Source organism: Lysinimonas soli (assembly GCF_042655435.1).
GTDB classification, from domain to species: domain Bacteria; phylum Actinomycetota; class Actinomycetes; order Actinomycetales; family Microbacteriaceae; genus Lysinimonas; species Lysinimonas soli.
Genome location: NZ_JBHSMG010000002.1, coordinates 278,941 through 388,952, shown reverse-complemented (window position 1 = coordinate 388,952; position 110,012 = coordinate 278,941). Strand labels below are relative to the sequence as shown.

The 110,012-nt window shown below is 68.7% G+C and carries 113 protein-coding genes and 2 tRNA genes (2 of these 115 only partly in view); 49 read left to right on the top strand and 66 right to left on the bottom strand.

The window, feature by feature from the left end:
- The 4 genes in view from ACFPJ4_RS09500 to ACFPJ4_RS09485 are tightly spaced (at most 24 nt apart) and all read left to right on the top strand, a layout consistent with a single transcriptional unit that may run on beyond the window.
- Nucleotides 1-365 carry the end of an SDR family NAD(P)-dependent oxidoreductase gene (locus ACFPJ4_RS09500; RefSeq protein WP_386740623.1) on the top strand. It extends 568 nt beyond the left edge of the window, so the window shows 365 of its 933 coding nt (coding positions 569-933); its start codon lies off the left edge, out of view; its stop codon occupies nucleotides 363-365.
- Nucleotides 366-367: 2 nt separating this feature from the next.
- Nucleotides 368-1,273, top strand: coding sequence for an amidohydrolase family protein (locus ACFPJ4_RS09495; RefSeq protein WP_386740164.1), 906 nt, complete (start codon nucleotides 368-370; stop codon nucleotides 1,271-1,273).
- Complete coding sequence (locus ACFPJ4_RS09490) at nucleotides 1,270-1,728, top strand: MaoC family dehydratase (RefSeq protein ID WP_386740163.1); 459 nt, start codon at nucleotides 1,270-1,272, stop codon at nucleotides 1,726-1,728. Before ACFPJ4_RS09495 ends, ACFPJ4_RS09490 begins: the two co-directional genes overlap by 4 nt.
- A 24-nt stretch (nucleotides 1,729-1,752) precedes the next feature.
- On the top strand, nucleotides 1,753-3,303 hold the full coding sequence (locus ACFPJ4_RS09485) for an acyl-CoA synthetase (protein ID WP_386740162.1): 1,551 nt from the start codon (nucleotides 1,753-1,755) through the stop codon (nucleotides 3,301-3,303).
- 14 nt (nucleotides 3,304-3,317) lie between these two features.
- Here ACFPJ4_RS09485 and ACFPJ4_RS09480 read toward each other — a convergent pair whose 3' ends face one another.
- From ACFPJ4_RS09480 to ACFPJ4_RS09450, 7 genes are all read right to left on the bottom strand, one after another.
- On the bottom strand, nucleotides 3,318-3,761 hold the full coding sequence (locus ACFPJ4_RS09480; RefSeq protein WP_386740161.1) for a MarR family winged helix-turn-helix transcriptional regulator: 444 nt from the start codon (nucleotides 3,759-3,761) through the stop codon (nucleotides 3,318-3,320).
- A 137-nt stretch (nucleotides 3,762-3,898) separates the two neighbouring features.
- Nucleotides 3,899-4,660, bottom strand: a complete 762-nt coding sequence (locus ACFPJ4_RS09475; RefSeq protein WP_386740160.1) for an SDR family NAD(P)-dependent oxidoreductase — start codon at nucleotides 4,658-4,660, stop codon at nucleotides 3,899-3,901.
- A gap of 3 nt (nucleotides 4,661-4,663) precedes the next feature.
- Entirely contained in the window at nucleotides 4,664-5,374 is a 711-nt protein-coding gene (locus tag ACFPJ4_RS09470; RefSeq protein ID WP_386740622.1) for an ABC transporter ATP-binding protein, read from the bottom strand.
- Nucleotides 5,374-6,123 carry an ABC transporter ATP-binding protein gene (locus tag ACFPJ4_RS09465; protein ID WP_386740159.1) on the bottom strand — a complete coding sequence of 250 codons (750 nt, stop codon included), beginning with the start codon at nucleotides 6,121-6,123 and terminating at the stop codon, nucleotides 5,374-5,376. Before ACFPJ4_RS09465 ends, ACFPJ4_RS09470 begins: the two co-directional genes overlap by 1 nt.
- Nucleotides 6,120-7,130 (bottom strand): branched-chain amino acid ABC transporter permease, encoded by a 1,011-nt coding sequence (locus ACFPJ4_RS09460; RefSeq protein WP_386740158.1) that lies wholly within the window; start codon nucleotides 7,128-7,130, stop codon nucleotides 6,120-6,122. Before ACFPJ4_RS09460 ends, ACFPJ4_RS09465 begins: the two co-directional genes overlap by 4 nt.
- A complete protein-coding gene (locus tag ACFPJ4_RS09455; RefSeq protein ID WP_386740157.1) occupies nucleotides 7,127-8,011 on the bottom strand; it encodes a branched-chain amino acid ABC transporter permease in 885 nt (294 codons plus the stop codon). The genes ACFPJ4_RS09460 and ACFPJ4_RS09455 overlap by 4 nt, the downstream gene beginning before the upstream one ends.
- Nucleotides 8,012-8,091: 80 nt before the next feature.
- Nucleotides 8,092-9,390: an ABC transporter substrate-binding protein gene (locus tag ACFPJ4_RS09450; protein ID WP_386740156.1), complete on the bottom strand. Its 1,299-nt coding sequence runs from the start codon at nucleotides 9,388-9,390 to the stop codon at nucleotides 8,092-8,094.
- Between the two features lie 211 nt (nucleotides 9,391-9,601).
- On the opposite strand from ACFPJ4_RS09450, the gene pcaC reads away from it, so the two are divergent.
- Both pcaC and ACFPJ4_RS09440 read left to right on the top strand, forming a co-directional pair.
- Complete coding sequence (gene pcaC / locus ACFPJ4_RS09445) at nucleotides 9,602-10,006, top strand: 4-carboxymuconolactone decarboxylase (protein WP_386740155.1); 405 nt, start codon at nucleotides 9,602-9,604, stop codon at nucleotides 10,004-10,006.
- Complete coding sequence (locus tag ACFPJ4_RS09440) at nucleotides 9,987-10,922, top strand: NAD(P)-dependent oxidoreductase (RefSeq protein WP_386740154.1); 936 nt, start codon at nucleotides 9,987-9,989, stop codon at nucleotides 10,920-10,922. Before pcaC ends, ACFPJ4_RS09440 begins: the two co-directional genes overlap by 20 nt.
- Here ACFPJ4_RS09440 and ACFPJ4_RS09435 read toward each other — a convergent pair.
- The 4 genes from ACFPJ4_RS09435 to ACFPJ4_RS09420 form a co-directional block, all read right to left on the bottom strand.
- The gene (locus ACFPJ4_RS09435) at nucleotides 10,919-11,683 is read right to left on the bottom strand and encodes an SDR family NAD(P)-dependent oxidoreductase (RefSeq protein ID WP_386740153.1); all 765 of its coding nucleotides are present in this window, start codon (nucleotides 11,681-11,683) and stop codon (nucleotides 10,919-10,921) included. The genes ACFPJ4_RS09440 and ACFPJ4_RS09435 overlap by 4 nt on opposite strands.
- Nucleotides 11,684-11,737: 54 nt before the next feature.
- Nucleotides 11,738-12,925: a serine hydrolase domain-containing protein gene (locus ACFPJ4_RS09430; RefSeq protein WP_386740152.1), complete on the bottom strand. Its 1,188-nt coding sequence runs from the start codon at nucleotides 12,923-12,925 to the stop codon at nucleotides 11,738-11,740.
- An 89-nt stretch (nucleotides 12,926-13,014) separates the two neighbouring features.
- Nucleotides 13,015-13,761 (bottom strand): GntR family transcriptional regulator, encoded by a 747-nt coding sequence (locus tag ACFPJ4_RS09425; protein ID WP_386740151.1) that lies wholly within the window; start codon nucleotides 13,759-13,761, stop codon nucleotides 13,015-13,017.
- Between the two features lie 27 nt (nucleotides 13,762-13,788).
- Nucleotides 13,789-14,583, bottom strand: coding sequence for an SDR family NAD(P)-dependent oxidoreductase (locus tag ACFPJ4_RS09420; protein ID WP_386740150.1), 795 nt, complete (start codon nucleotides 14,581-14,583; stop codon nucleotides 13,789-13,791).
- A 122-nt stretch (nucleotides 14,584-14,705) separates the two neighbouring features.
- On the opposite strand from ACFPJ4_RS09420, the gene ACFPJ4_RS09415 reads away from it, so the two are divergent.
- The gene (locus ACFPJ4_RS09415) at nucleotides 14,706-15,380 is read left to right on the top strand and encodes a GntR family transcriptional regulator (RefSeq protein ID WP_386740149.1); all 675 of its coding nucleotides are present in this window, start codon (nucleotides 14,706-14,708) and stop codon (nucleotides 15,378-15,380) included.
- Nucleotides 15,381-15,388: 8 nt separating this feature from the next.
- Here ACFPJ4_RS09415 and ACFPJ4_RS09410 read toward each other — a convergent pair whose 3' ends face one another.
- A complete protein-coding gene (locus ACFPJ4_RS09410) occupies nucleotides 15,389-16,198 on the bottom strand; it encodes an N-acyl homoserine lactonase family protein (RefSeq protein WP_386740148.1) in 810 nt (269 codons plus the stop codon).
- Nucleotides 16,199-16,356: 158 nt separating this feature from the next.
- Between ACFPJ4_RS09410 and ACFPJ4_RS09405 the strand changes: the two genes are divergently transcribed.
- A complete protein-coding gene (locus ACFPJ4_RS09405) occupies nucleotides 16,357-17,508 on the top strand; it encodes a serine hydrolase domain-containing protein (protein WP_386740147.1) in 1,152 nt (383 codons plus the stop codon).
- Between the two features lie 50 nt (nucleotides 17,509-17,558).
- Nucleotides 17,559-18,455, top strand: a complete 897-nt coding sequence (locus tag ACFPJ4_RS09400; protein WP_386740146.1) for an ornithine cyclodeaminase family protein — start codon at nucleotides 17,559-17,561, stop codon at nucleotides 18,453-18,455.
- A 26-nt stretch (nucleotides 18,456-18,481) separates the two neighbouring features.
- On the opposite strand, the gene ACFPJ4_RS09395 is transcribed toward ACFPJ4_RS09400, so the two are convergent.
- The 10 genes from ACFPJ4_RS09395 to serS all read right to left on the bottom strand — a co-directional run bounded on the left by ACFPJ4_RS09395 (nucleotide 18,482) and on the right by serS (nucleotide 28,419).
- Complete coding sequence (locus ACFPJ4_RS09395) at nucleotides 18,482-20,203, bottom strand: amylo-alpha-1,6-glucosidase (protein ID WP_386740145.1); 1,722 nt, start codon at nucleotides 20,201-20,203, stop codon at nucleotides 18,482-18,484.
- A 52-nt stretch (nucleotides 20,204-20,255) separates the two neighbouring features.
- A complete protein-coding gene (locus ACFPJ4_RS09390) occupies nucleotides 20,256-21,074 on the bottom strand; it encodes a carbohydrate ABC transporter permease (RefSeq protein WP_386740144.1) in 819 nt (272 codons plus the stop codon).
- Nucleotides 21,071-22,057 carry a carbohydrate ABC transporter permease gene (locus ACFPJ4_RS09385; RefSeq protein WP_386740143.1) on the bottom strand — a complete coding sequence of 329 codons (987 nt, stop codon included), beginning with the start codon at nucleotides 22,055-22,057 and terminating at the stop codon, nucleotides 21,071-21,073. The genes ACFPJ4_RS09390 and ACFPJ4_RS09385 overlap by 4 nt, the downstream gene beginning before the upstream one ends.
- A gap of 28 nt (nucleotides 22,058-22,085) precedes the next feature.
- A complete protein-coding gene (locus ACFPJ4_RS09380) occupies nucleotides 22,086-23,315 on the bottom strand; it encodes a sugar ABC transporter substrate-binding protein (RefSeq protein ID WP_386740142.1) in 1,230 nt (409 codons plus the stop codon).
- Between the two features lie 99 nt (nucleotides 23,316-23,414).
- Nucleotides 23,415-24,416, bottom strand: a complete 1,002-nt coding sequence (locus ACFPJ4_RS09375; protein WP_386740141.1) for a LacI family DNA-binding transcriptional regulator — start codon at nucleotides 24,414-24,416, stop codon at nucleotides 23,415-23,417.
- A 304-nt stretch (nucleotides 24,417-24,720) separates the two neighbouring features.
- Nucleotides 24,721-24,809 (bottom strand) — tRNA-Ser (locus ACFPJ4_RS09370).
- A gap of 49 nt (nucleotides 24,810-24,858) precedes the next feature.
- Nucleotides 24,859-26,124 (bottom strand): LCP family protein, encoded by a 1,266-nt coding sequence (locus ACFPJ4_RS09365; RefSeq protein ID WP_386740140.1) that lies wholly within the window; start codon nucleotides 26,122-26,124, stop codon nucleotides 24,859-24,861.
- Between the two features lie 35 nt (nucleotides 26,125-26,159).
- Nucleotides 26,160-26,244: transfer RNA gene (locus tag ACFPJ4_RS09360), tRNA-Ser, on the bottom strand.
- 38 nt (nucleotides 26,245-26,282) lie between these two features.
- On the bottom strand, nucleotides 26,283-27,131 hold the full coding sequence (locus ACFPJ4_RS09355) for an HAD family hydrolase (protein WP_386740139.1): 849 nt from the start codon (nucleotides 27,129-27,131) through the stop codon (nucleotides 26,283-26,285).
- Nucleotides 27,118-28,419 (bottom strand): serine--tRNA ligase, encoded by a 1,302-nt coding sequence (serS, locus tag ACFPJ4_RS09350; protein ID WP_386740138.1) that lies wholly within the window; start codon nucleotides 28,417-28,419, stop codon nucleotides 27,118-27,120. The genes ACFPJ4_RS09355 and serS overlap by 14 nt, the downstream gene beginning before the upstream one ends.
- An 85-nt stretch (nucleotides 28,420-28,504) precedes the next feature.
- On the opposite strand from serS, the gene ACFPJ4_RS09345 reads away from it, so the two are divergent.
- Nucleotides 28,505-29,485 (top strand): diacylglycerol/lipid kinase family protein, encoded by a 981-nt coding sequence (locus ACFPJ4_RS09345; RefSeq protein ID WP_386740137.1) that lies wholly within the window; start codon nucleotides 28,505-28,507, stop codon nucleotides 29,483-29,485.
- Between the two features lie 263 nt (nucleotides 29,486-29,748).
- On the opposite strand, the gene ACFPJ4_RS09340 is transcribed toward ACFPJ4_RS09345, so the two are convergent.
- Together ACFPJ4_RS09340 and pheA are read right to left on the bottom strand one after the other, a co-directional pair.
- Nucleotides 29,749-30,261, bottom strand: coding sequence for a hypothetical protein (locus tag ACFPJ4_RS09340; RefSeq protein WP_386740136.1), 513 nt, complete (start codon nucleotides 30,259-30,261; stop codon nucleotides 29,749-29,751).
- Nucleotides 30,258-31,223, bottom strand: coding sequence for a prephenate dehydratase (pheA, locus tag ACFPJ4_RS09335; protein WP_386740135.1), 966 nt, complete (start codon nucleotides 31,221-31,223; stop codon nucleotides 30,258-30,260). The genes ACFPJ4_RS09340 and pheA overlap by 4 nt, the downstream gene beginning before the upstream one ends.
- A gap of 236 nt (nucleotides 31,224-31,459) precedes the next feature.
- On the opposite strand from pheA, the gene pgm reads away from it, so the two are divergent.
- Nucleotides 31,460-33,085 (top strand): phosphoglucomutase (alpha-D-glucose-1,6-bisphosphate-dependent), encoded by a 1,626-nt coding sequence (gene pgm, locus ACFPJ4_RS09330; protein ID WP_386740134.1) that lies wholly within the window; start codon nucleotides 31,460-31,462, stop codon nucleotides 33,083-33,085.
- Nucleotides 33,086-33,132: 47 nt separating this feature from the next.
- Here pgm and ACFPJ4_RS09325 read toward each other — a convergent pair whose 3' ends face one another.
- Both ACFPJ4_RS09325 and ACFPJ4_RS09320 read right to left on the bottom strand, forming a co-directional pair.
- The gene (locus ACFPJ4_RS09325; protein ID WP_386740133.1) at nucleotides 33,133-33,747 is read right to left on the bottom strand and encodes a L,D-transpeptidase; all 615 of its coding nucleotides are present in this window, start codon (nucleotides 33,745-33,747) and stop codon (nucleotides 33,133-33,135) included.
- An 86-nt stretch (nucleotides 33,748-33,833) separates the two neighbouring features.
- Nucleotides 33,834-34,619: a M15 family metallopeptidase gene (locus tag ACFPJ4_RS09320; protein WP_386740132.1), complete on the bottom strand. Its 786-nt coding sequence runs from the start codon at nucleotides 34,617-34,619 to the stop codon at nucleotides 33,834-33,836.
- Nucleotides 34,620-34,776: 157 nt separating this feature from the next.
- Between ACFPJ4_RS09320 and ACFPJ4_RS09315 the strand changes: the two genes are divergently transcribed.
- From ACFPJ4_RS09315 to ACFPJ4_RS09285, 7 genes are all read left to right on the top strand, one after another.
- Nucleotides 34,777-36,684, top strand: coding sequence for an MDR family MFS transporter (locus ACFPJ4_RS09315; protein ID WP_386740131.1), 1,908 nt, complete (start codon nucleotides 34,777-34,779; stop codon nucleotides 36,682-36,684).
- A gap of 184 nt (nucleotides 36,685-36,868) precedes the next feature.
- Entirely contained in the window at nucleotides 36,869-38,146 is a 1,278-nt protein-coding gene (locus tag ACFPJ4_RS09310) for an ABC transporter substrate-binding protein (RefSeq protein WP_386740130.1), read from the top strand.
- 90 nt (nucleotides 38,147-38,236) lie between these two features.
- Nucleotides 38,237-39,217, top strand: coding sequence for a carbohydrate ABC transporter permease (locus ACFPJ4_RS09305; RefSeq protein WP_386740129.1), 981 nt, complete (start codon nucleotides 38,237-38,239; stop codon nucleotides 39,215-39,217).
- Nucleotides 39,214-40,113 carry a carbohydrate ABC transporter permease gene (locus ACFPJ4_RS09300; protein WP_386740128.1) on the top strand — a complete coding sequence of 300 codons (900 nt, stop codon included), beginning with the start codon at nucleotides 39,214-39,216 and terminating at the stop codon, nucleotides 40,111-40,113. Before ACFPJ4_RS09305 ends, ACFPJ4_RS09300 begins: the two co-directional genes overlap by 4 nt.
- The gene (locus ACFPJ4_RS09295) at nucleotides 40,110-41,558 is read left to right on the top strand and encodes a GH1 family beta-glucosidase (RefSeq protein ID WP_386740127.1); all 1,449 of its coding nucleotides are present in this window, start codon (nucleotides 40,110-40,112) and stop codon (nucleotides 41,556-41,558) included. The genes ACFPJ4_RS09300 and ACFPJ4_RS09295 overlap by 4 nt, the downstream gene beginning before the upstream one ends.
- Before the next feature lie 36 nt (nucleotides 41,559-41,594).
- Nucleotides 41,595-42,632: a LacI family DNA-binding transcriptional regulator gene (locus ACFPJ4_RS09290; RefSeq protein WP_386740126.1), complete on the top strand. Its 1,038-nt coding sequence runs from the start codon at nucleotides 41,595-41,597 to the stop codon at nucleotides 42,630-42,632.
- A gap of 46 nt (nucleotides 42,633-42,678) precedes the next feature.
- Complete coding sequence (locus ACFPJ4_RS09285; RefSeq protein WP_386740125.1) at nucleotides 42,679-42,999, top strand: GNAT family N-acetyltransferase; 321 nt, start codon at nucleotides 42,679-42,681, stop codon at nucleotides 42,997-42,999.
- A gap of 28 nt (nucleotides 43,000-43,027) precedes the next feature.
- On the opposite strand, the gene ACFPJ4_RS09280 is transcribed toward ACFPJ4_RS09285, so the two are convergent.
- The 3 genes from ACFPJ4_RS09280 to ACFPJ4_RS09270 form a co-directional block, all read right to left on the bottom strand.
- Nucleotides 43,028-43,315, bottom strand: a complete 288-nt coding sequence (locus ACFPJ4_RS09280) for a hypothetical protein (protein WP_386740124.1) — start codon at nucleotides 43,313-43,315, stop codon at nucleotides 43,028-43,030.
- 167 nt (nucleotides 43,316-43,482) lie between these two features.
- Entirely contained in the window at nucleotides 43,483-44,532 is a 1,050-nt protein-coding gene (locus ACFPJ4_RS09275; protein WP_386740123.1) for a lipoate--protein ligase family protein, read from the bottom strand.
- 9 nt (nucleotides 44,533-44,541) lie between these two features.
- Nucleotides 44,542-45,417, bottom strand: coding sequence for an alpha/beta hydrolase (locus ACFPJ4_RS09270; RefSeq protein ID WP_386740122.1), 876 nt, complete (start codon nucleotides 45,415-45,417; stop codon nucleotides 44,542-44,544).
- A gap of 97 nt (nucleotides 45,418-45,514) precedes the next feature.
- On the opposite strand from ACFPJ4_RS09270, the gene ACFPJ4_RS09265 reads away from it, so the two are divergent.
- On the top strand, nucleotides 45,515-45,928 hold the full coding sequence (locus tag ACFPJ4_RS09265) for a MarR family winged helix-turn-helix transcriptional regulator (protein ID WP_386740121.1): 414 nt from the start codon (nucleotides 45,515-45,517) through the stop codon (nucleotides 45,926-45,928).
- Between the two features lie 13 nt (nucleotides 45,929-45,941).
- The gene (locus ACFPJ4_RS09260; protein ID WP_386740120.1) at nucleotides 45,942-47,258 is read left to right on the top strand and encodes an MFS transporter; all 1,317 of its coding nucleotides are present in this window, start codon (nucleotides 45,942-45,944) and stop codon (nucleotides 47,256-47,258) included.
- Between the two features lie 3 nt (nucleotides 47,259-47,261).
- Here the strand turns inward: ACFPJ4_RS09260 and ACFPJ4_RS09255 are convergent, their stop codons facing one another.
- Genes ACFPJ4_RS09255 through ACFPJ4_RS09240 form a run of 4 tightly spaced genes read right to left on the bottom strand, consistent with a single transcriptional unit; the run spans nucleotide 47,262 to nucleotide 51,717 of the window.
- Nucleotides 47,262-48,107: a transglutaminase family protein gene (locus ACFPJ4_RS09255; protein ID WP_386740119.1), complete on the bottom strand. Its 846-nt coding sequence runs from the start codon at nucleotides 48,105-48,107 to the stop codon at nucleotides 47,262-47,264.
- Nucleotides 48,104-49,033, bottom strand: a complete 930-nt coding sequence (locus tag ACFPJ4_RS09250) for an alpha-E domain-containing protein (RefSeq protein ID WP_386740621.1) — start codon at nucleotides 49,031-49,033, stop codon at nucleotides 48,104-48,106. The genes ACFPJ4_RS09255 and ACFPJ4_RS09250 overlap by 4 nt, the downstream gene beginning before the upstream one ends.
- Nucleotides 49,033-50,664, bottom strand: a complete 1,632-nt coding sequence (locus ACFPJ4_RS09245) for a circularly permuted type 2 ATP-grasp protein (protein WP_386740118.1) — start codon at nucleotides 50,662-50,664, stop codon at nucleotides 49,033-49,035. The genes ACFPJ4_RS09250 and ACFPJ4_RS09245 overlap by 1 nt, the downstream gene beginning before the upstream one ends.
- Before the next feature lie 9 nt (nucleotides 50,665-50,673).
- On the bottom strand, nucleotides 50,674-51,717 hold the full coding sequence (locus ACFPJ4_RS09240; protein WP_386740117.1) for a LacI family DNA-binding transcriptional regulator: 1,044 nt from the start codon (nucleotides 51,715-51,717) through the stop codon (nucleotides 50,674-50,676).
- 67 nt (nucleotides 51,718-51,784) lie between these two features.
- On the opposite strand from ACFPJ4_RS09240, the gene ACFPJ4_RS09235 reads away from it, so the two are divergent.
- Together ACFPJ4_RS09235 and ACFPJ4_RS09230 are read left to right on the top strand one after the other, a co-directional pair.
- Nucleotides 51,785-52,678: an aldo/keto reductase gene (locus tag ACFPJ4_RS09235; RefSeq protein WP_386740116.1), complete on the top strand. Its 894-nt coding sequence runs from the start codon at nucleotides 51,785-51,787 to the stop codon at nucleotides 52,676-52,678.
- Between the two features lie 34 nt (nucleotides 52,679-52,712).
- Complete coding sequence (locus ACFPJ4_RS09230; RefSeq protein WP_386740115.1) at nucleotides 52,713-53,096, top strand: VOC family protein; 384 nt, start codon at nucleotides 52,713-52,715, stop codon at nucleotides 53,094-53,096.
- Nucleotides 53,097-53,106: 10 nt separating this feature from the next.
- On the opposite strand, the gene ACFPJ4_RS09225 is transcribed toward ACFPJ4_RS09230, so the two are convergent.
- Nucleotides 53,107-54,024, bottom strand: coding sequence for an SDR family oxidoreductase (locus ACFPJ4_RS09225; protein WP_386740114.1), 918 nt, complete (start codon nucleotides 54,022-54,024; stop codon nucleotides 53,107-53,109).
- Between the two features lie 74 nt (nucleotides 54,025-54,098).
- On the bottom strand, nucleotides 54,099-54,506 hold the full coding sequence (locus ACFPJ4_RS09220; RefSeq protein ID WP_386740113.1) for a DUF5684 domain-containing protein: 408 nt from the start codon (nucleotides 54,504-54,506) through the stop codon (nucleotides 54,099-54,101).
- A 75-nt stretch (nucleotides 54,507-54,581) separates the two neighbouring features.
- Here ACFPJ4_RS09220 and ACFPJ4_RS09215 point away from each other — a divergent pair, with 75 nt between their 5' ends.
- Nucleotides 54,582-55,877: an FAD-binding protein gene (locus ACFPJ4_RS09215; RefSeq protein WP_386740112.1), complete on the top strand. Its 1,296-nt coding sequence runs from the start codon at nucleotides 54,582-54,584 to the stop codon at nucleotides 55,875-55,877.
- 25 nt (nucleotides 55,878-55,902) lie between these two features.
- Here the strand turns inward: ACFPJ4_RS09215 and ACFPJ4_RS09210 are convergent, their stop codons facing one another.
- Nucleotides 55,903-56,916: a LacI family DNA-binding transcriptional regulator gene (locus ACFPJ4_RS09210; protein ID WP_386740111.1), complete on the bottom strand. Its 1,014-nt coding sequence runs from the start codon at nucleotides 56,914-56,916 to the stop codon at nucleotides 55,903-55,905.
- Between the two features lie 178 nt (nucleotides 56,917-57,094).
- Here ACFPJ4_RS09210 and ACFPJ4_RS09205 point away from each other — a divergent pair, with 178 nt between their 5' ends.
- The 8 genes from ACFPJ4_RS09205 (at nucleotide 57,095) to ACFPJ4_RS09170 (ending at nucleotide 67,030) form a co-directional block, all read left to right on the top strand.
- Nucleotides 57,095-58,615: a sugar ABC transporter ATP-binding protein gene (locus tag ACFPJ4_RS09205; protein WP_386740110.1), complete on the top strand. Its 1,521-nt coding sequence runs from the start codon at nucleotides 57,095-57,097 to the stop codon at nucleotides 58,613-58,615.
- On the top strand, nucleotides 58,612-59,601 hold the full coding sequence (locus ACFPJ4_RS09200; RefSeq protein ID WP_386740109.1) for an ABC transporter permease: 990 nt from the start codon (nucleotides 58,612-58,614) through the stop codon (nucleotides 59,599-59,601). Before ACFPJ4_RS09205 ends, ACFPJ4_RS09200 begins: the two co-directional genes overlap by 4 nt.
- On the top strand, nucleotides 59,598-60,668 hold the full coding sequence (locus tag ACFPJ4_RS09195; RefSeq protein WP_386740108.1) for an ABC transporter permease: 1,071 nt from the start codon (nucleotides 59,598-59,600) through the stop codon (nucleotides 60,666-60,668). Before ACFPJ4_RS09200 ends, ACFPJ4_RS09195 begins: the two co-directional genes overlap by 4 nt.
- 62 nt (nucleotides 60,669-60,730) lie before the next feature.
- Complete coding sequence (rhaS, locus tag ACFPJ4_RS09190; protein WP_386740107.1) at nucleotides 60,731-61,762, top strand: rhamnose ABC transporter substrate-binding protein; 1,032 nt, start codon at nucleotides 60,731-60,733, stop codon at nucleotides 61,760-61,762.
- Nucleotides 61,763-61,954: 192 nt separating this feature from the next.
- Nucleotides 61,955-63,121 (top strand): L-rhamnose isomerase, encoded by a 1,167-nt coding sequence (gene rhaI, locus ACFPJ4_RS09185; protein ID WP_386740106.1) that lies wholly within the window; start codon nucleotides 61,955-61,957, stop codon nucleotides 63,119-63,121.
- Nucleotides 63,121-63,483: an L-rhamnose mutarotase gene (locus ACFPJ4_RS09180; RefSeq protein WP_386740105.1), complete on the top strand. Its 363-nt coding sequence runs from the start codon at nucleotides 63,121-63,123 to the stop codon at nucleotides 63,481-63,483. Before rhaI ends, ACFPJ4_RS09180 begins: the two co-directional genes overlap by 1 nt.
- Nucleotides 63,484-63,544: 61 nt before the next feature.
- A complete protein-coding gene (locus tag ACFPJ4_RS09175; protein WP_386740104.1) occupies nucleotides 63,545-65,575 on the top strand; it encodes a bifunctional aldolase/short-chain dehydrogenase in 2,031 nt (676 codons plus the stop codon).
- 9 nt (nucleotides 65,576-65,584) lie between these two features.
- On the top strand, nucleotides 65,585-67,030 hold the full coding sequence (locus ACFPJ4_RS09170; RefSeq protein ID WP_386740103.1) for a rhamnulokinase: 1,446 nt from the start codon (nucleotides 65,585-65,587) through the stop codon (nucleotides 67,028-67,030).
- Between the two features lie 9 nt (nucleotides 67,031-67,039).
- Here the strand turns inward: ACFPJ4_RS09170 and ACFPJ4_RS09165 are convergent, their stop codons facing one another.
- The 17 genes from ACFPJ4_RS09165 to ACFPJ4_RS09085 all read right to left on the bottom strand — a co-directional run bounded on the left by ACFPJ4_RS09165 (nucleotide 67,040) and on the right by ACFPJ4_RS09085 (nucleotide 83,024).
- Complete coding sequence (locus ACFPJ4_RS09165; RefSeq protein ID WP_386740102.1) at nucleotides 67,040-68,044, bottom strand: LacI family DNA-binding transcriptional regulator; 1,005 nt, start codon at nucleotides 68,042-68,044, stop codon at nucleotides 67,040-67,042.
- 39 nt (nucleotides 68,045-68,083) lie between these two features.
- Entirely contained in the window at nucleotides 68,084-69,166 is a 1,083-nt protein-coding gene (locus ACFPJ4_RS09160) for a Gfo/Idh/MocA family protein (RefSeq protein ID WP_386740101.1), read from the bottom strand.
- A complete protein-coding gene (locus tag ACFPJ4_RS09155) occupies nucleotides 69,163-69,678 on the bottom strand; it encodes a MaoC family dehydratase (protein ID WP_386740100.1) in 516 nt (171 codons plus the stop codon). Before ACFPJ4_RS09155 ends, ACFPJ4_RS09160 begins: the two co-directional genes overlap by 4 nt.
- Nucleotides 69,675-70,868: a CaiB/BaiF CoA transferase family protein gene (locus tag ACFPJ4_RS09150; protein ID WP_386740099.1), complete on the bottom strand. Its 1,194-nt coding sequence runs from the start codon at nucleotides 70,866-70,868 to the stop codon at nucleotides 69,675-69,677. Before ACFPJ4_RS09150 ends, ACFPJ4_RS09155 begins: the two co-directional genes overlap by 4 nt.
- Nucleotides 70,865-71,728, bottom strand: a complete 864-nt coding sequence (locus tag ACFPJ4_RS09145; protein WP_386740098.1) for an amidohydrolase family protein — start codon at nucleotides 71,726-71,728, stop codon at nucleotides 70,865-70,867. Before ACFPJ4_RS09145 ends, ACFPJ4_RS09150 begins: the two co-directional genes overlap by 4 nt.
- Nucleotides 71,725-72,174: a MaoC family dehydratase gene (locus tag ACFPJ4_RS09140; protein WP_386740097.1), complete on the bottom strand. Its 450-nt coding sequence runs from the start codon at nucleotides 72,172-72,174 to the stop codon at nucleotides 71,725-71,727. Before ACFPJ4_RS09140 ends, ACFPJ4_RS09145 begins: the two co-directional genes overlap by 4 nt.
- A complete protein-coding gene (locus tag ACFPJ4_RS09135) occupies nucleotides 72,171-73,340 on the bottom strand; it encodes an extracellular solute-binding protein (protein WP_386740096.1) in 1,170 nt (389 codons plus the stop codon). Before ACFPJ4_RS09135 ends, ACFPJ4_RS09140 begins: the two co-directional genes overlap by 4 nt.
- Before the next feature lie 42 nt (nucleotides 73,341-73,382).
- On the bottom strand, nucleotides 73,383-74,039 hold the full coding sequence (locus ACFPJ4_RS09130; RefSeq protein ID WP_386740095.1) for an RraA family protein: 657 nt from the start codon (nucleotides 74,037-74,039) through the stop codon (nucleotides 73,383-73,385).
- Entirely contained in the window at nucleotides 74,039-74,362 is a 324-nt protein-coding gene (locus ACFPJ4_RS09125; RefSeq protein ID WP_386740094.1) for an L-rhamnose mutarotase, read from the bottom strand. The genes ACFPJ4_RS09130 and ACFPJ4_RS09125 overlap by 1 nt, the downstream gene beginning before the upstream one ends.
- A 31-nt stretch (nucleotides 74,363-74,393) precedes the next feature.
- A complete protein-coding gene (locus ACFPJ4_RS09120; protein WP_386740093.1) occupies nucleotides 74,394-75,509 on the bottom strand; it encodes an enolase C-terminal domain-like protein in 1,116 nt (371 codons plus the stop codon).
- 2 nt (nucleotides 75,510-75,511) lie between these two features.
- Nucleotides 75,512-76,597 (bottom strand): enolase C-terminal domain-like protein, encoded by a 1,086-nt coding sequence (locus ACFPJ4_RS09115; RefSeq protein WP_386740092.1) that lies wholly within the window; start codon nucleotides 76,595-76,597, stop codon nucleotides 75,512-75,514.
- The gene (locus ACFPJ4_RS09110) at nucleotides 76,594-77,607 is read right to left on the bottom strand and encodes an aldo/keto reductase (RefSeq protein ID WP_386740091.1); all 1,014 of its coding nucleotides are present in this window, start codon (nucleotides 77,605-77,607) and stop codon (nucleotides 76,594-76,596) included. The genes ACFPJ4_RS09115 and ACFPJ4_RS09110 overlap by 4 nt, the downstream gene beginning before the upstream one ends.
- Nucleotides 77,604-78,476, bottom strand: coding sequence for a fumarylacetoacetate hydrolase family protein (locus ACFPJ4_RS09105; protein WP_386740090.1), 873 nt, complete (start codon nucleotides 78,474-78,476; stop codon nucleotides 77,604-77,606). The genes ACFPJ4_RS09110 and ACFPJ4_RS09105 overlap by 4 nt, the downstream gene beginning before the upstream one ends.
- A gap of 10 nt (nucleotides 78,477-78,486) precedes the next feature.
- A complete protein-coding gene (locus ACFPJ4_RS09100) occupies nucleotides 78,487-79,794 on the bottom strand; it encodes an enolase C-terminal domain-like protein (RefSeq protein ID WP_386740089.1) in 1,308 nt (435 codons plus the stop codon).
- Between the two features lie 40 nt (nucleotides 79,795-79,834).
- Nucleotides 79,835-80,770, bottom strand: a complete 936-nt coding sequence (locus ACFPJ4_RS09095) for a carbohydrate ABC transporter permease (RefSeq protein WP_386740088.1) — start codon at nucleotides 80,768-80,770, stop codon at nucleotides 79,835-79,837.
- Nucleotides 80,767-81,615: a carbohydrate ABC transporter permease gene (locus ACFPJ4_RS09090; protein WP_386740087.1), complete on the bottom strand. Its 849-nt coding sequence runs from the start codon at nucleotides 81,613-81,615 to the stop codon at nucleotides 80,767-80,769. The genes ACFPJ4_RS09095 and ACFPJ4_RS09090 overlap by 4 nt, the downstream gene beginning before the upstream one ends.
- 119 nt (nucleotides 81,616-81,734) lie before the next feature.
- The gene (locus tag ACFPJ4_RS09085; protein ID WP_386740086.1) at nucleotides 81,735-83,024 is read right to left on the bottom strand and encodes a sugar ABC transporter substrate-binding protein; all 1,290 of its coding nucleotides are present in this window, start codon (nucleotides 83,022-83,024) and stop codon (nucleotides 81,735-81,737) included.
- A gap of 167 nt (nucleotides 83,025-83,191) precedes the next feature.
- Here ACFPJ4_RS09085 and ACFPJ4_RS09080 point away from each other — a divergent pair, with 167 nt between their 5' ends.
- Nucleotides 83,192-83,941 (top strand): SDR family NAD(P)-dependent oxidoreductase, encoded by a 750-nt coding sequence (locus ACFPJ4_RS09080; protein ID WP_386740085.1) that lies wholly within the window; start codon nucleotides 83,192-83,194, stop codon nucleotides 83,939-83,941.
- A gap of 90 nt (nucleotides 83,942-84,031) precedes the next feature.
- Nucleotides 84,032-84,793 carry a GntR family transcriptional regulator gene (locus tag ACFPJ4_RS09075; protein ID WP_386740084.1) on the top strand — a complete coding sequence of 254 codons (762 nt, stop codon included), beginning with the start codon at nucleotides 84,032-84,034 and terminating at the stop codon, nucleotides 84,791-84,793.
- 28 nt (nucleotides 84,794-84,821) lie between these two features.
- Here the strand turns inward: ACFPJ4_RS09075 and ACFPJ4_RS09070 are convergent, their stop codons facing one another.
- Nucleotides 84,822-86,738, bottom strand: a complete 1,917-nt coding sequence (locus ACFPJ4_RS09070; protein WP_386740083.1) for a DUF8034 domain-containing protein — start codon at nucleotides 86,736-86,738, stop codon at nucleotides 84,822-84,824.
- Between the two features lie 119 nt (nucleotides 86,739-86,857).
- Here ACFPJ4_RS09070 and ACFPJ4_RS09065 point away from each other — a divergent pair, with 119 nt between their 5' ends.
- A complete protein-coding gene (locus ACFPJ4_RS09065; protein WP_386740082.1) occupies nucleotides 86,858-87,508 on the top strand; it encodes a GntR family transcriptional regulator in 651 nt (216 codons plus the stop codon).
- Nucleotides 87,508-88,740, top strand: a complete 1,233-nt coding sequence (locus tag ACFPJ4_RS09060; RefSeq protein WP_386740081.1) for an alpha-hydroxy acid oxidase — start codon at nucleotides 87,508-87,510, stop codon at nucleotides 88,738-88,740. The genes ACFPJ4_RS09065 and ACFPJ4_RS09060 overlap by 1 nt, the downstream gene beginning before the upstream one ends.
- On the opposite strand, the gene ACFPJ4_RS09055 is transcribed toward ACFPJ4_RS09060, so the two are convergent.
- The gene (locus ACFPJ4_RS09055) at nucleotides 88,737-89,351 is read right to left on the bottom strand and encodes an SGNH/GDSL hydrolase family protein (protein WP_386740080.1); all 615 of its coding nucleotides are present in this window, start codon (nucleotides 89,349-89,351) and stop codon (nucleotides 88,737-88,739) included. The genes ACFPJ4_RS09060 and ACFPJ4_RS09055 overlap by 4 nt on opposite strands.
- Nucleotides 89,352-89,456: 105 nt before the next feature.
- Here ACFPJ4_RS09055 and ACFPJ4_RS09050 point away from each other — a divergent pair, with 105 nt between their 5' ends.
- Nucleotides 89,457-89,873 carry a nitroreductase/quinone reductase family protein gene (locus tag ACFPJ4_RS09050; RefSeq protein ID WP_386740079.1) on the top strand — a complete coding sequence of 139 codons (417 nt, stop codon included), beginning with the start codon at nucleotides 89,457-89,459 and terminating at the stop codon, nucleotides 89,871-89,873.
- Here the strand turns inward: ACFPJ4_RS09050 and ACFPJ4_RS09045 are convergent.
- On the bottom strand, nucleotides 89,854-90,636 hold the full coding sequence (locus ACFPJ4_RS09045) for an IclR family transcriptional regulator (protein ID WP_386740078.1): 783 nt from the start codon (nucleotides 90,634-90,636) through the stop codon (nucleotides 89,854-89,856). The genes ACFPJ4_RS09050 and ACFPJ4_RS09045 overlap by 20 nt on opposite strands.
- A gap of 150 nt (nucleotides 90,637-90,786) precedes the next feature.
- Between ACFPJ4_RS09045 and ACFPJ4_RS09040 the strand changes: the two genes are divergently transcribed.
- Nucleotides 90,787-91,350 (top strand): DJ-1/PfpI family protein, encoded by a 564-nt coding sequence (locus tag ACFPJ4_RS09040; protein ID WP_386740077.1) that lies wholly within the window; start codon nucleotides 90,787-90,789, stop codon nucleotides 91,348-91,350.
- A gap of 31 nt (nucleotides 91,351-91,381) precedes the next feature.
- On the opposite strand, the gene ACFPJ4_RS09035 is transcribed toward ACFPJ4_RS09040, so the two are convergent.
- The 4 genes from ACFPJ4_RS09035 to ACFPJ4_RS09020 are packed head-to-tail and all read right to left on the bottom strand — an operon-like array spanning nucleotide 91,382 to nucleotide 95,575.
- Nucleotides 91,382-92,515, bottom strand: a complete 1,134-nt coding sequence (locus tag ACFPJ4_RS09035) for an acyl-CoA dehydrogenase family protein (RefSeq protein WP_386740076.1) — start codon at nucleotides 92,513-92,515, stop codon at nucleotides 91,382-91,384.
- A 4-nt stretch (nucleotides 92,516-92,519) separates the two neighbouring features.
- On the bottom strand, nucleotides 92,520-93,719 hold the full coding sequence (locus ACFPJ4_RS09030; RefSeq protein WP_386740075.1) for a low temperature requirement protein A: 1,200 nt from the start codon (nucleotides 93,717-93,719) through the stop codon (nucleotides 92,520-92,522).
- A 23-nt stretch (nucleotides 93,720-93,742) separates the two neighbouring features.
- Nucleotides 93,743-94,972, bottom strand: coding sequence for a kynureninase (locus ACFPJ4_RS09025; protein WP_386740074.1), 1,230 nt, complete (start codon nucleotides 94,970-94,972; stop codon nucleotides 93,743-93,745).
- Nucleotides 94,973-94,981: 9 nt separating this feature from the next.
- A complete protein-coding gene (locus tag ACFPJ4_RS09020; protein WP_386740073.1) occupies nucleotides 94,982-95,575 on the bottom strand; it encodes a GNAT family N-acetyltransferase in 594 nt (197 codons plus the stop codon).
- A 63-nt stretch (nucleotides 95,576-95,638) separates the two neighbouring features.
- Here ACFPJ4_RS09020 and ACFPJ4_RS09015 point away from each other — a divergent pair, with 63 nt between their 5' ends.
- The gene (locus ACFPJ4_RS09015) at nucleotides 95,639-96,424 is read left to right on the top strand and encodes an alpha/beta fold hydrolase (protein WP_386740072.1); all 786 of its coding nucleotides are present in this window, start codon (nucleotides 95,639-95,641) and stop codon (nucleotides 96,422-96,424) included.
- On the opposite strand, the gene rocD is transcribed toward ACFPJ4_RS09015, so the two are convergent.
- A complete protein-coding gene (gene rocD, locus ACFPJ4_RS09010) occupies nucleotides 96,421-97,650 on the bottom strand; it encodes an ornithine--oxo-acid transaminase (protein WP_386740071.1) in 1,230 nt (409 codons plus the stop codon). The genes ACFPJ4_RS09015 and rocD overlap by 4 nt on opposite strands.
- Nucleotides 97,647-98,495: a dimethylargininase gene (gene ddaH, locus ACFPJ4_RS09005; protein WP_386740070.1), complete on the bottom strand. Its 849-nt coding sequence runs from the start codon at nucleotides 98,493-98,495 to the stop codon at nucleotides 97,647-97,649. Before ddaH ends, rocD begins: the two co-directional genes overlap by 4 nt.
- A 103-nt stretch (nucleotides 98,496-98,598) precedes the next feature.
- Here ddaH and ACFPJ4_RS09000 point away from each other — a divergent pair, with 103 nt between their 5' ends.
- Nucleotides 98,599-99,036, top strand: coding sequence for an Lrp/AsnC family transcriptional regulator (locus ACFPJ4_RS09000; RefSeq protein ID WP_386740069.1), 438 nt, complete (start codon nucleotides 98,599-98,601; stop codon nucleotides 99,034-99,036).
- A 30-nt stretch (nucleotides 99,037-99,066) separates the two neighbouring features.
- Here ACFPJ4_RS09000 and ACFPJ4_RS08995 read toward each other — a convergent pair whose 3' ends face one another.
- Genes ACFPJ4_RS08995 through ACFPJ4_RS08980 form a run of 4 tightly spaced genes read right to left on the bottom strand, consistent with a single transcriptional unit; the run spans nucleotide 99,067 to nucleotide 102,241 of the window.
- The gene (locus tag ACFPJ4_RS08995) at nucleotides 99,067-99,447 is read right to left on the bottom strand and encodes a flagellar assembly protein FliW (protein ID WP_386740068.1); all 381 of its coding nucleotides are present in this window, start codon (nucleotides 99,445-99,447) and stop codon (nucleotides 99,067-99,069) included.
- Nucleotides 99,444-100,316 carry a flagellin N-terminal helical domain-containing protein gene (locus ACFPJ4_RS08990; RefSeq protein ID WP_386740067.1) on the bottom strand — a complete coding sequence of 291 codons (873 nt, stop codon included), beginning with the start codon at nucleotides 100,314-100,316 and terminating at the stop codon, nucleotides 99,444-99,446. Before ACFPJ4_RS08990 ends, ACFPJ4_RS08995 begins: the two co-directional genes overlap by 4 nt.
- A 23-nt stretch (nucleotides 100,317-100,339) precedes the next feature.
- A complete protein-coding gene (gene flgK, locus ACFPJ4_RS08985) occupies nucleotides 100,340-101,752 on the bottom strand; it encodes a flagellar hook-associated protein FlgK (RefSeq protein WP_386740066.1) in 1,413 nt (470 codons plus the stop codon).
- Nucleotides 101,753-101,755: 3 nt separating this feature from the next.
- Nucleotides 101,756-102,241: a flagellar protein FlgN gene (locus ACFPJ4_RS08980; RefSeq protein WP_386740065.1), complete on the bottom strand. Its 486-nt coding sequence runs from the start codon at nucleotides 102,239-102,241 to the stop codon at nucleotides 101,756-101,758.
- Between the two features lie 421 nt (nucleotides 102,242-102,662).
- Here ACFPJ4_RS08980 and ACFPJ4_RS08975 point away from each other — a divergent pair, with 421 nt between their 5' ends.
- The 10 genes from ACFPJ4_RS08975 to fliG all read left to right on the top strand — a co-directional run.
- Nucleotides 102,663-103,481: a sigma-70 family RNA polymerase sigma factor gene (locus tag ACFPJ4_RS08975; RefSeq protein WP_386740064.1), complete on the top strand. Its 819-nt coding sequence runs from the start codon at nucleotides 102,663-102,665 to the stop codon at nucleotides 103,479-103,481.
- 114 nt (nucleotides 103,482-103,595) lie between these two features.
- On the top strand, nucleotides 103,596-104,438 hold the full coding sequence (locus ACFPJ4_RS08970) for a flagellin N-terminal helical domain-containing protein (RefSeq protein ID WP_386740063.1): 843 nt from the start codon (nucleotides 103,596-103,598) through the stop codon (nucleotides 104,436-104,438).
- A 94-nt stretch (nucleotides 104,439-104,532) separates the two neighbouring features.
- Nucleotides 104,533-105,963, top strand: a complete 1,431-nt coding sequence (gene fliD, locus ACFPJ4_RS08965) for a flagellar filament capping protein FliD (RefSeq protein WP_386740062.1) — start codon at nucleotides 104,533-104,535, stop codon at nucleotides 105,961-105,963.
- Complete coding sequence (locus ACFPJ4_RS08960) at nucleotides 105,963-106,382, top strand: flagellar export chaperone FliS (protein WP_386740061.1); 420 nt, start codon at nucleotides 105,963-105,965, stop codon at nucleotides 106,380-106,382. The genes fliD and ACFPJ4_RS08960 overlap by 1 nt, the downstream gene beginning before the upstream one ends.
- Nucleotides 106,375-106,692 (top strand): hypothetical protein, encoded by a 318-nt coding sequence (locus ACFPJ4_RS08955; RefSeq protein ID WP_386740060.1) that lies wholly within the window; start codon nucleotides 106,375-106,377, stop codon nucleotides 106,690-106,692. Before ACFPJ4_RS08960 ends, ACFPJ4_RS08955 begins: the two co-directional genes overlap by 8 nt.
- Nucleotides 106,693-106,842: 150 nt before the next feature.
- Complete coding sequence (locus tag ACFPJ4_RS08950; RefSeq protein ID WP_386740059.1) at nucleotides 106,843-107,184, top strand: flagellar basal body rod protein FlgB; 342 nt, start codon at nucleotides 106,843-106,845, stop codon at nucleotides 107,182-107,184.
- Nucleotides 107,184-107,579, top strand: a complete 396-nt coding sequence (locus ACFPJ4_RS08945) for a flagellar basal body rod protein FlgC (RefSeq protein ID WP_386740058.1) — start codon at nucleotides 107,184-107,186, stop codon at nucleotides 107,577-107,579. The genes ACFPJ4_RS08950 and ACFPJ4_RS08945 overlap by 1 nt, the downstream gene beginning before the upstream one ends.
- On the top strand, nucleotides 107,579-107,887 hold the full coding sequence (locus ACFPJ4_RS08940) for a flagellar hook-basal body complex protein FliE (RefSeq protein WP_386740057.1): 309 nt from the start codon (nucleotides 107,579-107,581) through the stop codon (nucleotides 107,885-107,887). The genes ACFPJ4_RS08945 and ACFPJ4_RS08940 overlap by 1 nt, the downstream gene beginning before the upstream one ends.
- Nucleotides 107,887-109,494 carry a flagellar basal-body MS-ring/collar protein FliF gene (gene fliF / locus ACFPJ4_RS08935; RefSeq protein WP_386740620.1) on the top strand — a complete coding sequence of 536 codons (1,608 nt, stop codon included), beginning with the start codon at nucleotides 107,887-107,889 and terminating at the stop codon, nucleotides 109,492-109,494. The genes ACFPJ4_RS08940 and fliF overlap by 1 nt, the downstream gene beginning before the upstream one ends.
- A protein-coding gene (fliG, locus tag ACFPJ4_RS08930) for a flagellar motor switch protein FliG (RefSeq protein WP_386740056.1) crosses the window boundary here: on the top strand, nucleotides 109,491-110,012 show its 5' portion. It continues 507 nt past the right edge of the window; 522 of the gene's 1,029 nt are visible here — the first part of the coding sequence; it begins with the start codon at nucleotides 109,491-109,493; its stop codon lies off the right edge, out of view. The genes fliF and fliG overlap by 4 nt, the downstream gene beginning before the upstream one ends.

Genomic DNA, 110,012 nt, shown 5'->3' with positions numbered 1-110,012 from the left:
CGATGACCCGCACGGTGCCGTACTTCGCCGCGGCCATCGAGGCCGACGACCTCGGCGCAGCGATGCCCGACTTCTACCGCAAGGATCTCGGCTTCGGCACCGCCGCCGACGTAAGCGGGCTCATCGTCTTCCTCGCCTCGGACGAGGCCGCCGGCATCAACGGCCAGGTCATCGGGGCCGGGGGCGACCGCCTGCAGCTCTGGTCGCATCCGGAGCCGGTGCTCACCGCGCTGCACACGGGAGGGTGGTCGGCCGAGGCGATCGCCGACGACTTCGCTCCCGCGGTGCGCGCCGAGCTCCAGAGCGTCGGCGAGGACTTCCCGCCGCTGCCCGCCGAGCACGTGCGCACACCCGTTCAGGCCTGAGCATGTACCGCCTCGCGATCGACGTGGATCGCCTCGACGCGATCGACGTGCACGTGCACATCGAGGTCGGTGCGGACGGGCATCCCTCACTGCCGGCGCCGCTCACCGAGGCGTTGAGCCGCTACTTCAAGGCCGACGAGGTGCGACCCGACCTCGGCAGCATCGCCGCGCACTACCGCGAGCGACGGATGGCCGCCGTGGTCTTCACGGTCGACGCGCGCACCCAGCTCGACCACCCCCCGATCTCGAGCGAGTCGATCATCGAGCAGGCGGCCGACCACGCCGACGTGCTCATCCCGTTCGGCTCGGTCGACCCCCGGCGGGGCGCCGAGGCCGTCGAGCTGGCGCAGCGCCTCGTGCTCGATCACGGCGCGCGGGGCTTCAAGTTCCACCCAACGGTGCAGGGCTTCGACCCGAGCGCCCCCGAGTTCCGGCCGCTCTGGGCGGCGATCAGCGAGCTCGGCGTGCCCGCGATCGTGCACACCGGGCAGACCGGGATCGGGGCCGGCCTGCCCGGTGGGGCCGGGCTCCGGCTGCGGTACTCCGACCCGATGCTGCTGGATGACGTGGCCGCCGAGTTTCCCGAGCTCTCCCTGATCTTCGCGCACCCCTCGGTGCCCTGGCAGGACGCGGCGATCTCGATCGCGACCCACAAGCCGAACGTGTCGATCGACCTCTCGGGCTGGCGCCCGCGCTATCTGCCGAGCCAGCTCGTGCGCGCCGCTGGCTCGTACCTGCAGGACAAGGTGCTCTTCGGCTCCGACTTCCCCCTGCTCACCCCCGACCGCTGGCTCCGCGACTTCGCAGAGCTCGACCTCTCCGAGCCCGTTCGCACCAAGATCCTCAAAGACAACGCGGTGCGCGTGCTCGGCCTGGCATCCACCGCCGACAAGGAGAAGACCGCATGACCGAGAAGAAGATCGCCACGATCGCCGAGCTGCCCGCCCTGGTCGGCACCGAGATCGGGCCGTCCGACTGGCTGACCATCACGCAGGAGCGCATCAACACCTTCGCCGACGCGACCGACGACCACCAGTGGATCCACGTCGACCCGGTTCGCGCCAAGGACGGGCCGTTCGGTGCGCCCATCGCGCACGGCTTCCTCACCCTGTCGCTGCTCATCCCGCTCTGGGGAAGCATCTTCGACGTCGAGGGCGTCACGACGAAGGTGAACTACGGGCTCGACCGGGTGCGGTTCACCTCACCGGTCACCGTCGGCTCGCGCGTGCGCCTCACGGCGACGCTCGCCAAGGTCGAGGAGGTCACCGGTGGCGTTCAGCTGACCACCTCGGGCATCATCGGGATCGAGGGCCAGGAGCGACCGGCGGTGGTCGTCGACTTCCTGGCCCGCTTCTACGTCTGACCGCAGCCGGGAAGGGAGTCAACGGTGACCTCCGACAGCCTCGGCACCTGGCCGCGCAGGCGCGCGGTCAAGTCCGCCGACCACCCTGCGATCCTGTTCCGCGACCATGCGACGAGCTACGCGGAGCTGGCGGCGCGGGTCGATCGGCTCGCGGCGGCCCTGCAGGCTCGCGGGGTCGGTTTCGGAGACCGGGTCGCCTACCTGGGCAACAACCACCCCTCCTTCGTCGAGACGCTCTTCGCCTCCACCCTGCTCGGTGCCGTCTTCGTGCCGCTCAACACGCGCCTGTCGATCCCCGAACTCGAGTACATGCTCCAGGACTCGGAAGCGATGCTGCTCGTGAGCGGATCGGAGCTCGAGCCGACGGCGTCGGCCGCGGCGGGCTCCGGCATCCGGCGCATCGTGATCGATGACCCGGACCCCGAGGACCCGGTCAGCATCGCCGACGACACCGAGGACTACGAGCAGCTCATCCGGGATGCACCGGCCGCTCCCCGACCCGCGACCGTGACCCTTGAGGATCGCGCGCTCATCATCTACACCTCCGGCACGACCGGACGGCCGAAGGGCGCCGTGCTCACCCACGGCAACCTGACCTGGAACGCGATCAACGTGCTGGTGGACTACGACCTCACGAGCGCGGATCGCTCGCTGATGATCTCCCCTCTCTTCCATGTCGCCGCCCTCGGGATGGGCTGCCTCCCCGTGATCCTGAAAGGCGCGACGCTCCTTCTGGAGGAGCGGTTCGTCTCCGGTGACGCGCTGCGGTCGATCGAGCGCCTGCGCGCGACGACGGTCAGCGGGGTTCCGACGACCTTTCAGCTGATCATGGACGATCCGGCATGGACGTCGACGGATATCTCGTCGCTGCGCCTGCTCACCTGCGGAGGTTCGCCCGTCCCCGACCGCGTGCGCGCCGCGTACGAGGCGCGCGGGCTGTCCTTCTCGGGGGGATACGGCATGACCGAGGCGTCGCCGGGCGTCACGATGCTGCCCCCGAAGTACTCCCAGCAGCGTGGCGCATCGGCCGGGCTCGCCCACTTCTTCACCGAGTTCCGCATCCGCGGGGCCGACGGCCGGGTCCTCGGGCCGCACGAACGCGGCGAGATCGAAACCGCGGGCGCCAATGTGTTCCTCGAATACTGGGAGAACGCTCCCGCCACCGCAGAGGCCTTCACCGACGATCGGTGGTTGCGCACCGGCGACGTCGGCTACGTCGACGACGACGGCTTCCTCTACATCGTGGATCGCAGCAAGGACATGATCATCTCGGGCGGTGAGAACGTCTACTCCGCAGAGGTCGAGCAGGCGATCGCCGCCATCCCGGGGGTGACCGGGGTCGCGGTCATCGGCGTGCCGCACGAGCGCTGGGGGGAAGTACCCCACGCCGTCATCACCCTTGCTCCGGGCCAGAGTCTCGATCCGGGCGAGATGGTCGCGCATCTCTCGTCCCGGTTGGCCCGTTACAAAGTCCCGAAGACCATCGAGATCGTGGACGAACTGCCGCGCACGGCGAGCGGGAAGGTTCGGAAGGCCGTTCTTCGAGAGCGCTACGACTCCGAATCCGAGGCCTAGCTGCGCGGAATCCGCTAGTGCGGCTCCCCGCCGCCCAGCGCCCGACGGCAGGAGCGGAGCGCATGGCGCAGCGCCGCGATCTCGTGCTCGGCGAGGCCCGAGACCATGCGGGTCTCGACGGCGGCGACTTCGACGCGCAAGGAGTCGAGCAGCTCTTCGCCGTGCGCACTCAACGACAGCAGGTACTGCCGGCGGCTGACCGGATCCTGGGTGCGTTCGATGAGACCGCGCCCCTCGAGCACCGTGATCATCTGAGCCATCGTCTGGGCACGCACGAAGGAATTCCGGGCGAGTGCCGCGGAGGTGAGGCCCGGGTGGCGTTCCAACACGGTGAGAGCCGTGTACTGCAGCGAGGTCAGCCCTCGGGCCGCTGTGACCTCCTCGAGGCTCGACCGCACGGCCAGCTCCACCTGTTTGATCAAGTACAGCAGGGTGACACCTGTCGTCGTCTCCGCCAAGGAAAGCCCTCCTCGTCCGCCGGCCCCGCTCAGTCCATTATCGGGGAGGCCTGTTCGGCCGGGATCCGATCGCGGGTCAGCTGCACCTCATCGATGAACTCGACGGGCCGGAGATCGAGCGGGCCGAGGAGCCCGCGTCAGCCGACCCGACGACCGCCCTCGACGAACAAGGTGCTCCCGGTCGTGAATGACGAGTCGTCGCCCGCGAGAAACACGGCAGCCCTGCCCAGGTCATCGGGACTCCCGATGCGGCCGAGAGGCAGAACCTCGAGCATGCTCTTCCGGAACTCGGGGTCGAGGTAGCGGGGAGCAGACAGCGGAGTGTCGGTGGGACCGGGGCACAGGTTGTTGACGCGGATGCCGAACCGGCCCAGCTCCGCTGCACCGTACTCGGTGACGGTCCGCACCGCCGCCTTGCTGGCCGCGTAGGCGGTGTTGGGCATCCACACCCGTTCCGCCACGACCGAAGTCACATTGATGATGGACCCGCCCGCGCCGTGCGCCACCATCCGCCGTGCGGCATTCTGGGCGAAGAAGAAGGTGCCTCGTGCATTGAGCGCGTGAACTCGATCCCAGTCCTCAGGGGTTACCTCGAGAAAGGCCGCGTGCACTCCCACGCCGGCGTTGTTGACCAGGATCCGCACAGGGCCGAGTTCGCACTCGACCTCGTCGAGAGCTGCATCGTGATCGCCGACCGCAGAGACATCGAGCTCGACGGCGACCGCGCGATATCCATCGGCCGCGAGTTCGGCCGCGCGCGCCTGCGCCAGTTGACCATCTCGATCCACGACCGCCACCGACGCACCCGCGGCGGCGAGGTGCGCGCAGATCGCAGCGCCGATACCGCGGCCGCCCCCCGTGACGACGGCGACGCGGCCGGCGAGCTGGTGCCCGTTCATCACTCAGACGGTCCCGAAGTAGGCGCGACCCACGAGCGGCGACGTCTCGAGTTCGTGACGCGTCCCCGTGAAGACGGCCCTGCCGCGCTCGATCAGGGTGCCTCGCGTGAGCAGGGGGAAGGCCTCCGCGGCGTTCTGCTCCACGAGCACGACGGTCAGGTCGCCCGCACGGTGCAGTTCGGCGATGAGGTCGAAGATGCGCTGCACGACCACGGGCGCCAGTCCGAGCGATGGCTCGTCGAGCAGCAACAGGCGTGGTTCGCACATCAAGGCCCGCCCGAAAGCGACCATCTGCTGCTGTCCCCCGCTCAGGCTCCCCGCGAGCTGGGCCGTGCGCTCCGCCAGCTCGGGGAAGACCTCAAGCACCCGGGCCAGGTTGCGGCTCTGCCACTCCTTGCCCCGACCGTAGGCCCCCATGAGAAGGTTGTCGCGAACGCTCAGGCTCGCGAACATCCTCCGACCCTCCGGCACCAAGCCGATGCCCATTCCCGCGCGCTTGTGAGCCGGGAGGCCGAGGATGTCCTGACCCCCGAAGAGGATCCGGCCGGTCACGGCGGGCGGATGCAGGCCGGCGATGGCGCGGAGGATCGTCGTCTTGCCCGCCCCGTTCGAGCCGAGGATTCCGAACAGATCGCCCTCCTCGATTTCGAAGCTCACGTCGTGCACGACGACGCTGTCGCCGTACCGGGCGCTCAGCTCCTGGATCGACAGCATCACTCGTGCCCCTCCTGCCCTGTCGCGCGACCCAACCACGCCTCGGCGACATCCGGCCGTGACAGAACATGCGCCGGGTCGCCCTCGACCAGCAACTGCCCGTGGTGCAGGACCGCAAGCCGATCGCAGAGGCTGCGAACCACCTGCAGCACGTGCTCGACCAGCATGATGGTCAGCCCCTCGGAGGGGAGTGACCTGATCGCCTCGATGAGCGCATCAGTCTCCTCGACCGTCAGCCCGTTCATCATCTCGTCGAGGAGCAGGAGCGTCGGCTTGGCTGCCAGTCCCCTGGCGATCTCGATGCGCTTGCGGTCCGCCAGCGACAAACCCGACACCGGAACACGCCGGTTGGCGAGGAAGCCGATCCGGTCGAGGGCCTCTGCGGCACGTTCGTTGGCACCGGCCGACGAGCGCTCGTGCGCCCGGGCGGCGACCAGCACGTTCTCTTCCGCCGTCATCGAGGCGAACAGCCGGACCTTCTGAAAGGTGCGGGCGACCCCCCGATGCGACATGTACGAGGCCCTGCGACCGCTGACGTCCTCGCCGTTCAACTCGATGGTCCCGCTCTTCAGCGGAACGCCGCCCGCGATCGCGCCGAAGAGAGTGCTCTTGCCTGCTCCGTTGGGACCGACGATCCCCAGGATCTCGCCGCGCATCACGTCGAGCGACACGTCGTTGACCGCGAGCACACCGCCGAACGCGACGGTGGCTCCACGCACCTGCAACAGCGGGCTGGACACGGCGCTCATGACAGGTCCCCCGTCGGTCGGTGGCGGAGGCTCCGCCGGACAGATCCGATGAGCCGGGAGATCAGGTGGTGAAGACCGCGCCAGTCGACGATCATGATCGCGACGACGATGGCAGCGTATGCCATGCCAGACAGGCCCGCGGGCGCCGCGGCGAAGGTCGACGAGAGGATCTGCTGGGCGGGGATCAGCACGGCTGCGCCGATGACCGGGCCGAGCACGGTCCCCCGGCCGCCGACCAGGGCGACGAGGCCGATGATGAACGCAGTGTTCGCCCCCAGACCGGTCGCAGGGTCGATGAAGCGCAGGTACTCCAGCATCAGGCTCCCGGCGATGCTGGTGATGGCGGCACTGATCATAAGGCCGAACAGCCGCGTCCTGGTGACGTTGACGCCCGAGGCCAGTGCGGCATCCGGGTCGTCCCGCGTCGCCCTGAGGAACAGGCCTAGTCGGCTGCGGGCGACGAAGGCCACGACGAGGGTCGCCCCGGCAAGGAACGCGACCAGCACGAAGTAGAGCGTCAGCGAGGAGTCGAACTGGAACATCAGCGGGTTGTTGCGGGTGAAGGGGAGGGACAGCCCCTGATCGCCGCCGGTGAACTCTCGGAAGTGCACCGCCAGATCGGTCACGAGCAACGAGAGCACGAAGGTCGCCAGCGTGAAATAGACGCCGCGCAGGCGAAGAGCCGGAAAGGTGAGGATCGCGCCGACGACAGCAGCCACTGCCGCCCCGATGAACATGCCGATCCAGGGGGTGATTCCCAGACGCACCGTCAACAACGCGGTTGTGTACGCCCCGATGCCGAAGAAGACGGAGTGGCCGAACGACAGCAGCCCGCCGTAGCCGCCGATGATGTTCCACCCTTGCGCAGCGATCGCGTAGATCATCGCGACCATGACGACCGACAGGACGTATTGCTGCGTGATGAGCCAGTACGGCAGCGACGCCGCGACCACCCCGACGCCGAGGCCGGGGAGCACCGTGCGTCCGACTCCGACGAGCCGATTCACAGCGCGACCCGCTTGCCGAAGAGGCCGTTGGGCCGCACCAGGAGCACCACGAGGAACAGCACCCAGATCGCTACGTTCTGCAGATCCAGGGCGACGTAGGTTCCCGTGGCCTGTTGCACGACACCGACGACGATCCCGGCGATGAATGCCCCGCGGATGCTTCCGAGCCCGCCCAGGATGATCACGACGAACGCCATGGCGAGGTAGTTGAATCCGCTGGTCGGGTTGACGGTCTGGTACGTGGCGAGAAGGCCGCCCGCGAGGCCGGCCAGACCGATCCCGATGCCGATGCTGATCGCGACCATCTTCGCGCGATTCACCCCGACCGCTGCGGCGGCCTCGCCGTCGTCGACGATCGAGCGGAGAGCACGGCCGAACTCCGTTCGGTTGACGACAATCGCGATGACGGCGAAGGCAGCGAGCGAGACGACGAAGGCGACGGCCTGAGCCTTCGACACGCTCACGCCCGCAAGGTTCCAGCTGCCGTCGAGGATCGTGCTGATACTGCGGTCGTTCGAGGAGAACAACGACAGCAGCAGTGACTGGATGAAGATCCCCACTCCCGCGGTGACGACGATCTGAGGCAGATGAGCCTCATCCTCGTTCATCGCCGTCACGTGGGAGCGCCGCAGCAGCAGCAGGTACATCAGCACCCCCAGCCCACCCACGGCGAGCACCACGAGGGGGAGGAACAGCAGGCCCAAGGAACCGAAGGCGCCCACGAGCACCACCACGGAGTACATGCCGATCGTCACGAAGTCGGCGTGCGCGAAGTTGGCGATCTTCGAGATGCCGAAGCTCAGCGAGAGCCCGCTGCTGATGATGCCGTAGAGGCCCCCGACGAGGACGCCGGAGACGAGGACTTGGACCAGGGTTGTCATGACTCTCGGGTCTCTTCGTTGAGCGAGGTGCTCGCCGCCGCGAGGGGCGCGGCGGCGAGCACCGATGGACAGATCCGCTTCTACTTGCCGAAGTCGATCTTCGTCGTCGCGTACTTCTGCGGCCAGACGGTTGCCGGCTGGTTGTTCTTCCACTGCGTCAGAACCGGGACCGCGTGCGGGTTGGTTCCGTCCGCATTGAAGGACACCTCACCACCCGGCATCGCCGACCCCGGTCCCGAGGTCACATCGATCGAGTGCAGTGCGGCCGCGATTTCGGTGGGCTTGCAGGACTTGGCCTTCTCCATCGCATCCGCGATGAGGTGCACGTCCACCCAGGATTCGCCCGCCTCCATGGGCATGAACTCGCCGTACTTCTTCTTGTAGGCGGCAGCGGCCGCCTTCACGCCGGGCAGGGGGAGGTCCCAGTTCCAGGCGCCCACCGCGATCAGGCCGTTGACCTGGTCACCCATGACCTTGGCGAAGCTCGGTACCACGAAGGCTCCACCGAAGCCGAGGATCGGCGTGGTGATGTTGCGCGCGCGGAGGCCCTTGACGATGAGCGACACGTCCGCCGGTGTTCCGCTCACCAGGAGAAGGTCGGCGTTCTGCGCTGCCAGCCGCGTGATGATGGGCGTGGCGTCAGTGATCCCCGCCTGGAAGAAGGTCGGGGCGTCGGCTGAAGCGCCCGCCGCCTTGAAGGCGTTGACCGCTGCGGTGATCTGCGCGGTGTTCGCGACATCATTCGGTCCCACACCCGCGACCTTCGTGAAGGTCACACCGACCGACTTGGCCGCCGCCACGACGTATGACGTCGCCGCCCCACCGATCTGCGAGGACTTCGGCGGGGGCTGGAAGTAGAACTGGTAGGAACGCTGCGAGAGGGTGTCGGCCCACGACTGGCTCAGAATCGGCACGGAGGCCTGCTCGGCCACAGTCGAGACCGTCGTCGTCAGTCCGCTCAGCCAGGCGCCGACGAGCGCGACGGAGCCATCCTCGATGAGCTTCGTCGTGGCGCTGGTGGCCTGACTCGGATCGGACGACCCGGTGTCACCGGTCTCGATCTTGATCTTGGCGCCGCCCAGGGCCTTGATGCCGCCCGCAGCGTTGATCTCGGCAGCGGCAATCTGAGTGCCTTGGATGGCGTTCGTTCCGAAGTCAGTCAGGGGACCGGACAGTGGATTCGGGGCGCCGATCGTGATCGTCGTCCCGCACGTGGCGTTGCCCGTGCCGGCGCTGGACGGCGTGGTCTGATTCGCGATCCCACCGGAGCAAGCGCTCAGAAGAAGTGCGAATGCACTGGTGAAGGTGATCGCGGTCGCGATCCGGGCGGCGGATCGCCGGCCGTTCGGTCGCGCGTCGAGGGGGGAAGGCATCGACATCTTTGGGATTCCTTTCACAGAAGCAGGGTCGCTGTAGGCATCTCCCATGAAGACACCGGCCGCTGCCGCCAGCGTCAGTGCTGGCTGCTTCTGGCAGCGTAAGGGGAGGGTGTGCGTTGGCACAATAGCTGATTGCAGCTACCTGACAATCTGATACTTTAGGCTCGGCTGGTCTAGCCAAAGTCGCCTAGCATCCGAGGAACCGATCGTCATGTCACAGTCGTCGCACACCAATTCCGACCCGTCCACCCTGGACCAGGGCGACGCCATGAGGCGTCGAGTGCTCGGTGACGCGCACGTCGACCGCTCGCGCAGCAATGCCACGGACTTCACCCGACCGCTTCAGGAGCTGGTGACCGAGTACTGCTGGGGGGCGGTGTGGACCCGCCCGGGTCTCGAACTGAAGACGCGCAGCCTCATCAATCTCGCCATGCTGACTGCGCTCGGCAAGCATGAGGAGCTCCAGCTCCACGTGCGCGGGGCGATCCGTAACGGCGTCACCAAGAGCGAGATCCAGGAAGTCCTCCTGCAGACCGCCATCTACTGCGGCGTTCCGGCCGCCCTCGAAGCGACCCGCTACGCGCAAGCGACCCTGGATGAGTTGGGCGTTGAATAACGTGCCCAACGACGCCGTCGGAATCATCGGGCTCGGGCACATGGGCGCGCCGATGGCGGCGCGCCTGCTCGCATCCGGTCGACAGGTGTACGGCGTTGACACCAACGCCAGCGTCCGCGAGTCTGCTGCCGCGTCCGGCGTGACCGTGGTCGCCTCCGCGACCGATCTCGCGAAGACGGTCGAGACCATCATCCTCATGCTGCCCAACAGCGACATCGTGGACTCGATCGCCGGCTACCTCACGGCAGGAGATCGAGCATCGCGGCGTTGCCGATTCGTCATCGACATGAGTTCATCGGAGCCCCGCCGCACTCAACAGCTCTCGGAGCGATTGAGCAAGGACGGTGTCGAGCTCATCGACGCTCCGGTGTCGGGCGGGGTGCCGGGCGCAATTGCCGGCAATCTCACGATCATGGTCGGCGGCACCGAGGAACAGTACGAGCGGATCGTGCCGCTGCTCTCGGTTCTCGGCAGCAGAATCGTGCACGTCGGCGCGGTCGGCGCCGGCCACGCGACCAAGGCCCTCAACAACCTCCTCTCCGCCACGCACCTGCTGGCGACCAACGAGGCCGCCATCGTCGCCAGCCGGTTCGGAATCGACCCGCACGTGCTCCTTTCCGTCGTCAACACCTCAAGCGGACGTAGCGGATCAAGCGAGGTCAAACTTCCGCGCTATGTTCTCACGGGCGACTTCAACTCGGGATTCTCGGCGACCCTTCTCGAGAAGGACGTGAAGATCGCCGCCGCACTGGCCGCCGACCTGGGCATCGAGACCGTGATCGGGGACGCCGTCGCCCGGCGCTGGAGCGAACTCAATGCCGAACTGCCCGCGTCAGCTGACCACACCGAGATCATCAAGCCGCTTGAACGCCGGGCCGGACTCGAGGTCCGGAGCCGCTCGTCGCGTCCCTCCTAGGAGGCGAGCAGGCCCCCCTCAACGGCAAGAAGATGACCGTTGATGTAGCTCGCCTGGTCTGAGACGAGGAACGCAACCGCGTTGGCGATGTCCTCGGGGGTTCCGAGTCGGCCGAGAGGGGTCAATCGCGCGCGCAGCTCATAGCCCTCGTCGTCGACAAGCGCACGGGCGCCCTCAGTCGGTACGGCCCCCGGGACGACCGCGTTGACTCGGATCCCCTGCCGGCCGAACTCGTTCGACGCTTGCCAAGTAAGACTCGACACAGCGCCCTTGACCGCCGAATAGATCGCGCTGCCGGCAACCCCGCGGACTGCCGCAGGAGACGAGACATTCACGATCACACCTCCGCCCTGGGCGATCATGGTGGGGTACGCGGCCTGCATCGTCCAGATGACGGCCTTCAGCCCGACCGCGACCATCGCATCGATCGTCGCCTCCTCGACGTCGACGAGCGGCTGGTAACGGATCCACATCGCGTTGTTGACGACGACGTCGATCCGCTCCAACCGCGCGGAGATCTGCTCGAACGCGGCGTGGACGGCAGCCCGATCTGTCACGTCGAGGGCAAGCGCCTCCACGGAGCCCGCATCCGCCGCGATCGCCGCGACGGTTTCATCCAGGTTCGACGCCAGCAGATCCACCGCGACGACCCGATATCCGTCGCGAGCGAGTCTTTCGGCGATCGCTCTGCCGATTCCGCGGCCGGCTCCGGTGACGATGGCCACCTTGGCGGCCGGGGCCTCTGTCGATATCGGGGGCATGAGCGACTCCTTCGTCGTGATACGGCGATCCGGCTGATCGCATGGCTGGGCTGGTCAGAGAGCGGCGTACACCGCGTCGATCAGTCGACGCGCGCGCGGTCCGTTCGTGCCGACCGCGTGCATCCGATTCATCGAGTACGAGAACGCAAGCTGCGCATCGGGATCCGCGAAGCCGATGGAACCGCCGATGCCGTGATGACCGAAGGCAGCGGGATTCGGCCCCATGTAGACCGCGTCCGGCGAGTTCAGCAGTACACCGAGCCCCTGCCGATAGTCACGCTCCTGAAGGAGTTCCCTCATCTCATGCTGCACCGTGGCCATCCGCCGCACCGAGTCGGAGCTCATCAGTCTCACTCCGTCGAGTTCGCCTCCTCGGGACAGGGCGGCGTAGATCCGCGCGACCGATCGCGCGTTGCCGTGTCCGCTTGCGCTGGCGATCTCAGACTCGCGCCACTCGCGGGAGTTCAGCGTCGTTCGCATCGGCCATGGCGGATTCTGCGCGAACGCCAGGGACCGGAGCGCGTCCGGAGGCTCGGTCGTTGCGGCCGCGAACAGGCCCGTGTCCATGTTCGGCCGCAACTCAGCGCAACGCGCGAGTTCCGTTTCAGGCAGCCCGATCCAGTAGTCGGCCGCCAACGGGCTCGCGATCTCCTCGCGCACGAACGGCCCGACCGTCGAGCCGGTCACCCGGCGCATGATCTCTCCCAGCAGGTATCCCTGAGTGTGCACGTGGTAGGCCGCGACGGTACCCGGCTCCCAGAGCGGTGCTTGTCGGGCGAGTGCATCCACCATCGCCTCGCGATCGAACATCGCCCCTGGCCAGAGCTTGTCCGTGGTCAGCACGGGAAGACCTGCGCGGTGGTCCAGCACCCACCGTACGAGCACGCCTTCCTTGCCGTTCTGGGCGAACTCGGGCCAATAGTCGGCGACCGGAGCGTCGAGGTCGATGAGCCCTCGGTCGACGAGCATCTGGAAAGCGATCGCGGTGATGCCCTTGGCCACCGACATCATGCAGACGAGAGTGTCCCGCTCCCACTCGCGGGACCGCTCTTCGTCGATCCAGCCGCCCCAGATGTCGACCACCGTCTCGCCCTCGACGACGACCGAGACCGCAGAGCCCAGCTCCGAGTCGCGATCGAAGTTCTCGAGATATGCATCGAGGACACCCCGGAATCGCTCATCGACGACTCCGTGAACCGGCAGTCGCCGATCGCGGGTCGTGAAGGACTCGTCGTCGAGCATCCGCTCTCCCCTTCATCATCGAAGCCTGTTGCCGATTCAGCAATCTGCTATCTGACAATACTAATGCTGACAGCAATGATGAAAATGAACTAATCCTCGGATGCGGTGGCCCGCTCCTGATCGAGGGCTCGGTGCACAGTACGCCCCGCTTGTTCGACGTGGTGAACGGCGGCGGCTCGCGCGACCAGCGGATCCCGCGCCTCGATCGCTGCCGCCATCCGCTGGATCTCGTCCAGGCTCTGCGCCGGCCTTCCCGGCTGGCGCAGGGTGAGTTCCCGGAGCTGGTTGACCCGTCGCTGCAATGCCTTCACCGTCTGGTGGAGCACCGGATTCGATGCACCCCTGAAGAGCAGGTCATAGAGTTCGTTCTTCGCGGTGAGGATCGCGATCGTCTCACCGGAGCCCGTGACGGCATCTGCGATCCGGGCAACCGCCCCCCGGACCTCGGCGCGGAGGGAGTCATCGGCCCGCTCCGTGAAGAGCTGAACCGCGAGCCCTTCGAGTTCGGCACGTACCTGGTACACGTCGCGGGCGATGTCTGCGCTGACCACCGTCACGAAAGTCCCGCGACCGTTCTGCGATTCGACGAGTCCCTCGGCCTCGAGCTGGCGAAGTGCTTCGCGAACCGAGGGCCGGCTCGCCATCGTCATTTCGCAGAGCTGCCGCTCGACCACCAGCTGGCCCGGCGCCAGCCGCATGTCGACGATCGCATCACGCAGGATCGAGGCCACCTGTTCACGGATCGGCGCGTGACGCTTGACTCGCATCTCAGGCATTGCAGGCATCTTGTCCCTTTCTTCCAGTGGCAGCTGACGGAAGGGGCCGCTGAACCACAATGTAGCTGACATCTAGCTGACTGGCTGTCAGGGGTTGACGCCGAATGCGGCCCGTATCGCCAGGTTTCGCGCTTCGACTCGATGCCACAGCTCCGGATGCGTGATGATGTAGCGCTCATTGCGTTCGACAGCGTCGGCGACCAGGGCGCCGACCGCTTCAGGTGTCTCCCACCTGACCCAGTCGAAGCCGGCACGGTCGAGGTCGAGGTCGACCAGCCGTCCTCGGTCCGGTCGGGAGCGCTGGCTCTCTCGAATCGCGGTCCGCACGGGTCCGGGTACGAGCACCGAGACGGCGACTCCGGATCCCTCGTCTGCCAGTTCATCGGCCAACACCTCGCTGAGCGCCATGACGCCGGCTTTGCCCACGGCATATGCTCCGAGGCCGCGGGTCGGAGCAAGGGCCGCCATCGACGCAGTGTTGACGATGTGCCCTCCATCCGGGTTGGCCCGCAGCAGGGGGAGGAAGGCACTGATTCCGTTGATGACCCCCCACAGATTGATCCCGAGAATCCATTCCCAGTCCCTGATCGACATCTCGGCGATCGGAGCGGCGGGCCCGACCCCCGCGTTGTTGACCAGGATGCCGACCCCGCCCAACTCCGCAAGAACCCTTTCGGCGAGTGCCCGCACGTCGGCCTCATCCGCGACGTCACAGCGGATGCCGATGGCTCCGACCTCCTCAGCCGCCCGGCCCAGGGCAGCCGAGTCGATGTCTGCGATCACCACTTGTGCCCCGCGTTGGATCAGAGCTTGCGCGATACCGCGTCCGATCCCGGACGCACCGCCCGTGACGACAGCCACGCGCCCGCCGATACTCGTCATGACGTATCCCTCTTTCGGGTGGGTTCGCTGCTGGCGGAGGTATTTGACAGCGCGTACTGTACAAAGGCACGCGCTTCCCCGCCCTCACGCGGCATCGACGGCGTGCGGGAGGGAGTCGGCTGATGCTCGACATGGCCGTAACCCGGCATCCGCCGATTCGCGACCAGATCGCGGTGGTCATTCGCAATGCCATCGTCAACCTGGACCTGCGACCGGGTCAGTTGCTGATCGAGCGCGAGCTCTGCGAGATGACGGGGGCTTCGCGCCCGTCCGTGCGTGAGGCGCTGCGACAATTGGAAGCCGAGGGACTCGTCGAGTCGCAGAACGGGCGCGGAACGATCGTCCGCACCCTGAGTGCGGAGGAGGCCGCGAACATCTACGAGGTACGTGCCGAACTCGAGGGGTTCGCGGCGCGCCTCTTCTGCGAGCGCGCCGACGAGACGCTGCAGGCCCGCATCGCCGATGCAGTGCAGATGATGGAGCGTGCCAACGACGGCGATCTCGACGCGGCCAGCATCCTCGCCGCACAACGCAGCTTCTACCAGGCGCTCTTCGAGGGGGCCGGCAACCCCCTCCTCGACCAACTGGTACAGGGCCTGCAGGTTCGCATCGCTCAACTCCGCGCGATGACTCTGGAGGTTCCGGGGCGTCCGCGCGATTCCCTCGAAGAATTCCAGAGTCTTGCCCGTGAACTGTCCGCGCGTCGGCGGGGAGCCGCACAGAAGGTGGCGACGGCGCATGTCCGGCGCGCCGCTCAGGCGATGGCGCAAGCGATGACGGCCCGCGCCTCCGGATGATGCAGTGGTCATTCGCGGCCGCCGATGACCACCGAGAGGGCAGGAAGAGCCGGATGTGATCTGCCGGCGAAGCGACGCAGCACATCGGGATCGTGTCCGGCAACCACCCGCTCCCCCACGCCGCTCTCAGCGATATTCGTGATGAGATCGAAGGCCCGATACGTCGCCCGCAGGTCGTCGATGAAGACGAATGGCATATCGCGTTCGAGTTCTTCGTAGTAGTGGAGGGCGTCGCTCGCCAGGAGGACCTCGCCGTCGTGCGTTGCGACCTTGACGATGACTTGCCCGGGCGTGTGGCCTCCGACCTCGATGAGTTCAACGCCGGGAGCCAGCGTGCTGGAGCCCTGGAAGAGGGCCACCCGCCCGTTCGCATGGGCGTCCACCAGGGCATCCAACTCGTCGGCCTCCGCCGAATATCCATATTGACGGCGCTCACGACCGGAGCCGGCCCAGAAGTCGAACTCCGCTGCGGAGAGATGGATTCGGGAATCCCTGAAGGCGGCGAGATTGCCGATGTGGTCGTAGTGAGCATGGGTGACGACCACGGTCGGCGCACTGAGCGGGGACACGCCAAGTGCATCGAACGCCTCGAACGGATCGACCAGGAAGCTTCGACTGCGTCGTTGAGCGCCGACTTGGGAGAAACCGGTATCGATCAGGATGCTGCGGTGGTCATTGCGGACGACCCAGAAGTAGTAGTCCATTTCGATCGGCGCGTCCGGTTCGCCATAGATGAAGTGGTTGAGAAAGACCTCACTGCGCATTGTCCGGCGCGTGCCGTATTTCACCACGATGATCTCGTAACGATCAGCGTCCACTGGGTCTGCTCCTCGCGGGATTCTACGGTGAGGCGTTCATTGACCATCAGACGGATCCACAGCGGTTCCTCGAGCCGCGGGCTCTTACGCTCGTTGTCTGACAGCTAGACTACTGCTACCTTACGAACCCTAATGATGCAAGGGAGCACATACGGGCAATGACCGAACAACGTTTCGTGCCGGAGCGTCTTGCCCGGCTTCATGAGGTGATCGAAGCCGACGTCGAGACAGGCCTGTATCACGGAGCCTCGATCAAGATCACTCGGAATGGTGAACTCGGTTTTGACGAGGCCGTCGGCTTCGCCGACAAGGCGCGAACTCGGCCGCTCACGACCGACTCCGTCTTCAGCATCTTCTCGGGCACCAAAGCGTTCATCAACGTGCTCGTGCTCAGGGCCATCGAGCGGGGACAGTTCGCTCTGACCACCAAGATGGTCGACATCATTCCCGAGTTCGCCGGGGCGCCCCGGGATCGCTCGACCGTCTTCAACTTCCTCACCCACACGACCGGAATGCCCGGAGTCTGGGAACCCAAGGCCGGCCCGGATTACGACACCTTGGCATCCTCGGTCGCCGCGGTCTGCGAGTACGTCCTGGGCGTGGTCGAGCCCGGCACGCGATGCGACTACTCACCGATGGCGAACCACACGCTCCTCGCCGAGGCGCTTCGACGCACGGACCCGGCCGGCCGCGACATCCTCACGATCCTCAACGAAGACCTCTTCGACCCGCTGGGCATGGTTGATACCGCATTCGGCATCAGCGACCGAGTGCGACCTCGTCACGTCGTTCCCGATACTCGGGGCATCATCCCCATCAAGGTCACGTCGAGCGAGAACGATGACGACTTCGGCCTGTTCACCGCGACCCGCAACGAAGCCACCTGGGTCGGCGCGTCGTCGACCACCTCCGACCTCACGCGGTTCCTGCAGATGCTCCGCAATGGCGGCAGCCTGGGAACGGCGCGCATCCTCTCACCACGGACGGTCGAGATGGCGCGAAAGAACTGGACGGGTGAGCTGCCCAATGAGCTCTACCGAACGGTGGCGCTGCGGAACGGATACGCCCCCCCGCCCGCGTATCTCGGTCTCGGATTCAACGTGCGCGGGACCGCGATCGTCAACCATCAACTCGGCACCCTCACGTCTCCCGAGACCTTCGGGAATTACGGCGCGGGAAGCGTCGTCTTCTGGGTCGACCCCGCCCTTGATGTGACTCTTGTCGTGCTCACCGCGGGTCTACTCGACCAGGCCCGCAACATCGAGCGGTTCCAGAGGATCTCGGACCTGGTCGTGGCAGCCGCGCGATGAGCTTCCCCACCGTGTCGAACAACGACGCTGGCGACACTGCGACGGACACAGTGAGTGCGCAGGCGATCCGACTGCTGGGCGACGCCGAGGTGCGTGACCGCGTCGTCGCCTCCGAGGCCGTCGCGCTCATGCGTGAGGCCCTGCGCGATTCATTCGCAGGCCAGCTGGTATCGCCGGCCCGCCTGTCTGTTGATGCGGGCCCGGCGACGCTCACTCTGACCGTGGGCGGGATGCGGGGTGGGGTCACGGGCTTTCGCGTCTACGGCAGTTGGGGACCTGCCGGCGACCAGCTCACCCCCGTCTGGAACCGCGAAGGACGGCTCATCGGAATCATCACGGGCAGCGAACTCGGAACTCTTCGCACCGGAGCATTGGGAGGTGCGGCCATCGACGTGCTCGCGCAGGCGGACTCCACAACGCTCGGAGTGATCGGCACCGGCCGCATCGCGTGGAGCCAGGTGTGGGCCGCCTTCGCTGCGCGGCAGTTCACGCACGTCGATGTGTTCAGCCCAAATCCGGAGCATCGGCACGCTTTCGCTCGCCGCATCCGCCGCACCTTCGGAGTCGACGCTGTTGCCGCTTCCACGGCGCAGCAAGCGGTTGGCGAGCACGACGTTGTGATCGTCTCCACAGTCAGTCCGAGCCCTGTGTTGGACGCCAGTTGGATCGCACCCGGCACCCACATCAACTCGACAGGTCCGAAGTCCGCCACCGCATCAGAACTCGGATCCGACCTCGCCGAACTCGCGGATGTCCTGGTCAGCGACTCTCCGCAGCAAGCAGCCGCCTCACCGGAAGGGTGGTTCTCGGCACGGCGAGTGGAGCACTTGGGAGGCGTGATCGCGGGCCACATCCCCGGCCGAGCCGCTGACTCCGACGTCACGCTCTACTGTTCGGCAGGGCTCGCGGGCACCGAGGTGCTGTTGGCGGCAGCGCTCCTTCGCTGATCCACCGGCTCGCCGCGTCGGGCGGGTCAGCGACCTCGTTCTGCCGCCTGCCGGGCGAGCACCAGGTAGGCGCTGGCGGTCCAGGTGTAGGCCCGGTCGCGCAGGCCCACGCCCGTGCGCGCGTCGAAGTTCTCGGCGAAGCCGGATCGCTCGCACAGCGCCAGGAAGCGCGCGCTGATCTCGTCGGCGAGCTCGGTGCGACCCGCGCGGCGCAGGCCGTCTTCGATCAGCACCGTCGAGGGAGCCCAGATCGGGCCGCGCCAGTAGCCGTCGTCGTCGTACTCCTCCGAGTCGAGCAGCTGGGTCGCCGGCCCGAACTCGGTGAGGTGCCGGGCGATGTCGTCGGCGAGCCGGTCGGTGACCTCGCGCGGCAGCAGCTCGGCCGCCACGATCGGCAGCAGATTCAGCAGGCTCCCCGTCTTGCTGACCCGTCCGCCGGCCGCGCCGTGCGCGACGAAGGACTCGCCGTCCCAGAGCTCGGCGAGCAGCGCGGTCGAGATCGCCGCCGCCTCGCCTCGCCACTCGGTCGCGTCGCCGAGGACGAGCTGGTCGGCGATCGTGGCCAGCTCCTCGAGCTGCACGAGCAGGAACGCGGCCAGGTCGGGAGCCTCGATGACCCGATCGCGGTCGAAGGTCGTCGAGTTGTCCCAGCCGCTGTCGTTGCCGTGCTGGTAGTGCGGCAGTACGTGACCCGGCACGCGGCGGAAGTCGAGCCAGAAGCGGGTCGAGCGGGAGAGCTTCGCGTAGACGTCGGCGAGAACCGTCGCGTCGAGCGGCGACTGCGCGCGCAACTGGGCGAGCGTCCAGCCGTGGATCGGCGGCTTCACGAAGTTGTAGAGCACCTCGGAATGGGTGACCGAGTCGGGAAGGCCGCCCGAGGCGTCCTGGTGGTCGAACGGGGTCAGGAACTGGTCCAGCGCCAGCCCGGCGTCGCCCTCCACGAGGGCGAGGGCGTTGAAGCAGTGATCCCAGCTCCAGACCTTGTCCATCCAGTGCTTCGACATCAGCACCGACTCGCGCCGCAGGAACCCCTTGGGAGCGACCGTCGCCGACCAGAGCACGTAGGCGGCCAGCTCGGCGGCCGGAAAACGCTCGCCCCGCCAGCCTGCGATCTCATCGGCGAAGGCGGCGAAGGCGAGCGCCGACGCCGCGACCACCTGGTCGAAGTCGGCCTCGCTCCGATACGGATGCCGCGCCGCCTCGAACTCCTCGATGGCGAGCTCCCAGCCGCCCCCGTCGGTCTCGCTGCCGCGCGCCAGCACCGAACGCTCGCCCTGGCCCAGCGCCTCGGAGCCCTCGATCACCAGCTCCCCGCGGATCGCGGTCACCCGATAGCGCCGGCCGGTCTCGTACGAGGTGAACACGGCCGCCCCGTCGACGGGGTCGCGGAACAGGTAGGTGCCGGTGAAGGGGGTGAGCTCCTCGGCGGCATCCACGATCCGCAGCTCGATGCCGGTCCCGCGCAGGCGGACGATGTCGACGCCCTCGAATGCGGCCTCGATGACGGGGCGACCGGCATCCAGCCATTCCAGTCGCGAGGGGCTCGCGCGGTTCTCGAGCGCCACCCGCTCGCCCGCGCGCTGCGGGATCAGCCGCACCACCGCGTGCATCCCGGTCTGATGGGTGACGAGGTGCAGGTCCTCTCGCGTGGTGTGCAGTGCGACGACGGGCGAGATGTCGAGCCACGAGCCGCGGATGCTGAACGGGATCTGGCGGACATCGAACGACGGATTCGCCGGAACGGGCATGGGGCACCTTCTGTGATCGGGAAGCGGAATGGTGGGGCGGGCGGCCGGCTGGCTAGTCCTTCACGGCACCCGCCGTGACGCCCGCCGCGACGTAGCGCTGGGCGACGACCAGCAGCACCGCGGCAGGAACGGAGGCGACGACGGCGGTCGCCATGATCGCGTTCCAGTCCTGCGTGTTGTTGCCGATGTAGCGGTAGATGCCGATCGTGATCGGCTGCAGCTCGCCGCCGCGGTTGAGGGTCGACGCGAAGATGAAGTCCGACCACGCCCACAGGAAGGTGAACAGCGACACCGTCACCACGGAGTTGCGGCTGACCGGCAGCACGATCGAGCGGAAGGTGCGCCAGGCGTTCGCGCCGTCGATCTTGGCGGCCGACATCAACTCGTCGGGGATGCCCGACATGAAGGCCGTGAAGATCAGTACCCCGAACGGCACGGCGAGCGTCGAGTCGGCGAGCACCAGGCCCGGGATCGTGTTCAGTACACCCCAGTTGTTGAAGATGAGGTAGAACCCCATCGCCATGATGATGCTCGGGATCATCTGCGCGATCAGCAACAGGAAGTTCAGCGCCGTCCCGCCGCGCGGACGCAGCTTGGCCAGGGCGAACGCCGCGGGAGCCGACAGCGTGAGCGTCAGCGCCACGGTCGCGAGCCCGACGATCAGGCTCGTACCGAGGTAGGGAAGCTGCTCACCGATGACCTTGGAGTAGCCGTCGAAGGTCGGATCGAGGGGGAAGAAGTCCGGCGGATCCTTGCGCAACTGCGTCGGCTGCGTGAGCGAGACGTTGATCATCCAGTAGAGCGGGAAGAGCATGAGGGCGGTGAGCAGGACGCCGATCGCCGTGCGCCACCACGCGCGCGATCGCCTCATGCCGTGGCCATCCGTCGCTGCACCCGGATGTAGATCAGGCCGAACACGAAGGCCAGCACGATCAGCAGGTTGCCGACGGCCGCCGCCGGGCTGAGGTCCGGCGACTCGCCGCCGAAGCCGAGCCGGTAGGACCAGATCGCGAAGGTGGTCGAGGCGTTGACCGGGCCGCCCTGGGTCATGATCCAGATGATGTCGAAGACCTTGAGCGTGTAGACGAGGCCGAGCAGGATCGTGATCGCCGACACCGGCCGCAGCAGGGGGAAGGTGATCCGCCAGAAGGTCTGCCAGGCGTTGGCGCCGTCGAGCGAGGCCGCCTCGTAGACGTCCGACGAGATGCCCTGCAGGCCGCTGTAGAGGATCACGAGGTTGAACGGGATGCCGATCCAGATGTTCGCGATCAGCACCGAGACCATGGCCCACTGCGGCGAGGTGAGCCAGTTGATCTGGTGCAGCCCGATGCCCTCGATCAGCGCGTTGACGACGCCCGACTCGCTGTTGAGCATCCAGGCCCAGATGGATGCCGAGACCAGCAGCGGCAGCAGCCACGGCACCAGGAACAGGGCCCGCAGGGTGGCCGCGAGCCGGAAGTTGGTGAAGAAGAAGACCGCGAGCGCGAGGCCGATCGAGAACTGGAACAGGATCGAGACCCCGGTGAAGACGCCGGTGTTGATGAGCGCGGGCAGGAAGGTCGAGCTCTGCACGACGGCGACGTAATTGTCGAACCAGACGAACGGAGCGGTCCCGTCGATGAACGAGCGCAGCGTGTACTGGCGGAAGCTCAGGTCGAGGTTGCGATAGAGCGGGTACGCGTAGAAGACGGCGAGATAGATCACCACGGGCGCGATGAACGCCCACGCGGTCAATTGGGCGGGCCAGCGACGTCTCGCGCGGGCGCGCACCGGAGGGGCGCCGTCCGAACCGGACGCCGCCCCTCCTCGTTCGCCGCGTACAGTCGACCCGAGGGCGGGCTGCAACGCTGACATGGGTGGACTCTCTCTCGTGGGGCGAAGGCTACTTGAGCTTCGCGGCGGCGGCGGTCTGGGCCGTGCTCAGCGCGGCGGACGGAGTCGCCGTTCCCGAGAGAGCCGCCTGGATCGCCGTGTACATCTGCTCCGAGATGACCCCGTACTTGATCCCGAGGTTGTCGGCGGTGCGCGGCTTGGCGTCGCCGACGGCGGTGATCCAGAACTTGAGGGTCGGGTCCGCCGCGAGCTGCGCGTCGGCGCCCGCCTTGGTCGGGGCGACGTAGCCGAGGGCCGTGGCCGCCGTGTCGCCCTTGCTGAGGCATCCGACGATCTTGGCCGAGGTCGCGTAGCGCGAGGTGTCCTTCTGCACCGGGATCGTCATGAACTCACCCCCGGTGGGAGCGGGCGCGGCTCCGCCGTTCTCGGCCGGGATCTGGATCGACTTGTATCCGGCCTTGTCTGCGTCGCCCTTGAACCACGAGCCGTTCTCGGCGAAACCGTACGCGCCGGTCTTGAACTCGTCCCAGCTGGTGCCCTGCGTGTTCTGGATGACCGAGTTGGGGGCGAGGCCCTTCTTCAGCCAGTCGGTCCACAGCGAGAGGGCCGCGTCGGCCGAGCTGGAGTCGAGCTTCGTGAGGTCGGCCTTGGCACCCCAGAACCAGGGGAGGAACTGGAAGCTGCCCTCCTCGGTTCCGACGGCCGAGAAGGTGATGCCCTTCTTGCCCGAGGCGACGACCTTCTGCAGGGCCGCGGTCAGCGAGGCCCAGTCGGTCACCGAGGCGATGTCGACGCCTGCGGCCGACAGCACGGTCGGGTTGTAGTACAGCCCGAGGGTGTTGGCTCCGGTGGGCACGCCGTAGTATTTGCCGTCGATCTCACCGGCGCTGAGGATGTTCTTCGAGATCGATGACACGTCGAAGCCGTTCTGCTTCGTGGTGGTCAGCAGTCCGGCGTCGGCGAGGGTCGACACCTTCGGGTTGTCGACCAGGGCGACGTCGGGCAGGTTGCCGGCCGCCGTCGTGAGGTCTTTGACCGTGTCACCGGTGTTGGATGCCGTGCGCTTGATCGTGACGCCGACCTCGGTGGCGCAGGCGTCGACGGCCTTCGCCCAGGTGGAGCTGGCGTCGCGGTCGGGGTACGGATCCCACAGGGTGTAGGTCCCGCCCTTGGTGCCGGAGCTCGTGGGGCTGGTCGTGCAGGCGGCGAGGCTGCCGACGAGGGCGGCGCTCACGACGAGGGCGCCCACGACGCGCGCCCTTCTTGCTGTGCTGTTCACGATGTTTCCTCTCTGAATCATTCGCAATGTGTTCGGGTGATGCGGGGTCGAACCGGTTCGAACTGCGGCCAGCGTCTGCGCTCCAGGAGAGCGCGGCGCTCAGGCCGTGCTTCCCCGGATTGTGAGTTCCGGTTCGATGAACTTCGCGACCGTCGGCGAGTAGTCGGGGTCGTTGATCCGTCGGACCAGGTGCTGGACCGCTTCGCGGCCCAATTTGTCCGGCGAAGTCTCGACTGCCGTGTACGGCAGAAGGAAGCTCCGTCCGAAGTCTCGTGAATAGAGGCTGACGACCGAGAGGTCGCGAGGAACCTGCACCCCGCGCTCGTGCAGCAGGGCGGGGAGGACGGCGATCGACGCGTCGTTGTGCACGATCAGACCCGTGGCATCGGGGCGCGCGTCGAGGATCGCGTTGAGACTCCGAGAGATCCCCGGCTGCTGCGACTCCCCGTAGTACGGGTAGATCTGGATGCCGTAGCGCGCCGCGCGCTCGACGGCGGCATCCCGGAACCGCCAGCCGTACGCCCCGCCGCGGTCGAAGACGTGCCGAGGCGGCGAGATCAGGATGATCTTGCGGTGGCCGAGCCCGTAGAGGTGGTCGACCAGCATCCGCGCCGCCTCGCCGAAGTCGAGGTCGAAGACATCGACGTCCTGCGTGTCGCGGGGCAGGCCCACGAGGGCGCCCGGCTGACGGGCGGCCCGCAGCGCGTCGAGGCGCGGGTCGTCGTGCGTCACGTCCAGCAGCACGACCCCGTCGACCATGTTCGACGACGTGATGCGCTTGACGGCGCCCGGACCGTCGGCATCCGTGACCATCAGGATGTCGTAGCCCTTCTCGCGGGCGGCCGTCGACACCGCGAGGATGTACTGCAGCATCGCCGGCGGGAACTCGTCGTCGTGGAACTGGAGGAACAGCCCGAGGACCATGGTCTCGGAGGTGGCGAGCGCTCGTGCGCCCGCATTCACGGTGAATCCGAGCCGCTGGATGGCCTCGTCGATGCGGTCGCGGGTCTCGCGCGAGATGGACCGCTTGCCCGACAGCGCATACGAGACGGTGCTGCGCGAGACTCCCGCCTCGCGGGCCACATCACCGATCGTCGCCATCGTCATCCTTGTCGTTGCGGGTCCTGCCGGGGCCACTGTCGAACCGCTTCGATGAAGGTAGCGCGACACCGGTCGATGCGCAACAGGCTCTCGTCGATTCCCTCGACGACGGGGTCAACCGTCACGACGGCTTCGACTCATTCGTACGACGGATCGACATCACACGGGCGCTCTTACCCTGTCGGCCTCGGCAGGCAGCCGGTGCCCTGACTCCGGGGTGTCGCGACGTGCGCCACACGGCCGCGTCGCTCGCGAACCGACGAGAAGGCCCCGAAATCACTGGGATCTCAGGGCCTGAACTCTGCGGAGACGGAGGGATTTGAACCCTCGGAACCCTTGCGGGTTCTCCACCTTAGCAGGGTGGTGCACTCGACCGGACTATGCGACGTCTCCCGGTATTGCCTTGGCAATCATAGCCGGATGCCACCCGCTACTTCGCGCCTCAGCCCTTGTAGGGCACCGAACAGGTGTAGGTCGCCGCTGTCTGCCCCTTCAGGCCCGGAATCACGGTCGATGCGGGAGCCGAGGAGGTGTCGCCCGGCAGGGTCGGCGACGCACTGCCGCTCGGCGACGGCGGCGCGGTGGCTGCCGGCGCGTTGGGATTCGTGGTCGAGCCACCGTGAGCGCCCGTGAGTGCCTGCGAATCGAGGCCGATCGGCTGGTCGGCCTTGATCGCCGCGAACAGGGCGTTCGCCACCGAGGTGAGAGGCTGCACCTTCCCGGCGTAGAGACCTGTGCCCCCTGTCTTTCCCGGGTACTGCACGAAGACGATGTTCTGCAGAGGGATGTTCTTGAGCACCAGGGCGATCGAGACCAGGGTGTCGAGGTGCGTGAAGTTCTGGCTCAGCGTGATGTTCTGGGTGGCGGCCTGCGCGATCGCGTAGAGCTTGCCGAGGTTGTTCAGGGTGTTGTCGCTCTTGATCTTGCGGACGAGGGCCGACAGGAACACCTGCTGCGAGCCGATGCGGCCCAGGTCGCTTCCGTCACCCACCCCGTGGCGACTGCGCAGGAACGCCAAGGCGTCTGCACCCGACAGAGTGTAGTTGCCGGCAGCGGGGAGGTTGAGCCCGCTGTAGGGGTCTTTGACCGGTCCCGTGACGCAGACGTCGACGCCGCCGACGGCATCCGACATCGCGATGACCCCGGTGAAGGTGATCAGACCGGCGAACTGGATGGTGAGGCCGGTGAGGTTCTGCACGACCAGCACGGTGCAGGCCAGACCGCCGTAGGCCAGCGAGTTGTTGATCGGGAGCCCGGCTGCCGCGTTGCCGTTCGGGCACTTCGGGTACGGCACGACCATGTCGCGCGGGAAGCTCACGACGGTGGCGCTCTTCTGGTCCTGGGCGACGTGCATGAGCATCGTCACGTCGTTGAGCGCGCCCTGGTCGGCCTTGATCCCGCCCCCGATGTCACCCTGTCCGGCACGGGTGTCGCTGCCGACCAGCAGGATGTTGAATCCGCCCGTCATGGCGGCGATGTTCGGCGGCGGCCCCTGGGTGTCGGCGGCGATCGTCACCTTCTTGATGTTCGACTGCAGCTGCCAGGCGGCGATCCCCGCCACCGAGACCCCCGCGACAAGAGCGACGGCGAGCGCGCCGCCGACGAGACCGAGCACGGTCTTCCACGCGGCCGACCTCTTCAGGCGCCCGTGACGGGCGACACTGCTGACCTTGGGCGCGCGGTTGGAGCGGTCGCGGAGTTCGCTCATGGCGACACCTCATCTCGTCGTCTCGTCGGGCGGAGCGGAGGGCGTGGGATTCGAACCCACGGGACATCGCTGCCCACCAGTTTTCAAGACTGGCTCCATCGGCCTCTCGGACAGCCCTCCAGGATGACCGAAGCACGAGTGTAACGGATGCCGCCCTGTCAAGCCTGGAAGTGGCGTGCGAGGGCCAGGGCCACCCCGTCCTCCAGATCCGTCGCGGTCCGCGTGTTCGCGGCGGCGAGCACCTCCTCGGGCGCCTGTCCCATCGCGATCCCGACGCCGCCGCCGGCGACCGCCCACTCGAGCATGTCGATGTCGTTGCGGCCGTCGCCCATGACGAGCACTCGCGAGCGGGGGATGCCGAGCACCTCCCGCACGTGCTCGAGACCCGTGGACTTGTTGACGCCCTCGGGGGCGATGTCGAGCCAGGCGGTCCATCCGACGTTGTAGCTCACCTTGTGAAGGCCCATCCGCTCGACCACCGACAGGAAGTCGTCGATCGCGTGATCCGGCGAGATCACCACGACGCGGGTGGCCTGCACGTGCAGCAGCTGTTCGAACGGCACCCGCTCGCGCGAGACCGCGAGCGCCCCCTCGGGAAAGCTGCCGGTGAAGCGGAACACGCCGTCGGCATCCTCGACCGCGAAGCTCGCCTCTTCGAGGTGACCGCGCACGGTCGTGAGCACCTCCGTGGGGTCGAAGGTCTCGACGAAGGCGGGAACGTATCCGAGGGCCGCAGTCGGTTCACGACCGAGCACGATCGCCCCGTTGGCGCAGACGACGAAGTGCGAGCTCAGGCCGAGCCGCTGAAGAACGGGCAGGGTCATCGACACCGACCGGCCCGTCGCGAGCATCACCTCGTGGCCGAGCGACACGGCCCGCCGCACCTCGCGGAGGGTGTCGTCGCCCAGCGAACCGTCCTCCCGCAGCACGGTGCCGTCGATGTCGAGGGCGATGAGCCAGCGCTCCGGTGACGACTGATCACCAGGACGGCGATCAGCGCTGGCCATCGCTCCCCACTCCACCGCGCGGCTCCAATACGTCCAACCCGATGATCGGGCGCAGCACCTCGGGCACGACGACCGAGCCGTCGGGCTGCTGATGGGTCTCGAGGATCGCCACGATCCACCTCGTCGTGGCGAGGGTGCCGTTCAGGGTCGCGACCGGGGCGGTCTTTCCCGAATCGGTGCGGTAGCGGATGTCGAGTCGGCGCGCCTGGTAGGTGGTGCAGTTGCTGGTGCTGGTCAGCTCGCGGTAGGCGTTCTGGGTGGGGACCCAGGCCTCCACGTCGTACTTGCGCGCGGCGCTCGATCCGAGATCCCCGGCGGCGGTGTCGATGACGCGGTAGCTGAGCCCGAGCGATTGGAGCATGCCCTCCTGCAGAGCGAGCAGGCGCTCGTGCTCGGTTTCGGCATCCGCCGGATCGATGTAGCTGAACATCTCGAGCTTCTGGAACTGGTGCACCCGGATGATGCCCCGGGTGTCCTTGCCCGCCGAGCCGGCCTCGCGCCGGTAGCAGGTCGAGATCCCGGCGTAGCGCAGCGGGCCGCCGGACACGTCGACGATCTCGCCCTGGTGGTAACCGGCGAGGGCGACCTCGCTCGTGCCCGTCAGATAGAGGTCGTCCGCCGGGAGGTAGTAGATCTCGTCGGAGTGGGCGCCGAGGAACCCGGTGCCGGCCATGATCTCGGGCCGCACGAGGGTCGGCGTGATGAGCGGGGTGAAGCCGGCGTCGAGCGCGCGCTGCAGGCCGAGCTGGATGAGGGCGAGCTCGAGACGCGCGCCCACCCCCTTCAGGAACGAGAAGCGGGCACCGCTGACCTTCGCGCCGCGCTGCATGTCGATCGCGTCGAGCAACTCACCCAGCTCGAGATGGTCGCGCGGGCCCGAGGGGAACTCGGCCGGATCGAAGCTCCGCGCCTCGCCCACGGCCCGCAGCGTGACGAAGTCGTCTTCGCCGCCCGCCGGCACGCCGTCGATGACGATGTTCTGGAGGGCGCCGACGATCCGCGTGAAGTCGGCCTCGGCATCCGTCACCGCCTGCTGCCTCGCCTTCACCCGGGCGGCGAGGCTCTGCGCCTCGGCCACGAGCTCGGCCTTCTTCTCCTTCGGCGCCGAAGCGACGACCTTGCCGAACGCGTTCTGCTCGGCGCGGTCGGCCTCGAAGGCGGCGATCGCCGCGCGGCGAGCAAGATCGGCGGCGATGGCCTCGTCGACCAGTTCGACCGAGGAGCCCCGCAGCCGTTGCGACTCCCTGACGACATCAGGCTGTTCGCGGAGCAATTGCGGGTCGATCACCCGCTCATTCTAGGGAGCGCAGGGTTAGGCCGATCTCATCCCGCGGGACGACGAGGCCCCCGCCGGCCCGCACTAGCCTGAGGGCATGGCCGACTCTGACATTCGCTCGAAGCGAGCGGCCGTGATCTTCAACCCCACCAAGGTCGACGTGAAGAAGGTCCGGCGAGCCGTGGCGGCTGCCCAGAAGGCAGCCGGCTGGAGCGACGGCCTGTGGCTGTCGACGACCGAGGACGACTTCGGTCGAGGCCAGGCCCAGGCCGCAGTCGCCGAGGGCGTCGACGTCGTGCTCGTCGCGGGTGGCGACGGCACCGTGCGCGCCGTCGCGGAGGGGTTGCGGGGGTCCGCGGTCGCGCTCGCGCTGCTTCCCTCGGGCACCGGCAACGTGCTCGCACGCAACCTCGACATCGCGGTCACCCAGCTCTCGGCATCCGTTCAGACCGCGTTCACGGGCGTCGACCGCGCGATCGACGTCGGCGTGATCGACCTCGCCCGCGTCGACGGCTCGCACGAGGAGCACACCTTCGTCGTGCTGGCCGGGCTCGGCCTCGACGCCAAGATGGTCGCCAACACCCGGCCCGAACTCAAGAAGCGCGTCGGCTGGCTCGCCTACGTCGATGCGATCGCCCGGTCGATGCGCGACAGCGAGAAGATCCGGATGCGGTACCGCGTCGACGGCGGAGAGGAGCGCACCATGAGCGTGCACACGATCCTCGTCGGCAACTGCGGCCTCCTGCCCGGCAACGTGCTGCTGCTGCCCGAGGCCGAGGTCGACGACGGCCTGTTCGACGTCGTGACGCTGCGCCCCGAGGGCTTCGGGGGCTGGGCGCAGATCTGGCTCAAGATCGTCTGGGAGAACGGCGTGCTGCGGCGCAGCAGCGTGGGCCGCAAGGTCGCGGGGCTCGCGCGGGACGTGCGCACGCTGCGTTACCTGCGCGGGCGGCGCATCACCGTGGCGCTCGACCGCCCCGAGGACTTCGAACTCGACGGCGACGAGTTCGGCCTCGTGACCGGGTTCGACGCGTGGGTCGACCCGGCCGCGCTCATCGTTCGGGTGCCCGCGAGTTAGCGATCGGCGCGCTGAGGGCGATCGAGGCCGGGATGGCAAGGGCGGCGAGTAGCGACGACGTGGCCAGGGGCGTGACGAGGACCTGCAGCGAATACGAGGCCTGAAACAAGCGGGTCGACTCGGCTTGCTGCTGTCCGGATCGATCGTCCGTTACGGTGCGTTGACCTTCGTTCAAGAGCTGACCCGCGACAATGAGGCAGCTCACGGTCGCAACGCCCAGGAGCAATGCGAGGAGCGCCAGGCCGACCAGGCGTCGTCGCACGTCAGCGCCGACCGGCCTGGGCGGCGCGCACGACGCCGACCACCATCCAGAGAATCAATCCACAGAACCCGGCGATGATCAGGGCGGGCGGAACCGCGTACTGAGCGATCGCGATGGCCTGCTGCGCCCCGTCGAAGCTGCCTCCGTCGCCGGCGAGTCGCTGTGCAAGCGACCAGACCATCACGCCCGCGGCCGCGAGCATGCTGAGGCTCGCGACCAACAGCACCGTTCGAGCGCGATTGCCGACCACCTCTCCCTGCGGTTCGGCGACGTCGTCGGACGGCTCGTCGGCGAACTCCCGGGGAGCCGGCGGCTGATCCGGCTCGACCGGGCGGGTCTGCGCTTCCGGGTCGGAGATGTGGTGCGGCGGCGACGCGGGCGAGGGTCCCGACGACCGGACCTCGTCCTTCGGTCGCCGCCGCGCCGCCGCGTCCGACTCGCCCCCGGCATACCCGCGCTGGAACCGCGGATCGAACCGCGGGTCGAAGCTCTGGTCGCCGAGGGAATCGCTCACGGCTCGTCCGGCTCCCCCGAGATCAGACCGCGCAACCAGTCGCGGGCGTCGATGAAGACCTCGTCGTCGTAGCGCGAGGTGACCGTCACGGCGACCTTGTCGGCACGCGGATACGAGCCGAGGAACAGCACCTTCGGGCTGAAGCGTTTGAGGCCGAGCAGCGCGTCGGCGACGCGCTCGTCGAGCACGTGCCCGTCGAGGTCGATGACGAAGCGGTAGCGGCCGAGTTCGTCGCCGATCGGCCGGGACTCGAGCAGGCTCAGGTTGACGCCGCGGGTCGCGAACTGCTCGAGCATCTCGACGAGTGCCCCGGGCTGGTCGGTCGGCAGCTCGACGATCACACTGGTCTTGTCTGCTCCGGTGCGCGGCGGGATCGTCGTCGAACTCGTGACGAGCACGAAGCGCGTGACCGCGTTCGGGTTGTCGCCGATGTGCTCGGCGAGCACCGCGACGGCGTGCTCCTTCTCGATCCCGGGCGGGGCGACCGCCGCATCCGCGATCGGGTTGTCGGCGAGCAGTTGCGCCGCGGCCGACACGTTCGACGTCGCCGGCAGGTGCTCGTGCTCGGGCAGGCGGGCGTCGAGCCACAGATGGCATTGTGCGTAGGCGACCGGATGCGCGGCGATGACCCGCACGTCGGCGAGAGTCGTGCCGGGGCGCGCCACGAGCACGAAGTCGACCGGAACCAGGTACTCGCCCGTGATGCGCAGACCCGGGATGTTGGCCAAGGCATCCTGCGTCGCGCTCACGCCCCCCTCGACGCTGTTCTCGATCGCGATCACGGCCCCGATGCTGCGGCCCGTGACGACGTCGTCGAGCGCCTCGCCCACGTTGTTCACGCTACGCCAGACCTGCCCGGCCGCCTCGGGCACCTGCCGCAGGGCCGCCCAGGTGAAGGTGCCGACCGGGCCGAGGTAGCTGTACGTCACGGCGTGGGGCGCAGAGGCGGAGGACCCGGACATGCTGCGAGCCTACCGATGCCGCCCCCGCGGCTCCGTCCCGCCCCCTCCGCATGCCCGCGGCCGCCCCGTGTCCGGCGCCAAATGAAGGAGATCCGGCGGATGCTGGGCGACATCCCCGAGAAGTCGGCAACGGCATCCGGAATCTCCTTCATTTGGCAGGGTCGGGGCATCCGGAATCTCCTCGATCTGGCAGGGGCGGGGGGAGCAAAGGGAGCGCACGGTGGAAGACTGGGCGCATGACGGACCGCGCTGGAACGCCCGCCCAGGAATCCGACCTCATCGATGTGCACGCACTCGTCGAGGCCTACTACCAGAAGGTCCCGGATGTGAACGATCCGGCCCAGAAGGTCGTCTTCGGCACGAGCGGTCACCGCGGTTCGAGCTTCGACGCCGCCTTCAACGAGACCCACATCGCCGCGATCACCCAGGCCATCGTCGAGTACCGCGCCGATCAGGGGATCGGCGGTCCGCTCTTCGTCGGGCGCGACACGCACGGGCTCTCCCGCCCCGCCGAGACCACCGCCCTCGAGGTGCTCGAGGCCAACGGCGTCCACGCCGTGACCGACCAGTACGACGACTACGTGCCGACCCCGGCGCTCAGCCGAGCCATCATCAGCCACAACCGCGCCCTGAAACCGGGAGGTCGCCAGGCCGACGGCATCGTCATCACGCCGAGCCACAATCCGCCCCGCGACGGCGGCTTCAAGTACAACCCGCCGCACGGGGGACCCGCCGACTCCGCCGCTACCAGCTGGATCGCCGACCGCGCCAACGAGCTCATCGCCGATGGCAACCGCGGCGTGCGGCGCAGCGAGCCGAGCGCGGTCGACAGCTACGACTTCCGCGGGCAGTACGTGGGCGACCTGGCGAGCATCCTGAATCTGGATGCCGTCAAGAGCGCCGGCCTGCACCTCGCCGCCGACCCCCTCGGCGGGGCGAGTGTGCACTACTGGCAGCTCATCGCCGAGCGGTACGGCCTCGACCTGACCGTCGTCAATCCGCTCGTCGACCCGCGCTGGCCGTTCATGACGCTGGACTGGGACGAGAAGATCCGAATGGACCCCTCGTCGCCCTCGGTCATGGCATCGACGGTCGCGAAGCTCGACGACTTCCGGCTCATCACCGGCAACGACGCCGACGCCGACCGTCACGGCATCGTCACGCCCGACGGCGGCCTGATGAACCCGAACCACTACCTCGCGGTCGCGATCCAGTACCTGTACACACACCGCGACGGCTGGAGGGACGACGCGGCGATCGGCAAGACCATGGTCTCGAGTTCGATGATCGATCGCGTGGCCGGCTCGCTCGGCCGCCGGCTCTGGGAGGTGCCGGTCGGCTTCAAGTGGTTCGTGCCCGGCCTGATCGACGGATCGGTCGGCTTCGGCGGCGAGGAGAGCGCGGGGGCGAGCTTCCTCCAGCTCGACGGCCAGGTGTGGACCACCGACAAGGACGGCATCCTGCTCGCCCTGCTGGCCAGCGAGATCCTGGCCGTGACCGGCAAGTCGCCGTCGCAGCTCTACTCCGAGCTCACCGCCGAGTTCGGCGCGCCCTCTTACGCGCGCGTGGATGCCGCCGCGAGCAAGGAGCAGAAGGCCCGCCTCGGCCGGTTGAGCGGCGACGACATCACCGCGACGACCCTCGCGGGCGAGCCGATCATCGGCAAGCTCAGCGCCGCACCCGGCAACGGCGCGGCGCTCGGCGGCGTCAAGGTCGAGTCGGAGCACGCCTGGTTCGCGGCCCGCCCGAGCGGCACCGAGGACGTCTACAAGATCTACGCCGAGTCGTTCGTCGGCCCCGAGCACCTCGCCGAGGTGCAGGCCGAGGCGAAGACCATCGTGGATGCCGCCCTCGGCGACTGAGCTCGCATTCCGTCCCGGCGGCCGAGAAGGTCGCCGCCGACCCGGCGCTAGGCCTGAACGTCGACCAGCGTGCCGACCTCGGCCCAGGCGTACAGCTCGGCGAGCACGTCGAGCGCTACGTGCACGCAGCCATGCGAACCCTGGGTCGTGTAGAGCGGGCTGCCGAGAGGGAACTTCTGCCAGGGCGCGTCGTGGAAGCCGTCGCCGCCGTTGAACGGCATCCAGTACGTGACCGGATCGTTCCACCGGCCATTGACGTCGTGTCCGCTCAGCACCGTGTTGCGGATCTTGGCCCTGATGTGAGCGAGGCCGACCGGCGTCGCGTCGTGCACGTTCGTGAGCGCCGACGCTCCGGTCGTCACCGCGCCCTCCACGAACAGCGCGTTGCCCGTGCATGCCCACAGGTGCTGCTGGCTGATGCTGACGTAGATCTCTTTGACACCCGGCGCCGTCGCGGCGCAGACGGCGGGAACCGGCGGGGCTGACGGCGTGGGGGCGGCCACCGGCGTCGGCGTCGTGGAGGGCTTGGGTTCCGCCGCCCGCACGGCACCGCTCAGGGTCGACGCCGGAGACGGCGCGAGCACCAGGACGACCGTGGTGGCGACGGTCGCGAGGATGAGTGCCGACAATGCGACCACAGCAACCCGGCGATATCTCGACATGGCGTCAGCCTACGTCCGCCTCCGCGCAGCTGTAGCCCGTGTCCTTGTACCTGTGTGTTTTCACATGCGGGGTATCAGGGAAAGCGTCAGTGGTCGTCGTCGGACGCGTAGTTCGGCGCCGACGGCAGCCCGAAGAACTGCTCGAGCGTCTGCACGCCGGTGACGTGCATCTCGGTCGCGAGCGCCACGCCGACGTAGCGGAAGTGCCAGGGCTCGTACTCGTACCCGGTCACCGACTCGAGGCCGTCGGGGTAGCGCAGGATGAATCCGTACTTGTAGGAGTTGGCCGCGAGCCACTGCCCCGCGGCGGTCGCGCCGAAGCTCTGGCTCACGGCGGTGTCGATGTCGACGGCCAGCCCGGTCTGGTGCTCGCTGTACCCCGGGCGCGCGCTCTGCCGGTCGGCCTGGGCCTGACCGAGCCGCGAGACCCAGCCGTTGTAGACCGAGACCTGCGTGCCGTAGCTGCGATACGGACTCACGACCGTGTACTGGTCGCCGGTCTGCGCATGGTAGTCGGCGAAGAGTTGCTGCAGGGCGGCGGCGGCCTCCGGGCGCAGCTGGCCTTTCCCTCCGGGGAAGGTGAGGTTCGCCAATGCGGGCGCGTAGTTGACCGGATTCAGGGGGCGCAGCTTGTTGACGACCACCCAGAGGCTCGACGCGTCGTCGTGCGACAGCTGGGACTTGTCGAACGTGGGAGTCGGAGTCGGGGTCGGGGTCGGCGTGGCGCTCGGAGTCGGGGGCAGGCTCAACGTCGACCTCGGGGTCGCGGTCGAACGGTCGCTCGGCGTCAGGACGATGAAAGAGGTGACCGCCCCCGCGACGACGGCCGCGGCCGCCGCGAGGATCACTGCGGTTCGGGCTGCGGGTGTCACTCCCCCAGCATAAGATGACGGAACTTGCGAAAATGCCTGCCGAAGATGTAAGTTTGCAGTCTACGCAAACTTCCCTGGCCACTGTCGACCGCGTCGCGACCCGCCCGACGCCGCAGTGGCCGTTCGTATGTCAATCACCTTCACAGAACGAGGCACCATGTCTGACGCCACCGCTCCCCTCAAGGAGAAGGCTGCTGCGATCGGTGCGGTGATGACCCACCGCCAGATCCTGTTCGTCATCTTCGGCCTGATGGCCGGGATGTTCCTCTCGGCCCTCGACCAGAACGTCGTCGGCACCTCGATCCGCACGATCGCCGACGACCTCGACGGGCTGAGCCAGCAGGCCTGGGTCACCACGGCGTACCTGATCGTCTCGACGATCGCGACCCCGATCTACGGCAAGCTCAGCGACATCTTCGGTCGCCGCCCCCTGTTCATCATCGCGATCTCGGTCTTCCTGGTCGGCTCGATCGCCTCCGGATTCGCCTCCTCGATTCTCGAGCTCGCCGGATTCCGGGCGATCCAGGGCCTTGGCGCGGGCGGACTCATGGCCCTCCCCCTCGCGATCATGGGCGACATGCTCGCTCCGCGGGAGCGGGCGAAGTACCAGGGCTACTTCCTCGCGGTGTTCGGCATCTCGAGCGTCGTCGGCCCCCTCATCGGCGGCCTGTTCGCGGGGGCGCCCGAGATCCTGTTCATCACCGGATGGCGCTGGGTCTTCCTGATCAACATCCCCATCGGCATCATCGCGCTCGCGATCGTGCTGCGCTTCCTGCACCTGCCTCCGCGCAGCGTCAACCGCGGCGTGCGCATCGACTGGTGGGGCGCTTCGACCGTGATCGTGGCCGTGGCCCCCCTGCTGCTGATCGCCGAGCAGGGCCGCGATTGGGGATGGGGTTCGGCCGGCGCGCTCGCCTGCTACATCATCGGCGGCCTCGGCATCGTCGCGTTCATCATCTCCGAGCGCCTCATGGGCGACGACGCGCTGATCCCGCTCAAGCTGTTCAAGAGCCCGACCTTCTCGATGGCGACGATCCTCGGCGTGCTGGTCGGCTTCGGCATGTTCGGTGCGATCTCGACCGTGCCGCTCTACCTGCAGCTGGTGAAGGGCGCGACGCCGACCGAGAGCGGCTTCCAGCTGCTGCCGATGATCCTCGGACTGATGATCTCGTCGATCGTCAGCGGCCAGGTCATCTCGCGCACGGGGCGGTACCGCATCTTCCCGATCATGGGGACGGCGTTCATGGGGCTCGGCTTCCTGGTCTTCACGACGATCAAGGCCGACACCGACTATTGGGTCCTCGCCGGCGCGATGCTTCTGGTGGGACTCGGACTCGGCCAGCTGATGCAGACCCTGACGATCGCGAGCCAGAACGCGGTGGGGCCGCGAGACATCGGGGTCGCCACCTCGTCGTCGACGTTCTTCCGCCAGGTCGGCGGCACGCTCGGCGTCGCGGTGATCTTCTCGGTCGTCTTCAGCGTCGTCGGCAGCTCGATCCAGGCGGCGTTCTCGAAGACCGCGACCCTGAAGGCGGCCCTCGACGCCGCACTCAATCCGGCGATCGCGAACGCTCCCGCGAACAAGGCCATCATGTCGAAGATCTACGACGCGATCGTGAAGCCGGTCATCGCCCAGCTGCCAGCCCAGGTCGACCTGTCGAACACGGCGCAGCGCGCATCCGTCGTCGACAAGATCCTCCCTCAGGTGCAGAAGGCCCTCGAGTCCGGCAGCAAGGCGGGATCGAGCCTCGACAGCAACACGCAGTTCCTCAACGGGGCCAGCCACGCGCTGTCGGCGCCGTTCCTGACCGGCTTCTCGGAGGCGATGGTGAGCGGATTCTGGGTCAGCCTCGTGGTCATCGCGGTGGCCTTCGTGCTGAGCTGGTTCCTCAAGGCGACACCGCTGCGGCAGAAGTCCGCCCTCGAAGAGGTCGCGGATGCCGATGAGGCGATCCTCGCGCAGCAGGCGGCCGCCGAGTTCGGCACCTCGATCGCACCGGACGTGACGACCGGCAACATCGAGGTCGTCGAACCCGCTGGGTCGGGGAGCACCGCGCGCAACTGATCCGCGCGTCGACCACCCGCGAAAAGGGCGCCTCACCAGGACATTCGGTGAGGCGCCCTTTCTGGTGTTGACACGACGGCATCCGGGTGCCTATCGTGGTGCCCGGTTCCGTGAGAGCGCTCCCACGTCACGAGTTTGGGAGCGCTCCCACGGGTCGTCCCCATCCACGCACAAAGGAGTGACAGTGAAACTCTCACGACGTACCCGGGTCGGAGCCGTCATCGCGGCGGCCTCCGCCCTCGCCCTTCTCGCCACCGGCTGTTCCACCGGCGGAGGCGCCGGCGACCAGAAGGTCACCCTGACCCTGGCCACCTTCAACAACTTCGGCTACAGCGACGCCCTCCTCGCCAGCTACCACAAGCTGCACCCCAACGTGACGATCGTCCAGAAGGTCGCCAAGACCTCCGACGACGCGCAGACCAACCTCTTCACCAAGCTCGCCGCCGGCAGCGGTCTCTCCGACATCGAGGCCGTCGACGGCGACTGGATGCCGAAGGTCAAGCAGTATCCCCAGCTCTTCGTCGACCTGGCCTCCTCCGACAACAAGGGCCGCTACGCGGCCTGGAAGACCGCGGGCGGCACGGCCGGCAAGAAGCTCATCGGCCTCGGCACCGACATCGGGCCCGAGGCGATCTGCTACCGCGCCGACCTGTTCAAGGCTGCGGGTCTGCCGACCGATCCCGCCGCGGTCGCCAAGCTGCTGACCGGCGGCTGGGACACCTACTACTCGGTCGGTCAGAAGTTCACGGCCGCCAAGACCGGCGCCGCCTGGTTCGACTCCGCGGGCGCGACCTTCCAGGGGCTCGCCAACCAGTACGCCAACTTCTTCGAGAAGAACGACGGAACCGTCATCGCGACGACCAACCCCGACGTGAAGGCCGCCTTCCAGTCGGTGCTCGCCGCGAGCGCGACCGAATCGGCCCACCTGCAGGAGTGGACGGATGACTGGGCCGGCGGCATGGCGAACGGCAAGTTCGCGACCATGCTCTGCCCGCCGTGGATGATGGGCGTGATCCAGGGCGACAGCCCCAAGGTCACCGACTGGAACATCGCCAATGTCTTCCCGAACGGCGGCGGCAACTGGGGTGGTTCCTACCTCCTCGTCCCGACTCAGGGCAAGCACACGGCCGAGGCCAAGGCCTTCACCGACTGGCTGACCGCACCCGCCCAGCAGATCTCGGCGTTCAAGACGGCCGGCAACTTCCCGAGCCAGACGGCCGCCTACTCCGACCCCGCGCTGAAGACGGCGACCAACGCCTTCTTCAACAACGCACCGATCGGCACCCTGTTCGCCGACCGCGCGGACGCCTTCGCCAAGGCGGGCGTGATCCCGTTCAAGGGCGTCAAGTACGGAGCCATCATGGGCGCCGTGCAGAACGGCCTGACCCGGGTCGAGCAGGGTCAGCAGTCGGTCGACGCCTCCTGGGCCCAGGTGGTCTCGGACATCAAGGCTCTGAGCTAAGCAGATGCACACGGGCCGGGTCGCCACGCCAGGCGGCCCGGCCCCGTGCGTCAAGGCCCACCCGCCCGAGACACCAGGGATCCTGAAGCCATGACAACATCCAGCCTGCGGGACGCGCCGAGTCCCGCCAGGAGCCCGCGGCGCATCGCGCTCGGCCATCGCCTGGCCCGATGGGACATCAAGGTCTCGCCCTACCTCTACATCTCGCCCTTCTTCATCCTGTTCGCGGTCGTCGGCCTGTTCCCGCTCGTCTACACCGGTTACATCGCACTGCTGAAGTTCGACCCGATCCTGCACACCGGCACCTTCGTCGGCTTCGACAACTTCGTCTGGGTCTTCCAGCAGCGCCAGTTCTGGATCGCGTTGCGCAACACGCTCACGATCTTCCTGCTCTCGGCGGTGCCCCAGATCGTCATCGCGCTGGCCCTCGCCGCGGTGCTCGACTCCAACATCAAGGCCAAGACCTTCTGGCGGATGGGCGTGCTGCTGCCCTACATCGTGATGCCGGTCGCGGTCGCGCTGATCTTCAGCAAGCTCTTCAGCGACAACTACGGGCTCGTCAACCACCTGTTGTCGCTCGTCGGCATCCCGGCCGTGCACTGGCACACCGATACGCTGCCCGCGCAGATCGCCATCGCGACGATGGTCAACTTCCGCTGGACCGGGTACAACGCGCTGATCCTCCTGGCCGGGATGCAGGCGATCCCGCGCGACCTCTACGAGCAGGCCAGCATCGACGGAGCCGGACGGTTCCGCCGCTTCTTCTCGATCACGATCCCGCAACTGCGCCCGACGCTGATCTTCGTGATCATCACCGCGACGATCGGCGGCCTGCAGATCTTCGACGAGCCGCAGCTGTACGACGTCAGCACGGTCGTGCCGGGTGGCGCGAACCAGCAATGGCTCACGATGACCGTGTACCTGCACAACGTCGGCTGGTTCCAGGACGGCTCGTTCGGCCGTGCCGCCGCCGTGGCCTGGCTGCTGTTCCTGCTGATCGTGCTGATCGGACTCATCAACCTGGCGATCACCCGCCGGATCGCCGGCAACGACAGCAAGAGGCTCTCATGACCACGACCACCACGACCACAGCCGCCTCCGGCCGCCCGGCCGCGCGCCGCCGGGGCCGGGGCAGCGCCGACGCCGCGTCGAGGCCGGGATTCCTGGGCTACGGCCTGCTCATCGCGACGCTGCTGGGCGCGATCCTGCCGCTGTACTGGGCCTTCCTGATCGCGAGCGGCGACTCCTCCAGCCTCAACAACGTGAACCTGCCCTGGTGGCCGGGCGGCAACTTCCTCGCCAATGCGATCAAGGTCGTCACCAACGAGCGCGTGTCGTTCTGGAAGGCGGTCGGCAACAGCCTCATCGTCTCGACGGTGGTCGCGGCATCCGTCGTCTTCTTCTCGACCCTCGCCGGCTACGCCTTCGCCAAGCTGCGCTTCCGGGGGCGGCGCGGGCTGTTCGTGTTCGTGATCGCCACGACGGCCGTGCCCACCCAGCTGGGCGTCGTCCCGCTGTTCATCGTGATGTCGCAGCTGGGCTGGACCGGCACGCTCGGTGCGGTCATCGTGCCCGGGCTCGTCACCGCGTTCGGGGTGTTCTGGATGACCCAGTACCTGAGCACGGCGCTTCCCGACGAGCTCATCGAGGCCGGCCGCATCGACGGCGCGAGCATGATCAAGACCTTCTGGTACATCGGCTTCCCCTCCGCGCGGCCGGCGGCGGCGATGCTGGGGCTGTTCACCTTCATCGCGACCTGGACCAACTTCTTCTGGCCCTTCATCGTGCTCGACCCGAGCAATCCGACCCTCCCGGTGGCGCTGTCGCAGCTGCAGGCCAACTACTTCGTCGACTACTCGATCGTGCTGGCCGGGGTGCTGCTGGCCACCCTGCCGCTGCTCGTGCTGTTCATCGTCGCGGGACGCCAGCTGGTCGCCGGGATCATGCAGGGAGCGGTCAAGGGATGACCGACGCGACCATCGAGCGGGGAGCACCGGATCCCGGCGGGCTCGGCGGCCGGCGCTCGTTCCCGCAGGACTTCCTGTTCGGCGTCGCGACCGCGGCGTACCAGATCGAGGGAGCCGCTCACGAGGACGGCCGCACCGACTCGATCTGGGACGTGTTCAGCCGCATCCCCGGCGCCGTGGTCGACGGCGACGACGGCGAGGTGGCCTGCGACCACTACCACCGGTTCCGCGACGACGTCGCCCTGATGGCAGACCTCGGTCTGCAGACCTACCGCTTCTCGACCTCCTGGGCGCGGGTGCGCCCCGACGGCGGCGCGACGAATCCGCTCGGCCTCGACTTCTACTCCCGTCTCGTCGATGAGCTGCTCGATCACGGCATCAAGCCCTGGCTGACCCTCTACCACTGGGACCTGCCCCAGGCGCTCGAGCTCGACGGCGGGTGGACGAACCGCGACACCGCGCTGCGGTTCGCCGAGTACGCGCTCGACGTGCACGACCGCCTCGGCGATCGGGTCAGCGCGTGGACGACGCTCAACGAGCCGTGGTGCTCGTCGTTCCTCGGCTACACGGGCGGCGAGCACGCGCCGGGGCGGCAGGAGCCGGCCGCAGGGCTGGCCGCGGCCCATCACCTCCTGCTCGGGCACGGTCTTGTCGTCGAGGAGCTGCGGGCGCGAGACTCGTCGCTGCAGCTCGGGATCACGCTCAACCTCTCGGTCGTCGATCCCGTGGATGCCACCGACCCCGCCGATGTCGACGCCGCCCGGCGCATCGACGGTCAGTTCAACCGGGTGTTCCTCGATCCGATCTTCCGCGGCGAGTACCCCGCCGACGTGCTCGGCGACGTCGAGCGGTACGGACTCGAGGCGCACATCCGCGCCGGCGACCTCGCCACGATCTCGAGCCCGATCGACAGCCTGGGGGTGAACTACTACCACGGCGACTACGTCAGCGGGCATCCCCCCGCCTCGGCGGTCACGACGGCCGCCCCGAGCGCCCGGCCCAAGCGCTCGCCGTTCCCGGCGGCCGAGGGGGTGTTCTGGCATCCGCAGGGTCTGCCCGAGACGGCGATGGGGTGGGCGATCCAGCCCGAGGGGCTCACCCGGCTGCTGCGGCGCGTGCACGACGAGTACACCCGCGGCGAGGTGCGGCTCTACGTCACCGAGAACGGGGCCGCCTTCGCGGATGTCGTCGCCCCCGACGGCAGCGTGCACGACACCGGGCGGGTGGCGTTCCTGCGCGAACACCTCGACGCCATCCTCGATGCCATCGACGGCGGGGTCGCGATCGGCGGCTACTTCTACTGGTCGCTCATGGACAACTTCGAGTGGGCGTGGGGCTACGACAAGCGCTTCGGCCTGGTGCGCGTCGACTACGACACCCAGCGCCGCTCCCTGAAGGACAGCGCCCTGGCCTACCGCGGGATCATCATCGACCGCGCACTCTGAGATGATGATGCTCCGGCGGCGGAAGGATGGCACGACATGAACGCGGATGTCGTGAGCGCCGGCCAGCGGACCAACCGCCCGCAACCGACCCTCGAGATGGTGGCCGCCGCCGCGGGCGTCTCGCGGTCGACGGTCTCACGCGTCGTCAACGACTCGCCGAAGGTGACCCCGGAGGCCGTCGCCGCCGTCAAGGCCGCCATCGAGAAGCTCGGCTACGTGCCCAATCGGGCGGCGCGGATCCTGGCGAGCCGCCGCACCTTCTCGGTGGCGCTCGTGATCCCCGAGAACACCGCCAAGTTCTTCGCCGACCCCTACTTCGCCGCCGTCATCCAGGGCGTCGCGATGCACCTGTCGAGCACCGAGTACACCCTGAGCCTGCTGATCGCGCCCGAGAAGGATGCCGAGAAGACCCGCCGCTATCTCACGGCGGGCAACGTCGACGGGGCGATCATCCTCTCCCATCACAGCGACGACCATGCCTACGTGCTGCTGTCGCAGTCGATCCCCGTGGTGTTCGGCGGCCGCCCGATGAACCAGGACGGACCGGGCGCCTCCTACGTCGACGTCGACAACGTCGAGGCGGCCCGAGCGATGGCGGCCCACCTGATCGCGCACGGGCGTCGGCACCTGGCCACGATCGCCGGTCCCCGCAACATGTCGGCGGGAATCGACCGGCTGGTCGGCTGGCGTCTGGCTCTGGCCGACGCCGGTCTCGGCTCCGAGCTGATCGAGTTCGGCGACTTCAGTCCGGCCAGCGGGGCCGAGGCGATGCGACGCCTGCTCGAGCGGGGGGAACCGATCGATGGGCTTTTCGCGGCCAGCGCGCAGATGGCATCCGGCGCCATGGGCGTGCTGCGCGAGCACGGTCTCGAGGTGCCGCGCGATCTCGGCGTCGTGACCTTCGACGACGACTACTTCGCGCAGAGCGCGCAGCCTCCGCTCACGACGGTCGCCCAGCCCACGGTCGAGGTCGGCAAACGGATGGCGGCCGTACTGCTGCGGGCGATCGCCGGGGAGGACGTGCCGGCGATCACGATGATGCCGATCGAGATCATCGAGCGCGACTCGGCCTGAGCGGCGGCTCCCTGCGCGAAGCGACCCGAGTCGGTAGCGTCGAAGCATGACCGCCGACTCCGCGTCCCCCGAGTCCCCCGACGAGCTCACGATCGTGCACGACGAGGCGAACAGCCGCTATGTGCTGATGCGCCACGGCACCGAACTGGGCGAGACCGTCTACGCCCGGCCGAAGCCGGGGGTCATCGAGTTCCTGCACACCGGGATCAACCCGTCACAGCAGGAGCACGGCCTCGGGTCCCGGCTCGCGGCGGGCGCACTCGACGACGTCCGCGCCACCTCGAACGACCGGGTCGTGGCGCTGTGCCCGTTCATCCGGGCGTTCATCCAGAGGCATCCCGACTACGCCGACCTGACGCGCCGCTGACCGCGCGCCCGCGCCGATCTCTCGGCGACTACCGGGTGCGCCCGCTCACGTCGATGCGCACCGAGCCCTTGTAGATGTCCTTGTCGCCGTCACCCGCGACCGGGGCGGGGGCCGGCAGCATGGTCTGGCGATCCTGCTCGAGCTGGGTCTCGTAGCGGGTCGGGTGGAACACCTCGTCGCCGATTCCCGCGAGGCCCGAACCGCTTCCGCCGCTCGTGGTGCTCTTGTTCGACAGGTCGATCCAACCCAGGAACTGGGCCAGCACGCCCAGTCCGATGAGCACCACCAGGATGCCCGCGAAGATCAGCCAATCCACGTGAGCCACCCTACGTCGCTCTGCTCGCGACCGACGTCATCCTCAGGGATGAGATTCCGTCACGTGCGGAACCGCGTCCGGAGCCGGCCTCCGGTCGCCGTCGCCCCCCTGCATCCGCGCCGCCCGATCCCCGCGCTCGGTCGCGGCGCCCGGTCGCGGCACCACCGTCACGGCACGCGGTACAGCCACTCCTCGGTGCCGAACTTGTCGGTGACGAGCCGCTCGGCCGCCGCATACTCGGCGGGGGTGATCTCATCGTCCTGCAGACCGTGCAGCATGCGGAAGGTCTCGACCATGCGGTCGATGATCTCGGCGCGCGGCAATCCGGTCTGGCTGCGCAGCGGGTCGACCCGCTTGTTGGCGCTCTTGGTGCCCTTGTCGCTCATCTTCTCGCGGCCGATCCGCAGCACCTGCACCATCTTGTCGGCATCCATGTCGTAGCTCATCGTGACGTGGTGCAGCACGCCGCCGTTGCCGAGCCGCTTCTGGGCGGCGCCGCCGATCTTGCCGCTCGGGCTCGCGATGTCGTTCAGCGGCTGATAGCTCGCCTCGATGCCGAGGCTCCTGAGGGCGATGATGACCCACTCGTCGAAGAAGGCGTAGCTGTCGGCGAAGCTCATGCCCTGCACGAGCTCGACCGGTGCGTACAGCGAGTAGGTGACGACGGCCCCGGCATCCATGAACATCGCCCCGCCACCGCTGATGCGACGCACGACGTCGAAGCCGTACTTGGCCGCATTCTCGGGGTCCACCTCGTTCTTGACCGACTGGAAGCTGCCGATCACGACCGCCGGCTCGTTCCACTCCCAGATGCGCAGGGTCGGCTTGCGGCGGCCGTCGCCGACCTCCTCGGCCAGCACCTGGTCGAGGGCGAGGTGCATCCGCGGGCTGAGGGGACCCGGATGCACGAGCTGCCATTCGTAGTCGCTCCAGCTCGTGGCCTTCTGCAGCGCCCGCCGGATCGCGGTCGCGACCGAGTCGGGCGAGAACCCCAGCAGCGTGGCGTCGGGGGGCAACGCGGCCTCGACGGCGCGGGAGAACGTCTTGGCATCGGAGTCGACGGCGAGTCCGTTGACTCCGGCGTTGATCGCATCGAGAGCCTCGTCGGGCTCGAGGAAGAAGTCACCGGCGAGCCGGAAGTCGGCGATCCGCCCGTCGACCACGTCCAGATCGACCACGACCAGCTTGCCGCCGGGAACCTTGAACTCACCGTGCATGGGTCGAGCCTATTTGGCGCCGCCTCCGACGTGCTGGTCGAGCCAGCGGACCAGGTCGGCCACGACCTCGTCGCGATTGGTCTCGTTGTACACCTCGTGCCGCGCGCCCGGGTAGATCTCGACCGTGACGTCGCTCAGGCCGCCGCGGCGGCGGTACGCCTCGGCCAGCAGCTCGACGCTGCGCGGTCCGCCGAGCGGATCCTCGCTGCCGATCTGGATCAGCAGCGGCAGATCGCGGGCGAGCCTGGTGGGCCGGCCGAGCAGCCGCATGCCGTCGGCGAGCCCGAAGAGCTTGGCCGCCTGGGCGTCGAAGGTCAGCGGATCGCGGGTGAAGGCGATCGCGACCGCAGGGTCGCGGCTCAGCCACTCGGCGCCGGTCGAGCCGAGATCACGGAACCGCTTGTTCAGGGCGCCGGAGTTCATGTGCAGCAGGGTGCGGTACGGCGTGCCGCTCAGCACCGCGGCGTCGTAGTCGTCGGCATGGGCGTTGAGGATCATCTGCGCGAAGATCGAGCCGAGGCTGTGCCCGAGCAGCACGAGCGGCAGCTGCGGATTCTCGCTTCGGGCGATCGCGGACAGCCGCCGAACCCCCTCGACCGTCGCCCGCACGCCGCCCGGGCCGAGGCGGCCGAGCCGGCCGAGATCGCCGCCGTACTGCTGCACCCCCGTCTCGCCGTGGCCGCGCAGGTCGCCGGCGTAGATCGTGTACCCGGCCGCGACGAGTTCGTGGGCGAGCCGCTCGTAGCGGGTGGCGTACTCGCCGAGCCCGTGCACGAGATGGATGACGGCCTTCGGCGCCGCCGCCCGCCAGACGTAGTAGTGGATCGCGATGCCCTCGGCATCCACATAGCTTTCGTCGCTGCGGGCGACCGGGAACGTCGGCATCGAGCCTCCTTGCTCGGCTCATTCTAGGGTCGGGAGGCAGGCTGGTCCGGGTCGAGGACCGTTGAATTAGCCATGCTAATGAGTTAGGCTAACGATCGTGGATGAGGCGAACGACGAGCAGCTGCGGATCCTGCTGCAGCGGGTCGCCCGCCGCATCCGCAACAACCGAGCCGACGGCGCGATGAGCGACAGCCAGCTCGGCGTGCTCTTCCAACTGGAGAAGGCGTCGTCGACCCCGAGCCGGCTCGCCGAGCACGAGCGGGTCAGCCCGCCCTCGATGAACCGCACCCTCAACACCCTCGAGAACGCCGGACTCGTCGCGCGGTCGGTCTCGCCCGACGACGCCCGCAAAGTGCTCGTGACGATCACGCCGGCGGGAACCGGGCTCATCGCCGAGACGCGGCGCCTGCGCACCGCCTGGTTCACCCGGCAGCTGGCCGAGCTCAGCGCCGCGGAACGCACCGCACTCGAGGCGGTGATCCCGGTGCTGCGACGCATCGCGGAGTCGTGAGGCCGGCGCTGTCGTGAGCTCGGCCTTCCGCTCCCTCGGGATCTTCAACTACCGCCTCTGGTTCGCCGGCGTGACGGTGTCGAACGTCGGCACCTGGATGCAGCGCACCGCCCAGGACTGGGTCGTGCTGACCGAACTCACCCACAACGACGCCGGTGCGGTCGGTGTCACGATGGCGCTCCAGTTCGGACCGCAGCTCGTGCTGGTGCCGATCACGGGCCTCGTCGCCGACCGCATGGATCCGCGCAGGCTGCTGATGATCACCCAGGGCGCGATGGGCGCGATGGGGCTCGGGCTCGGCATCCTGACCCTGACCGGGGTGCTCCAGCTCTGGATGATGTTCCTGTTCGCGCTCGCTCTCGGCGTCGCGGCGGCCTTCGACGCCCCGGTGCGGCAGACCTTCGTCGGCTCGCTGGTGCCGCAGGGCTTCCTCTCCAACGCGGTCGGCCTCAACGCGACCTCGTTCAACACCGCGCGCCTGATCGGCCCGGCCGTCGCCGGGCTGCTGATCGCCGGGGTCGGATCGGGCTGGGTCTTCCTGACCAACGCCCTCACCTTCGGTGCCACGATGCTCGCGCTGGCCGGACTGCGCACCTCGGAGCTGGCGCCGCGCACCGGGATCGCGAAACGGCGAGGGCAGATCCGGGCCGGACTCGCCTACGTGCGCGGGCGGCCCGACCTCATGGTGCTCTTCCTCATGGTGTTCCTGATGGGCACGCTGGGCCTCAACTTCCCGATCTTCGCGTCGACGATGGCGAGCACGACCTTCCATCAGGGCGCGGGCGAGTTCGGCATCCTGTCGTCGGCGTTCGCGGTCGGCTCGGTCGTGGGGGCGCTGCTGGCGGCGCGGCGCGAGAAGCCGCGGTTCCGCACGGTCGGGCTCTCGGGCGCCGGCTTCGGATTCGCCCTCATCGCGGCCGCCCTGATGCCGAGCTACCTGAGCTTCGGGCTCGTGCTCCCCCTGGTCGGGATCACCTCGATCACGATGCTCAACAATGCGAACGCCTACGTGCAGACCACGACGCCGCCCGAGCTGCGCGGTCGCGTCATGTCGCTCTACATGGCGATCTTCATGGGCGGCACCCCGATCGGCGCGCCCTTGATCGGCTGGGTCGCGAACGTCTACGGGCCGCGCTGGGGTCTCATCGTGGGCGCCTTCGGCGGGCTGCTCGCCGCGCTCGTCGCCCTCGTCTGGTGGACCCGCTCGCACAAGGTGCGCATCCGCTACCCCCACGAGGGATGGATGCCGTTCGGCCTCGAGGTCACCGACGACCGCGACCTCGCCACAACCGAGATCGCCGTCATCGAGACCGAGGCGCAGAAGGGCTGAGTCTCAGGACTCGCGGGTGATCTCCACCGTGACGAACAGCTTGCTCGCGTAGGGACCGGCGTACACGCCGCGCAGCGGCGCGACGTCGTTGTAGTCGCGGCCGCGGCCGACCGAGACGTGGCGGTCGCCGATCTCCATCAGGTTGGTCGGGTCGAAGCCGCGCCAGTCGCCGCAGAACCACTCGACCCAGGCGTGCGACTCGCCGGCGACCGTCTCGCCGATCGCGGCATCCGGTTTCGGATGCAGGTAGCCGCTGACGTAACGGGCCGGGATGCCGATCGAGCGCAGCGCCCCGATCGCCAGATGGGTGATGTCCTGGCAGACGCCCTTGCCCTTGTCCCATGCCTCGCGCGCGGTCGTGTAGACGCTCGTCGAGCCCGGCATGTACTGGATGCGGCGGCCGATCTGCTCGCAGACGGCGAGCGCGGTCGCGCAGGGCGACTCCGACTCCGCCAGCGCGGTGCGGGCGATCTCGACGACCTCCTCCGGCGGAGCGGTCAGGCGGGTCTGCGCGAGCTGCTCGACGTACTCTGTGGCGCGCTCGATCGTGTCGGCCAGGGCCTCCCAGCCGACCCGGTGCTCCGGATGCTCGCGCGGCCGCACCTCGACGAGGCTCGTCGCGGTCAGCGACAGTTCGCGATGCGGGGTCAGGATCTCGAACGACGAGACCCGCGTGCCCCAGTAGTCGGTGTAGGAGTGGTGGCCCGAGATCGGCAGGATCTCGAGGTTGGAGTACAGCACCAGCTGGCTGTCGGCGCTCATCGGCAGCATCCGCGCCTCGTTGTACGAGGCCGTCACCTCGCCGTCGTAGTGGAAGCCGGTCACATGCCGGATGCGCAGCCGGTTCACGTGTTCTCGCCCATCCAGCTCGGGGCGGCGTTGGTCGGGAAGTAGCGCTGACGGATCGCCTCGCTCGCGGCGCTCGTCGCGGATTGCACGTTGTCCATGTGGGTCGGGAGGTCCTCGATGATGTCGGCGATCGGACGGTACTCGAGCTCGCTGCGGATCTGCCCGAGCAGTCGCTGCGCCTGATCGGTCACCCCGACCCGATCGCTGCGCGGCCCGAGCTCGCGCAGGCACTGCTCGGCGCGGCTCACCGAGAACAGGATGCTGCGCGGGAACAGCCGGTCGAGCAGCAGGAACTCGGCGGCGTTGCGCGCGCTGGGCACCCCGCGGTAGGTGCGCAGATAGGCCTCGTACGCCCCGACCGAGCGCAGGATCGTCGTCCACGACGGACCGGATGCCTCGGTGAGCGATCGCGTCGCGAGCAGCCGCGCGGTCATGTCGGCGCGTTCGATCGAGCGGCCGAGGGTGAAGAAGCTCCACGCCTCGTCGCGGCTGGTCGCCGACTCGATGATGCCCACGGCGAGCGCGGCCCGCTCGCGGACCCAGCCGAAGAACTCGTGCACCTTGTCGGTCGCGACCTTGCGCGGCATGCGGGCCCTCGTGGTGTTGAGCACCTCCCACAGCTCGGTGCTGACGACCTCGCGCGCGCGCCGCGCGTTCTCGCGCGCGGCCACGAGGGAGTAGGCGATCGACGCCGGCTGATTGCGGTCGACGGCGAGCAGGGCGAGCACGTCGGCCCGCGTGACGTCGGTGTCGTCGTCGACCTCCGTTCCCATGACGCTCAGCAGCGAGCGGCAGGCGAGGTTCTCTTCGATCCACGGGTCTTCGAGCAGCAGCTGCAGGTGCACGTCGAGGATGCGCGCCGTGCCGTCGCTGCGCTCGATGTAGCGCCCGATCCAGAACAGGCTCTCGGCGATCCGCGAGAGCATCACGACGCTCCGCTCTGCTGTTGTTGCTGCTGCTGGTCCTGGCGCGGGGAGTCCTGCGGGCTCTGGTCGACGTGATGGCCGTCGACGATGATCGGGATCGAGGTCGTCACGGCCGCCTGGTCGGCGACGAGGCCCTGGATGTTGTGGTCGCTCGTGTGCAGCGGCTCGTGCCCCACGATCCAGGTGTCCTTCGAACCGCCGCCCTGCGAGCTGTTGACGACGAGCTGCCCTTCGGGCAGCGCGACGCGCGTCAGGCCGCCCGGCAGCACCCAGACATCCGTTCCGTCGTTGACGGCGAAGGGACGCAGGTCGGCATGCCGCGGGCGCATCCCCTCGTCGACGAGGGTCGGGATGGTCGACAGCTGCACGACCGGTTGCGCGATCCAGCCGCGGGGATCGCGCCGCAGCTGCGCGGCGAGGTCGTCGAGCTGCTGCGGGCTCGCATCCGGGCCCACGACGAGGCCCTTGCCGCCCGACCCGTCGACGGGCTTGACCACGAGCTCGTCGAGACGGTCGAGCACCTCCTCGAGCGCGCCGGGCTCCTCGAGGCGCCAGGTGTCGACGTTGGCGATGATCGGGTCCTCCGAGAGGAAGTACCGGATCAGATCGGGCATGTAGGTGTAGACGAGCTTGTCGTCGGCGACCCCGTTGCCCACTGCATTGGCGATCGTCACGTTGCCGAGCCGGGAGGCCAGCATGAGCCCGGGCGAGCCGAGCATGGAGTCGGCCCGGAACTGCAGCGGATCGAGGAACTCGTCGTCGACCCGGCGGTAGATCACGTCGACCCGCGTCGGACCCGCGGTCGTGCGCATCCACACCTTGCCGCCCGAGCAGAACAGGTCCCGGCCCTCGACGAGTTCGACCCCCATCAGCCGGGCGAGCAGGGTGTGCTCGAAGTACGCGGAGTTGTACACCCCGGGGGTGAGCACGACGATCGTCGGGTCGTCGACGCCGTCGGGGGCGGATGCCCGTAGGGACTGCAGCAGGCGCTGCGGGTAGTCGCCCACCGGGCGCACACGCATCGACATGAACAACTCGGGCAGCGTCTGCGCCATGACCCGGCGGTTCGAGATGACGTAGCTCACGCCGCTCGGCACCCGCACGTTGTCTTCGAGCACCCGCCAGGTGCCCTTCTCATCGCGGATCAGGTCGATGCCCGAGACGTGGATGCGCACGCCGTTCGCGCTGACGATCCCCGCGGCCTCGCGGTGGAAATGGCTCGACGAGCTGATCAGCCGCGCCGGGATGACCCCGTCGGTCACGGCCCGCTGCGGACCGTACACGTCGGCCAGGAACGCCTCGAGCGCCCGCACCCGCTGCTTCACGCCGGCCTCGACGACCGCCCACTCGGACTGGTCGATCACGCGGGGCACGGCGTCGAGCGGGAACGGCCGCTCCTCCCCGGCGAAGTCGAAGGTCACGCCTTGGGCCAGGTACGAGCTGGCGAGCGCTTCGGTGCGCCCGCGGAGCTCCTCCTGCGTCATCCGCGCGAGGGCGGTGTGGATCTCCTTGTAGGCACCCCGGGCGCTGCGCGCGTCGGCCGCCATCGGGTCCGCGAACATCTCATCCCAGGCCGGGGCCCCACGTCGCGTCGTCGCGACGGAGCCGTAACCGTCGAAAAGGTCGCCCATGAAGCGAGCCTAGTGAGCGGATGTTGCTGTCTCGTTTCGCGAGCCTCCGGCCGCCGTCGATGCACGCACCACCAGTTCGGGCTGAAAGACCACCTGACGTGGGGCAAGCCCCGGATCACGAGCCTCCTCGATCAGAAGCTGCACCGCCGTGCGCCCGATCAGCTGGCTCGGCTGCCGGATCGACGACAGCGGAACCACGGCGGCGCTCGCGAAGTCGATGTCGTCGAAGCCGATCAGGGCGATGTCGTCGGGCACGCGCACCGACCCCTGCATCACGAGAGCCTGGAGCAGGCCGGTGGCCACGAGGTCGTTGGCGGCGAAGACGGCATCCGGGCGCTCCGCAGCGGGTCTCGCGAGCAGGGCCTCCCCCGCCCGCCGGCCCTCGAGCACGCTCAAGGCGCTCAGCTCGACGACCTCGAGGCGGGCATCCGGTTGCGCCTCGACGGCCGCGCGCGCGCCGACCAGGCGATCGGCCACCTGGCGGATGTCGAGGGGGCCGCCGACGAAGGCGATCCGGCGGCGGCCGATGTCGAGCAGGTGCCGCGCGGCGAGCCGGCCGCCGGCCACGTCATCCACCGAGACCGAGCTGAAGCCGCCGTCCGGGCTCATCCGGTCGACGAGCACGGCGGGGGTGCCGCGGCTGCGCAGGCGGGCCAGGCGCGGCCCGACATCGCCGTAGGGAGAGATGAGCACCCCGTGCACGCGCTGCTCCTCGAACAGGTCCAGGTATGCCGCCTCGCGCTCGACGCTCTCGTCGCTGTTGCCGAGGATGACCGAGAGCGAATGCATCGCCGCCTCGTCCTCGACGCCCCGGGCGACATCGGTGAAGAAGGGGTTGCGCACGTCGAGCACCACGAGACCGATCGTCGTGCTGCGACCGGCCCGCAGCTGCCTCGCGGCGTCGTTGCGCACGTAGCCGAGTTCCTCGATCGCGGCGTGCACCCGCTCCACGGATCTCGGGGAGACCCTCGCCGGGCTGTTGAGCACGTTCGAGACCGTGCCCACCGAGACGCCGGCCCGCTCGGCCACATCGCGGATGCTGACGGTCGCCATGCCTTCCACCTCCCTGAATCGCTCCATCGTGGCACGGCACGGGAACCGTTAGTGCTCTACTGGGGGGATGCTCGATCGCGCCCTCCTCGAACCCGTCACCATCGGCACCTCCGGGCTCGGCAAGCGGCCCGGCGCCGACGAGGAGCTCGCCGCCGCGCTGATCGCGAGCCCGTTCCGGCAGCTGGACACCGGCAACAACTACGCACTCGGCCGCTCCGAACAGCTGCTCGGCGAGGCGATCGCCGCGGCCGGCGGCCTCCCGGCCGGCAAGGTGGTGTTCTCGAAGGCCGATCAGGACCCCGCGACCGGCGTGTTCGACGGGGATCGCGTGCGGCGCTCCTTCGATGAGACGACCGCGCGGCTGGGACTCGACACCTTGCCGCTCTACCACCTGCACGACCCGTACACGATCTCGGTCTCCGAGGCGATGGCGCCCGGCGGTCCGGTCGAGGCCCTGCTGCGCCTGCGCGACGAGGGCCGGGTGGGTGCGATCGGCATCGCCGCGGGACGGCATGCCCTCGTCGAGGAGTACGTGCGCACCGACGCCTTCGACGTGGTGCTGAGCCACAACCGCTGGACCCTGGTGGACCGCACCGCCGAGACGATCCTGCAGCTCGCCACCGAGCGCGACATGACGGTGTTCAATGCGGCGCCGTTCGGGGGCGGCATCCTCGCGGGATCGGCCTTCCGCGGCCAGACCTACGGATATGAGCCCACCTCGGAGGCGTTCCGGGCGCACCTCGACCGGGTCCGGACGCTCTGCGGCGAGTGGGGCGTGAGCGTGGCCGCCGCCGCGCTCGCCTTCTCGTTGCGCGAGCCGCGCATCCACTCGACGGTGGTCGGCATCTACTCGGAGCAGCGCCTCGACGAATTGCCCGGCCTCATGAGCACAGAGGTGCCCGAGGGGTTCTGGACCGCACTCGACGCTCTGGGCGATCCGCCCGCGTCTCCGACCGACTGAGCTCTTCGTCGGTAGCCGGTCGTAGCCTCACCGCATGGTCGACTACCGCCTCGAACTCGTCATCATCCCGGTCACCGACGTCGATCGAGCCGTCGCCTTCTACGGCGAAACGCTCGGTTGGCCGGTGGACTTCAACCAGGTCGTCTCGCCCGAGTTGCGCTTCGTGCAGGTCACCCCGCCGGGGTCCGCTTGCTCGATCGCCTTCGGGGTGGGGCTGCTCCCGGCCGAGGCGAAGCCCCTGCTGGGCCTGCAACTCGTCACGCCCGACGCGGACGCCGCCCACGACGACCTCGTCGCGCGCGGCATCGAGGTCGGTCCCGTACAGGACCTCGCCTGGGGCCGCTTCGTCTGGTTCGACGACCCCGACGGCAACCATTGGGCCGTGCAGCAGCTGCCGCTGCGGAACGGATCCGTCTAGCCCTCGACGCTCAGGCCGGCCACGTCACGCCGGCCAGCCGTGCCGACTCGTCGAACAGGCGTGCGGCGTCGGCGGCGTTGCGCGCGGCGCGTGGCTCCCGCGCCCGGTGCGGAGCTCCGGTGAGGCCGAGGAAGCCGTTTGGTCCGTAGTAGGCGCCGGGCGCGGCATCCGGGCTGGTCGCCGCGTAGAGCGCGGGCAGGATGCCGGTCTCGACCAGCTGCCAGAGGATCGTCCGGTGGTAGTTCTTCGGCGGTCGCGGCGGCTTGCCCCGGCGCGGACCCGTGGTCTGCAGATTCGTGCGGGTGAACCCCGGATGCGCGGCATCGCTGAGCAGCCCCCAGCCGTGCACATCGCTGCGCTTCTGCAGCTCCCGCGCAAACGAGAGCATGGCGAGTTTCGACAGACCGTACGACCGCACCGGGGAGTAGCGCCGGCTCTGCAGGTCGTTCCAGTCGTACCGGCCGAAGTACGCCATGAAGCTGCTCAACGAGGTGACCCGCGGCGCCGGCGCGGCGCGCAGCAGCGACAGCAGGCGCGCCGTGAGGGCGAAGTGACCGAGGTAGTTGCTCTCGAATTGCAGCTCGAAACCGTCGTCGGTGGTTTCCCGGGTGGGCGGCATCATGATCCCGGCGTTGTTGATCAGGATGTCGATCGGCCGCCCCTCGGCACGCCGCGCCGCTGCGAAGCCGGCCACGCTGTCGAGCGAGGCCAGATCGATCCGCTCGAGCCGGAGCGATGCCGTCGGGTGCGCCCGCAACAGCTCGCTCCTGGCGACGTCCCCCTTCTCGAGGTTGCGTACGGCCATCACGACCTCCGCACCCGCCGCGGCGAGCCGTCCGCTCAGGCCGAACCCCAGTCCGGAGTTGGCCCCCGTCACGATCGCGAGCCTGCCGCTCAGATCGGGAACGTCGATGTCGTCGCGTGCCATGCCCTCACGCTAGCCCGGGAATGCCAAACGGCGGCCGCCCCGCCAGGCGCGACCACCGTCGCGGAGCAGACGGTTCAGACCGCCGCGGCCGGCTTGCCGCCGGGACCGATGTAGGTGGACGAGCCGTAGCCGATGATCAGGTAGCCGATGATCGACAGCAGCCACAGCAGGAAGAAACTGAAGGCCCCGCCCTTGCCGAAGGCCGCACCGATGCGGATCGCGACGATGATGCCGAAGACGAGGTTGACGATCGGGATGAGGAACAGCAGCACGGTCGCGCCGTGGAAGCCGGCGATCTTCACGAGCACGTAGGTGTTGTAGATCGGGATGATGGCCCCCCAGCCGGGGAAGCCGGCCTTGCGGAAGACCGGCCAGAGCGCGATGACCAGGATGATGTAGCCGACGAGGCTGCCGATCGTGCCGGCCGTCGGCCCGACGGAGTACGACGTCGAGTAATCGACGTCGGTGATGAGCTGAAACACAGGATCTCCCCAGGAAGTAGTGAATGGACCGCCAGATTAGCGGCGGCTCCGAGCGGCGGGTGAGAGGCTGAGCGCATGGAGACCGAACGGACGTGGGCCGGCACCTACACCTTCACCGCTCCCCGGCTGCGGCACGCGAGCTCCATCGCGGAGGTGCTACAGCTCGTCTCCGAGGCGGCGGCGAGCGGCGAGCGGGTGCGCGCGCTCGGCACTCGGCACTCGTTCAACGGGCTGGCGGACACCGAGGGGACCCTGCTGACGGTCACCGGGATCGACCCCGACCCGGTGCTCGACGAGGCGGCGAGGACGGTCACGGTCGGCAGCGGCATCCGCTACGGCGAGCTGGCCGTGTGGCTCGAGGCACGCGGCTGGGCCCTGCACAACATGGGGTCGCTTCCGCACATCTCGGTCGGCGGCGCGACCTCGACCGGGACGCACGGCTCGGGCAACCGCAACGGGGTGCTCGCCACGTCGATGCGTGCCCTCGAGCTGGTGGCCGCGGACGGCTCGCTGCGCACGGTGCGGTCCGGCGAGCAGGACTTCGACGGCCTCGTCGTCGGACTCGGCGCGGCGGGCATCGTGGTGCGCAGCACGCTCGCGATCGAGCCGAGCTTCCGGGTGCGACAGGACTCCTTCACCGGGCTGCCCTGGGAGGTCGCGCTCGACGACCTCGACGCCGTGACCGGCGCGGCCTACAGCGTCAGCCTGTTCACCGACTGGCTGGGCGACGAGATCGGCCTCATGATCTGGAAGACCCGGCTCGACGGCGACGACAGCGACGGCGGCGTCCCCGAGGAGTGGCGCGGCGCTCACCGCCTGAGCGGGCCCGAGACCGGTCTGTTCGGCGCGGAGGCCCAGAACCACACGCTCTCCGGCGGAATCCCCGGGCCGTGGCTCGAGCGACTCCCGCACTTCCGCCTCGACGCGACGCCGAGCGTCGGTGACGAGATCCAAACCGAGTACTTCGTCGATCGCACCGACGGCCCGGCCGCCCTGCGCGCGGTCCGTGAACTGGGGCCGCGCATCGCTCCGCACCTGCTCATCACGGAGTTGCGCACGACCGCCGCCGATGAACTCTGGCTCAGCGGATCGTATGAGCGTGAGACCCTTGCCATTCACTTCACCTGGAAGCCCGAACCTGAGGCGGTGCACGCCCTGCTGCCCGACATCGAGGCCGCGCTGGCCCCGTTCGCCGCTCGACCGCACTGGGGCAAGGTCAACCGAGTGAGCGCCGCGACACTCGCCCGCGTCCACCCGCGTCTCGGCGATGCGCGCGCGCTTTTCGAGCGCCTCGACCCCACCGGGATGTTCTCGAACGCCTACCTCGAGGAGCGCGGGGTCCGCGAGCCGCGCGACCGTCGCAGCGCCTGACCGGGCCGAGTCGGGCGGCGCCCGGCTAGAGCGATCGGGTCGACTCGCGCACCACCAGCTCGGGTTGGAAGACCGTCTGGCGGGGGATCAGCGTCGGGTCGTCGGCCTCTTCGATCAGCACCCGCAGGGCGGTTCCTCCGATGGTGCGACTCGGCTGCCGCATCGATGACAGCGGCACGGCGGCCGCGCGCGCGAAGGCGATGTCGTCGAAGCCGATCAGCGCGATCCGCTGCGGCACGAGCAGCCGGCCGCCCCCGACGAAGGCCTGGAGCAGCCCGAGAGCGAGCAGGTCGTTGGCCGCGAAGACGGCATCCGGCCAGTCCCGTTCCATCCGGCCCAGGATGCGCAGGCCGGCAGCGATGCCCTCCTCGACGGTGAGCGCGCTCGTGGCCACCACCTCGATCCCGATCTCCCGCGGACTCTCGTCGACCGCCACCCGAGCGCCGGCGAGCCGGTCGCTCACCTGTCGCAGGTCGAAGGGACCGCCCACGAAGGCGAGCCGCTTGCGTCCGCTCTGGATCAGATGCGAAGCCGCCATCCGGCCGCCAGACACGTTGTCGACCGAGACGGAGCTGAACCGCCCGTCGCCGCTGAAGCGGTCGACCAGCACCGCCGGGATGTTGCGGGCGCGCAGTTGCTCGAGGCGCGGGCTGATGTCGCGATAGGGCGAGATGAGCACCCCGCGCACCCGTTGCTCCTCGAAGAGATCGAGGTACATGCGCTCCCGCGCGGACTCCTCATCGGTGTTGCCGAGCAGGATCGCGATGCCGTTCTTGGATGCCTCATCCTCCGCTCCACGCACCACCTCGCTGAAGAAGGGGTTCTGCCCGTCGAGCACCACGAAGCCGACGGTCGAGCTGGTTCCCGCCCGCAGCTGCCGCGCCGCGTCGTTGCGGCGGTAGCCCAGCTGTTCGATCGCGCGCTGCACCCGCGCGACCGAGTCGGCCGACACCTCGCCCGGCCGGTTCAGCACGTTGGAGACGGTGCCCACCGAGACGCCCGCCAACTTGGCGACGTCACGGATGCTCGTCGCGGCCATCGAGCCTCCTTCGGCGTGATCCCCCGGGCCAGGGGTGGTGCGACACTACCAGTCACTGAAACGACTCATATTTCTGACCAGACCTCCGGCTTGACCCGGGGGGCATCGCTAGATGTAGTATGCCTGAACAGCACCTGAATCGTTTCATCAACTTTTGGACTCAAAGGAGAGCCTGGCCATGAGCCCCGCCCCCGCGGACTCCTCCGCTCACGCGCTCGAGCTGCGCAAGGTCGTCAAGACCTTCGGCGCCGTCGTTGCCCTGCGTTCGGGCACCCTCGCCCTCGACAACGGCTCGATCCACGCCCTGGTCGGCGAGAACGGCGCCGGCAAGTCCACGCTCGTGAAGATCATCGCCGGCCTCTACCAGCCGGACTCGGGGGAGTTCCTACTGAACGGCGAGCCGGTCGACTTCCGCTCGACGGCCGACGCCAAGAACGCCGGCATCGCCGTCATCTACCAGGAGCCGACGCTCTTCCCCGACCTCACCGTGACCGAGAACATCTTCATGGGGCGGCAGCCGCTGCGCTCCTTCGGCCGCATCGATCGCAAGGCGATGCGGGCCGAAGCTCTCGCGCTGTTCCAGCGCCTCGGGGTGAAGATCAACCCCGACCGCCCCGCGCGCGGCCTCTCGATCGCCGATCAGCAGATCATCGAGATCGCCAAGGCGATCAGCCTGGATGCCCGCGTGCTCATCATGGACGAGCCGACCGCGGCGCTCAGCGGCGTCGAGGTCGACCGCCTGTTCGCGGTCGCGCGCAGCCTGCGCGACGAGGGACGCGCCCTGCTGTTCATCTCGCACCGCTTCGACGAGGTGTTCGCCCTCTGCGACACCGTCACGGTGATGCGCGACGGCTCGTACATCTCGACCGAGAAGATCGTCGACACCGATGTCGACACCATCGTGCGGCAGATGGTCGGCCGTGACGTCGCGGACCTCTTCCCCAAGCAGGAGGCCGTCATCGGCGAGGTCCTGCTCGTGGTGCAGGGGCTCAGCTCCGCGGGGGTCTTCGACGACATCAGCTTCCAGGTGCGCTCGGGGGAGATCGTCGGCCTCGCCGGCCTGGTCGGGGCGGGCCGCAGCGAGGTCGCCCGCGCGGTGTTCGGCGTCGACGGCTACGACAGCGGGACGGTCACGCTGAACGGCAGCCGCGTCCGCGGACACGACCCCGTCGCCGCCATGCGCGCCGGGCTCGCGCTCGTCCCGGAGGACCGCCGCAAGGAGGGCCTGGTGATCGGCGCCTCGGTCGCCGAGAACCTGACCATCGCCATCCGTCAGCGCCTGTCGGCGGCCGGACTGTTCATCACCGGCCGCCGCGAGAACGAGGCGAGCCGGGTCTGGGCCAGCAGGCTCGAGGTGAAGGGCTCGGCGCTCGACGCCGAGGTGGGCACCTTCTCGGGCGGCAACCAGCAGAAGGTCGTGCTCGCCAAGTGGCTGGCGACCGAGCCGAAGGTGCTCATCGTCGACGAGCCCACCCGCGGGATCGACGTCGGCACCAAGGCCGAGGTGCACCGCCTGCTGTCCCAGCTGGCGGGTGAGGGGATGGGCATCTTGATGATCTCCTCGGAGCTGCCCGAGGTGCTCGGCATGGCCGACCGCGTGCTGGTCATGCGCGAGGGCCGGATCACCGCGACGATCGATCGTCAGGACGCGACCCCCGAGTCGGTCATGCGCGCTGCCACGGCGGGAGCGGCGGCATGAACTCGCTGAAACGCCTCAGCCGGGCGCGCGAGACCGGCATCCTGCTCGCCTTCCTGCTCGTCGTGGTCGTGACCACGGTCAAGAACCCCGCCTTCGTGTTCAGTCAGGACGGCTTCCGCGACCTGCTGGTCACGCCCATGCTCGTGCTGCTCATCGCGGTCGGCGAAGCCATGGTCATCATCACCCGCAACGTAGACCTCTCCGTCGGCTCGGTGATCGGGCTGACCGCCTACGCGGCGGGAACCCTGTTCAAGTACACCGACATCCCCTGGCCGCTGGTGGCGCTGATCGCGGTCGTGGGCGGCGCCGCCCTCGGCGCGATCAATGGCCTGCTCATCTCGATCGCGAAGGTGCCGTCGCTGGTCATCACGCTGGGCACCTTGTATGCCTTCCGTGGCATCAACGTGGTGTGGACGGGCAGCAACCGCATCAACTCCAGCGACATCCCGAATGACTTCCAGGGCATCGGCACGGCGCAACTGCTCGACGTCCCGGTGATCACGATCATCGCGGCCGTCGTGCTGATCGGCGCGGCCTGGTACCTGCGCAACACCCGCGGCGGGCGCGAGTTCTACGCGATCGGCTCCGATCCGGATGCCGCCAACCTCTACGGCCTCAAGGTCGGCCGGCGGGTGCTCCTCGCCTTCATCGTCAGCGGAACCCTCGCCGGACTGGCCGGGGTGCTCTACGTCGCCCGCTACGGCACCGTGGACTCGCAGGCCGGCACCGGATTCGAGCTGCAGGCCGTGGGCGCCGCGGTCATCGGCGGCGTGGCGATCTTCGGCGGGATCGGGTCGGTGTGGGGGGCGGCCATCGGCGCGATGCTGCTGCTCACTATCAACCGCGCGCTGCCGGTGCTCGGCATCCAGGACTTCTGGCAGCAGGCGGTCGTCGGGGCCCTGATCATCGCCGCGATCGTGCTGGACCGGGTGCTCGCCCTCCGGCAGGCCCGCCGGCTGACCGTGATGGAGGACTCGCAGGCATGACCACCACGACCCCCGCCCCCACCGCTATGCCCGGTTCGAGCCGAAGCTACCCCAGCTACGGGCGCCCGTTCTGGCAGCGCCTCCTGTTGCGGCGCGAGGCCGCGATCATCGCGCTGCTCGTGCTGGTGATCATCGTGGCCTCCGCCTCCGTGCCGCATTTCGCCGCGCCGATCACCTACAACTTCCTGCTGCTCGACACGGCCCCGATCCTGCTGATCGCGCTGCCGATGACGCTCGTGGTCATCACCGGCGAGATCGACCTGTCGGTCGCCAGCGCGATGGGGCTCTCGAGCTCGATCATCGGGCTGCTGACCCAGGCCCACTGGCCGTTCCCCGCCGCCGCCCTCGTCGCCCTCCTGATCGGCGCCGGCGGCGGTGCGGTGAACGGCCTCCTGGTCACCCGGGTCGGCTTGCCCTCGCTCGCGGTCACCATCGGCACGCTCGCCCTCTACCGCGGCGTGGCCCAGGGGCTGCTCGGCACGACGGCGGTCACCTCGTTCCCCACCTTCTGGACCGAGCTGGCCACCTCGACGATCCCGGGCACCCTGATCCCGGTGGTCACGATCCTGATCGCCGTGCTGGCCATCGTCTTCGGCGTGCTGCTGCACTTCACGCCGTTCGGCCGCGGCATCTACGCGATCGGGCTCAGCTCGGATGCCGCCGCCTTCTCGGGCGTGAGGATCCAGCGCACCAAGTTCATCCTGTTCGTTCTCGCTGGGCTCGTCTCGGCGCTCGCCGGGATCTTCTACACCCTGCGATTCGGCAGCGCCCGAGGCGACAACGCCACCGGCCTCGAGCTCTCGGTGGTCGCCGCCGTGCTGCTCGGCGGCGTCTCAATCTTCGGCGGCCGCGGGGCCCTCCCCGGCGTGCTCGCCGGCGCCCTGCTGATCGGCGTCCTCGCCAGCGCGCTGCGCCTGGCCGGCATCACCTCGGACGTCATCAACGTGATCACCGGCACGCTCCTCGTGCTCTCGGTGATCCTCACCAGCTTCCTCGCCTGGCTGCAGCGCACGCGGCTCAGCGCGGCGAGAAGGCGGCGCGATACGGGCGGCCCGGCATCCAGCTGATCCGCCCCGCCCGCGCCGATGCAGTCACGTCGGCACCACACCACCAAGAAAGGGAAACAACGATGTTCCAGACTCGTCACAGCGTTCGCCTCGCCGGGGTCGCGACCCTGGCCGCGGCCGCACTGCTCCTCGCCGGCTGCGCCAGCAGCGGCGGCAGCAGCTCCGGAGGCGGCGGCAGCAAGAACTACGCCATCACCTTCCTGCCGAAGAACCTCGGCAACGCCTACTTCGACACCTCGGACGCCGGCGGCAAGAAGGCCATCGCCGAGTTCAAGGGCACCTATGCAGAGGTCGGCCCCGCCACCGCCGCACCTGATGCCCAGGTCAGCTACATCAACACCCTGACGCAGAAGCAGGTCGGGGCCATCGTGCTCTCGGCCGACGACCAGAAGGCGCCGTGCTCGGCGATCAACCAGGCTCAGAAGGCCGGCGTCAAGGTCGTCACCTTCGACTCCGACACCGCCGTGGGATGCCGCGACCTCTTCATCAACCAGGCGACCGCCGACGGCATCGCCAAGGTCGAGGTCGACATGATCGCCAAGCAGATCAACGACAGCGGAGAGATCGCCATCCTGTCGGCCGCCGCCAACGCGACCAACCAGAACGCGTGGATCGACCTGATGAAGAAGGATCTGGCCGCCAACCACCCCAACATCAAGCTGGATGACGTGGTGTACGGCAACGACGACGACCAGACCTCCTTCGACAAGACCGCGGCGCTGCTGCAGACCTACCCGAACCTGAAGGGCATCATCTCGCCCACCACGGTCGGCATCGCGGCCGCGGCGCGCTACATCTCGACCTCCTCCTACAAGGGCAAGGTCGCCGTGACCGGACTCGGCACGCCGAACCAGATGAAGGCCTATGTGAAGGACGGCACCGTCACCGCGTTCGCGCTGTGGAACCCGGGCGACCTCGGCTACCTCGCGGCGTACGCGGCGAAGGCCCTGATCGACGGCACCATCACGGGCAAGGAGGGCGACAGCTTCAAGGCCGGAACCCTCGGCACCTTCAAGGTGGGCAAGGACGGCACCGTGCTCCTGGGCGACCCGTTCCAGTTCAACGCCGGCAACATCGACCAGTTCAACTTCTAGGTCGTTCTGGGGGTCCGTCCGGTCGTGCTGACCGGACGGACCCCCTCCCCCTTTTCCGCGCTCCTGCCCTCGACGAATCGCCGCCCCGGGCGGTCCGACTTGACGCTGCGCCCCCGTCGCGCATAGTGTCATCCCGACCTCGACAATGAAACGATTCATCGGCCATCGCCGTCCGAACAGGAACCCACCGTCATGACTGACTTCGCGTCCATCACCCCGCGTCTCGCCGAACAGGCGATCGAACTGCCCTCCTGGGCCTTCGGCAACTCCGGCACCCGCTTCAAGGTGTTCGGCACCCCGGGCACCCCGCGCACCCCGCAGGAGAAGATCGCGGACGCGGCGCAGGTCAACAAGTTCACCGCGCTCTCCCCGACGGTCGCCCTGCACATCCCGTGGGACAAGGTGGACGACTACGCGGCGCTGCGCGACTACGCGCAGTCGCTCGGCGTCGACCTCGGCACGATCAACTCGAACACCTTCCAGGACGACGACTACAAGTTCGGCTCGCTGACGCACGTCGACCCGAAGATCCGCCAGAAGGCCATCGACCACCACTTCGAGTGCATCGACATCATGAACCAGACCGGGTCGCGGGACCTGAAGATCTGGCTCGCCGACGGCACCAACTATCCGGGCCAGGGCGACATCCGCGGCCGCCAGGACCGTCTCGCCGATTCGCTGCAGAAGATCTACGCGCGCATCGGAGACGAGCAGCGTCTCGTGCTCGAGTACAAGTTCTTCGAGCCGGCGTTCTATCACACCGACGTTCCCGACTGGGGAACGTCGTACGTGCAGGTGCTCGCACTCGGAGACAAGGCCATGGTCTGTCTCGACACCGGTCACCACGCCCCCGGCACGAACATCGAGTTCATCGTCGCCCAGCTGCTTCGGCTCGGAAAGCTCGGCAGCTTCGACTTCAACTCCCGCTTCTACGCCGACGACGATCTCATCGTCGGGGCGGCGGACCCCTTCCAGCTGTTCCGCATCCTCTACGAGGTCATCCGCGGCGGCGGCTACGGCGCGGACTCCGGTGTGGCCTTCATGCTCGACCAGTGCCACAACGTCGAGGACAAGATCCCGGGCCAGATCCGCTCGGTGCTGAACGTGCAGGAGATGACGGCGCGGGCGCTGCTCGTCGACGGCGAGGCTCTGACCGCCGCGCAAGACGCGGGTGATGTGCTCGGGGCCAACGGCATCCTGATGGACGCCTTCTACACGGATGTGCGCCCCGCGTTGGCCGAGTGGCGCGAGTCGCGCGGACTCGACGGCGACCCCTTCGCGGCGTACGCGGCATCCGGATACCAGGCGAAGATCGCGGCCGACCGCGTCGGCGGCACCCAGGCGGGCTGGGGGGCGTGATGACGGGCACCCCCTCGACGCAGCGCGTCTGCTTCGAGCTGCAGCTGCGGCCCGAGCTGATCGATGAGTACGTCGAACGGCACGCCGCGGTCTGGCCAAGGATGCTGCGCGCCATCGAACGCTCGGGGCGCCGCAACTACTCGCTCTTCCTGCGCGAGGACGGCATGCTGATCGGCTACTACGAGGTGGACGACGATACGGCGTCGGCTCGGGCCCTCGCCCTCGACCCCGACACGGCCGAATGGGAGGCTGAGGCCGCGCGCTTCTTCGTCTCGCTCGACGGCGACCGCCCGGACCAGGGTGCTCCGCAGCTGCGCGAGGTGTTCCACCTCGAGGACCAGCTCGCGGCGCTCCCGGACTGAACGCGCCCGCAACCCCTGATGCCGCCCGGCACCGCAGACCACCACCCCAGCTGAAGGAACCATGAGCACCGCATCCGATCTCGTCTCGCGCAGCCACCGGCTCGGCGCCGATCCGAAGAACACGAACTACGCCGGCGGCAACACCTCCGCCAAGGGCACCGAGACCGACCCGGTCACCGGTGAGCCGGTCGAGCTGCTCTGGGTCAAGGGATCCGGCGGCGACCTCGGCACCCTGACCGAGGCCGGGCTCGCGGTGCTGCGGCTGGATCGCGTCCGTGCCCTCGTCGACGTCTACCCGGGCGTCGATCGCGAGGACGAGATGGTCGCGGCCTTCGACTACTGCCTGCACGGCAAGGGCGGCGCGGCCCCGTCGATCGACACCGCCATGCACGCGCTCGTCGATGCGGCCCACGTCGACCACCTGCATCCGGACTCGGGCATCGCCTTCGCCACGGCGAAGGACGGCGAGAAGCTCACGAAGAAGGCCTTCGGCGAGAAGGTCGTCTGGGTGCCGTGGCGGCGTCCTGGCTTCCAGCTCGGGCTCGACATCGCGGCGATCAAGCGGGCCCACCCGAATGCGATCGGCTGCATCCTCGGGGGGCACGGCATCACGGCGTGGGGCGACACCAGCACGGAGGCCGAGGCGAACAGCCTGTGGATCATCCGTACGGCCGAGCAGTACCTCGTCGAGAACGGCAAGAAGGCGCCGTTCGGGCGCGAGGTCGCGAAGAATCGTGCTCTGCCCGAGGCCGAGCGCCGCGCCAAGGCGGCCGCCCTCGCGCCGACGATCCGCGGGCTCGCCAGCCACGACAAGCCCATGGTGGGTCACTTCACCGACTCGGATGTCGTGCTCGACTTCCTGGCCTCGGCGAACGCCCCGAAGCTCGCGGCCCTCGGCACCAGCTGCCCCGACCACTTCCTGCGCACGAAGGTCACGCCGATGCTGCTCGACCTGCCGGCCGGTGCATCCGTCGATGCCTCGATCGCGCGGCTGAAGGAGCTGCACGAGCAGTACCGCGCCGACTACACGGCGTACTACGAGCGTCACGCGACCGCCGACAGCCCGGCGATCCGCGGCGCGGACCCGCTGATCGTGCTGGTGCCGGGGGTCGGCATGTTCAGCTTCGGCGCGAACAAGCAGACCGCCCGCGTCGCCGGCGAGTTCTATGTCAACGCGATCAACGTCATGCGCGGCGCCGAGTCGATCTCGAGCTACGCCCCGATCGACGAGCGCGAGAAGTTCCGCATCGAGTACTGGGCGCTCGAAGAGGCGAAGCTGCAGCGGATGCCGCAACCGAAGTCCCACGCGACGCGCGTCGCGCTCGTGACGGGCGCCGCGTCCGGAATCGGCAAGGCGATCGCCACGCGGCTCGCGGCGGACGGCGCCTGCGTCGTGATCGCCGACCTCGATCTCGCCAAGGCGCAGGAGGCCGCCGCCGAGATCGGTGGCACGGATGTCGCGATCGGCGTGGCCGTGAACGTCACCGACGCCGAGGCGATCGCCAAGGGAGTGCAGGAGGCGGTGCTCGCCTTCGGCGGCATCGACATCGTCGTCAACAACGCGGGCGTCTCGCTCAGTAAGCCCCTGCTCGAGACCACCGAGAAGGACTGGGACTTCCAGCACGACATCATGGCCAAGGGCTCGTTCCTGGTGTCGAAGGCCTGCGCCCCCGTGCTCATCGAGCAGGGGATGGGCGGCGACGTGATCTACATCGCCTCGAAGAACAGCGTCTTCGCCGGCCCGAACAACATCGCGTACTCGGCGACCAAGGCCGACCAGGCCCACCAGGTGCGACTGCTCGCGGTCGAGTTGGGCGAGCACGGCATCAAGGTCAACGGGATCAATCCGGATGGGGTCGTCAAGGGCTCGGGCATCTTCGCGGCCGGCTGGGGGGCGAACCGGGCGAAGACCTACGGCATCCCCGAGGAGGATCTCGGCAAGTTCTACGCCCAGCGCACCATCCTCAAGCGGGAGGTGCTGCCCGAGAACGTCGCGAACGCCGTCTCGGTGCTCACCGGGCCGGACCTGTCGCACACGACCGGGCTGCACATCCCGGTGGACGCGGGCGTCGCCGCGGCCTTCCTCAGGTAGGCACGCGGCATGGCGAAGCTGAGCGGCGGCGCGGTCGCGGCGGTCGACCTGGGGGCCACGAGCGGGCGGGTCGTGCTGGGCTACGTCGGCCACGGCGAACTGCACCTGACGGATGTCGCGCGCTTCGCGAATGCGCCCGTGCGCACCCTCGACGGGCTGCACTGGAGCGTGCTCGAGCTGTACCGCGACGTCGTCGAGGGGCTCGCCGCGGCCGTGCGGCAGGAGCCCCAGCTGACCAGCATCGGCATCGACTCCTGGGCGGTCGACTACGCGCTGATGCGCGACGGCCGGATGCTCGGCACCCCGTACGCCTATCGCGACGAGCGCACCGTGCCGGCCGTCGAGGCGGTGCACGCCCGGGTGCCGGCCGAGGAGCTGTACGCCATGAACGGGCTGCAGCACCTGCCGTTCAACACGCTCTTCCAGCTCGAGGCCGATCGCACCGCCGGCATGCTCGAGCTCGCCGACTCCTTCCTGCTGCTGCCCGATCTGCTCGGCTACTGGCTCACCGGCCGCAGCGTCGCCGAGCGCACCAACGCCTCGACGACCGGGCTGCTCGGGGTGGAGTCGGGCGACTGGGACTTCGCGTTGGCGGAACGGCTCGACATCCCGCGCGGCATCTTCCGCTCGCTCGTCGACGCCGGGACCGAGCTCGGGGGGCTCGCCGCTTCCGCCGTGCGGGGGGTGGGGCCGACGCGCGCAGTGGTCACGACCGTGGGATCGCACGACACGGCGTCGGCGGTCGTCGCGATTCCGGCATCCGCTCCCGACTTCGCCTACATCTCCAGCGGCACCTGGTCGCTCGTGGGTGTGGAGCTGGAGCGGCCCGTGCTGAGCGAGGCGAGCCGCCTCGCCGGCTTCACCAACGAGGGCGGCGTGGACGGCCGGGTGCGCTACCTGCACAACGTGATGGGCCTGTGGCTTCTGAGCGAGTGCGTGCGCGACTGGGAGCGCAGCGGCGAGAGCATCTCGCTCGCCGAGCTGATCGCGCAGGCCGGCGCGGTCGCGACGGCGGTACCGGTCTTCGACGCCGACGACGAGATCTTCCTCGCGCCGGGCGGCATGGTCGAGCGCATCGAGGGCTGGTTCGCCGCACGCGGCCTCGCCGCTCCCGCGTCGCGACCCGAGCTGGTGCGCTCGATCCTGCTGAGTCTGGCCGAGGCCTACGCCCGCTCGATCGCGGCGGCGCGCGAGCTGAGCGGCGCGACCGTCTCGCACGTGCACCTGGTGGGAGGGGGTAGCCAGAACACCCTGCTCTGCCAGCTCACCGCCGATGCGACGGGACTGCCCGTGCTCGCCGGCCCCGTCGAGGCGACCGCGATCGGCAACGTGCTGGTGCAGGCGCGGGCGCAGGGACTGATCAGTGGCGATCTCGAGGCGCTCCGCGCGCTGGTCGTCGCGGCGTTCCCGGTCGTGCGGTACGAGCCGCGTGTGCGCAGCACGGCATCGGCATAGGGTCCGAGCTCAGCGCGGTGCGGCCGTCGACTGCCGCACCAGGAGCACGGGGGCGGGCGATCGGATCGTGTCGTGCGTCACCTGCCGACCGCCGTCGACCACGCGCGTGACCGCCGCCGTTCCCAGCTCGTGCAACGGCATCCGCACCGTCGTGATCGGCGGCCAGGTGGCATCGGCATACCAGACGTCGTGCAGGGCGACGATCGAGACGTCGCTCGGAACGCGGAGCTCGCGGGCATGGATGGCGGCGAGCACACCGAGAGCCGCGTTCAGGTTGGCGACCACGAGCCCGGTCGGCAGCGGCCCGCGGCTCTCGAGCGTCTCGATCGCCGCGCGGCCGTCAGCACCCGTGTAGCCGAGCCGCGTGATCCACTCCTCGCGGACCGGGAGCCCGCCCGCCTCCAGCGCCGAACGGAAACCCGCCTCGCGCCGACGGGCCGTCGCGCTGCTCGGCACGCCCCCGACGAACCCGAGCCGCTCGTGCCCGAGGGAGCGCAGGTGCTCGACCGCCGTGCGGATCCCTGCGGCATCGTCGAGCACGATGGTGCTGAGCGGCCCGTCGTCCGCGGAGTTGATGATGACGATCGGCGTCTCGCGACCGACCGTCGCCTCGAGATCCGCGGGCTCCGTGCCGTCTGGCAGCTGCAGGATCACCCCGTCGATCCTCGACTCGCCCAGCATCCGACGCAGCCAATCGCCGTTCTCCTGCACCCGCTCGGCCCGCCCGAGGACGATCGCCAGGCCCCGGGCGGCCGCCTCCTGTTCCGCGCCGTTCGCGAGTTCCGCGAATACGGCGCTCGTCACATCGGGGACGACGAGAGCGATCGTGCTGGTGCGCGAGGTCCGCAGCGACCGCCCCGCGTGGTTGGGCACGTAGTCCAACTCGCGCGCCGCGTCGAGGACGCGCCCACGAGTCGCCTCGGACACCCTGACCGTGAGGTCGCCCGAGAGCACCCGCGAGGCGGCGGACGGTGACACACCGGCGAGCGCGGCGACATCCGTGAGCTTGACCATGGCTTTGCCTGTCTACTACGAAATCGCGAACGCGGTGGATCAGGCCCCGACTCGTACCGCTTCGCCGGACTCCATGGACCGGTAGAGCGCCGCGACCAGCTCGATGGTCTTGACGTTGTCGGCGACCGAGCTGCGGGGGGTCGACCCGGTGGCCATCGCGTCGAGCACGGAGCCCATCGTGCCGATGAAGGCGTCGGGGAACCAGCGCTGCGTCACGGGGTACGGCACCCACCCGTCAGTCGGAGCAACCGAGCTGAACACCTCGAGGGTGTCGGGGCGACCGACCGGGTAGTCGTACATCAGGCCGAGCGTGCCGCGGATGGCGCCCGCCGTACCCTCGACGCGGAACTCGGCGGTGTTGTCGCCCGCCGGGTTCATGTGATTGGAGTACACCGAGGCCGAGCTCCCGCTCGCGAAGCGATAGCTGGTCTGCGTGCGGGTCTCGCCGGCCGGGTACTGGCCGGGCACGCGCCCGCCGATCGCGTAGACCGATGCCGGTTCCCCCATGAACCAGCGCACGACGTCGTGGTAGTGGATCGAGTGGACCATGATCTCCAGGCGCGGCATCCCCCGAGCCCACACCCACTGGGACCAATCGGTGTACGCGTTGACCGACAGCGTGAACGAGGTGGGTTCGCCGATCCATCCGAGTTCCATCATGCGATGAGCGGCGGCGATCCCCTCGTCGAAGCGCAGCTGCTGGTTGACAGCCGCGACCACTCCCGCGTCGGCGGCGAGCGCCGCAAGCTCGCGCGCCGTCTCCGGGTTGTCGGTGAACGGCTTCTGAGCGAGCACGTTCTTGCCCGCCGCCACGACGGCCCGGAAGATCGCCGGCTGCTGCGCAACGGGCACCGCGATGTCGACGACCCTGACCCGGTCGTCGGCGAGCAGTTCGTCCAGATCGGCATAGACGCGGGGAATGCCGTGGCGCACAGCCACCTCGCGGGCGCGTTCGGGATCGACATCCGTGATCCCGGCGACCTCGAGGCCGGCCTTGCGGTACGCCACCAGGTGCTGGCCGTCGACGATGCCCCCGGCACCGACGATCGCGATCGGTCGCTTCTGCGCCTCGGGGATCACGAGCCGGCAGTAGTCGGAGACGTCTCGGAAGAGCTCGATCATGATGCCCCCTTCGCCGTCGCGGCATCCCGGTACTTCACGGTCTGGAGGTGCTCGCAGTACAGGACGATCTGCTCGTCATCGGCCCGGAACACCTCGTACGAGACGGTGAACAGGCCCATCTCGTCGTACTTGGGTTCCTTGCGCAGCAAAGTACGCATCGTGTAGATCGTGTCTCCGATGAAGACCGGTTTGATGAAGCGCAGCCGGTCGTATCCGTAGCTGAAGGTGTTGACGTTGTTGTGCGCCATCAGCCCCATCCCGTAGCCGAAGACCAGGGCGCCGGGCACGATCCGCCGGCCGAAGAGCCCCTCGTCGCGCGCGAAGATGTCATCGGCGACGTAGGGGTGGAGATCGACGAGCAGGCTGCTGAACAGCATCACCTCGCCCTCCGAGATGGTCCGGCGGATCGAGCGGTCCACCTCGCCGACTTCGTAGTCCTCGTAGAGCTTCACATCCTGGTTCCAGACCGGCACCTTGTTGCGCGCCACGGGATCGGCGTTGGGATTGATCACTCGGAGGCCTCCGCCTTCATTGGGGTGGCGAACTCCGCTCGGATCGCCTCGGTGTGCTCGCCGAGCCGCGGCGCGGCCCTGCCGTTCTTCAGCGCGTGCCCGTCGTAGCGCACGGGAGCGCGCACCGTCTGGATATCGACCCTGGGTCCGCCGTCCAGGCCCGGCCTCGAGACCAGTTGCGCCATGTCGAGCGCGCGAAAGCCGTCGTGAGCGACCAGTTCGGGCAGGGTGAGCACCGGGGCGCACCAGATGTCCGCGGCATCCAGGATCTCGAGCCAGTGCTCGGTCGATCGCGTGGCGAGGTGGTCGGCGAGCGCGCGGGTGATCGGGGTCTGCTCGCTCCACCAGCTGTCGGGGTCGATGTACTGCTCGAGGGCCGGCAGGCCGATCAGGGTGCCGAGCTCCGGCACCGGCGTCATGGCGATCGCCAGGTAGCCGTCGGCGGTGGGGTAGATGCCGTACGGGGCGGGGAGGAAGGCGTGGGCGGTGTTGCGGGTGCCGCGCCTCACCAGGATCGAGGGGTCGGCGAGGTGCGCGCTCAGCAGCTCGAACTGGAGGTCGAGCATGGACTCCAGGAGGCTGGTGTCGACCCGGCCCCCGAGGCCGGTACGTTCGCGGCGCAGCAGCGCCGCCGTGACCCCGCTCGCCAGGTGGATCGACGAGATGATGTCCGCGAGCGCGATGCCGACCGGCACCGGAGGGTCGTCCGCACTGCCGTTCAACCAGGGAAGTCCCGACAGCGACTGAGCCAGCAGGTCCTGTCCCGGGCGATCCTTCCAGGGTCCCTCGGTGCCATACCCGCTGACGCTGGCGTACACGATGCCCGGGTTGAGCTCGGCGACCGCGTCGTAGCCGAGGCCGAGCCGCTCCATGATGCCCGGCCGGAAGTTCTGGATGATCACGTCGGCCCGCGCGACCAGCGCGCGGACTCCGGCCAGGTCGTCCTCGTTCTTCAGGTCGGCGGCGTAGCTCTCCTTGTTGCGGTTGGTGATGTGGAACGACAGGGTGTCGCCGTCCTCCACCACCCCCGCGAACGCCAGCCGCCGTCCGATGTCGCCGCCCTGAGGTCGTTCGATCTTGATGACCCGGGCCCCCAGGTCGGCGAGCCGCATCGCGGCCATCGGACCGGCCAGGAACTGGCTGAAGTCCAGCACCAGCATCCCCTCGAGCGGGAGGGGCTGCGCCGTCACGAGGCGTCCAAGGAATAGGCGCGGATCGCGGTGCGGAAGAGGATGTCGTCCTGCTGCGCCTGGCTCAGGTGCCCGATCGCCTGGCGCTGGGCCTTCCAGACCCCGGCGAAGTCGCCCGCCAGCGTCGACACCGGCCAGTCGCTGCCGAGCATCATCCGCTCGGAGCCGAAGTGGGTGACCGCGTGGTCGATGTACGGGACCCAGTCGTTCCAGGTCCAGTCGGGCGCCGAGGCGGTGTTCAGCCCCGAGACCTTCACACTGACGTTCGGGCGGGCCGCGGCGTCGGCGATGAGCGAGGCCCACGGTTCCCAGCCCTTGCCGCCGATGTCGGGCTTGCCCAGGTGATCGAGCACGATCGTGAGCTCGGGATGCCGCCCCGCGAGCTCGGTCAGCATGACGAGGTGCTCGGGCAGCACGCTGACCACGTCGAGCGCGAGACCGCGCGGGGCGAGCAGCCGGAGCCCGGCATCCACCTCGGGCCGCAACAGCCAGTTCGGGTCGTCGTAGTTGTGGTTGAGCACCCGGATGCCGCGCACCACCGCCGAGGCCGCATACAGGTCGAGCGCCGCCTCTGCCTCGGCCGCGCGATCCAGGGGAGCCCACGCCACCACCGCGCGGACGACGGGCACTCGCGCGGCGACCGAGAGCATGTAGAAGGAGTCCTCATAGCTGTCCGCGGCCTGCACCAGCACGGTGGAGGTGATGCCGGCCGCCGCGACGTCCTCCGCGACGTCCTCGGGCCCGAAGTCGGCGTTGAGGGGCAATCCGGCCGCGTCGAGCCACTCGTAGCGCCGCTCCGACGGCTTCCAGAGGTGCTGGTGCGTGTCGATCATCTGGCTGGGCTGGTAGAGCTCGGTCATCGGGCGCTCCCGGGTCGGCGGTTGACGAGGTAGAGATGCATGAACGCGGCGACGACCTCGCCGCGTTGGTTGACGACTTCGACCTGCTCATCGGCGAAGCCGTAGAGCTCGGGTTGCTTCGGGTGCTCCCGCAGCCCGACGATCTCGCTGCGGGAGGTGATCGTGTCGCCGATGTGCACCGGCCGGATGAACCGGACGCGGTCGTACCCGTAGCTCATGGCCTGCTCGTTGATGTCACCGGCGAGCATCCCGACCGACATCGAGAGGATGAGCGTGCCGTGAGCCATCCGCTCACCACCGGGCAGCGACCTGGCGAACTCGGCATCCATGTGGTGTGGAAAGAAGTCGCCGGTCTGGCCGGCGTGCAGCACGATGTCGGCCTCGGTGACGGTGCGACCGTGGCTCTTGCGCGTCGAACCCAGTTCGTACTCCTCGAAGAACGTCACGCCGAGGCCCCCGTTCCGATCGGCTCGCGGAGGTGAAGGCCGGGCAACCGCTCGATCGCGTCCAGGACGGCGTGGTCGACGCGCCGATCCAGGATTGCGTCGCGCACCAGGTGCGAGAGCGCGAATTGGAGCTCGGGCCACCCGATCGCTCTCGGGCGCACCCAGGCGCGCTCGAGCGTCCGAAGGGTGTTGCGGAAGAATCCCCTGGTCGCCTCGTTGTCGGTGTCGCTGCGCCAGGCACGCAGATTGCCCGGCTGGCCGCCGCCGGCCGTGTACGGCCCGAGCTGCGCCTCGGCGCCGGCGAGCGTCGCCGCCACAGCGGCCGCCAACTCCGGATGCCGCGTCGTCGCCGACACGGCGATCCCGGCTCCGCCGAGGGTGGACCCGCCCGCCCGCCCGTCGAGTGAGGGTAGGTCGTCGTAGGCGAGCACGTGCTCCCGGAATCCGGGCCGGGAGTAGTTCGTGTACCCGAAGAGGGCCACACCGACGTGGTACCCGTCGCCGTGGCCTCCCCCGCCGACGAGCGCTTCGGCGACATCGATGGGGTTCGCGTCGGCGCACCAGTCCGGAACGGCGTCCGCCAGCTCGATCATGGCGTCGAGCACGTCGGCGGCGGCGGCACGATCGACGAAGCGGTCAGGCTCGGCGAGCGGCGCGCCACGCTGCGCCATCAGCGTGGCGAAGGTGCTGAACGCGTCGACCGGCTTGTACGGCCAGAGCACGACTCCGGTACGCGCCAGCTCGAGAGCGTCGCTCCAGAACACCGGTGCCCCGTCGATCCGATCGGGCCGGAACGCACTGACTTGCGCCGCAGCATCCACGCCGAGAGCCCATTGCGTGCCGCGATAGCGGTAGGACTCGTGCGAACGCCCGACGCTCTCGCGCTCGAGGTCGGCGAGTTGCGGCAGGGAGTCGAGCGGCAGCAGCGCACCGGCGGCGGCGGCGTCCGGCACGTGCGGGTGATCGATGACCATCAGGTCGAAGTCGGACGCGAAGTCGGCCACGTGCTGGTCGCCGAAGGCGAGGAGAGAGCGAGCCTCCCACTCCACCGTGACGCCGTGCCGCTGCATCAGCAGCGCGTCGCAGGCGCGGAGCCCGTCGACCCCCCGCGGATGGTCCCAGGTCATCCCCCGCAATGCGACGGTCGTCGACGACTCCACTGTCATGCCTCCAGCATATGGAAAATCGATTTACCAGGTCAAGTGCCGTCAGAGGATCCGGTGCCGGTCCCAGACGGCCCGCAGGGTCTCACCCGCGAGCAGTTCGGCGAGCACCACGGACTCCTCGGCCGCCCGCCGCCGCGCCGCGGCGAGCACCTCCGCCTCCCGCGCGCGCGGCACCACGACCACGCCATCGTCGTCCGCCAGCACGAGATCGCCGTTTGCGATCCGGACCCCACCGATGGTGACCGCTCCGCGAACCTCGGTGATCGCCATCCGGCGCCGGTAGTCGATGGGACGGCGCGACCGGGAAAAGGCGGGAAAGCCGAGCCCGGCGATCTTGGGAGTATCGCGCAGGTTGCCGTCGGTGACCACTCCGACCGCGCCGGCGCCGATCGCCGCCGCGCTGAACAGCTCGCCCCAGAAGGCCGAGGCGTTGCTCTGCGCCGTCGCGATCACGACCAACTCTCCGCGCTGCACTCCGCTGATGAAGTCGATGGCCGCTGCATAGGGATCATCCGGCTCGTCGGCCTCGCTCGCGGCGAAGTGCGCGGTCGCGGCGCGCCCGAACGATCGCGAGCCGGGGACGACCGGAGCGAGCCGCGCATCGAGCACCTGCCCGCGAAGTCCGCACTCGTCCAGCGCGTCGCTCAACATGGCCGAGGTGAGCCGCTCGTCACCCGCCTGCTGCTCGAAGACGGACATCAGTCGGTGTGGAAGATTTCGGGGATCTCTTTCCACCACTCTCCCTCCGCCCGGTCCTCGACGGGACGCTGCAACGGCATGCAGACCGCCCACCAGTCCCGCGTGATGGGATCCGCCGCCATCGCGGCCATGTCCGCGTCGTAGTCGGAGCCGTCGTACTCGAAATACGAGAACAGGAGTTCGCCGTATCGATAGATCGAGTAGTTCACGATATGGCTCGCCGCGATCCTCGCGAGCACGCCCGGCCAGACGGCCGCGTGCAGCTCCTCGTAACGTTCGACGCTCTCCGGGGGCAGGCCGATCACCGATGCGACACGTTTCATGCGATCCCTCCTCGTTTGCCCATTGCGCGGCTCACACGATCTCCACGGTGGCGTTCTCGATCGCGTCCCAGTCGTAGACGGCGCCGAGCCCTGGCGCCGTCGGCGCGTAGGCGTAGCCGTCGCGGATGTCGAGCGGTTCGGCCAGCCCGAAGGCGAAGTCCTCGATCGGATAGAGCAGCTCGAACCAGTTGGTATTGCTCATCGCCAAGGCGGTGTGCAGATTCGCCAGCTCGAGAGGGTGGTAGAGCGCGGTGTGCAGCTCACAGGTCATGCCGAATGCCTCGGCGAGGCGGGCGACCTTCAGCGCTGAGGTGATGCCTCCGCGCCACGACGGATCGGTACGCACGATGTCGACCGCGCCGCTGGCGATGAACTGCGCCGTGAGCTGGGCACCGCCGGCGATCGTCTCGGTTCCCGCGATCGGGATGTCGAGCTTCTGACGCAACTTGATGTACGACTGAAGGTCGTAGTCGTAGAACGGCTCCTCGAACCAGCCGTAGTCGAGGGACTCGAGGACCCGGCCGACTCGAAGGGCCTCTTCGTAGGAGTGGGTCGCCACCGGGTCCGCCATCAGGGGGAACTCCGGACCTACCGCCTCACGTACCGCGGTGTACACCTCGACGTCGAGGGCGGCGGGTGACGGCGGGTGCACTTTGTACCCGCGGATCCCGCGCGCCTTGACCTCGAGCGCCTGAGCCGCGTACTCCTCCGGTGTGCTGAGGAACATCGAACTCACGTAGACCGCGCGCCGCTCGGCGGCGGTCCCGATCAACTCGTGGATCGGAAGGCCGGCGCGGAGGCCGACGATGTCCCAGCAGGCGATGTCGAACGGGCCGTACGCATAGATCGGCGAATGATTCCAGCGGCGGTCGAACCAGCGGAACTCCTCCGCGTTCTGCTCGCGGGCCATCGGATTGCGACCGAGGAAGAAGGGGCGCACCTGCGCGAACGCGCGGGCGGTGATGCGCGCGTCCAGCCCGCCGGAACCGAATGAGACTCCCGTGATGCCTTCGTCGGTCTTCACGGAGACGACCACCACGTCCGGTGCGGATCCGCCGCGCAGATTCGCCCCGTCGACCGCGTCGATTTCCGCACCCGACACGAGGCCCGGACTGCACGCCCGGATCTCGACCTCCGTGATCCTCATGGTCAATCCTCCAGTGCCGCGGCCAGTTCGGTGGGCGCTCCGTCGGCCCACGCCTCCTCGAATCCGACGCCCGGGAGCGTCGGGGCGTGGGTGTTCCCGGCCGCGTCGACGTCGGACGGGCGCCGGACCGGGTTCGAGTCGATCAGCGACTCGTAGTAGGTGGTGTTGCTGATCGCCATGCACAGGTGCCGGTTGGCCACGCCCGGCCCGTGCACCTCGGCGCGCAGCAGGAAGGCATCGGCGAGGTGGGCGGTGCGCATCGCTCCCGTGAAGCCGCCCCGCAGCCCGGTGCTGGTGCGGACGGCCGCCGCGCACCCGGCCGCGATGAAGTCCGCCGTCTTCATGTGCGCGCCCTCGGCCACCTCCGCCACGAGGAGCGGCACGTCGACGCGTTCGGCCAGCCACGAGTACGCCGTCACGCTGAACTCGCGCATCGGCTCCTCGTACCAGAGGTAATCCGCCGCGCTCAATGCCGTGCCGAGGTAGCTCGCGTCGAGCAGGTCGAAGCCCGCCGACCCGTCGTACATGAGCGGTACGTCCGGGCCGACGTGCTCTCGCAGCGCTTCGCAGAGCCGGGCGTCCCGGCGCGCGTCGCCCCAGGCGTGCAGCTTGATCGCCGAGTAGCCGAGCTCGAGGCACTGGTCGGCGACGTCGAGGTACTCCTCGATCGATCCGAAGGTGACCGTCGAGGCGTACGCGGGCAGCGATTCGCGATACGAGCCGAGCAACTGGTAGACCGGCATCTTCGCCGCCTTGCCTGCCAGGTCCCAGAGGGCGACATCGATGACCCCCTGCACGAAGATCGGGAAGCGGTCGATCCGGTCGAGCTCCCAGATGCGGTCCCAGAGGAGCTCGCGGGCCAGCGGGTCGCGTCCCACGAAGTCGGCGCGGATGCGGCGGTCCACGACGTCCTGCAGCATCGCGCCGCGCAAGGCGAACGCGATGCCCGTCACGCCCGCGTCGGTGCGGATGACCAGCCACGCTCCGTCCGACTCCGGTTCGGAACCGGGAAGGCCCGTGCGCCACACGAACGGCGGGTCGTACGCGGGAACGGTGACGCGCACGACCTCCACCGCAGTGATGATCATCGCTCGGCCCTCCGCGGCGGCGCCGCGGCCGGGTCGATCAACGCGGCGGCGACGAGATCGTCCCAGAGCGCATCAGGGATCGGCACCTCGAAGAGCTCGGCATTGCGCTGCACCTGCTCGGCCGAGCGCGCTCCCGTGCAGACGGTGGCCACGGTCGGCTGGCCGAGCGGGAACTGCAGCGCCGCCGCGGGCAGGGCGACGCCGTGCGCCTCGCACACGTCGGCGATGGCATTCACCCGCTGGAGCACCGCAGGAGGAGCCTGCACGTAGTTGTAGGTCACATCCGCAGACGGCCGATCGCGAGCGAGCAGCCCGGAGTTGAAGACAGCAGCGGCGACGATCGACACGTCGCGCGCGGCCGCGGCGGGCATCAGGTCATCGAGGCCGCCCTGCTCCAGGAGCGTGTATCGGCCGGCGCACATGACGACATCCAGCTCGGTGTTGCGCACGAAGTCCGCCAGCATCGCCGTCTGGTTCATCCCCGCCCCGTAGGAGGTGATCACTCCCGTCCGGCGCAGCTCGTCGAGTGCGGGAAAGGATCCCTCCATGGCCTCGCGGTAGTAGTCATCGGGGTCGTGGACGAACACGACATCGACGTGGTCGAGTCCCAGGCGCTCGAGGCTCTCGTCAAGCGATCGGCGGATGCCGTCACCGCTGTAGTCCCGGCGACGGATGAGGGGGGATGTGACCGCGAAGCCCTCATCGTCGGGCTGGGGACCCGATGGGTTCTCGACCAGCAGCCGCCCCACCTTCGTGGAGAGGATGAACTCGTCGCGCGGCTTGGTGCGCAGGAACTCGCCGAGGCGCTGCTCGGCCAGGCCCAGGCCGTAGTGCGGCGCCGTGTCGTAGTAGCGCACACCCGCCGACCATGCGGCCTCCAGAGCACCCCACGCGGCTTCGGGCGAGATCTCGCGACCCAGGTTCGCGATCGGCGCGACGCCGAACCCGTTCGGCCCGACCTCCAGGCCGCCGCGACCCAACCGGCGCGTACCCCACCCCGGCGTCGTCACGGACGCCCCTGCGCGATGGTCTGCCGCTGACGCCCGAGGCCGTCGATCTCGAGCTCCATCACGTCTCCGACGCGGAGGTAGGGGAACCGGCCGCTCAACGCGACGCCCTGCGGGGTCCCGGTGTTGATGACATCGCCAGGCTCGAGCACCACGTACTGACTGAGGTCGTAGACCAGCCGCGCGACGTCGAAGATCAGGTCGGAGGTCGTCGAGTCCTGCCGCGGCTCGCCGTTGACGAACGACCGCAGATGGAGTCCCGACCCGTCACCGACCTGGGCCGCCGGCACGAGCCAGGGACCGAGGGGATTGAACGTCTCGCTGCTCTTGCCCTTGCTCCATTGGCCTCCCGAGATCTCCAGCTGATACTCGCGCTCGGACACGTCGTTCGACACCGCGAAGCCGGCCACATGGGAGAGGGCATCGGCGGGCGAGGCCAGATAGCGGGTCCGAGTGCCGATCACGACGGCGAGTTCCACCTCCCAGTCGGTCTTCATCGAGCCGGGAGGCAGCAGCACCTCGTCGTACGGGCCGACGACGGTGTTCGGATGCTTGAAGAAGATGACGGTGCGCGTCGGCGGCTCCGCGCCCGACTCGGCCGCGTGCGCCGCGTAGTTCATCCCGATGCAGATCACCGCGGTCGGCCGCGCGATCGGGGCACCGAGGCGGAGCGCCGATCCGTCGCCCGGATCGTCGAGCACGGGCAGGGCGCCGTCGGCCAGGGCCCGAGCGGCAGCATCCAGCCCGCCTCCGGCGAGAAAGGAGCCGTCGATGTCCGAGGTCAGACCGGAGAGGTCGTGAACGACGCCCTGCTCGTCGATGACCGCGGGGCGTTCGGCTCCCATGGGACCCAATCGGATGAACTTGAGCATGGTTCCCGCCTCAGCCGTTGATCTTCGTCCACCCGTGCCCACCGGGGAATACCCATTCCTCGATCGACGCGGCACGCATCTCGGACCCCGCGCCCGGAGCCGTCGGCACGCGATAACGACCGCCGACCACGGATGCGGGAGTCACGAAGTGCTCGTGCAGGTGGTCGGCGAACTCGATCATCCGGCCGTCCTGCGACCCCGACACGCAGACGTAGTCGAAGTACGACAGGTGCTGCACCGTCTCGCACAGCCCGACGCCGCCGGCGTGCGGGCAGACCGGGACGCCGAACTTGGCGGCCAGGAGCAGGATCGAGATGTTCTCGTTCACGCCGCCGACGCGGCACGCATCCATCTGCAGCACCGCGAGGGACTTCGCCTGCAGCATCTGCTTGAAGATGACCCGATTCTGCACGTGCTCACCCGTGGCGACCGGCATCGGCGCGAGACGCCGCGCGATCTCGGCATGGCCGAGCACATCGTCGGGGCTCGTCGGCTCCTCGATCCAGGCGAGGTCGAACTCCGCGAGCTGCTGCATCCACTCCACGGCCTGGTCGATGTCCCACCGCTGGTTCGCGTCCGTCGCGATCCGGATGTCGGGGCCGACCGTGCGCCGAGCGATCGCGAGGCGCCGCTTGTCGTCCTCGAGGTCGGCCCCCACCTTCAGCTTGATCTGCGTGAACCCGTCGGCCACCGCCTCGCGCGCGAGGCGCTCGAGTTTCTCATCGCTGTACCCGAGCCAGCCCGGGCCGGTCGTGTACGCCGGGTAGCCGTCGGCGAGCAGTTCAGCGGCGCGCTCCTCGGAACCGTCCCGTCCCCGGCGCAGGATGTCGAGCGCCTCGTCGCGGGTCAGCGCATCGCTAAGGTACCGCAGATCGATCAGGTCGACGAGTTCCTCGGGCGAGAGCGAGGCGAGGTGCTGCCAGAGCGGCTGGCCCGCACGCTTGGCCCGCAGGTCCCAGAAGGCGTTGATCACCGCGCCGATCGCCATGTGCATGACGCCCTTCTCCGGGCCGAGCCACCGCAGCTGCGAGTCGTCCATCATCTCGCGCCAGGTGGCGCCCATGTCGGCGAGCAGCTCCTCGACATCGCGACCGACGAAGCGCGAGGCGAGCACCTCGATGGCGTTCGCCTCGATGTCGTTGCCGCGTCCGATCGTGAACACGAATCCGGTGCCCGTCAGCCCGTCGTCACTGTCGGTGCCGATCTGCAGATAGGCGGCGGAGTAATCCGGGTCGGGGTTCATGGCGTCCGAGCCGTCGAGGAAGATCGAGGTCGGAAAACGGATGTCGAGGGTACGAATGCTGGTGACGGTACTCACGTGTTGCGAGACTCCTTTGCTTGGCTCTTCATGGCTCTTCTCAGCTCTTCACGGCGCCGGCCAGGACGCCTCGCACCAGCAGGCGAGACGCCGCGATGAAGACGATCAGGATCGGGATGGCGAGGAACAGGCTCGCCAAGGCGATCTCCGGGCGGCCGATGAGACTCTGCTGCGCGCCGTTCAACGGGTTCAACGCGGGGCTGGAGGTGAACAGGAAGCCGAGACCGACCGACAGGTTGAAGTTCTCCTGCGACTGCAACAGCACGTACGGCAGGAAGTAATTCACCCAGGCGGCGCTGAAGCTGAAGAACGCCAGCATGCCGAACAGCCCCCGGGACAGCGGCAGCGCGATCCGGAAGAAGGTGGTGAACTCGCCGGCCCCGTCGACCTTGGCGGCTTCGTAGAGCTCGGTCGGGATCGACGTGGAGAAGTAGATGTAGGCCAGGAAGACCCCGAACGGATAGAACGAGCTCGTCAGGATCACCGACAGCGGATTGTCGTACAGCCCGATCGCCGAGACCTCGACGAACAGGGGCACGACGAGAGCGACGGGCGGGACGATCATCGCGATCAAGGTGATGATCAGCAGCATCCGCTTGAACGGCAGGGTGGTGGCCGCCAGCGCGTACCCGGCCAGCACCGCGGTCACGCAGGAGATGACGACGATCGACGCCGTGTACACGACCGAGTTCGCCATCCAGTTGACGATGATGCCGTTGTTCTGGCTCAGCAGGTTGTGCCAGGCCACGCCGTATTGGGCGAAGCTCCCGAAAGAGAACGGCGCGTCGTCGTTCAGCTGCTTGGCCGTCTTCGACGGCGCCAGGACCAGCCAGATCATCGGGACCACGCTGACGATGCCGAAGAGCACGAGCACGATCCAGACCACCGCCCGTCCGGTGATGGCGCCGAATCCGCGCGTCCTCACGATTCCGCGGGAGTGCCCGATCGTCTCGGTCACCACAGTCTCGGTCGTCATTTCTTGCCCACTCCTGTGCCCTCGAAGAAGTCAGTTCGGAAGATCACAACGATCGCCGCGACGATGCAGACCACCAGCAGCATCAACGACAGCGCCGCCGAGTCCGCCAGGTTGTTGCTCTGGAAGGCGAGGTCGTAGCTCAGCTGGTTGAGCGACCAGTCCTTGGCGATCCCCGTGTAGACCGAGCCCGAGATCAGCTGCGGCTCGACGAAGACCTGCAGCCCGGCGGCGAACACCAGGATGCCCATGTACACCAGGTACTTGCGGATCAGGGGGAGCTTGATCCGCCAGCCGATCTGCCAGGCGTTCGCCCCGTCGATCCGGGCCGCCTCCAGGACGTCGTCGGAAATGGACTGCAACGAGCCGTACTGCACGACGATCCAGTTGCCAGCCCCGACGAAGAACGCCATCGCGACGAAGATCCAGGCCAGCCCACCCTGGCGCCAGATCTGATTGCCCTGGGTGATCCCCAGAGCGTGCAAGGCGTCCTGGTACGGGCTCAGCGATGGCTCGAGCATGAAGTACCAGATGAGCACGGCCGTGGCCCCGGTCATCGAGGCGGGCACGATGTAGCTGAGGCGCAGCGGGAGGTTCCACCTTCCCTGCACGGTGTCCAGCAGGAGCGACATGAGCGACACCACGATGAGCATGGCCGGCACGTACATCAGCAGGAAGACCCCGACGTTCAGGGCAGCGGGGAGGAAGCGGACATCCGCCACCACGTCGGCGAAGTTCTGAATACCACCTGCGGAGTTGGTGACGGTCGGCTCGAAAGACACCATGGCCGCCTGGATGATCGGCCACACGCCGAACAACGCCAACAGGATCAGATAGGGGGCGAACATGATGCTGCCCGCAATCAGGCTTCGTCTTCTGGTTCGTGAGCGCGCCATCGCGTTCCTCTCGCTCGGTACATCGGAGGTGCCGGGAGACCCCTCGGGTCCCCCGGCACCTCCGAACTGCGCTACTTGGTAACTACCTTGTACCCGGACTGCGGTGCCAGGCCCTGGATCGACTTGGCATAGTCGTCGAGAGCCGTACTCAGAGACTTCCCGTTGTTGATGTCCGCCACCAGCGTCGGGCCGAACTGGGCCACGAAGGGGAAGCGCACCGGGCGGTCGACCTGCGAGATGTTGTTCGCGCCGGCCGCCATCGCGGTGTAGACGTTGTTCGCGTAGTACGAATCCTTCGAGATCCGCGCCTCCCACAGCTTGTTCGCCGGGCCGTACGCCGGGAAGGTGGGCGTGGTCGACGCGGTCGCCATCCAGTCCGAGGTCGTCATCCAGACGGCAGCATCGGCAGCCGCCTGCGGGAACTTCGAGTGGGACGAGACGGTGAAGACGCCACCGCCGTACGCACCCGACTTGGTGTCCTTGCCGGTGCCCCAGGTGGGCATGTTGGCTGCGGCGATCTCCCCGGCCGGCACGTTCCACGACGCGGCGGGCTTGATCACGAAGTCACCCCACCATGACGGGCCGATGGTCATCGCGACCTTGTCTTGAGCGGCGACGTCCTTGATGAAGCCGGCATCGAACGGCGAGCGCTTGTCGATGACGCCGGCGTCCAGCAGCGGCTGGATCATCTCGGCGACGCGGGTGCACTTGGGGTCGTTCGGAGCGATGCGCACCGTGTTCTCGGCCGTGAGCTCCGCAAGCGGGCACTCACTCGACTGCAAGAACGCGGCGTAGTACAGCTGGTCGCCGTATGCCCCGGCCGAGTAGCCGGTGCCCTTGAGCTTCAACGCCGTGTCCGCGAACTCCTGCATGGTCGTCGGGACGGTGAGGTTCAGCTGCTTGAAGATCTTGGTGTTATACCAGAGCACCGTGTTGGCGAGGTCGTTCTTGAGGCAGTAGTACTTGCCGTCGAACAGGCAGTCGCTGTTGCCCTGCCCGAACCCGTCGAAGATCTTCTTGGAGACCAGCTTGGTCAGATCGGCGGCGTATCCGTTGGACGGATCGCGGAAGACGGCGGTGTCGGCCGCCGTGCCGAAGATGATGTCCGGCCAGCCCTTCTTCGCGCGGTTGGCCAGCGCGATCTTGGTCTGCGCGTCGGCCTGGGCGATGGTCTCGATCTTGACGTCGACCTTGCCCTTCATCTCCTTCTGGTACTCCGTCGCCTGGGGGATCCGGGGCGTGTCGGCCCAGATCAGGATGGAGGGCTTGCCACTGGAGGCCGGGGATCCGGACGAACACCCGGCGAGAGCCACTCCGACCGAGATTGCCGCAACCAGCGCCACTGCTAGTCGTCGTTTCATTGATGCTTCCTTTCATGCCGTGGAAGGAACGAAAGAAAGCGTCTTCGCTCCAAGTGAAGTCATGCTACATGATTTCCACGAATCCTATATAGTATTTCAAAATCGTTTCGACGCGTGATTGTGCGATGACCGCGTCCGAACCTCGACGAAGAGAGCACGGGGCACTGATGTCCGAACTAACCGGCCTCACGGCAGTGGTCACCGGAGCCGGTTCCGGCATCGGTCTCGCCACTGCTCAGAACTTCGCCGCCGGTGGCGCCCGCGTCTTCGGCCTCGACCTCGATGCCGGGGCGATGGAGGGGATCGCCGAGTGGATCCCCTGCGACGTGGGTTCCAGCGCCTCGGTCTCCGACGCGTTCGCCATCCTCGGCGGCCAGGTGACCTCGCTTGACATCCTCGTCAACAACGCCGGCATCGGGGCGGTCGGCACCATCGAGAACGGCACGGACGACGAGTGGCAGAACGTGCTGAACGTCAACGTCGTCGGGATCGCCCGTATCACCAAGGCCGCGCTGCCCCTCCTGCGTGCCAGCGCCTCGGCCGCGATCGTCAACACCTGCTCGATCGCTGCGACCGTCGGCCTTCCCCAGCGGGCCATCTACTCCGCCAGCAAGGGTGCCGTGCAATCGCTCACCCTCGCGATGGCCGCGGACCTCATCCACGAAGGGATCCGCGTCAACTGCGTGAACCCCGGCACAGCCGACACTCCCTGGGTGACACGCCTTCTCGATCTCGCCTCGGACCCGACCGCGGAGCGCACCGCGCTCGAGCGGCGCCAGCCGAGCGGTCGCCTGGTGACGGCCGACGAGGTCGCCAGCGCGATCCGATTCCTCGCCAGCCCCGAGCAGCGGGCGACGACGGGGACCATCCTGGCGGTCGACGGCGGCATGTCCGGGCTGCGGGTCCCGGCGCGGTAGCCTGCGGCGCGCGCCCTTTGGGCTCTCGGATATACGATGACGGCGTCCGTGCCGTGTGTTTCCACCCGGACATGTGAGGAGAACGAGTCGATGGCACGAGATTCGACCCACCGTTCAGCGGCGGCACCCCGCCGCCTCGTCCTCGCGGACGGAACCTACGACGCCATCAAGGCGATGATCCTCGACCACGAGATCTCCCCCGGCGAGCACGTCGGGATCGACGAACTCGCCCGTGATCTCTCCGTCTCGCAGACGCCCGTGCGCGAGGCGCTTGCCCGGCTGGAGTCGGACGGTCTCGTGACCAAGATCCCCCTGCGAGGGTACGAGGCCACCGATTTGCTCTCGGTGCAGCAGTTCGACGAGCTCTTCCAGTTCCGTTCGCTCATCGAGCCGTGGGCGGCCTCCGCCGCTTCGCGCCGCAGCACCCGCCGCGATCTCGAGGCCCTGCAGGCCGAGCTCGAGCGCGCCGAGCACATCGAACGCTCGACCAGCGACTCGACCTATCCCGCATTCGTCGAACACGACACCCGGTTTCACGCCCTGGTGGCTCATGCATCCGGCAACACCTGGGTGGAGGAGTCCTTCATCAGGACGCACTGCCACATGCACCTGTTCCGGCTCTACAAGGCGTCGCTCAACGACGAGGGTGCCGAGGGCGAGTTCGTGCGCAACATGTTCGCCGAGTACTACGAGAGCGGCAAGCGACCGCTGGCGCTCTCGGAGCACGAAGAGATCGTCTCGGCGATCGCCGGCGGCGCCGCCGACAGCGCCCACGAGATGATGCTTCACCACATCGAGTCATCCCGCCAGCGCTTCATCCCCGCGGTCGAAGCCCTCAACGCCAAGGCGTGAGCTCTGCCGCTCCGGCGAGCGCCGCGGCTCAGTCGAGCTGGCGCGGCCGGATGAGGGGAGCCCACTCCGCTGCGCGCGACCAGGGGGTCTCGTAGCTGGGCCGGTTGACGTAGCGATCCATCGAGAGCCGGACGCTCGCCCCGGCGCCGGGCCCGAGATCCACCTGGACCCACTTGCCGTCGACCGCCGTCGCGGTCGCACCCGCCACCGACACCTCACCGAAGCGGTGCTCGCCGAACGAGCCGGCCTGCACCACGAGCGACCGGCCGGCCGTCAGGTCGAGGTTGACGAGCTCGAGTTCGACGAAGTCCGGCCCGATCGCCCTCACCAGCGCGCCGACGTCGGCCGGAAGGCCGGGCCGCTGCCCGACCGCGTCGTAGTACCGCACCGTGGCGTGCTGCAATCCCCCATGCGAGATGTGCATCGGGGCACCCCACATGGTCTGCACCAGGGACTCGAAATACACCGGATTGAACTCCTGCCAGATGTGGATCGCGTACCCGTCGATCTGCAGATCGAGCGCCTCGGTGTGGCCGTCGATGTGGTGGATGTCGCCGAAGCCGGCCGGATCGCCGTCACTCGACCGCATCCGCCTCAGCTGCTGCTCGATCAGTGCGGCGTTCGCCTCCAGCGCGCGCTCGGGATATCCCGGATTGCCACCGGTGATGTACGCGTACCAGCCTGGCGTGTTGACGTTGAAGTGCTTGGCCGAGAGTGGAACCACCGGATAGCGCGCTTCAGACCAGTCCGCTCCCGCGCGCACGCGTTCGACGCGCTCACGGTCCTCCTCGGCCAGGCTCCTCGACCAGAGGTGGATCGCGTGCAAAGGGTTCGGCGCCCGGTAGTCGGTCCATCCGCTGTCGAAGTGCTTGTTCGGAACGACCCAGCGGCCGTCCTCCTCGCGACCGAGGGCGAAGTTCACGTCGAGCTGCTGACGGGCAAGCGCGAGGTGCGAGGGATCGCCGGTCAGCAGCAGGGCGTTCACGCCGGCGTTGAGGGACGGCTCGATGATGGTGAAGAACCCGTGGGGCCAGCGCCAGCCGTAGTGGCCACCCCACCACTTGCCGTCGAGGTACTCGCCCACCTCGCCCGACAGCCCGACGTTGTCGGGGAGGATGCCGTCGTTGGCATCCGCTCGGGCCTTCCAGCGGGCGAGGTACTCGACGACCCAGGTGCGTAACGACTCGTCGCCGGAGTACATGAAGGCGTGCGCCATCTGCCCGGTCGCGTTCAGGTTCAGCGGCACATCCCCGCGGGTGGTGCGCCGATTCATCTTCTCGATGATCTCGGCGAAGACGGCGTCGTCGTTCCACGGCGTCGTCGACGCGGGGAACGGGACCGTGCTGAGGTCTTCGAAGGGCGGGTGATATCCGTCGAGCACGCCGCGGTGGGTGCCCAGATCTTCGGCGGTGACGACCAAGCGGGGCCCCCTGCTGCCCGTCTGCGGCGCGCGGATGATTCCGAGCTCGGGGTCGTAGTTGGGCGCGAGCGGGTCTTCGCCCGTGTACATGCGGGCGAAGCGGTCCGCGCGCTGCCGGTCGATCAGCGACTCCGGCTTGGTGAGACCGAAGAAGTAGTGGAAGAGATTCGCCTCTCCGTGGTGCATCCAGTCGTAGTAGCCGTCGAACTCCCGCTCGATCTGGCCGTACTGCGTCCACTGCCAGGTGATGGCGTCCCACATCCTGCGCGCCAGCTGGTAGACCGACTCGTCCCCGCCGATCGCGTAGAACAAGGCGAGGTACATGAAGGCCTCGTACGGGTCGTCCGAGCCGTCCATTCCCGGCCATTCGTCCCGCCAGATCAGCGTGCCGTCGTCCCGCGTGTAGCGCGCGACGAACTCCGGCGCCGCCGCGTTCAGGGTGTCCATCAGTTGCCTCTGCAACAGCGCCCACCGCGGAGCGGCCAGCTCCTGCTCGATCTCCACGCGCGGGAGTGCGTCATCCATCAGAGTTCACCATCGATTCTGAGCCGGGCATCTTCGTGATCATAGATGCTATACGATTCAACGTCGATTACCCGCACCGAACTGGAATTGCTAAACAATCTTGGCTATTGTTTAGCAACATGAGCGCAGCCGCATCGCCGTCGCCCCGGCCCGATGCCATTCAGAGCGCCCTGCGCGACGCGATCCTCGACGGGAGCGAGGCACCGGGCTCCACTCTCACCGAATCGGCTGTGGCGCTGCGATTCGGCGTGACCCGCCCCACGGCCAAGCTCGCGCTCGAGCGCCTGGTGTCGGACGGGCTGCTGCGCCGCGAGCCGTACCAGGCGGCCCGCGTCCCCGAACTGACGCCCGACGACATCCGTGACCTGTTCGACACCCGGGCCATGGTCGAGGGTGCCGCCGTGTCGACACTCGCTCGCAGTGGAGCCGTGCCGCCGGCGGCCGTCGCCGCGCAGCGCGAGCTCCGTGCGCATCCGGCCAGCTTCGCCAAGGACGACATCGCCTTCCACCGAGCCCTGGTCGCCGGGCAGCCGAGCCCGCGTCTCGCGCGCATGCACGAGCTCGTGATGGGCGAGGTCGAGCTCTGCATCGGCCAGGTACAGGCCAACCACCTGCTCGATGCGAGCGAGGTGGCCGCGCAGCACCAGCAGATCATGGACGCCATCACCCGCGGCGATCCCGTCGACGCCGCCCGATTCACCCGCCAGCACATCGAGGGGGCGCGCGATGTCCTGCTCGGCCACTTCGCGACAACCCACGGAGACGACTGATGGTCACCAGGCAGTTCCCCCGGCCGAAGGATCTCTTCGACCTGATGAAGTTCAAGAAGCCCGTGTGGAACGCCACGGACCGGCGGCTCGCCTCCGCGTTGACGATCGCCGACCTGCGCACGATCGCGAAGCGTCGCACGCCCAAGGCCGCCTTCGACTACACCGACGGCTCGGCCGAGCAGGAGATCTCGCTGGCTCGCGCGCGGCAGGCCTTCGAGGACATCGAGTTCAGCCCCTCGATCCTGCGCGGCACGGCCGACGTCGACACCTCGTCGACCGTGCTCGGCGGACCGATGGCGCTCCCCTTCGCGATCGCGCCGACGGGCTTCACCCGCCTGATGCAGACGGAGGGCGAGATCGCGGGCGCGAGCGCCGCCCGCGCCGCGGGGATCCCCTTCACCCTGTCGACCCTCGGCACGACCTCGATCGAAGACGTCAAAGCCGCCAACCCCGACGGCCGCAACTGGTTCCAGCTCTACGTGATGCGCGACCGCGAGATCTCCTACGAACTCACCCGGCGGGCCGCCGCCGCCGGCTTCGACACCCTGCACTTCACGGTCGACACCCCGGTCGCCGGTGCCCGGCTGCGCGACAAGCGCAACGGCTTCTCCATCCCGCCGCAGTTGACGCTCGGCACGATCGTCAACGCGATCCCGCGGCCCTGGTGGTGGTGGGACTTCCTGACGACTCCGGCCCTGCAGTTCGCCTCGCTGTCCTCGACCGGGGGCACGGTCGGCGAGCTGCTCGACGCCGCCATGGACCCGACCATCTCGTTCGCCGACCTCGAGGTCATCCGCGGCATCTGGCCCGGCAAGCTCGTCATCAAGGGCGTGCAGAACGTGCAGGATGCCGCGACCCTCGCCGGTCTCGGTGTCGACGGCATCGTGCTCTCCAATCACGGCGGCCGCCAGCTGGATCGCGCACCCATCCCGTTCCACCTGCTGCCCGAGGTGGTGCGCGAGGTCGGGAGCGAACTCGAGATCGGCGTCGACACCGGCATCATGTCGGGCGCCGACATCGTGGCGTCGATCGCGCTCGGAGCGGACTTCACCCTGATCGGCCGCGCCTACCTCTACGGCCTGATGGCCGGCGGACGCCGCGGAGTGGACCGCACCATCGCCATCCTCGGCGAGCAGATCGTGCGCACCATGAAGCTGCTCGGGGTGGCCTCACTCGCCGAGCTCACCCCCGGGCACGTCACCCAGCTGCAGAGGCTGACTCCGCGCCCCTAGATCGTGGCCTCGGCGGCGAGCCATGCCCCCGCGATGAGCGAGTTGCCGAGGGGCGTCGGGTGCACCCCGTCCAGGGCGATCGCCGCGTTGCCGCCGTTCTGCTCCGCGGCGTCGTCGAGGATCGACTGCAGCGGCACGAATGCGGCTCCGTACTCCTCGGCGAGGGCGGCGACGACGGCGCGCTTGGCATCCAGATCGTCGGGGCCCCAATGCTTCTGCTCCGAGGTCACGGGCACGACGAACGGCTCCATGAGGATGAAGCGCGGGGCGAGCCGGGCCTGCGCCTGGTCGAGCAGCGAGCGGTAGGTGGTCGCGAAGGCGTCGGTGGTGGTCGGGTCGCCGTCGTCGTAGCGCCGCCAGGTGTCGTTGATGCCGACGTAGATCGAGAGCAGCCCCGGGCGGTGGGCGAGGGCATCCTGTTCCCACCGGGCGCGCAGATCGACGGCCCGATCGCCGCTGATCCCGGTGTTGACGATCACGCGGTCGTCACCGCGGTTCGCGAGCTCCTCGGCGACCAGCCGGACGTAGCCGTGACCGAGGTGGCGATCCGGATCGTCGCGGCGGCCGGCATCCGTGATGCTGTCGCCAATGAACACAATTGTCTCGGTCATGCGTCCAGCCTAGAGACGATGCCCGAACCGGATGGGGAGGAGCGATCCGGCCAACGCTTCCCCTCGACGTGGCGGGATCGCGTGCGGGTACGCAAGGATGGTCGCATGAGCGACTGGAACGAGAGCATGATCACCGCCTTCCGTGAGAACAACGGCACGGCAGGACAATTCGGACGCGAACTCGTGATCCTGCACACGATCGGGGCGAAGTCGGGCGAGGAACGGCTCGTGCCCGCTGTCGGCTTCCGCCAGGACGACGGGTGGATCGTGATCGCCTCGGCCGCCGGCGCGACGAAGCATCCCGGCTGGTACTTCAATCTGCTGGCGCACCCGGAGTTCGCGATCGAGGCGGCGGCGACGCCCGACGGCATCGAGACCGCCCAGGTCACCGCGCGCGAACTCGGGGACGACGAGTATCCGGCGGCGTGGGAACTGATCACGACGACCTCACCCGGCTTTCTCGACTACGAGAAGACCACCGAGGGTCGGCGGATGCCGATCTTCAAGCTGACGCGGCACTGAGCTCCGACGACACCGTCCAGGCCGTTCTGCGCAGGCTCAACTCGATCAGATCCGCGCGGGAACGGAAGTCGTCGGCCGTCGTCGACGCCGAGACCGCGCCGATCACCCGACCTCCCGAGGATCGGATCGGCACCGCGATGCAGGCGAGTCGCGACATGTACTCCTCGACTTCGATCGCGATCCCATCCCGCCGCACCTTCTCCAGTTCCGCTCGAAGAGCGCCCGATCCGGTGATGCTGTGCGACGTGAGCGCCAGCGGACTGTGCTCGTCGAGCTGCCGAGCGACCGCTTCGTCGGTGGATGCGGCGAGCATCAGCTTTCCGAACGCGGTGGCGTGGCTGGAATCCGCGAAGCCGACATGCAGCTGGGCGATCCGAGGGTGAGCCCTCGATTCGGCGATGTGGGCCAGGATGATCTCGCCCGCGCGGAACGCGGTCAGATAGATCGGGGCCCGCACCTGATCGCGGGTTCTCTCGAGCAGCTGCCGCACCCGAGGGGTCGCGACCACCTGGCGGTGCAGGGCAAGACCGAGCGCGCCGACGGTGCGCCCCAGCACGTAGCGATGCGAGTCGCGCATCACGTAGCCCTCGCGGTGCAGCACGCCGAGCAGCCGGTACACCGTCGACGGACTCAGCCCCAGCTCCGACGCGATCGTCCCGGCATCGGCTCCGCTCTCGGAGCCGGCCACGACCTCCAGCACGTGCAGAAGGCGCTCGACCGCCTGAGTCCCGCTCGATCCGTCCTGCTCCATCGCAGCGCTCATGCTGTCATGGTAGGCGCGCCCGGCTCGGCACGGCAGGGTCGATTCGGGCGCCGTCCCCACATGGTGGGAACAGGGCTTGCCGCCGGGAGCCCGCAGCGACCAGGCTGCAGCGCGTGACCGGACGGACCGGTCGATGACGCGGAGGTCATCATGGAACGGATCATCATCCTCACCGGAGACGCAGCCGAAACGCTCGAGGTCTTCTACCCGTACCACCGCCTCCAGGAGGCCGGGTACGAGGTGCACATCGCAGCTCCCGAGAAGAAGAAGCTGCAGTTCGTCGTGCACGATTTCGTTGACGGATTCGACACCTACACCGAGAAGCCGGGCCACAGTTGGAACGCCGACATCGCCTTCGCGGACGTCGACCCGGCCGACTACGTGGCCGTCGTCGTCCCCGGGGGTCGCGCACCCGAGTACATCCGCAACAACGTCGACGCGAAGCGCATCGTGAAGGCGTTCTTCGATCGCAACGCGCCGGTCGCCGCGACCTGCCACGGACCGCTGCTGCTGGCCGCTGCCGGAGTGCTCGCCGGCCGCACCACCTCGGCGTACCCGGAACTGGCCATCGACGTCGAGCTCGCCGGGGCGACCTTCGTCTCGGGGGGAGCCGTCGTCGACGGCAACCTGGTCAGCGCACGGGCCTGGCCCGACAACGGGACCTGGATGGGGGCGTTCGTCGAGGCGCTCGCCGCGGCGCGCATCCCCGCATGAGCCGCGCGGGGCGAGCGGTGCCCGACGCCGCTCAGAGCGGACCGAGCAGGGCTCCCGCCACGGTGCTGTGCACGGATTCGGTGTCGGACGGGTGGTAGATGCCCGCGAGCACGTCGCGTTGCAGCCGGGCGAGCTCGCTCGACGAGCGGTAGCCCCCGCCCCCGGCGACCCGCATCGCCTGATCGACGACGGTGCGCGCGGCCTCGGTCGCACGGTGCTTCGCCCCCGTCAGGTGGCGGAACCAGTCCGCGCCGTGGTCGGTGAGGGTGTCGACATCGGAGGCCAGCCCCTCGAGTTCGGGGCGCAGACCGTCGAGGGCGAGGGCGGCATCCGCGAGGCGCCAGCGGATGTCCGGGTCCTGTGAGTACGCCGCCCCGCCGTTCTTGAGGCTCGTGCGTCGGCGGGCGGCCTCGACCGCGAGCTCGAGCGCACGGTCGGCGATCCCGGCGTAGACCGAGCCGATCAGCAGCAGGAAGTTCGAGAAGATCCCGAAGACGAAGGGGTCCGCGTTCGGCCCGACCGGCAGGAACCGCGAGACGTCGGCGTCGGCGACGACCGCGCCGTCGAGCTTCGTGGTGTTGCTCTGCGTCGCGCGCATCCCCAGCGTGTCCCAGTCGTCGAGGGTCTCGACACCATCGATGGGGGTTACCGGGGTCGCGCGGCGGAGGAAGCCGTGGACGAGGCGCGGGCCGGACTCGGCACCCTCGCCCGCGGTCTGCTTGCCGAAGATCCCGAGTCGCGTCCAGGCGGGCGCGAGCGAGGTGAAGATCTTGGTCCCGGTGAAGGCGAACCCGCCGTCGACCCGCTCCGCGCTCGTGAGCGAGTCCCACAGCACGAGGTCGTTGCCCGCCTCGCTGTTGCCGAACGCGAAGAGCTCGCCGGCCGCGGCATCCGCCAGCACCCAGTCGAGGCTCGTGTCGCCCCGGTCGTGCAGCACCCGGGCCACCCCGACCCAGACGAGGTGCATGTTGATGCCGAGCGCTGTGGCCGGGGCGTAGGCCGCGAGCCGCCGCTGGTCGCGGGCGGTCTCGAGCAGGCTGCGCGGCGCGAGGTAGCCCGCGGCCCGCAGTTCGTCGAGGTCCTCGGCGAAGAAGGCGTTGTCGCGGTCATAGCCCGCGGCGCGGGAACGGATGCGGTCGAGGAGTTCGGGGCTCAGTGCGGACACGGTTTCAGGCTAGCCGCGACGCCTCGTCCGCGCCGCGGCGCGTGTCCGGGCCCATCAGCATGGTGACCGCGATGACCACCGCGAGAAGCACGATCAGCAGTACGGCGACCCCGACGAGCCCGAGCAGGGGGGCCGCCAGCGGAGCGCAGAGCATGAGTGCCGCGGCCGGCAGCACGACGACGGCCGGGACCTCGGAGCGCTCCACGAGCGGGCGGTGCAGCACCCAGATCAGCACCAGCACCACCGCGAGCGGCACCGCGACCGCCCAGCCGGCCACCGCATCCGGGACCTTGCCGGGATGCCCCGCCGCCTGTACTGCGACCTCGAGCCCGGCGCCCACCGCCGCGATCGCCGCGAACAGCAGGTAGTGCCCGTAGCCCCAGTAGAACGACAGGCCACGGCGACGGCGCAACCCCTCGGCCGAGGGCTGCAGGAAGTAGACCCACCACAGCCCGAACAGCATCGCCAACCCGGCGATGCCGACGGCGATGAGCGCCGGGCTGACCCCCGAGGCGGCGAGCGCCGACTGCACGCCGCTGGTCGCGGCGAGCACCCCCTCACCCAGCAGGATGATGACGAACAGGCCGTAGCGTTCGGCGATGTGCCCCGGATGCCACGGGTCGCGTCCGGCCCGGTTGGCCCAGACCGGAACGCTCAGCTCCACCAGCGCGAAGACCACGAACGAGACGGTCAGCCACTCGACGGGCAGCAGCAGGCGCAGCAGCCAGAGTCCCTGCGCCACCACGATCCCGATCGCGTATCTGCTCGAGACCGCCCGGGTCTGCGGGTGCTCGATGGCCGCCCGCACCCACAGCGCCACGAGTCCGAGCCGCATGATCAGGTAGCCGACCGCGATCGGGCGGTAGTCGGCGCCCTCGAACGCCGCGGGAACGCTCGCCGCGATCACCACGACACCGGCCATCTGCACGAACCCGAGCAGCCGGTAGAGGACGTCGTCGGTGTCGTAGCCCGACGAGAACCAGGTGAAGTTCATCCACGCCCACCAGATGGCGAAGAACACCATGAGGAACGGTCCGATGCCCTCGCCCAGCCGCCCGGCGATGATCGCGTGCGCGAGCTGGGTGACGACGCTGGCCACGGCCACGACGAACACGAGATCGAAGAGCAGCTCGAACGGGGTGGATGCGCGGTGCGACTCGTCGATCGAGCGGCCCTGCATGCGCACGTGGAAGCTCGCGGGCATGACGTGAGCCTATTGGGCCGGCGTCACGCGATCGCTCCGCGCGACAGCTCGTCGGCGATCGCACGCATCCCGAGCTCGACCTCGGCGAACGAGATCGTCAGGGGCGACAGGCCGAGCCGGATGCCGGTGGGCCGCCGGAAGTCCGGGATCACGCCGCGCGCCCACAGGCGCGGCATGATCGCCTCGAACCCGGGGTGGTCGAGCGTGAGGTGGGAGCCGCGGCGGGCCGGGTCGCGCGGGGTGGCGAGCACGGCATCCGGCAGCAGCTCGTCGGCGAGGGCGATCCCGAACTCGGTGAGGGCGATCGACTTGGCTCGGATCGTCTCGACGCCGGCCTCGGCGACCACGGCGATCGCGTCTTCGAGGCCGACCATGCCGAGCACCGGCGGCGTCCCGCTGAGAACGCGGCGCATCCCCGGTCCCGGCTCGTAGCCCTGCCCCATCTCGAAGGGGCGTGCCGAGCCCAACCAGCCCGCGATCGGCTGGCGGAAGTCCTCGAGCAGCTCACGGCGCACGTAGGCGAAGGCCGGCGATCCGGGTCCGCCGCCCAGGTACTTGTAGGTGCAGCCGACCGCGAGGTCGACTCCCCAGTCGTCGAGCGTGGTCGGCAGCACGCCGACCGAGTGGCACAGATCCCAGAGCACGAGCGCACCGGACGAGTGCACGAGCTCGGTGATCGCGGGCACGTCCGCGAGGAACCCCGAGCGGTAGGCGATCGACGAGAGCACCACAAGAGCGGTGCGCGCGCCGATCACCTCGGCGACGCGCTCCGGCGTCACGTCGCCCTCGTCGATCCAGCGCACGGTCAATCCGCGCTCGGCGGCGATCGCCTCGACCAGATAGCGGTCGGTCGGAAAGTCGTCGCGATCGATGACGATCTCCTCGCGCCCGGGCCGCAGCTCGAGGGCCGCGCGGATCAGCTTGTACAGCAGCACGCTCGTCGAGTCGCCGATCACGGTCTGGCCGGATGCCGCCCCCAGCGTCACCCGCCCGAGCTCGTCACCCAGCCGCACCGGCAGCTGCATCCAGCCCTCGTCCCAGCCGCGGATGAGTCGCTCGCCCCACTGCCGGCGCGCGACCTCCTCCACCCGGGCGACGGATGCCGCGAGCGGCCTCCCGAGCGAGTTGCCGTCCAGATAGGCGACCACGTCGGGCGCGGGCAGAAAGCGATCGCGGAACCGCGCGAGCGGGTCGGCGGCATCCAGCTCGGCGGCATCGGGTACCGCCGTGGACCCGGCAGACGTGCGGCTCATGCGCCGAGCCTATTCCGCGTCCGCGGCGGCACCCCGCGCGGCCCACTCCTCGTCGAGGATCGCGTAGACGCCCGTGTCGGCCCAGTCGCCGCGGAACATCAGGTCCTTCACGAAGTACGCCTCCTCGCGCATCCCGAGCCGACGGCAGAGCGCGATCGAGGCGTCGTTGCGCGGGTCGAGTTCCGCGCGCACCCGGTGCATCCCCAGCTCGCCGAAGGCGAGGTCGAGCATCGCTACGGCTGCCTCGTGCGCATACCCCTTGCCCTGGAAGTCGGGATGCAGCGTCCAGCCGATCTCGGCACCGCGGTTCTCGAGGCTGGCGATCGTCAGATACATGTGCCCGATCACGCGGCCGTCGACCACGATGGCGGGCTCGATCCAGTCGTGCTCCTCGGCCAGCCGCGTCGCCGCCGCGTACTTGCCGACCCACTCCACGACCTCGTCCCGGCTGCGGGCCTCGTGCAGCAGATACCGACAGACGTCGTCGCGACGCTGGTAGGCGTAGACCTCGTCCACGTCGTCGAGCGTCATGGGGCGCAGCACGAGCCGCTCGGTGCGCAGCGGCTCGACGAACTCGAAGCTCGGGGCAGGAGGACCGCTCACGGCGCCGACGGTACCACCTCACCACTTGTAGACACTGTCTACATCTGGGTCTATCGTGGGGCGATGACCGAATACACCACGTCCTCAGCCGGCGACCGGGTCGCGTACGACCGCTACGGATCCGGCCCGGCGATCGTCTTCATCGCCGGGGCCGGGCCCTCCAGAGCAAGCGATCCGGGCACCTCGCAGACGGCCGCGGCCGCCGGCCGGCACGGGATCACGACCATCGTCTACGACCGCCTCGGCCGCGGGGAGAGTCCGGCGCAGGGCGACCTCACCCTCGATCGCGAGTTGAGCGCCCTGGAGGCGCTGCTCGAGCTCGCCGGCGGCTCGGCCGCCCTCTGCGGCCACTCCTCGGGATGCACGATCGCCCTCGCCGCCGCCGTCCGCGGACTTCCGGTCACCGGCCTCCTGCTCTGGGAGGCGCCCCTCGGCGGCGTCTCCGACGCGAAGAACTGGAGCGTCGAGTTCGGCCGTCTCGTCTCCGCGGGCGAACTGGAGCAGGCCCAGATGCTCTACATGAAGGACATGCCCCCCGAGTGGCTCGACGGGGCACGGCGGTCCCCCGCGTGGCCCGCGATCTACGGACAAGCCGGGAGCCTCCGCGCCGACGCCGAATCGATCGCGTGGGCGGAATCGGCCCCGCTCGCCGAGCTGCTGCGCGACATCGCGATTCCGGTGGAGGTCGCCGTGGGGCGGGACACCCTCCCCATCATGACCGCGGCTGCCGCCGCCCTGGTCGCCGCGATCCCGGGGGCGGAGTCCGTCATCCTCCCGGGTGCCGACCACAGCTGGGATCCTCTCCCGATGGCCGAGGAGGTGGCGCGCTTCGTGCGGAGCCTCTCCTAGGCGCCGAGCTCCGCCAGAACGGCGACCAGCTGCTCGACCGCCCAGTCGAGCTCCTCGCGCTCGACGACGATCGGCGGGGCGAGGCGGATCGTCGAGCCGTGCGTGTCTTTCGCCAGCACGCCCCGCGCGGCGAGCGCCTCGCACACCTCGCGGCCGCCGGCCAGCGCGGGGTCGATGTCGATACCCGCCCAGAGGCCGGCCCCGCGCACCGCCACCACGCCGTGACCGACCAGCGCGCGCAGCGAGCCCAGCAGGTGCTCGCCCAGCTCGGCGGCCCGGCGCTGGTAGTCGCCGGTCTCGAGCAGCCCGACGACCGCGAGTCCGACCGCCGCGGCGAGCGGGTTGCCGCCGAAGGTCGAGCCGTGCTCGCCGGGTCGCAGCACTCCGAGCACCGACGCATCGCCCACGACCGCGCTCACGGGGACGATCCCGCCGCCGAGCGCCTTGCCGAGCAGGTAGAGATCGGGGATGACCCCCGCGTTGTCGCACTGGAAGGTCGCCCCGGTGCGGCCGAGGCCCGACTGGATCTCGTCGGCGATGAACAGGATGTTGCGCTCGCGCGTCATGCGCCGCACCGCGGGCAGGTAGTCGGCCGGCGGCACGATGATGCCGGCCTCCCCCTGGATCGGCTCGAGCAGCACGGCGACGACGTCGTCGTCGAGCAGCGCCTCGAGGGCAGCCGCGTCACCGTAGGGGACCGACACGAAACCCGGGGTGAACGGACCGAAGTCGGCTCGGGCATCCGGATCGTTCGAGAAGCTGATGATCGTGGTCGTGCGCCCGTGGAAGTTGCCGTGGGCCACCACGATCTTCGCCCGGTCGTGCTCGACGCCCTTGACCCGGTAGCCCCAGGCGCGGGCGATCTTGATCGCCGACTCCACCGCCTCGGCGCCCGTGTTCATCGGCAGCACCATGTCTTTACCGGCGAGCCGCGCGAGGCCCTCCAGGAACGGGCCGAGGACGTCGTTGTGGAAGGCCCGGCTGGTGAGGGTGACGCGATCGAGCTGGGCCCGCGCGGCATCCACGAGCACCGGATGCCCGTGCCCGAAGTTCACCGCCGAGTACGCGGCCAGGCAGTCGAGGTAGCGCTTGCCGTCGACGTCGGTGACCCAGGCGCCGAAGGCCTCGTGCACCACCACCGGAAGCGGGTGGTAGTTGTGCGCGCCGTACTCCTCGACCTGGGTGATGTACCGAGCCGTCGCCGAACTGGTCGAGGTCGCGGTCATCGTCGAAGCTCCAGGGTGCAGCACTTGACCCCGCCGCCGCCCAGCAGCAGCTCGGAGAGGTCGACGCCGTGCGGTGTGAACCCGCGCTCGATCAGCTGCCGCTCGAAGTCCTTCGCGCGGGCGGCGATGATCACGTTCCTGCCGTCGCTGAAGCTGTTGAGGCCGAGAACCGCGGCGTCCTCGTCGGTCACGAGGATGGCATCCGGGAACCGTTCCTGAAGGATGGCGAGCGAGGCCGCGTCGAAGGCCTTGGGCAAATAGGCCACGCTGCCTCGCCCGCCGTCGGAGTCGAGCACCGCGAAGGCGGTGTCGAGGTGGTAGAAACTCGGGTCGACGAGGGTCAGGGTGACCACCTCGCGGCCGTAGATGCGCCGCAACTCGTCGTGGCTCGCGGCGTCACTGCGGAACCCGGTGCCGGCGTAGATGGTCTCGCCGACGAGCAGGAAGTCGCCTTCGCCCTCGTTGGTCGAGACCGGCTCGCGCACCTCGAAGCCGTCCGCGCCGAACCAGTCCATGTAGGCGGGACCCTCGGGCTGGCGCTCCGGGTACTGGAACTTGGCGCCGTAGGCGATGCCGTCGAGCACGAAGCCGCCGTTCGCGGCGTACACCATGTCGGGCAGACCGGGCAGGCCGTCGATCAGCTGCACCTCGAAACCGAGCTCGAGGTACTTCGCGTAGAGCGTCTCCCACTGGCGCACGGCGAGGCTCGTGTCGGTGGGGGCCTCGGGATGCATCCACGGGTTGATGCGGTAGCTCACGGTGAAGTGACTCGGCCGGCACATCAGCACGGTGCGGCGCGTGGCGACGCGCTCGGGGGCGGAGGAGGCGGGCTGGGTCAACGTCATCCGTCCAGTGTCGCACGCACGCATCCAGAGGTTCAGAGCTTCGGGCGCACCGAATCTGCGTACATCACTGCCGCAATGCACAGAAACTGCGTACTCTTACCCGGTGGACAATCTCGACTACGGCATCCTCGACCTGCTCCGCCAGAACGCCCGCGCCGGCTACGGCGACATCGGCGAGCGCGTGGGTCTCTCGGCCTCGGCCGTGAAGCGCCGCGTCGACCGGCTCGTGGCCGACGGGGTCATCCGGGCGTTCACGATCCAGGTCGACCCGGCCGTCGACGGGCTCGGCACCGAGGCCTACGTCGAGCTGTTCTGCCGCGGCACGGTCGCCCCCGACGAGCTCAAGCGCATCCTCTCGGGCGTGCCCGAGGTCGTCGACGCCTCGACCGTCACGGGGTCGGCCGACGCCATGGTGCACATCCGCTCCCGCGACATCCCCTCGCTCGAAGACGCACTCGAGCGGGTGCGGATCGCGCCCAGCGTCGACCACACGCGCAGCGCGATCGTGCTGTCGCACCTGATCCACCGCAACTACGACTGAGATCCCCGGCCTCGGCGAGGGACGGGACGACTACGCGGCTCCCGGCTGCGACAGGCGCGCCGCCAGCGGCCATTCCTCGCCCAGGATCACCTGACGGGCCGCGCCGGTGGCACGATTGACCAGCACCGGCGCCATCAGGTTGACCACGGGTGCGCCCTCCGAGATGGTGGCGACCACCAGGACACGGGTCGTGTCGGGCCGTCCGCCGATGGAGGCGTAGTTCTCGTCGTCGAAGGCGGGCTCATACCAGGGCAGGTACACCGGCGCGTCCAGCACGAACAGACGGATGCCCGGCTCGCCGGAGGAGCGCATCGTATGCAGGCCCGGTGCACCCTCGACCTCGTCGAGCGTGAAGTCGCACAACGGCGCGAGTCCGGGAGGCGACTCGACGAAGCTCAGCGCCGTTGTCATCGCAGGAACGACATCAGAGTGGGCTGAAGCGCCTTGCTCGTCACACCGAGGGCGGCCTGGTACGCGTTCTGCTGCGCCGAGAGCTCGACCAGGGTCTTGGTGAGATCGACACCGTCGACTCCGGATCGCTGCGTGGTCAGCTGCGCCGCCTGTGCGGTCAGCGCGCTCTGCCCCTGCTGCACTGCGTTGTAGTTCGCCGCGACGAGCGACTGCTGACTCGAGACGGCCGAGATGCGGGAGTCGATCGCGGAGAGTTGGCTCGTGACGTCGGTGCCCGCCTGGATCCCACTCGTGATCGTGTCGATGAGCGCGAACACCGATCCGGCGCCCACTCCATAGCTCGCGGCGCCGTCACCGCTCACCGAGACCGTCGTCGACGCGCCGATGGCACGGCTGACCGTCGTGCCCGGAGTGCCGTTATAGGCGTAACCGCTGCCCGAGAACGCCGCCCCCGCATCGGAGTTGCCCGCGAAGACCGGTCGCCCCAGGTAGCTCGTGTTCGCCTGACTGAGCAACTCGGCCTTCAGGCCCTGCAGCTGCGAGACGATCGACGCCTTCGCGGTGGCGCTCAGCGTCGGATCGCCGCTTCCCACGACGAGCGATCGAACGCTCTGCAAGGACGTCACCGAGGCGCTGAGCGCACCCCCGACGGCCGTCAGCCAGTTCGTGGCGTCGTGGGCGTTGCTGCTGTACTGAGCGTTCGCGGCCTGCTGCCGCTTGAGTGCCAGCGACATCGCCATGCCGTTCGGGTCATCCGACGGCTTGCTGATGGCCTGTTGGCTCGACGCCTCGTCCTGCAGCACGGACAGCTGTTGCAGCTGGGTCTGCAGGTTCGCCTGCGAGTTGGCGAGGATCATCTGATCCGTCACTCGGGAGATCAATGGGTGCCCACCTATCCGGTCTTGTTGATGAGGGTGTCGAGCATGTCGTTCACGGCGACCATGACGCGCGCCGCCGCACTGAAGGCGTTCTGATAGGCGAGCATGTTGGTCGTCTCCTGGTCGGTGTCGACCGCCGAGACGGAGGATTGCGACGCGACGGCCGAGGCCAAGCCCGCCGATGTGAGAGTCGCCTGACTGTTCGCGGCCTTGGCCATCTCGCCGGTTCGCACGACGAAGGTCTCCCACTGGCTGTCGGCGCCCGTCGTCGAGCTCATGAGTTGCGCGAGGGAACCGGCGATGTCGCCGTTCGCCGCGCCGGCTCCCGGGGTCGCCGCCGCGATCCCGCTGGAATCGACGGGGATCACGCTCAGACCGAGCGCCGGCGGCCGGGAAGCATCGAGGGCGAAGAAGGCCAGCCCCGTCACGCCGCTCGGAGTGGCCCCGGTCTGCATGATGGAGTTGACCGAGTTCGCGACGGTGGTGGCCAGCGAGTTGTAGCTCTGGGCCGCCTCGGCGATCGCGCCGCCGGTCGCGGTCCCGTTCGCCGGGGCGAGCATCGCGAGTTCGGCACCGAGGGTTCCCCCCGAGATCCCAGCCGTCGCCGACGGGTTGTCGACGAATCCGATGGTCACCGGGGCAGCGGCGGCGCCCGCGAGGTTCGGCGACCCCGACGCCGCGATGCTGTTGACCACGGTGCCCGCCACGAGCTGGTTGCCGCCGAGGAGGATGTCGGTGGTGCCGTCGGCATTGCTGCGCACCGTCGCGCCGCTCAGATTCGCCAGGGTCGTCGCCAGGGTGCCCACCTGGTCCATCAGGCCGTTGGCATTGCCGCCCGCCGCGACGATCGATCGGATCTGGCCGTTGAGCGCCGCAACCCGGGTCGCCGCCGCATTGACGCTCGCGACCGTCGTGTCGACCCCCGACCGCACCGACGACCACTGGCTCGATGCCGCGGTGTATCCGGAGGCGATCAGCGCGGCGACGCGCCCGCCTGCAGCGATGACGGCGGTGGCCGCCGACGACGAATTCGACGTCGTCGACACGTTCTGCCACGCCGACCAGAAGCTCTGCAGGGCCGACGACAATCCGTTGCCGCCCGGTTCGTTCAGAGCTGCTTCGATCGCACTCAACTGAGTCGCCGCTTCGTGCGCGTAGCCGTCCGCCGCGGAGGTCACTCTCAGCTGCGCGTCGGCGAACGGGCTGTCGACCCGGGTGGCGGCGTTGACCGCGACGCCGTCACCCACTTGCAGGGGATCTGCGAAGCCGGACTCGGAGGCCGGCGTCATCGACGAGGTCGACGCCACCTGCCGTGAGTACCCGACGGTGGTCGAGTTGCTGATGTTGTCGCCGACCACCGTCAGCCCCTGCCGCGCGGCCACCAGGCCGGTGAACGCCGTGTTCAATGCGCCGAAGGAGCTCGTCATGCCCTACAGCCTCCCGTCGAAGATCTGGCCGCCCGGCGGCCAGTCGCCGGTGTTGCCGCGAGAGTCGTAGGTGGCCGCCTCCGGTGAGATCGACGCGAGTGTCTCGTGCGTCACCCGGGCGGCGGCCCGGAGGTACTGCACGTTGGCGTCGCGGAGTTCGGCGATCGACGAGGCCAACTCGGACAACGCACCGAGGTGACCCGTGAAGTTGTCGCGCCACGCATCGGTCGGCGCCGCCGCGATGATCGAGCGCAGCGACGCGTCGTCACCGACTCCCCACTCGTCGCCGACGATCGCGACTTCCATCGCGCGCTCAATGCCGTTCTCGCGGAGGCGTTCGAGCACCTGCTCGACCTCGCGAGTCGCGAAGGGGAGCCAACGGGTCTTGCCCGCGGTGAGCAGGAGCTTCTCCTCTTCGAGCTTGAACATCAACACCTCGAGGAGTTCGCGTTCGCGCCAGAGCAGCGTCGAGAGTTCTTGCGCACCCATCGGCTCCACTTCCTGTGTCTCGGTCGGCGACAATCCCACGTCCTCGCTCCAGTGTGACGCACCCGAGTGGTGCCGTCACTGAGCACCATCGACCGATCTCGGCGGCGCGTTACGGAAATTCGCGCCGAGCGCCGAAAAAAATCTGCAAAGTACCACATCGTGAGAATCAATTTCGTTGTTCTTTGAAACCAAAACAGGGGGCTCCAGTTCTGGGGGGTTCTCGCCGAGGGGGCAGTGGGAAAGGATCTGGACAAACCCACCCCTCACCCTGGGTGGACGCGCTTACCCAAGCAGCCACACGCTCGCCGCTCCACACGTCGCCCCCGCCGCGGGGTCAGCCGATCCAACCAGCACGACCGCATCGATCCCGAATGTCGGAACAAGAACATCCTTGTGTCCAGATTTCCTAGGGAGCCGCGCGATGGACCGCAGTGAGCGCAACGCGCTAGTCGTCGAGAACCTGCCGCTGGTCGGCTACCTCGTCTCGGAAGTGTGGGGCCGCGCCACCCACCTGTCGCGCGACGATCTCGCCTCGGCAGGAGCGGTCGCCCTCATCACCGCCGCCGACGCGTTCGACCCCGAACTGGGCGTGCCGTTCGGCGCCTATGCCCGGCGCCGGGTGCTCGGGGCCTTCGCCGACGAGATGCGGTCCTCCGACTGGGCGACCAGGACCATCCGCCATCGCATCCGCGAGGTGCTGCAGGTGAAGGAGACGCTCACGGCGGCGCTCGGACGGGACACGACCGTCGACGAAGTGGCCTCGGCACTCGGCGTCGACCGGGCCACCGCCGCCGAGGCCCTGGCCGACGCGTCGCGATCCATCAGCTCCCTGGATGAGAGCGTCGGCGACCTGCTTGCCGCCGAGATGTCGTCGCCGGAGGACGCCTTGGTGACCGCGGAACGTGCGGGGATCGTGCGCGCGGCGGTCGAGGCCCTCCCCGAGCGGATGCGCTACATCGTCACCGAGATCTACTTCAACGACAGGACGGTCAAGGAGCTGGCCGAAGAACTCGGCTCAACGCATTCCGCCGTCTCGCAGCAGCGCTCCGAAGGCATCCGACTGCTGCGCGACGGCCTCGAGACGCACTACGCGGACGACGCCGCCGCCCAGCAGGTGCCCAACTCGCGGATCGCCGAGTCCCGCCGCACCGCCTACCTCGCGCGGCTCGCGCAGACCGCCGGGCTCGGAATCGTCGGCGTCGCGCACCGTGCCCCCCGGTGGGAGGCCGCCGCCTCCTAGCCGCCGAGGAAAAATCTTCGACGAACTGCTAACGCGCGCAGACGCCCTGCCGAGTGTCTCCATCGTCAGCCCACGGATGGGCCGACGCACAACGCCAAATCATGGAGGAACACAATGGCACTCAGCATCACCAACAACATCGCAGCACTCAACGCCTATCAGAACCTCACGGACGTCCAGGACAAGCTCACCTCGTCCATCGCGAAGCTCTCGAGCGGCAAGGCGATCACCTCCGCGGGAGACAACGCGGCGGGTCTGGCCATCTCCACGGGACTCACCTCCCAGGTGAACGGCCTCAACGTCGCCGCGACCAACGCCCAGTCCGGACTCGATGTCGTCCAGACCGCCAGCGGCGCTCTCACCCAGGTGACCAGCATGCTGCAGCGTCTGCGCGACCTCGCGGTTCAGGCGGCCAACGACTCGAACAGCGTGGCGTCTCGCGCTGACATCGCGACGGAGGCCACTCAGATCACCAACGAGCTCACGCGAATCAGCACGGCCACGAACTACAACGGCAGCAAGCTGCTCGACGGTTCGGCGACGGCGCTGAACTTCCAGGTCGGCGCCAACGCCGGCGCGGACAACACCATCACGGTCAACCTGACCGCGGCCAACGTCGGCGCGGTCGCCACCGCGCTCACCACGGGAGCCGGCGCGCTCGACTTCACCTCGAACGCCACGGCCCAGGCCTCCATCACCTCGATCGACACCCAGCTGAGCACCGTCTCGACGGCGCAGGCGACCTTGGGAGCCGTGCAGAACCGCTTCACCGACGCCATCGCGTCGGTGAACGTCGCCGCACAGAACCTCAACTCGGCCAGCTCGCAGATCACGTCGACCGACATGGCGAAGCAGATGGTCATCTTCACGGGCGAGCAGGTGCAGTCGCAGGCGGCGACCGCGATCCTGGCTCAGGCGAACCAGCTGCCGCAGGGCATCCTGAAGCTCCTGCAGTAAAGCCCCCGTCGTCCGGCGGCGGAGCAGGCCTGAACCGTCTCGCCTCCGCCGCCGGGCACCCTCCAGCATCCACCGACACGAAGGAGCGGACGCGGTGACCACGACCAGCGTGACCACGTCGACGAACTCGGCGGGAGCATCCGTGCTCGCCGGCGTCGTCAGTGGCTTGAACACGTCTGCCCTGGTCGCGGCCGAGATCGCGGCCGAGTCCGGTCCCCGCGACGCGCTGCAGACGCAGATCGGCACCGACAACACCCTGCTCACCGCTCTTCGCTCCTTGAACACCTCCTACGCGACGCTCGCGACCCAGGCCGCGGCCGACGCGGCCAGCAACGCCTGGAACGTCTTCACCGCCTCGAGTTCGGACCCCAGCGTCACCGCGTCGACCACGACCGCCGCGAGCGCCGGCTCCGTCTCGTTCTCCGTCAACGCGGTCGCCGCGGCCCAGGTCGAGGTGACCGCCCCGATGGAGGATTCCAGCACGACACCGAGCTACACGATCGTCGGCAGCACGGGAACACCGGTGGCCATCACCCCGGCATCCGGATCCGTCGCCGACATCGTGGCCGCCATCAACTCGTCTTCCGCGGGAGTCTCCGCGATTGCGATCGCATCCGGCAAGGATGCGACGACGGGTGCGGCGCTGTACCGGCTTCAACTCACGTCATCCCACACCGGCGCTTCGGGTGCGTTCGGTATCTATCAGGGATCGCCGAGTGATGTCAGCGCCGGTACAGCGCCGAACCTCCTCAGCCAGCCCGGCGCCGCCAGCATCCAGTCGGCGTCGGATGCCTCGGTCACGCTCTGGGCGGGCACGGCGGCGGCGCAGACGGTGACCTCGAGCAGCAACAGCTTCTCCGACCTCCTCCCCGGCGTCACGGTGTCCGTCTCGAAGGTGGTCTCGACCCCCGTGACGCTGACCATCGCGCAGGACACCGCGACGATCACCAACGCCGCCTCGACCCTGGTCTCGGGGGTCGATGCGCTCCTGCAGTCGATCGCCTCGAGCAGCGCGATCACCTCGAGCAGCGATTCCTCCGGCACCACGACCACCAAAGGCGGGCCGTTCACCGGCGACAGCCTGATCAGGGATGCGGCCTACTCGCTCTTCAACGCGGTCGCTCAACCCGCCAACGGCACCTCGCCGGCCCGCATCGGGATCAACATCAACCAGGACGGTTCCATCACCTTCGACGCGACGGCGTTCCAGGCCGCTCTCAGCTCCGACCCCGCCGGCACGCACGCCCTGCTGCAGAGCATCTCGAGCGCGGTGGCGGCGCAGGCCCGCACCCAATCGGACGCGGTGACCGGTGCGCTGACCACGCGCATCTCGAGTCTCACGGGCGACATCAGCGGGCTGAACGCCCAGGTGGCGGCCTGGACGACCGAATTGGCGGCGCGGCAGACGGCGCTCGAAACCGCGTACGCCGCGATGGAGACGCAATTGAGCAGCCTGAAGACCCAGTCGAACTGGTTGAGCCAGCAGTTCCCGACCAGCGTGAACAGCAACGGATCGAGGGGCTGATGTCGGTCACCGCCGGCGCCGATGCGCGCGCCGCCTACGTTCGCGACTCCGTGACGTCCGCCTCACCCGCCCATGCTCTCGTGATGCTCTACGACCGCCTGCTGCTGGATCTGCGCTGGGCGGAGCGCTGTCAGGACACGGGCGACTGGATGAGCGCGAGCGCCCACCTCATCCACGCCCAGGACATCATCGCCGAACTGGCCGGCACCCTGAAGCCCGAGCTCTGGAGCGGGGGTCCCGCCCTGATGTCGCTGTACGTCTACCTCCTCGGCATCCTCAGAACGGGGAACGCCTGGCGCGACATCGAGCCGACTCGCGAGGCGATCGAGTTGCTGGAGCCCCTGCGCCTCGCGTGGCATGCCGCGACCGACGGCTCCGCCGTGCCGCTCGCGCCGACGCGGTTGTCGGCTGTTGGCTGACGACCTCGGCTCCTGGAACGAGCTGCTCGACGAACTCGACCGGCAGCTGGTGCGATCGCACCCCGGATTCGGCCTTGGCAACGTGCCCTCCGGGATCTGGAGCATCGATGAGCTCCGCGACTCGATCGGCCCCCTCGGGCCGATCCCGGATCCGCTGATCCCCCGAGCGCGCCGGACCCTCGTCGAGTACGAGGACGCCTTCGCTCGCATCCAGGAAGCGAAACGTGTCGTGGGCGACCACCTCGACATGCTCCAGAGCCTGCGCGGACGCGAGGCAGCGCATCCGGTGTACTTCGATCACGTGGGCTGAGCGCCAGGGTCGCATGGGGGACTTTCGGCCGCACTGCTAACCGGGTCGCGGCGACGGCCGATAGCTCTCGGTAGAGCAGGATCGCTCGATGCAGAAGGCCAGGGATCGGCCGCCCGTCCTTGTACCTCCGTGCGCGAAAGACAGGTCCCGGTGCTCAACTCGATCTCGATCAACGCTCTCTCCAGCGCGCTCGCCGGGCTCTCCGCCCGACAGACCGCCACGGCCAACAACATCGCCAACATCAACACCCCGGGCTATCGCGCGCAGACGGTCTCGTTCGAATCGGCGCTCGCGGCCTCGGTGCAGGCGGGCAGCGGTGTCGTCACTCCGACGAAGGGGCTCTCTCTCGAGCCGACGCAGCTCGACGGCAACAACGTCAACCTCGACACCGAAGACATCACCAATGCCAACACGGTGCTCCAATACCAGTTCGCGAGCCAGGCGATCAGCCAGGAGCTCACGTCGATCGTCCCCGCGTTGAGCGTCAACTGATGAGCATGAACGCGATCGGGATCGCCGGTTCCGGGCTCGATGTGAACCGCCAGTGGCTCAACGCCATCTCGGACAACATCGCCAACATGAACAACGCGACGGCCACCAGCGGTCCCGCGTTTCAGGCTCGCTACGTCGTCGCCGAAGCCGGGGCGGGCACCTCGGGGGTCTTCGTCAAGGGAACGGTGCTCGGCGACTCGACCGGCATCGTCGTGAACGACCCGAGCAACCCGCTTGCCGACGCTCAGGGGAACGTGCGCATGCCCGACATCAACCTCGGCGACCAGATGGGGCAGCTCATCATGGCCCAGCGCGCCTACGAGGCCAACGCCAAGGTGGTCTCGGATGCGCAGGCCACCTACCAGGCGGCCATCGCGATCGGAAAGGGCAACTGATGTCCATCCCCTCCATCTCGTCGATCATCGCAACCACGAGCACGCCTCATGTCACGGCACCGAACGCCCCCGCCTCCGTCGATGGAGGCAGCTCGTTCGGCTCGGCCATGATCGACGCGCTCAACTCGGTGCAGTCGGCCCAGGCCACGGCCGACCAACTCAACATCGCGGCCGTCACCGGCAACCTTCCCGACATCGCCCAGGCCACGATCGCCTCGACGCGGGCGCAAGTGGAGGTTCAGCTCGTCTCGGCGGTGCGCAACCGCGCCGTTGACGCCTTCAACAGCATCATGAACATGAGCGCGTGATGCCTCCCGCCCTGATGGCCGCCCTGCGGCGTTTCACCCACACCCTCCGCGAGTTCACCGTCGGCCAGCGCACGCTCGCGATCATCGGCCTCGCCGTGCTCGCTGTCGGAGGCATCGGATTGACGGCCTGGTTGAGCCAGCCGAGCTACTCACCCCTGTTCACCAGCCTGTCTCCCGCCGACGCCGGCTCGATCACGACGCTGCTGCACACCGACGGCGTTCCCTACCAGCTCGCAGACGGGGGCAACACGATCCTGGTCCCCGAGCAGGACGTCGACTCCGAGCGACTCAAGGCGGCCTCCGCCGGGCTTCCGAGCCTGAGCAACGACGGCTACGGCCTGCTGAACAACCTCGGCGTCACCGCATCGGCCTTTCAGCAGACGACGACGTATCAGCGCGCACTCCAGGGCGAACTCGCCAACACCATCGAGGCGATGAACGGAGTGCAGACGGCATCCGTGAAGCTGGCCATTCCCGACCAGACCGTCTTCACCTCCCAGCAGGCACCGACGACCGCCTCGGTCTTCGTGCGCACCCAGGGCAACGCGACCCTCGGCAGCGCGCAGGTCGCCGCGATCACCCACCTGGTGGCGGCGTCCGTCGACAACCTCAAGCCGAGCAACGTCTCGGTGGTCTCCGCCGATGGCACCCTGCTCTCGGGGTCCGGCGCGACGGGAACCAACGACACGGCGTCGTCATCGACGTACGAGTCGCGCACCCAGTCCAGCGTGCAGGCGATGCTCGACCGCGTTCTCGGCGCCGGCAACTCGACAGTGGTGGTCTCGGCGGACCTCTCGAAGGACTCCGCGCAGCGAGTCACACAGACCTACACCTCGCCGAGCAACGCCCCCGCCATCAATGAGCAGAGCAGCACGACCGTCGACAGGGGCTCCGTCAGCTCCGGGGCGACCGGGGTGCTCGGCCCCGACAACATCGCGGTGCCCACCGGCACGAGCACACCCGGAACGGGGAGCTACACGACGTCGACGACCAAGAACAACGCGATCAATCAGACCACCGAGACCACGACGATCCCCGCGGGAGCGCTCGATCGCCAGACGATCTCGGTCGCCGTGAACAAGTCGGCGGCGGCGGGGATCTCGGCGGCGAGCATCGAGCAGCTGGTATCGGGGGCCGCGGGCGTCGACACCAAGCGCGGCGATCAGGTCGACGTTCAGCTCGTCCCGTTCAGCAAGGCGGGAGCCGTGCAGGCCCAGACCGCCATCAGCACCCAGAGCGGGGCGGAGACCCAGCAGAACATCGTGAAGATCGCGACGACGGCCCTCACGGTGCTCGGGGTGCTCCTGGGGCTCTTCCTGCTCTTCCGATTCCTCACCGGGGCGTCGAAACGGCGGGCGGCGACGCCGCTCGACCTCGGGCCGCTCGACGTGCATCCTCTGGGTGGCCTCGACCCCGAGCTCGACCTGCTCGACTACCCGTCGATCGCGGCGCAGAACGCGCCCAACGTCGCGCTGCCCCTCGAGGCTCTCGCAGAGGTTCCGGAATACTCCCGGATGCGCGCGAGCATCGATCGGATGTCAGCCACCGACCCGCAGCGCACCGCCGAGTACCTGCGGTCTCTCATGGATGACAAGCAGACCGCATGAGCGAGCCCGCGCCGACCGGTCTGACGGGCATCCAGAAGGCTGCCCTCGTCATCATGCAGTTGAGCCAGGACCACGCCGCCGAAGTCATGCGGCAGTTCTCGGAGCCGGAGGCCGAGGAGATCATCGGAGAGATCGTGCGTCTTCGGCGCGTCGACGCCGCCCTCGTCGATGTGACGATCGCCGAGTTCTACGAGCGCACGCAGAAGTCGGTCACGCAATCCCGTGGCGGCCTCGAGTTCGCCGAGGAACTGCTGCAGGCCTCGTTCGGCGCCGAGCGCGCCGCCGGGTTTCTCGATCGGGTCTCGTCGACCATGGCGGGCACCTCGTTCGAGTTCCTCGATGCAGCGGATCCGCACCAGATCTCGAGCCTGCTCGCCGGCGAGCTCGCCGAGACAAGAGCCCTCGTGCTCGCCCACCTCGCGCCGGGAAAGGCGTCGCAGGTCCTTGCCAAGTTCGAGGCGAGTGCACAGCTCGATGTGGCGCAGGCCATCGCCAGCATGCGCGCCGCGACCCCCGAA

Bases quoted from the DNA above. Each gene is read 5' to 3' on its own strand.
- ACFPJ4_RS08940 (WP_386740057.1), top strand. From the start codon at position 107,579: ATGTCCATCCCCTCCATCTCGTCGATCATCGCAACCACGAGCACGCCT.
- ACFPJ4_RS09290 (WP_386740126.1), top strand. From the start codon at position 41,595: ATGAACGCGGATGTCGTGAGCGCCGGCCAGCGGACCAACCGCCCGCAA.
- ACFPJ4_RS09300 (WP_386740128.1), top strand. From the start codon at position 39,214: ATGACCACGACCACCACGACCACAGCCGCCTCCGGCCGCCCGGCCGCG.
- ACFPJ4_RS09240 (WP_386740117.1), bottom strand. From the start codon at position 51,717: ATGGCGACCGTCAGCATCCGCGATGTGGCCGAGCGGGCCGGCGTCTCG.
- ACFPJ4_RS09015 (WP_386740072.1), top strand. From the start codon at position 95,639: ATGACCGAATACACCACGTCCTCAGCCGGCGACCGGGTCGCGTACGAC.
- ACFPJ4_RS09180 (WP_386740105.1), top strand. From the start codon at position 63,121: ATGACGGGCACCCCCTCGACGCAGCGCGTCTGCTTCGAGCTGCAGCTG.
- pgm (WP_386740134.1), top strand. From the start codon at position 31,460: ATGACGGACCGCGCTGGAACGCCCGCCCAGGAATCCGACCTCATCGAT.
- ACFPJ4_RS08975 (WP_386740064.1), top strand. From the start codon at position 102,663: ATGGACCGCAGTGAGCGCAACGCGCTAGTCGTCGAGAACCTGCCGCTG.
- rhaS (WP_386740107.1), top strand. From the start codon at position 60,731: ATGTTCCAGACTCGTCACAGCGTTCGCCTCGCCGGGGTCGCGACCCTG.
- ACFPJ4_RS09040 (WP_386740077.1), top strand. From the start codon at position 90,787: ATGGAACGGATCATCATCCTCACCGGAGACGCAGCCGAAACGCTCGAG.
- ACFPJ4_RS09365 (WP_386740140.1), bottom strand. From the start codon at position 26,124: ATGAGCGAACTCCGCGACCGCTCCAACCGCGCGCCCAAGGTCAGCAGT.
- ACFPJ4_RS08945 (WP_386740058.1), top strand. From the start codon at position 107,184: ATGAGCATGAACGCGATCGGGATCGCCGGTTCCGGGCTCGATGTGAAC.
- ACFPJ4_RS09090 (WP_386740087.1), bottom strand. From the start codon at position 81,615: ATGTTCGCCCCCTATCTGATCCTGTTGGCGTTGTTCGGCGTGTGGCCG.
- ACFPJ4_RS09115 (WP_386740092.1), bottom strand. From the start codon at position 76,597: ATGATCATCACTGCGGTGGAGGTCGTGCGCGTCACCGTTCCCGCGTAC.
- ACFPJ4_RS09165 (WP_386740102.1), bottom strand. From the start codon at position 68,044: ATGGTCAAGCTCACGGATGTCGCCGCGCTCGCCGGTGTGTCACCGTCC.
- ACFPJ4_RS09385 (WP_386740143.1), bottom strand. From the start codon at position 22,057: ATGTCAGCGTTGCAGCCCGCCCTCGGGTCGACTGTACGCGGCGAACGA.
- ACFPJ4_RS08960 (WP_386740061.1), top strand. From the start codon at position 105,963: ATGTCGGTCACCGCCGGCGCCGATGCGCGCGCCGCCTACGTTCGCGAC.
- ACFPJ4_RS09465 (WP_386740159.1), bottom strand. From the start codon at position 6,123: ATGAGCGCCGTGTCCAGCCCGCTGTTGCAGGTGCGTGGAGCCACCGTC.
- pcaC (WP_386740155.1), top strand. From the start codon at position 9,602: ATGTCACAGTCGTCGCACACCAATTCCGACCCGTCCACCCTGGACCAG.
- ACFPJ4_RS08970 (WP_386740063.1), top strand. From the start codon at position 103,596: ATGGCACTCAGCATCACCAACAACATCGCAGCACTCAACGCCTATCAG.
- ACFPJ4_RS08995 (WP_386740068.1), bottom strand. From the start codon at position 99,447: ATGACAACGGCGCTGAGCTTCGTCGAGTCGCCTCCCGGACTCGCGCCG.
- ACFPJ4_RS09200 (WP_386740109.1), top strand. From the start codon at position 58,612: ATGAACTCGCTGAAACGCCTCAGCCGGGCGCGCGAGACCGGCATCCTG.
- ACFPJ4_RS09390 (WP_386740144.1), bottom strand. From the start codon at position 21,074: ATGAGGCGATCGCGCGCGTGGTGGCGCACGGCGATCGGCGTCCTGCTC.
- ACFPJ4_RS09145 (WP_386740098.1), bottom strand. From the start codon at position 71,728: ATGACCGAGCTCTACCAGCCCAGCCAGATGATCGACACGCACCAGCAC.
- ACFPJ4_RS09235 (WP_386740116.1), top strand. From the start codon at position 51,785: ATGCTCGATCGCGCCCTCCTCGAACCCGTCACCATCGGCACCTCCGGG.
- ACFPJ4_RS09120 (WP_386740093.1), bottom strand. From the start codon at position 75,509: ATGAGGATCACGGAGGTCGAGATCCGGGCGTGCAGTCCGGGCCTCGTG.
- ACFPJ4_RS09455 (WP_386740157.1), bottom strand. From the start codon at position 8,011: ATGACAACCCTGGTCCAAGTCCTCGTCTCCGGCGTCCTCGTCGGGGGC.
- ACFPJ4_RS09210 (WP_386740111.1), bottom strand. From the start codon at position 56,916: ATGGCCGCGACGAGCATCCGTGACGTCGCCAAGTTGGCGGGCGTCTCG.
- ACFPJ4_RS09395 (WP_386740145.1), bottom strand. From the start codon at position 20,203: ATGCCCGTTCCGGCGAATCCGTCGTTCGATGTCCGCCAGATCCCGTTC.
- ACFPJ4_RS09325 (WP_386740133.1), bottom strand. From the start codon at position 33,747: ATGTCGAGATATCGCCGGGTTGCTGTGGTCGCATTGTCGGCACTCATC.
- ACFPJ4_RS09305 (WP_386740129.1), top strand. From the start codon at position 38,237: ATGACAACATCCAGCCTGCGGGACGCGCCGAGTCCCGCCAGGAGCCCG.
- ACFPJ4_RS09285 (WP_386740125.1), top strand. From the start codon at position 42,679: ATGACCGCCGACTCCGCGTCCCCCGAGTCCCCCGACGAGCTCACGATC.
- ACFPJ4_RS09170 (WP_386740103.1), top strand. From the start codon at position 65,585: ATGGCGAAGCTGAGCGGCGGCGCGGTCGCGGCGGTCGACCTGGGGGCC.
- ACFPJ4_RS08980 (WP_386740065.1), bottom strand. From the start codon at position 102,241: ATGGGTGCGCAAGAACTCTCGACGCTGCTCTGGCGCGAACGCGAACTC.
- pheA (WP_386740135.1), bottom strand. From the start codon at position 31,223: ATGTCCGGGTCCTCCGCCTCTGCGCCCCACGCCGTGACGTACAGCTAC.
- ddaH (WP_386740070.1), bottom strand. From the start codon at position 98,495: ATGACGTTGACCCAGCCCGCCTCCTCCGCCCCCGAGCGCGTCGCCACG.
- ACFPJ4_RS09075 (WP_386740084.1), top strand. From the start codon at position 84,032: ATGGCACGAGATTCGACCCACCGTTCAGCGGCGGCACCCCGCCGCCTC.
- ACFPJ4_RS09250 (WP_386740621.1), bottom strand. From the start codon at position 49,033: ATGCTCTCGCGGATCGCCGAGAGCCTGTTCTGGATCGGGCGCTACATC.
- ACFPJ4_RS09025 (WP_386740074.1), bottom strand. From the start codon at position 94,972: ATGAGCCGCACGTCTGCCGGGTCCACGGCGGTACCCGATGCCGCCGAG.
- ACFPJ4_RS09355 (WP_386740139.1), bottom strand. From the start codon at position 27,131: ATGGCCAGCGCTGATCGCCGTCCTGGTGATCAGTCGTCACCGGAGCGC.
- ACFPJ4_RS09030 (WP_386740075.1), bottom strand. From the start codon at position 93,719: ATGCCCGCGAGCTTCCACGTGCGCATGCAGGGCCGCTCGATCGACGAG.
- ACFPJ4_RS09225 (WP_386740114.1), bottom strand. From the start codon at position 54,024: ATGGCACGCGACGACATCGACGTTCCCGATCTGAGCGGCAGGCTCGCG.
- ACFPJ4_RS09315 (WP_386740131.1), top strand. From the start codon at position 34,777: ATGTCTGACGCCACCGCTCCCCTCAAGGAGAAGGCTGCTGCGATCGGT.
- ACFPJ4_RS09085 (WP_386740086.1), bottom strand. From the start codon at position 83,024: ATGAAACGACGACTAGCAGTGGCGCTGGTTGCGGCAATCTCGGTCGGA.
- ACFPJ4_RS09080 (WP_386740085.1), top strand. From the start codon at position 83,192: ATGTCCGAACTAACCGGCCTCACGGCAGTGGTCACCGGAGCCGGTTCC.
- ACFPJ4_RS09050 (WP_386740079.1), top strand. From the start codon at position 89,457: ATGAGCGACTGGAACGAGAGCATGATCACCGCCTTCCGTGAGAACAAC.
- ACFPJ4_RS09045 (WP_386740078.1), bottom strand. From the start codon at position 90,636: ATGAGCGCTGCGATGGAGCAGGACGGATCGAGCGGGACTCAGGCGGTC.
- rocD (WP_386740071.1), bottom strand. From the start codon at position 97,650: ATGACCGCGACCTCGACCAGTTCGGCGACGGCTCGGTACATCACCCAG.
- rhaI (WP_386740106.1), top strand. From the start codon at position 61,955: ATGACTGACTTCGCGTCCATCACCCCGCGTCTCGCCGAACAGGCGATC.
- ACFPJ4_RS09205 (WP_386740110.1), top strand. From the start codon at position 57,095: ATGAGCCCCGCCCCCGCGGACTCCTCCGCTCACGCGCTCGAGCTGCGC.
- ACFPJ4_RS09070 (WP_386740083.1), bottom strand. From the start codon at position 86,738: ATGGATGACGCACTCCCGCGCGTGGAGATCGAGCAGGAGCTGGCCGCT.
- ACFPJ4_RS09430 (WP_386740152.1), bottom strand. From the start codon at position 12,925: ATGCTCGACGACGAGTCCTTCACGACCCGCGATCGGCGACTGCCGGTT.
- ACFPJ4_RS09095 (WP_386740088.1), bottom strand. From the start codon at position 80,770: ATGACGACCGAGACTGTGGTGACCGAGACGATCGGGCACTCCCGCGGA.
- ACFPJ4_RS09475 (WP_386740160.1), bottom strand. From the start codon at position 4,660: ATGAACGGGCACCAGCTCGCCGGCCGCGTCGCCGTCGTCACGGGGGGC.
- ACFPJ4_RS09490 (WP_386740163.1), top strand. From the start codon at position 1,270: ATGACCGAGAAGAAGATCGCCACGATCGCCGAGCTGCCCGCCCTGGTC.
- fliF (WP_386740620.1), top strand. From the start codon at position 107,887: ATGCCTCCCGCCCTGATGGCCGCCCTGCGGCGTTTCACCCACACCCTC.
- ACFPJ4_RS09435 (WP_386740153.1), bottom strand. From the start codon at position 11,683: ATGCCCCCGATATCGACAGAGGCCCCGGCCGCCAAGGTGGCCATCGTC.
- ACFPJ4_RS09495 (WP_386740164.1), top strand. From the start codon at position 368: ATGTACCGCCTCGCGATCGACGTGGATCGCCTCGACGCGATCGACGTG.
- ACFPJ4_RS09415 (WP_386740149.1), top strand. From the start codon at position 14,706: ATGCTCGACATGGCCGTAACCCGGCATCCGCCGATTCGCGACCAGATC.
- flgK (WP_386740066.1), bottom strand. From the start codon at position 101,752: ATGACGAGCTCCTTCGGCGCATTGAACACGGCGTTCACCGGCCTGGTG.
- ACFPJ4_RS09065 (WP_386740082.1), top strand. From the start codon at position 86,858: ATGAGCGCAGCCGCATCGCCGTCGCCCCGGCCCGATGCCATTCAGAGC.
- ACFPJ4_RS09175 (WP_386740104.1), top strand. From the start codon at position 63,545: ATGAGCACCGCATCCGATCTCGTCTCGCGCAGCCACCGGCTCGGCGCC.
- ACFPJ4_RS09055 (WP_386740080.1), bottom strand. From the start codon at position 89,351: ATGACCGAGACAATTGTGTTCATTGGCGACAGCATCACGGATGCCGGC.
- ACFPJ4_RS09135 (WP_386740096.1), bottom strand. From the start codon at position 73,340: ATGACAGTGGAGTCGTCGACGACCGTCGCATTGCGGGGGATGACCTGG.
- ACFPJ4_RS09345 (WP_386740137.1), top strand. From the start codon at position 28,505: ATGGCCGACTCTGACATTCGCTCGAAGCGAGCGGCCGTGATCTTCAAC.
- ACFPJ4_RS09295 (WP_386740127.1), top strand. From the start codon at position 40,110: ATGACCGACGCGACCATCGAGCGGGGAGCACCGGATCCCGGCGGGCTC.
- ACFPJ4_RS09060 (WP_386740081.1), top strand. From the start codon at position 87,508: ATGGTCACCAGGCAGTTCCCCCGGCCGAAGGATCTCTTCGACCTGATG.
- ACFPJ4_RS09270 (WP_386740122.1), bottom strand. From the start codon at position 45,417: ATGCCGACGTTCCCGGTCGCCCGCAGCGACGAAAGCTATGTGGATGCC.
- ACFPJ4_RS09215 (WP_386740112.1), top strand. From the start codon at position 54,582: ATGGAGACCGAACGGACGTGGGCCGGCACCTACACCTTCACCGCTCCC.
- ACFPJ4_RS09160 (WP_386740101.1), bottom strand. From the start codon at position 69,166: ATGATCGAGCTCTTCCGAGACGTCTCCGACTACTGCCGGCTCGTGATC.
- ACFPJ4_RS09405 (WP_386740147.1), top strand. From the start codon at position 16,357: ATGACCGAACAACGTTTCGTGCCGGAGCGTCTTGCCCGGCTTCATGAG.
- ACFPJ4_RS09130 (WP_386740095.1), bottom strand. From the start codon at position 74,039: ATGTCCGTCTTCGAGCAGCAGGCGGGTGACGAGCGGCTCACCTCGGCC.
- ACFPJ4_RS09420 (WP_386740150.1), bottom strand. From the start codon at position 14,583: ATGACGAGTATCGGCGGGCGCGTGGCTGTCGTCACGGGCGGTGCGTCC.
- ACFPJ4_RS09245 (WP_386740118.1), bottom strand. From the start codon at position 50,664: ATGGGCGACCTTTTCGACGGTTACGGCTCCGTCGCGACGACGCGACGT.
- ACFPJ4_RS09450 (WP_386740156.1), bottom strand. From the start codon at position 9,390: ATGTCGATGCCTTCCCCCCTCGACGCGCGACCGAACGGCCGGCGATCC.
- ACFPJ4_RS09470 (WP_386740622.1), bottom strand. From the start codon at position 5,374: ATGCTGTCGATCCAGGAGCTGAGCGCCCGGTACGGCGACAGCGTCGTC.
- ACFPJ4_RS09230 (WP_386740115.1), top strand. From the start codon at position 52,713: ATGGTCGACTACCGCCTCGAACTCGTCATCATCCCGGTCACCGACGTC.
- ACFPJ4_RS09125 (WP_386740094.1), bottom strand. From the start codon at position 74,362: ATGAAACGTGTCGCATCGGTGATCGGCCTGCCCCCGGAGAGCGTCGAA.
- ACFPJ4_RS09440 (WP_386740154.1), top strand. From the start codon at position 9,987: ATGAGTTGGGCGTTGAATAACGTGCCCAACGACGCCGTCGGAATCATC.
- ACFPJ4_RS09275 (WP_386740123.1), bottom strand. From the start codon at position 44,532: ATGCACGGTGAGTTCAAGGTTCCCGGCGGCAAGCTGGTCGTGGTCGAT.
- ACFPJ4_RS09375 (WP_386740141.1), bottom strand. From the start codon at position 24,416: ATGGCGACGATCGGTGATGTGGCCCGCGAGGCGGGAGTCTCGCGCAGC.
- ACFPJ4_RS09105 (WP_386740090.1), bottom strand. From the start codon at position 78,476: ATGCTCAAGTTCATCCGATTGGGTCCCATGGGAGCCGAACGCCCCGCG.
- ACFPJ4_RS09195 (WP_386740108.1), top strand. From the start codon at position 59,598: ATGACCACCACGACCCCCGCCCCCACCGCTATGCCCGGTTCGAGCCGA.